The organism is Vibrio sp. MOR3 (genome assembly GCF_001557775.1).
Lineage (GTDB): Bacteria > Pseudomonadota > Gammaproteobacteria > Enterobacterales > Vibrionaceae > Vibrio > Vibrio jasicida.
Genome location: NZ_LNRD01000001.1, coordinates 229879 through 345221 on the forward strand (window position 1 = coordinate 229879; position 115343 = coordinate 345221).

78 protein-coding genes (2 of these 78 only partly in view) are annotated in these 115343 nt (G+C 44.5%); 50 read left to right on the plus strand and 28 right to left on the minus strand.

All coding sequences use genetic code 11. The features are described 5' to 3' along the window. A protein-coding gene (locus ATB76_RS01150) for an L-lactate permease (protein ID WP_061034431.1) crosses the window boundary here: on the minus strand, window positions 1-1000 show its 5' portion. The gene continues 692 nt to the left of window position 1, outside the view; only the first 1000 of its 1692 coding nucleotides appear in the window; its start codon is at window positions 998-1000; its stop codon lies off the left edge, out of view. Between the two features lie 156 nt (window positions 1001-1156). On the opposite strand from ATB76_RS01150, the gene ATB76_RS01155 reads away from it, so the two are divergent. Further along, window positions 1157-2056 (plus strand): LysR family transcriptional regulator, encoded by a 900-nt coding sequence (locus ATB76_RS01155; protein ID WP_061034432.1) that lies wholly within the window; start codon window positions 1157-1159, stop codon window positions 2054-2056. Window positions 2057-2193: 137 nt separating this feature from the next. Continuing rightward, window positions 2194-4233, plus strand: coding sequence for a prolyl oligopeptidase family serine peptidase (locus ATB76_RS01160; protein WP_061034433.1), 2040 nt, complete (start codon window positions 2194-2196; stop codon window positions 4231-4233). A 220-nt stretch (window positions 4234-4453) separates the two neighbouring features. Here the strand turns inward: ATB76_RS01160 and ATB76_RS01165 are convergent, their stop codons facing one another. After that, the gene (locus ATB76_RS01165; protein WP_061034434.1) at window positions 4454-6085 is read right to left on the minus strand and encodes an ABC transporter ATP-binding protein; all 1632 of its coding nucleotides are present in this window, start codon (window positions 6083-6085) and stop codon (window positions 4454-4456) included. Between the two features lie 80 nt (window positions 6086-6165). Beyond that, window positions 6166-6663: a hypothetical protein gene (locus tag ATB76_RS01170; protein WP_038876359.1), complete on the minus strand. Its 498-nt coding sequence runs from the start codon at window positions 6661-6663 to the stop codon at window positions 6166-6168. A 197-nt stretch (window positions 6664-6860) separates the two neighbouring features. Between ATB76_RS01170 and ATB76_RS01175 the strand changes: the two genes are divergently transcribed. The 3 genes from ATB76_RS01175 to ATB76_RS01185 all read left to right on the plus strand — a co-directional run bounded on the left by ATB76_RS01175 (window position 6861) and on the right by ATB76_RS01185 (window position 12464). Continuing rightward, on the plus strand, window positions 6861-9221 hold the full coding sequence (locus ATB76_RS01175) for an ATP-binding protein (protein WP_061034435.1): 2361 nt from the start codon (window positions 6861-6863) through the stop codon (window positions 9219-9221). Window positions 9222-9447: 226 nt separating this feature from the next. Beyond that, window positions 9448-11076: a methyl-accepting chemotaxis protein gene (locus ATB76_RS01180; protein WP_038876354.1), complete on the plus strand. Its 1629-nt coding sequence runs from the start codon at window positions 9448-9450 to the stop codon at window positions 11074-11076. Window positions 11077-11483: 407 nt separating this feature from the next. Next, a complete protein-coding gene (locus ATB76_RS01185; RefSeq protein WP_061034436.1) occupies window positions 11484-12464 on the plus strand; it encodes a porin in 981 nt (326 codons plus the stop codon). A 111-nt stretch (window positions 12465-12575) separates the two neighbouring features. On the opposite strand, the gene ATB76_RS01190 is transcribed toward ATB76_RS01185, so the two are convergent. After that, window positions 12576-13313 carry a flagellar brake protein gene (locus ATB76_RS01190; protein WP_240538015.1) on the minus strand — a complete coding sequence of 246 codons (738 nt, stop codon included), beginning with the start codon at window positions 13311-13313 and terminating at the stop codon, window positions 12576-12578. A 150-nt stretch (window positions 13314-13463) separates the two neighbouring features. Here ATB76_RS01190 and ATB76_RS01195 point away from each other — a divergent pair, with 150 nt between their 5' ends. Both ATB76_RS01195 and ATB76_RS01200 read left to right on the plus strand, forming a co-directional pair. Next, a complete protein-coding gene (locus ATB76_RS01195; protein WP_038868460.1) occupies window positions 13464-13739 on the plus strand; it encodes a GNAT family N-acetyltransferase in 276 nt (91 codons plus the stop codon). Further along, a complete protein-coding gene (locus ATB76_RS01200) occupies window positions 13739-14713 on the plus strand; it encodes a phosphotransferase (RefSeq protein WP_061034438.1) in 975 nt (324 codons plus the stop codon). The genes ATB76_RS01195 and ATB76_RS01200 overlap by 1 nt, the downstream gene beginning before the upstream one ends. A gap of 96 nt (window positions 14714-14809) precedes the next feature. Here the strand turns inward: ATB76_RS01200 and ATB76_RS01205 are convergent, their stop codons facing one another. Continuing rightward, complete coding sequence (locus ATB76_RS01205) at window positions 14810-15310, minus strand: GNAT family N-acetyltransferase (RefSeq protein WP_038876343.1); 501 nt, start codon at window positions 15308-15310, stop codon at window positions 14810-14812. 405 nt (window positions 15311-15715) lie between these two features. Between ATB76_RS01205 and napG the strand changes: the two genes are divergently transcribed. The 3 genes from napG to ATB76_RS01220 all read left to right on the plus strand — a co-directional run bounded on the left by napG (window position 15716) and on the right by ATB76_RS01220 (window position 17796). After that, on the plus strand, window positions 15716-16486 hold the full coding sequence (gene napG / locus ATB76_RS01210) for a ferredoxin-type protein NapG (RefSeq protein ID WP_042601204.1): 771 nt from the start codon (window positions 15716-15718) through the stop codon (window positions 16484-16486). After that, window positions 16486-17340 carry a quinol dehydrogenase ferredoxin subunit NapH gene (gene napH, locus ATB76_RS01215; RefSeq protein WP_038868464.1) on the plus strand — a complete coding sequence of 285 codons (855 nt, stop codon included), beginning with the start codon at window positions 16486-16488 and terminating at the stop codon, window positions 17338-17340. Before napG ends, napH begins: the two co-directional genes overlap by 1 nt. A gap of 204 nt (window positions 17341-17544) precedes the next feature. Beyond that, window positions 17545-17796: a hypothetical protein gene (locus ATB76_RS01220; RefSeq protein ID WP_009704957.1), complete on the plus strand. Its 252-nt coding sequence runs from the start codon at window positions 17545-17547 to the stop codon at window positions 17794-17796. A gap of 37 nt (window positions 17797-17833) precedes the next feature. Here ATB76_RS01220 and ATB76_RS01225 read toward each other — a convergent pair whose 3' ends face one another. Continuing rightward, on the minus strand, window positions 17834-18079 hold the full coding sequence (locus ATB76_RS01225) for a hypothetical protein (protein ID WP_005439002.1): 246 nt from the start codon (window positions 18077-18079) through the stop codon (window positions 17834-17836). 835 nt (window positions 18080-18914) lie between these two features. After that, window positions 18915-19661 (minus strand): metalloregulator ArsR/SmtB family transcription factor, encoded by a 747-nt coding sequence (locus ATB76_RS01235; protein WP_061034746.1) that lies wholly within the window; start codon window positions 19659-19661, stop codon window positions 18915-18917. A gap of 331 nt (window positions 19662-19992) precedes the next feature. Between ATB76_RS01235 and ATB76_RS01240 the strand changes: the two genes are divergently transcribed. Next, on the plus strand, window positions 19993-21174 hold the full coding sequence (locus ATB76_RS01240) for an MFS transporter (RefSeq protein ID WP_061034439.1): 1182 nt from the start codon (window positions 19993-19995) through the stop codon (window positions 21172-21174). Window positions 21175-21278: 104 nt separating this feature from the next. Here the strand turns inward: ATB76_RS01240 and ATB76_RS01245 are convergent, their stop codons facing one another. The 5 genes from ATB76_RS01245 to ATB76_RS01265 all read right to left on the minus strand — a co-directional run bounded on the left by ATB76_RS01245 (window position 21279) and on the right by ATB76_RS01265 (window position 26280). Beyond that, a complete protein-coding gene (locus tag ATB76_RS01245; RefSeq protein ID WP_038868466.1) occupies window positions 21279-22118 on the minus strand; it encodes an energy-coupling factor transporter transmembrane component T in 840 nt (279 codons plus the stop codon). Further along, window positions 22115-23896 (minus strand): DUF3744 domain-containing protein, encoded by a 1782-nt coding sequence (locus ATB76_RS01250; protein WP_061034440.1) that lies wholly within the window; start codon window positions 23894-23896, stop codon window positions 22115-22117. Before ATB76_RS01250 ends, ATB76_RS01245 begins: the two co-directional genes overlap by 4 nt. A 6-nt stretch (window positions 23897-23902) precedes the next feature. After that, complete coding sequence (locus ATB76_RS01255; protein ID WP_038868496.1) at window positions 23903-24451, minus strand: ECF-type riboflavin transporter substrate-binding protein; 549 nt, start codon at window positions 24449-24451, stop codon at window positions 23903-23905. Between the two features lie 312 nt (window positions 24452-24763). Next, entirely contained in the window at window positions 24764-25894 is a 1131-nt protein-coding gene (locus ATB76_RS01260) for an HlyD family secretion protein (protein WP_038868468.1), read from the minus strand. Further along, window positions 25894-26280, minus strand: a complete 387-nt coding sequence (locus ATB76_RS01265) for a DUF3302 domain-containing protein (protein WP_038868469.1) — start codon at window positions 26278-26280, stop codon at window positions 25894-25896. The genes ATB76_RS01260 and ATB76_RS01265 overlap by 1 nt, the downstream gene beginning before the upstream one ends. Window positions 26281-26426: 146 nt before the next feature. Here ATB76_RS01265 and ATB76_RS01270 point away from each other — a divergent pair, with 146 nt between their 5' ends. Further along, a complete protein-coding gene (locus tag ATB76_RS01270; protein WP_038876329.1) occupies window positions 26427-27317 on the plus strand; it encodes a DMT family transporter in 891 nt (296 codons plus the stop codon). A gap of 63 nt (window positions 27318-27380) precedes the next feature. Here the strand turns inward: ATB76_RS01270 and ATB76_RS01275 are convergent, their stop codons facing one another. The 4 genes from ATB76_RS01275 to deoD all read right to left on the minus strand — a co-directional run bounded on the left by ATB76_RS01275 (window position 27381) and on the right by deoD (window position 32853). After that, on the minus strand, window positions 27381-28964 hold the full coding sequence (locus ATB76_RS01275) for a GGDEF domain-containing protein (protein ID WP_039976813.1): 1584 nt from the start codon (window positions 28962-28964) through the stop codon (window positions 27381-27383). Then, window positions 28948-30432, minus strand: a complete 1485-nt coding sequence (locus ATB76_RS01280) for a hypothetical protein (protein ID WP_038868473.1) — start codon at window positions 30430-30432, stop codon at window positions 28948-28950. The genes ATB76_RS01275 and ATB76_RS01280 overlap by 17 nt, the downstream gene beginning before the upstream one ends. A gap of 172 nt (window positions 30433-30604) precedes the next feature. Beyond that, window positions 30605-32074 (minus strand): lactate dehydrogenase, encoded by a 1470-nt coding sequence (locus tag ATB76_RS01285; RefSeq protein ID WP_038876325.1) that lies wholly within the window; start codon window positions 32072-32074, stop codon window positions 30605-30607. Between the two features lie 68 nt (window positions 32075-32142). Beyond that, window positions 32143-32853 (minus strand): purine-nucleoside phosphorylase, encoded by a 711-nt coding sequence (gene deoD, locus ATB76_RS01290; protein WP_005441106.1) that lies wholly within the window; start codon window positions 32851-32853, stop codon window positions 32143-32145. 395 nt (window positions 32854-33248) lie between these two features. On the opposite strand from deoD, the gene ATB76_RS01295 reads away from it, so the two are divergent. The 4 genes from ATB76_RS01295 to ATB76_RS01310 are packed head-to-tail and all read left to right on the plus strand — an operon-like array spanning window position 33249 to window position 37363. Then, a complete protein-coding gene (locus tag ATB76_RS01295) occupies window positions 33249-34199 on the plus strand; it encodes a DUF523 and DUF1722 domain-containing protein (RefSeq protein ID WP_061034441.1) in 951 nt (316 codons plus the stop codon). Further along, entirely contained in the window at window positions 34189-34992 is an 804-nt protein-coding gene (locus ATB76_RS01300; RefSeq protein WP_042601197.1) for a MerR family transcriptional regulator, read from the plus strand. The genes ATB76_RS01295 and ATB76_RS01300 overlap by 11 nt, the downstream gene beginning before the upstream one ends. A 22-nt stretch (window positions 34993-35014) precedes the next feature. Then, window positions 35015-36430 (plus strand): deoxyribodipyrimidine photo-lyase, encoded by a 1416-nt coding sequence (gene phrB, locus ATB76_RS01305; protein ID WP_061034442.1) that lies wholly within the window; start codon window positions 35015-35017, stop codon window positions 36428-36430. Between the two features lie 6 nt (window positions 36431-36436). Continuing rightward, window positions 36437-37363 carry a L,D-transpeptidase family protein gene (locus ATB76_RS01310; RefSeq protein WP_080774309.1) on the plus strand — a complete coding sequence of 309 codons (927 nt, stop codon included), beginning with the start codon at window positions 36437-36439 and terminating at the stop codon, window positions 37361-37363. 26 nt (window positions 37364-37389) lie between these two features. Here ATB76_RS01310 and ATB76_RS01315 read toward each other — a convergent pair whose 3' ends face one another. Further along, the gene (locus ATB76_RS01315) at window positions 37390-37638 is read right to left on the minus strand and encodes an Lpp/OprI family alanine-zipper lipoprotein (protein ID WP_038868479.1); all 249 of its coding nucleotides are present in this window, start codon (window positions 37636-37638) and stop codon (window positions 37390-37392) included. 422 nt (window positions 37639-38060) lie between these two features. Here ATB76_RS01315 and ATB76_RS01320 point away from each other — a divergent pair, with 422 nt between their 5' ends. The 9 genes from ATB76_RS01320 (at window position 38061) to ATB76_RS01355 (ending at window position 51883) form a co-directional block, all read left to right on the plus strand. Then, window positions 38061-39404 (plus strand): DEAD/DEAH box helicase, encoded by a 1344-nt coding sequence (locus ATB76_RS01320; protein WP_038876315.1) that lies wholly within the window; start codon window positions 38061-38063, stop codon window positions 39402-39404. A gap of 184 nt (window positions 39405-39588) precedes the next feature. Further along, the gene (locus ATB76_RS28400) at window positions 39589-39762 is read left to right on the plus strand and encodes a hypothetical protein (protein ID WP_164492035.1); all 174 of its coding nucleotides are present in this window, start codon (window positions 39589-39591) and stop codon (window positions 39760-39762) included. Between the two features lie 383 nt (window positions 39763-40145). After that, window positions 40146-42158 carry a prolyl oligopeptidase family serine peptidase gene (locus ATB76_RS01325; protein ID WP_042601193.1) on the plus strand — a complete coding sequence of 671 codons (2013 nt, stop codon included), beginning with the start codon at window positions 40146-40148 and terminating at the stop codon, window positions 42156-42158. Next, window positions 42159-44300: a TonB-dependent hemoglobin/transferrin/lactoferrin family receptor gene (locus ATB76_RS01330; RefSeq protein ID WP_061034443.1), complete on the plus strand. Its 2142-nt coding sequence runs from the start codon at window positions 42159-42161 to the stop codon at window positions 44298-44300. Between the two features lie 9 nt (window positions 44301-44309). Then, the gene (locus tag ATB76_RS01335; protein ID WP_061034444.1) at window positions 44310-46562 is read left to right on the plus strand and encodes a proprotein convertase P-domain-containing protein; all 2253 of its coding nucleotides are present in this window, start codon (window positions 44310-44312) and stop codon (window positions 46560-46562) included. A 25-nt stretch (window positions 46563-46587) separates the two neighbouring features. Continuing rightward, window positions 46588-48021, plus strand: coding sequence for a DUF1566 domain-containing protein (locus tag ATB76_RS01340; protein ID WP_061034445.1), 1434 nt, complete (start codon window positions 46588-46590; stop codon window positions 48019-48021). 1 nt (window position 48022) lies between these two features. Then, window positions 48023-48595 (plus strand): DUF1566 domain-containing protein, encoded by a 573-nt coding sequence (locus tag ATB76_RS01345; RefSeq protein WP_061034446.1) that lies wholly within the window; start codon window positions 48023-48025, stop codon window positions 48593-48595. A gap of 188 nt (window positions 48596-48783) precedes the next feature. After that, complete coding sequence (locus tag ATB76_RS01350; protein WP_061034447.1) at window positions 48784-51204, plus strand: DUF2235 domain-containing protein; 2421 nt, start codon at window positions 48784-48786, stop codon at window positions 51202-51204. Then, window positions 51188-51883, plus strand: coding sequence for a hypothetical protein (locus ATB76_RS01355; RefSeq protein ID WP_052485342.1), 696 nt, complete (start codon window positions 51188-51190; stop codon window positions 51881-51883). The genes ATB76_RS01350 and ATB76_RS01355 overlap by 17 nt, the downstream gene beginning before the upstream one ends. A gap of 81 nt (window positions 51884-51964) precedes the next feature. Here the strand turns inward: ATB76_RS01355 and ATB76_RS01360 are convergent, their stop codons facing one another. After that, complete coding sequence (locus ATB76_RS01360; RefSeq protein WP_061034448.1) at window positions 51965-53608, minus strand: methyl-accepting chemotaxis protein; 1644 nt, start codon at window positions 53606-53608, stop codon at window positions 51965-51967. Window positions 53609-53941: 333 nt separating this feature from the next. Between ATB76_RS01360 and ATB76_RS01365 the strand changes: the two genes are divergently transcribed. The 5 genes from ATB76_RS01365 to ATB76_RS01385 all read left to right on the plus strand — a co-directional run bounded on the left by ATB76_RS01365 (window position 53942) and on the right by ATB76_RS01385 (window position 59931). Further along, the gene (locus ATB76_RS01365) at window positions 53942-54763 is read left to right on the plus strand and encodes a phosphate ABC transporter substrate-binding protein (RefSeq protein WP_038876298.1); all 822 of its coding nucleotides are present in this window, start codon (window positions 53942-53944) and stop codon (window positions 54761-54763) included. A gap of 98 nt (window positions 54764-54861) precedes the next feature. Continuing rightward, window positions 54862-55794 carry a phosphate ABC transporter permease subunit PstC gene (gene pstC, locus ATB76_RS01370; RefSeq protein ID WP_038873310.1) on the plus strand — a complete coding sequence of 311 codons (933 nt, stop codon included), beginning with the start codon at window positions 54862-54864 and terminating at the stop codon, window positions 55792-55794. 22 nt (window positions 55795-55816) lie between these two features. Continuing rightward, window positions 55817-56680, plus strand: coding sequence for a phosphate ABC transporter permease PstA (pstA, locus tag ATB76_RS01375; protein WP_038873313.1), 864 nt, complete (start codon window positions 55817-55819; stop codon window positions 56678-56680). A 60-nt stretch (window positions 56681-56740) separates the two neighbouring features. Beyond that, window positions 56741-57490: a phosphate ABC transporter ATP-binding protein PstB gene (gene pstB / locus ATB76_RS01380; RefSeq protein ID WP_038873314.1), complete on the plus strand. Its 750-nt coding sequence runs from the start codon at window positions 56741-56743 to the stop codon at window positions 57488-57490. Between the two features lie 374 nt (window positions 57491-57864). Next, complete coding sequence (locus ATB76_RS01385) at window positions 57865-59931, plus strand: GGDEF domain-containing protein (protein ID WP_061034449.1); 2067 nt, start codon at window positions 57865-57867, stop codon at window positions 59929-59931. 64 nt (window positions 59932-59995) lie between these two features. Here ATB76_RS01385 and ATB76_RS01390 read toward each other — a convergent pair whose 3' ends face one another. The 8 genes from ATB76_RS01390 to ATB76_RS01425 form a co-directional block, all read right to left on the minus strand. Next, the gene (locus ATB76_RS01390; RefSeq protein WP_061034450.1) at window positions 59996-61645 is read right to left on the minus strand and encodes a BatD family protein; all 1650 of its coding nucleotides are present in this window, start codon (window positions 61643-61645) and stop codon (window positions 59996-59998) included. Window positions 61646-61649: 4 nt separating this feature from the next. Continuing rightward, a complete protein-coding gene (locus ATB76_RS01395) occupies window positions 61650-63509 on the minus strand; it encodes a VWA domain-containing protein (RefSeq protein WP_061034451.1) in 1860 nt (619 codons plus the stop codon). Continuing rightward, on the minus strand, window positions 63502-64506 hold the full coding sequence (locus tag ATB76_RS01400; protein ID WP_061034452.1) for a VWA domain-containing protein: 1005 nt from the start codon (window positions 64504-64506) through the stop codon (window positions 63502-63504). The genes ATB76_RS01395 and ATB76_RS01400 overlap by 8 nt, the downstream gene beginning before the upstream one ends. Continuing rightward, window positions 64499-64975, minus strand: a complete 477-nt coding sequence (locus tag ATB76_RS01405; RefSeq protein WP_038881008.1) for a DUF4381 domain-containing protein — start codon at window positions 64973-64975, stop codon at window positions 64499-64501. Before ATB76_RS01405 ends, ATB76_RS01400 begins: the two co-directional genes overlap by 8 nt. Before the next feature lie 40 nt (window positions 64976-65015). Then, window positions 65016-65942 (minus strand): DUF58 domain-containing protein, encoded by a 927-nt coding sequence (locus ATB76_RS01410; RefSeq protein ID WP_061034453.1) that lies wholly within the window; start codon window positions 65940-65942, stop codon window positions 65016-65018. 14 nt (window positions 65943-65956) lie between these two features. Next, entirely contained in the window at window positions 65957-66913 is a 957-nt protein-coding gene (locus ATB76_RS01415) for a MoxR family ATPase (protein WP_061034454.1), read from the minus strand. Between the two features lie 178 nt (window positions 66914-67091). Then, a complete protein-coding gene (locus tag ATB76_RS01420) occupies window positions 67092-67817 on the minus strand; it encodes a hypothetical protein (RefSeq protein WP_240538016.1) in 726 nt (241 codons plus the stop codon). 19 nt (window positions 67818-67836) lie between these two features. After that, window positions 67837-69213: a hypothetical protein gene (locus ATB76_RS01425; RefSeq protein ID WP_061034455.1), complete on the minus strand. Its 1377-nt coding sequence runs from the start codon at window positions 69211-69213 to the stop codon at window positions 67837-67839. A gap of 111 nt (window positions 69214-69324) precedes the next feature. Here ATB76_RS01425 and ATB76_RS27020 point away from each other — a divergent pair, with 111 nt between their 5' ends. The 9 genes from ATB76_RS27020 (at window position 69325) to ATB76_RS01470 (ending at window position 78746) form a co-directional block, all read left to right on the plus strand. Further along, a complete protein-coding gene (locus tag ATB76_RS27020; protein WP_081094881.1) occupies window positions 69325-70068 on the plus strand; it encodes a Crp/Fnr family transcriptional regulator in 744 nt (247 codons plus the stop codon). Window positions 70069-70256: 188 nt separating this feature from the next. After that, window positions 70257-72173, plus strand: coding sequence for a methyl-accepting chemotaxis protein (locus ATB76_RS01435; protein ID WP_061034456.1), 1917 nt, complete (start codon window positions 70257-70259; stop codon window positions 72171-72173). 58 nt (window positions 72174-72231) lie between these two features. Further along, on the plus strand, window positions 72232-72432 hold the full coding sequence (locus ATB76_RS01440) for a restriction endonuclease subunit S (protein ID WP_038870355.1): 201 nt from the start codon (window positions 72232-72234) through the stop codon (window positions 72430-72432). 178 nt (window positions 72433-72610) lie between these two features. After that, the gene (locus ATB76_RS01445) at window positions 72611-73279 is read left to right on the plus strand and encodes a LuxR C-terminal-related transcriptional regulator (protein ID WP_038870357.1); all 669 of its coding nucleotides are present in this window, start codon (window positions 72611-72613) and stop codon (window positions 73277-73279) included. 230 nt (window positions 73280-73509) lie between these two features. Further along, complete coding sequence (locus ATB76_RS01450) at window positions 73510-74166, plus strand: LuxR C-terminal-related transcriptional regulator (RefSeq protein ID WP_038870359.1); 657 nt, start codon at window positions 73510-73512, stop codon at window positions 74164-74166. 201 nt (window positions 74167-74367) lie between these two features. Further along, window positions 74368-74952 carry a calcium-binding protein gene (locus ATB76_RS01455; protein ID WP_038870360.1) on the plus strand — a complete coding sequence of 195 codons (585 nt, stop codon included), beginning with the start codon at window positions 74368-74370 and terminating at the stop codon, window positions 74950-74952. Window positions 74953-75016: 64 nt separating this feature from the next. Then, window positions 75017-76735 carry a type I secretion system permease/ATPase gene (locus ATB76_RS01460; RefSeq protein ID WP_061034748.1) on the plus strand — a complete coding sequence of 573 codons (1719 nt, stop codon included), beginning with the start codon at window positions 75017-75019 and terminating at the stop codon, window positions 76733-76735. Continuing rightward, complete coding sequence (locus ATB76_RS01465; RefSeq protein ID WP_039975740.1) at window positions 76710-78050, plus strand: HlyD family type I secretion periplasmic adaptor subunit; 1341 nt, start codon at window positions 76710-76712, stop codon at window positions 78048-78050. Before ATB76_RS01460 ends, ATB76_RS01465 begins: the two co-directional genes overlap by 26 nt. Window positions 78051-78185: 135 nt before the next feature. Further along, window positions 78186-78746 carry a sugar O-acetyltransferase gene (locus ATB76_RS01470; protein ID WP_045404794.1) on the plus strand — a complete coding sequence of 187 codons (561 nt, stop codon included), beginning with the start codon at window positions 78186-78188 and terminating at the stop codon, window positions 78744-78746. Window positions 78747-78834: 88 nt separating this feature from the next. On the opposite strand, the gene ATB76_RS01475 is transcribed toward ATB76_RS01470, so the two are convergent. Further along, a complete protein-coding gene (locus ATB76_RS01475) occupies window positions 78835-79464 on the minus strand; it encodes a response regulator (RefSeq protein WP_038870366.1) in 630 nt (209 codons plus the stop codon). Further along, entirely contained in the window at window positions 79461-80855 is a 1395-nt protein-coding gene (locus tag ATB76_RS01480; protein ID WP_038870368.1) for a HAMP domain-containing sensor histidine kinase, read from the minus strand. The genes ATB76_RS01475 and ATB76_RS01480 overlap by 4 nt, the downstream gene beginning before the upstream one ends. Before the next feature lie 370 nt (window positions 80856-81225). Between ATB76_RS01480 and pstS the strand changes: the two genes are divergently transcribed. From pstS to ATB76_RS01535, 11 genes are all read left to right on the plus strand, one after another. Then, on the plus strand, window positions 81226-82260 hold the full coding sequence (gene pstS / locus ATB76_RS01485; protein ID WP_061034749.1) for a phosphate ABC transporter substrate-binding protein PstS: 1035 nt from the start codon (window positions 81226-81228) through the stop codon (window positions 82258-82260). A gap of 51 nt (window positions 82261-82311) precedes the next feature. Next, the gene (gene pstC, locus ATB76_RS01490; RefSeq protein WP_061034457.1) at window positions 82312-83241 is read left to right on the plus strand and encodes a phosphate ABC transporter permease subunit PstC; all 930 of its coding nucleotides are present in this window, start codon (window positions 82312-82314) and stop codon (window positions 83239-83241) included. Then, window positions 83238-84074 (plus strand): phosphate ABC transporter permease PstA, encoded by an 837-nt coding sequence (gene pstA / locus ATB76_RS01495; protein WP_061034458.1) that lies wholly within the window; start codon window positions 83238-83240, stop codon window positions 84072-84074. The genes pstC (ATB76_RS01490) and pstA (ATB76_RS01495) overlap by 4 nt, the downstream gene beginning before the upstream one ends. Beyond that, window positions 84071-84931 carry a phosphate ABC transporter ATP-binding protein PstB gene (gene pstB / locus ATB76_RS01500; RefSeq protein WP_179946825.1) on the plus strand — a complete coding sequence of 287 codons (861 nt, stop codon included), beginning with the start codon at window positions 84071-84073 and terminating at the stop codon, window positions 84929-84931. Before pstA (ATB76_RS01495) ends, pstB (ATB76_RS01500) begins: the two co-directional genes overlap by 4 nt. Before the next feature lie 125 nt (window positions 84932-85056). Continuing rightward, the gene (locus tag ATB76_RS01505; RefSeq protein ID WP_061034459.1) at window positions 85057-85782 is read left to right on the plus strand and encodes an SDR family oxidoreductase; all 726 of its coding nucleotides are present in this window, start codon (window positions 85057-85059) and stop codon (window positions 85780-85782) included. Window positions 85783-86220: 438 nt separating this feature from the next. Next, on the plus strand, window positions 86221-96705 hold the full coding sequence (locus tag ATB76_RS01510; RefSeq protein ID WP_061034751.1) for a DUF11 domain-containing protein: 10485 nt from the start codon (window positions 86221-86223) through the stop codon (window positions 96703-96705). Window positions 96706-96735: 30 nt separating this feature from the next. Continuing rightward, the gene (locus tag ATB76_RS01515) at window positions 96736-100251 is read left to right on the plus strand and encodes a hypothetical protein (protein WP_061034460.1); all 3516 of its coding nucleotides are present in this window, start codon (window positions 96736-96738) and stop codon (window positions 100249-100251) included. A gap of 29 nt (window positions 100252-100280) precedes the next feature. Beyond that, window positions 100281-101198 carry an OmpA family protein gene (locus ATB76_RS01520; protein WP_061034461.1) on the plus strand — a complete coding sequence of 306 codons (918 nt, stop codon included), beginning with the start codon at window positions 100281-100283 and terminating at the stop codon, window positions 101196-101198. 359 nt (window positions 101199-101557) lie between these two features. Then, window positions 101558-102049 carry a DM13 domain-containing protein gene (locus ATB76_RS01525; RefSeq protein WP_061034462.1) on the plus strand — a complete coding sequence of 164 codons (492 nt, stop codon included), beginning with the start codon at window positions 101558-101560 and terminating at the stop codon, window positions 102047-102049. A 199-nt stretch (window positions 102050-102248) separates the two neighbouring features. Then, complete coding sequence (locus tag ATB76_RS01530) at window positions 102249-113510, plus strand: DUF11 domain-containing protein (RefSeq protein WP_240538026.1); 11262 nt, start codon at window positions 102249-102251, stop codon at window positions 113508-113510. Between the two features lie 68 nt (window positions 113511-113578). After that, window positions 113579-115343: the 5' portion of a hypothetical protein gene (locus ATB76_RS01535; RefSeq protein WP_061034463.1), read on the plus strand. 1751 nt of this gene lie beyond the right edge of the window; 1765 of the gene's 3516 nt are visible here — the first part of the coding sequence; it begins with the start codon at window positions 113579-113581; its stop codon lies beyond the right edge, outside the window.

Genomic DNA, 115343 nt, shown 5'->3' on the forward strand with positions numbered 1-115343 from the left:
CTAGGATAACTGCTAGCATCACGTAAGGTGCCCAAGCCTTGGTTAGGCTCATTGGTTTACCTGGGTTGTCATCAAGATTGATCTTTAGAGAACCTAGCCATTCTGCTGGCCACTTATCTTCGCTTTCGAAGTCCCATTTGGTTTTTGGAACGAGGAAACCTTTCTTCGCTGCAGTAACTACAATAGCCAGACCAACTAGACCACCGATTAATGACGGAAACTCAGCACCTAGGAATACGCCTGTTAGTGCGTAAGGCACGGTAAAGGCAACACCTGCGAACAGCGCGAAAGGTAGGATGTCTAGACCTTCGCTCCAGCTCTTATTCTTACCGAAGAAGCGCGTCAGCATCATCGCCATTAGCACTGGAATCATAGTGCCAACCGTTGCGTGAATCATTGCCACACTTGCTGTGATTTGCTGTAGGTACGCGTCCCATGTTGAGCCATGAGCAACCAGTGCTTCACCGATATTGTGCGTATCTAAGCCTTTGTTCACGCCGACAATGATTGGTGTGCCAACCGCACCGAAGGATACTGGCGTAGATTGGATCATCATGCCCATCAGTACTGCTGCAAGTGCGGGGAAGCCAATGGCTACCAATAGAGGAGCAGCGATAGCAGCAGGTGTACCGAAGCCTGATGCGCCTTCAATAAAGGAGCCAAAACACCAAGCAATAATGATGGCTTGTACACGACGATCGGCTGAAATATCGGTGAATCCGTTACGGATAGTGGTGATCGCGCCGGTGTGTTTTAAAGTGTTGAGCAAGAAGATGGCACCAAACACGATCCATAGAACAGAGACAGTAATACCTAATCCTTGGAAGACAGACGCCAGTACGCGAGTAGCTGACATATCCCAAAACATTAGGGCGATAGCGACGGTTAGACCGAACGCAACAGGCATGGCTTTTTTAGCAGGCCAGTTGAGACCAACCAATAATATGGCGGCGACAACAATTGGCGAAAACGCCACAAGGGCAAGTAGGGTTTCACTCATTGGTACATCCTCGTACGCTGACTTCTCGAACGGCTTTATGCTGTAGAGATGATTTTTGTTGTAATGGTTTTGTTAATTTGGCGTGAATTTACCCCTTTATTTTTTATAGATATAGGGAAATAATGAAATTAATTTATTCCAAAAGTGACATAATCGATGCGTGCAGATGACCTAATCCTGTTCTCTCAGGTGATAGAAATGGGTAGCTTTAGTAAGGTGGCGGAAGAAAATAACCTTACAAATTCAGTAGTTAGTAAGAGGATTGCTCGGCTAGAAGAAGAAATTGGTGCTCAGCTATTATATCGAACAACACGTAAATTGACCCTGACCGAAGCGGGAAAGGCTTTGTTACACAGTGCTAAAAATGTGAAGCAAGCCACTCAAGAGGCTATGGATGCAGTTTCAGGCTTTGGTGAGAATGTTAGTGGCCATATCAAAATGTCGGTACCGACTATCTCGGGTGATTTGATTTTAGCGGACGCGGTTGCTGAGTTTTGTAATATGCACCCAGGGTTAACGGTCGACATGTCATTGGATAATCGTTTTGTGGATTTGGTGGAGTGTGGATATGACTTAGTGATTCGCACTGGTTATCTCGAAGATTCTAGCCTGATTGCGCGACATATTTTGGACTCACAATGGGTGGTTTGTGCCTCGCCCTCTTACATCGCGAAGAATGGCAAACCGATTGAGCCTATCGACCTAACCGCACACAACTGTTTGCAATACGCCTATCAAACTACCGGTGCTACCGATTGGCAGTTCAAAGGTAAACAAGGGGACTACATCGTCAAAGTGTCGGGTAGCTTTTCTACGGATAACGCTACTGCACTAAGAAAAGCAGCCCTAGGTGGGCATGGTATCGCCTACGTACCACGTTGCTTGGTTTATCACGACATTCGCAGTGGTGAGCTGGTGGATATTTTCCCTGAATTAGTCGGTAAAAAGCTGGGTATCTACGCAGTTTATCCATTTACTCGTCAACCTCCGAACAAAGTAAAACTCTTGATTGAGCACATTCGAGAGCGATACCTCACTATTTCGCATTACTTTTAATTAGTTCATAAATACAAGAAATGTTTCAATCTATTGGTTGAAATTCTATACCTGAGCCCTAAGGTAGGTATTGAGAATAAATCTCAACAAAATAATAAAACAAAACACTTAACTTCAAACGGAGTAACACGGACGTTATGCATTACCCAAAAACTCGTAAAGATTCTGTCGTCGACACTTATTTTGGTCACGATATTGCAGACCCATATCGCTGGTTAGAGGATGACCTTAGCCAAGAAACCGCAGAGTGGGTTTCAGGACAAAACTCAGTGACCTTTGATTACTTAGGTCAAATTTCTTTCCGCCAACAAATTCGCGACTTAGTGGCGAGCAGCCAGAACTACGAAAAGTACTCTCAACCTTTTGTTCATGGTGAATACACTTACTTCTACAAAAACGATGGCTTGCAGAACCAGAGCGTTTTATACCGTCATAAAGGGGATGAAGAAGCGGAAATCTTCCTAGACCCGAATACCTTTTCAGAAGAAGGAACAACATCACTTGGTGAAGTGAAGTTCTCTAAAGATGATTCTCTTGTCGCGTATTCTATCTCTGAGGGTGGCAGCGACTGGCGTAAGATCTTCGTCATTAATGTAGACACCAAAGAACAGCTTGAGCCTGAAATTGTCGACGCTAAGTTCACCACAATTTCTTGGTTTGGTAGCAAGGGCTTTTACTACGCGAGCTATGACAAACCTAAGGGCAGTGAGCTTTCGGCGCGCACTGAGCAGCACAAGCTTTACTACCATGAGTTAGGCACGCCGCAGACAGAAGATAAAGTTGTATTTGGGGCATCGGACTCACAAAAGCACCGCTATGTATCAGGAGTGACAACCAAAGACGATCGTTTCTTGATTATCACAGGTGCGGAATCTACGTCGGGTAACAGGCTATTTTATGTGGATCTCGCTTCAGAAGAGCAAGACGTAATCACGCTTCGAGATACAACCGATGGTGATACACATCTGATTGATAACCAAGATGACACCTTAATCTTCTATACCAACCTAGATGCGCCGAACGGCAAAGTGGTTGGCTATAACACTCAAACTCAACAATGGACAGAGATCATTGCTGAGCAGGAGCAACCACTTGATATCAGCAAAGGTGGTGGTTACTTGTTTGCGACTTACATGGTTGATGTTCTCTCCAAGGTTCAGCAGTTTACTTATCAAGGTGAGTTAGTGCGTGACGTTACTTTACCTGACCAAGGCACTGTGTATGGTCTGCAAGGGAAAACAGAAGATAAGACGCTTTACTACACCTTTACTAACTACGTGATCCCTCCAACCATTTTTTCTTTTGATGTAGAAAGCGGTGAATCTGCACTCTACCAAGAATCGAAAGCCCCGTTCGATCGTAAAGAATACGAGTCTCAACAAGTGTTCTACACCTCAAAAGACGGAACGAAAGTGCCGATGATCATCTCGTATAAGAAAGGCACTAAGCTAGATGGTACGACGCCAACCATGCTGTATGGTTATGGTGGTTTTAACATCAGTTTGACGCCGATGTTCTCGGGAAATGTCGCGAACTGGTTAGAACTTGGTGGTATTTACGCGGTGGCAAATATGCGTGGCGGCGGCGAATATGGTAAAGCTTGGCACAATGCGGGTACTCAGCAACAAAAGCAAAACGTGTTTGATGACTTTATTGCTGCGGCGGAATACTTGATTGAGCACGACTATACGAGCTCAGAGCGCCTTGCTATTCGTGGTGGTTCGAATGGCGGCTTGTTGGTTGGTGCGTGTATGACTCAGCGTCCAGAGCTGTTTAAAGTGGCGATACCTGCGGTTGGCGTATTAGACATGCTTCGCTACCACACCTTTACCTCTGGTGAAGGTTGGAAGTATGATTTTGGTACCTCTGAGCAAAGTGAAGCGATGTTTAAATACATCCTAGACTATTCGCCTGTGCATAATGTGAAAGAGGGCGTGGCATACCCAGCAACGCTCGTAACGACCGCGGATCATGATGACCGAGTCGTTCCCGCTCACTCATACAAATTTATCTCTGAGTTGCAAGATAAGCATCAGGGAGACAATCCGGTGCTGATTCGTATTGATGTGAATGCTGGTCACGGAGCAGGTATGCCGCTGAGCAAACAAATCGACCTTACCACAGATGTTTACGCATTTGCCTTGCATAACATGGGCATTGAAACTCTCGATATTTAGTACAAATCACTGATTCGATACAATAAAAAATGCCGCGACATCCATCGCGGCATTTTTCATGGTTGGGGGAACTCAATATGATCGCTAGGGTGACTAAGCCTAACTTTGAACCAACCAGTCTCGGCGGCCAAACCGAATGGCAGCTATACCATTTTCGTAGTTATGGCGAAAAATTCGCCATACTTTAATCCTAGTTTATGAATATGAAATTGTGATGAATCTAGGCTGCATCATCTTGATTTTCATTGTTTTCAAGATCAAATGAGGCATCAATCAGTTTTCTTGTGTAATCACTTTGCGGGTTGTGGAAAATTTCTTCTGCCGTTCCTTGCTCCATGACTTCACCCTTTTGCATCACCAGAACACGGTCCGACAGCGCTTTGACTACAGAGAGATCGTGGCTAATAAACAAGAAGCCGATGTTGTGTTTCTTCTGCAGATCTTTCAGAAGATCAATGACGGTCAACTGAACAGAGCGGTCGAGAGCAGAGGTTGGCTCATCAAGCAAAATGAAAGAAGGCTCAAGAATTAACGCACGCGCAATAGCGATACGTTGACGCTGACCACCAGAAAACTCGTGCGGGTAACGGTTAATAGATGCTGGATCTAAGCGCACCTCTCGCAGAACATCACGTGCTTTTTGCATTCGTTCTGCTTTGCTCATTTGAGGTTGATGCACAGTAAGACCTTCAGTGATGATGTCACCGACCGTCATGCGAGGAGAAAGCGAGCCGTAAGGGTCTTGGAACACCATTTGTACGTCTTTCTTTAACTCAAAACGCTGTTTGGCAGTAAGTAGGGAAAGATCTTGTCCTTTGAATTGAATCTTGCCACTTGATGGCAACAAACCAATCAAAGCTCGTCCTAGTGTTGATTTACCGGAACCCGATTCACCAACAATACCAAGCGTTTCGCCTTGTTTTAACTCTAATGAGATGCCTTTAACTGCCTCAAAATATTCGTTCTTGCTGGCGATGAAGTGCGGCTTAACAAGGAATTTAACTCGGATATCATCGGCTTTAAGAAGTTCAGCGGCGTTTTCTTCAATCGGGTCTTTGCTGCCTTTAGGAATCGAGTTAATCAGCATCTTGGTGTAATCATGCTGCGGTTCAGAGAAGAGTGCTTCTGTGATGCCTTCTTCGACCACTTCACCTTTACACATCACCAATACTCGGTCAGCAAAGTGTTTCACTACGCCTAAGTCGTGAGTGATGAACAAAATCGCCATGCCCATCTTGGCTTGGATCTCTTTGATCAGATAAAGTACTTCTGCCTGAACGGTAACGTCTAGCGCCGTGGTTGGCTCATCGGCAATCAGAATGTCTGGCTCGTTGATTAGAGCCATGGCAATCATGATGCGTTGCAACTGACCACCAGAGAATTCGTGCGGATACTTAGTGTAAGCTTGTTGAGGATTTGGTAAATGCACCAAGTCAAACAACTCAAGCACCTTGTCTTTCGCTTGTTTCTTACTCACTGGACGATGACACATAATGGCTTCCGCCACTTGAATACCGACGCGCATGTATGGGTTTAGAGACGTCATTGGCTCTTGGAAAATAATACCAATGCGATCGCCACGGATGCTTTGCATTTGGCGTTCGGTTTTCTCTAGGATTGATTCGCCTTCAAAGACGATAGAAGCGTCATTATGCAAAATTGCATTATCTGGCAGCAACCTCATCAACGCATTGGTTGAGACAGATTTGCCTGAGCCTGATTCACCAACGATAGACAGTGTTTCTCCTGCTTGTAAGTCGAAGCTCACATTCTTTACTGCATCGACGATACCATCGTTTGTCGTAAAGCTGACAGACAGGTTTTTCACCGAAAGAATGGTTTGTGCGGACATCACGTTTCCTTGTGTATCGAGTTGTTATGTATTGCCTTACTTGCTGTTCATACAGTGCGGCTTTAATTATGCAGTACGGTTTAGTTATATAGCTGAGATGCTCCCGCTTCTGCTGAGGTCATCGCTTGTAGATATAAGAACTGCTCATGAGCTCGTGTGACATGGTCTAATTCAATCATCCATTGCGCATTGCGCTGTGCAGAGCAAAATGCGGCCATGTGCGCTAACAAGTCTTCACTTTGTTTACTAAGCAATTGGCTTACACGGCAAATTAGATCATGGCTTTCGAGCTGTAAGAACTGAAATAGAGCATAGGATTGATTGAGTGCAGCGAACGCTTCTTGATGCAAGCCCAGTTTGTTTAGAATCTCTGATTGCGCGACGCTTGCATCACGCAAACCACTTATCAAACAAACGAACTGACACGGTTTGGTTTGTTCATTGTCTAGTGCGGATTGAATATGGTTAGGTAGATGATTGAGCACGTCTTCATATAGACGGTGAGCTTCAGGCCAATGTCCTTGCTCCATCAATTGCTCTGCTTTCAAATAGCGCATCCAGCATTGCTCAATATTCATGTTCATCTCCGCAAAATTCGATTTGAAGAGATATTAAATGAAAATTATTATCAATTGCAAGTGCGACTTGTTTTCATTTTGTTGCTGAGTGACTGCTCGTAAAATGTCCAAACGAACTGGTGTGGAAGATAAATCACTTAATTTTAAACAAATAATCTCTACACTGAGGTAACGACAATAAGAAAAAGGAGGCGAGTATGGCAGTACAAAGATTGGAACCTAAACAGCTGTATTCTGTAGCGGATCTAGAGAATATGCCATGTAAGTCGACCAAGGAATTGCCTCCGATTGATGAAATCGTTGGACAAGAGCGCGCTCAAAAGGCGGTCGAGTTCGCGATGTCAATCAAGGAGAAAGGGTACAACATCTACGCTATTGGTCAGAATGGTCTGGGCAAGCGAACCATGATTCTGCGCTATTTAAATCGTCATCAACATGATGAAGCGGCACTGTTTGATTGGTGCTACGTGGCGAACTTTGAAGACACACGTGTTCCCAAAGTCCTCAAGTTACCTTGCGGTATCGGTAACAAACTGAAAGCTGATATTGAAAAGTTGATGGGGAAGTTGCTGAACGCACTGCCTTTAGCATTCGATAACGAGATGTACTACAGCCGTGCCGATCGCCTAAAAAACCAATTGGCGAACAAGCAACAGCTTGAATTGGACAGCATCAGTAAAGAAGCAAAAGAAAAAGGCATTAGCTTAACGATAACGACTCAAGGTGATTACCAGTTCGTCGCGATGGATGGCGAAGAGTTGCATACCGAAGAGACGTTTGATGCTCTGAGTAAGAAAGAGCAAGAATACTTCTCCAGTAGCATTGATGAACTAGAGGTCAGTCTACGTAACATGATTCGTGAGCTGACCGAGTGGGAAGAGTCGTTCAGTGAAAAGATCAAAAAGCTCAATGATGATGTCACGCTGGATGTAATTACCCACTTCATCAAACAGTTGAAAGTGGATTATGCGGAGTACTCTGAGATCAAAACGTATCTCACTGATCTGCAAAAAGACATCGTTGAAAATGCTGATATTTTCTTGGAGCAGAGTGGAGAGCAAGGTGAGATTGCCACAGCTTCTTTAGATAAGAAGTTACCACGTCGTTACAAAGTGAATGTGTTGGTCAATCGCAGCAAGTGTGAATTTCCAATTGTGGTGGAAGAAAACCCGAACTATCACTCTCTGTTTGGCTCGATTGAAACCGCAACTTTCAAAGGCACAGTATTTACTGATTTCTCGTTAATTCGAGCGGGCAGTCTACATAAAGCCAACGGTGGCGTTCTTTTGATGGATGCACAAAAAGTACTAGAGCAGCCTTACGTCTGGGATGGTCTCAAACGAGCGTTGCGTTCGCGTCAGTTAAGTTTTACCTCGTTAGAGAAAGAGGTAACGCTAACTGGTGCGGTGTCTCTCGATCCAGAACCGATCCCTCTTGATATAAAGATAATCCTGTTTGGTGATTACCGCACTTACCAGTTGCTCCAGCATTATGATCCGGAGTTTGGTGAGTTGTTTAGAGTGACAGCAGACTTTGAAGATGAGATGAAGCGTACACCTGACTCAGAGCTGCAGTACGCGCGTTTTATCTCAAGTGTCGTGAATGACAACAACATGTTGCATTGCGATAAGAAAGCCATTGCACGCATTATCGAATACAGTTCTCGCTTATCAGGTGACCAAACGAAACTGTCACTGCACTCTGCGAATATTGCCAACTTGCTGCGTGAATCTAACTACGTGGCTCGCCAAGCGAACTCGAACATGATTCGCATCGGACACGTGGAAGAGGCGCTGAGCAATCAAGAAATGCGTGTCAGTCGCTTACAAGATAGCGTGATGGAAACCTTCGTCAATGGTACTACCTTGATTCGCACCGAAGGCATGGCTGTGGGCCAAGTGAATGCGCTCTCTGTATTAAGTACCAGTGACCACATGTTTGGTGCGCCAAACCGAATTACGGCAACGACGTGTTTCGGTGACGGTGATGTGATTGATATCGAGCGCAGTGTTGATTTGGGTGGCAGCATCCACTCTAAAGGCGTGATGATTCTGTCGGCTTACTTATCTTCTGTATTTGGCAAAACCGCTCGTGTTCCACTAACGACCACCATCACCTTCGAACAATCGTATGGTGGTGTGGACGGAGACAGTGCGAGTATGGCTGAGTTCTGTGCTGTCGTTTCTGCGTTCTCGAAACAACCAAACCGTCAGGATATTGCGATTACCGGTTCAATGAACCAGTTTGGTGAGTCACAACCTATCGGTGGTGTGAACGAGAAGATCGAAGGCTTCTACGATGTTTGTGATATCAAAGGCCGTCACGAGGGGCAAGGGGTGATTATTCCGCGTTCAAATGTGCACAACCTTATGCTTCGTCCAGATATAGTGAAAGCAGTAGAGAAGGGGGACTTCCATATTTGGGCTATCGACCACGTAACGGAAGCAATAGAGCTATTCACAGGCAAAGCGGCTGGTGAAGCAACCGACGAAGGTACATACCCAATCGACACCATCTTCGGGTTGGCACAAGCTAAGTTGAATGCGCTTAGAAAATAAGCACTCATTGGCGTAAAAGCTGATAAAAAAGCGTACAAGTTTTCATAATTTGTCATAACGACAATATCCCGTCGCAGTTGACGGGATATTGTCACTAACGTTATGAAATTGATGACTTTTCGCTCTGGACAAAAATGTGATCTACCTCTAGTATTTGCCCCCTTGTCTATTCGTCTGGGAATAATCCCATCGCAAGGAAGCCACACGCAAATACCTGAGGTCACTCATGCAGCTATCCCTGAAAAATTTGTCGGTTCGAACGCAAATTTTGGTTCCAGTTCTATTCACCGCGATCACTTTGTTTATTGCATTGTGGATCACGCAAAACAATCTAGAAGCAGAGCAAGAATTGGTTGCTTCTAACTCCGAATCGCTCGTGTTCTATAAAGACACACTGGCTCAAATTGACGACCAAGTTTACCCACTACGTATTAGCGCGGTTTACGCGATTTATGATGCGTCTCGTCGTGATGCCTTCCTTGCTGATCTTAAAGCAGGCGCGAAAGCCATTGATATGGATATCGACAAGATTGATGCGCGTGGCACTTTTGCATCAGAAGCGGAAAAAGTACGCCAAAGCATCGATACATACATCGACTATTCAACTCGTGCGGTTGAGTTCTTCAATCGTCATGATCGTGGCTTGGTCTCTGATGGCGAATACACTAACTTTATTTCTGGTTACCGTCGTGTAGGTAATGAAATGGTTGCAACGATCAATGCGCTGTCTCAACGCGTAAACCAAATTGCAACACAAGCGACAGAAGCAAGTGCTCGTGAACACGTTCGCGTACAAAACAACGCAATGATGTCAGTGATTGCTGTTTTTGCCTTCTCCTTGCTAGGCGCGTGGTTCTTGTCAGGCATGATTGTTACGCCAATCCAAAAACTACAAGAAGTGATGCGTAAACTCGCGGGTGGTGATCTGTCAGTACGTGCAGACATTGATGGTGACAACGAGATCGCTCAGCTAAGCAAAGACGTTAACCAAACAGCGAAACAGCTTCATGATACGGTTGATCAATTGATGCGTATTAGCGAAGAAGTCGCGTCTGCTTCAACTGAACTTGCGGCGGTAATGACGCAAGCTGAAGCCAATGCGCAGCAAGAACTGGCGGAAATCGAACAAGTTGCATCCGCTGTTAATGAGCTTGCAAGCACGGCAAACAACGTTAGCGATAATGCTACATCAGCAGATGCGACAGCTCGTGAAGCGGATGGTCTAGCGCAATCTGGCCTAACGATCTTCCAAGAGAGTGCACAAGCAAGCGAGCAAATGTCTCAAGCACTTAACGATGCGGCGCAAGTGGTTCTTCGTCTGAAAGAGCAATCGGTTCAAATCAACGACGTTATTGAAGTGATTCGTGGCGTATCTGAGCAAACTAACCTTCTAGCACTGAATGCGGCGATTGAAGCAGCACGTGCTGGTGAATCTGGTCGTGGTTTTGCTGTTGTAGCAGACGAAGTTCGTATGCTGGCAGCGCGCACTCAAGATTCAACGCAAGAAATTTCTTCTATCATTGAAGAGCTTCAAGCACAGTCTGGCCTTGCCAATGACAGTATGCAGGTGAGCTTAGAAATGCTGAACCGCAACAATGAACTAACGCAGCAAGCGAATGATGCGTTGATTGGTATTACAGAATCTGTTGCCAACATCAACGATTCAAATACGCAAGTGGCAACAGCGGCAGAAGAACAGTCTCAGGTGACTCAAGACATCAACCGCAACGTGGTAAACATGTCTGAGCTTGTGAACCAAAACGTAGCAGGCATCAGCCAAAGCGCGAGCGCAAGTACAGAGCTTTCTCACCTCGCTGAAAAGCAAAAAGAACAGTTGAGCTTCTTCAAGCTTTAATAAAAAGCGGTAAGTGATAAACATCGACTGATCGAAAAGAATCCCTGAGCGTTGGCTAGGGGATTTTTTTTACCTTTAATTCAATATTGATAAAATTAACATCATATAAATCAGATATTTACATGAAATTGTGCGTGACTGATGTCACATTTATAAATCTTTTGAGTGTATTTTTTGCGTCAAAATTTTTTTGACACACACACATTTTCCTATCTATCCGCTAACTTGATGGTTTTGCTGTATTCATATTGCCATCTCGCATGGTGTTTTCTTCTATATATCCTGTCTATTCAACTTATTGCGCTATAAATCGAGGCTGCTACTATGCCGTCCGTTTTCTCGTTGGTACAGAAATGTCCTGTTTTCTGGTGAGGAAACAACTAAAAACAAAGATATGGAAAATTAAAATGAAATTGAAAACATTAGCTGTAGCAGTGGCACTGTTAGCATCTGGATCTCAAGTTGTCGCTTCAGAACTATACAACCAAGACGGTACTTCACTAAACATGGGCGGCCGTGCTGAAGCGCGTCTTTCTATGATGGATGGCAAAGCAGAAGATGCTTCTCGTATCCGTCTTAACTTCCTAGGCAAACAGGAAATCAACGACAGCCTGTACGGTGTTGGTTTTTGGGAAGGTGAATTCGAAACTTCTGAAAAAGGCGCTGTCGATGAGAGCAGTGATCTTGAAACTCGCTACGCTTACGCAGGTCTTGGTGGCAAGTACGGTGAAATCACTTACGGTAAAAACGATGGTGCACTAGGTGTAATCACTGATTTTACAGATATCATGGCTTACCACGGCAATACTGCAGCATACAAACTAGCAGTGGCTGATCGTACAGACAACATGGTTTCTTACGCTGGTCAGTTCGAGCAACTAGCATTGCGTGCAAGCTACCGTTTTGCTGACCGTACTGAAGAAGCGAATGGCTTTGGTGATAACGATGAAGATGGCTTCTCTCTATCAGCAATCTACGCATTTGCTGACACTGGTTTCGAAGTTGGTGCTGGCTACGCAGATCAGAACGAAGGTGACGAGTTCATGCTAGCGGCTGCTTACACTGTTGGTAACTTCTACGTTTCTGGTCTTTACACTGGTGGTGATAACCTAGATCAAGATGCTAATGTGGCTCCTGCTTCTGGTGATGTTGACTACAAAGGTTATGAGCTAGCAGTAGCTTACACAATGGGCCAAACAGTGTTCACTTCTACGTACAACAAAGCAGAGCAAGATAACGACGACAGCGTCGATAACCTAGCGGTTGACGTAACTTACTACTTCAAGTCTAACTTCCGTGGCTACGCGTCATACAACTTCGACCTAATGGACAGCAAAGGTACTGAAGAGAAAGACGAGCTAGCACTAGGCCTACGCTACGATTTCTAAGTCGAATATGACTGAAAATATACTGCCTTATTTTTAGTTGTTTAGAACCCCTTGCCAGATGGTAAGGGGTTTTTCCATTGTAACGTTAAAATTCAGAACAGAAGCTTTGCGTTAGCCTTTCAGCTTTAGCTTGGTACCATCAAATTTTAGGTGGCTTAATAAGTTCTTAGCGTTTGCTTTGCCAAAGTCATCAAATTCCACGCCGTAACGCGCGTAATGCACCGATTTTTGCAGATTACAAATTTTCCCTTTTAATGGTGCAAGCAGACGTCCATTTCCTGGAATGGTGATATCTAACGTAATCTGATCTCCGACTTGAAGTGTTCGACTCATTGGTGAAGTTACAAAACGGCAACCACTCTTTGATAGGTCGCGTATTTCACACTCAGCTCGGTACTGTTCAAACTGAAGTCGAGAACGTAAATTTACTTCGTAACGCACTTCTTTTCTTAGTTGATACACTTGCATGGTATTTGGCAAACTCAGCACCAGTAACGGGTATGGATCACCCAAGCGGTGCTGTAATTGTGCTCTGAAAGGGATAACCGCACCTTCGCCGCGATGCGAATACGCTTTTACGTTAATCCAAAAACCTTCTTGGAAATAGAACTTCAAATCTTCATCTGAAATGTTTGGAATTTCTATCAACGCGGTATTATTTGAATGGCAACCCATGAAGGTGCTCGTGGTGATGAACTTCGTTCCAACAGGTGTCGTCACGTTCAATGTGACTTCACTGCCGTGTTCCACCATTGCCATTGCATCGGTGCTATTTAATGTGCTCGCCTGACGTTCTGGGGCGTTTTTGTTCTGTAGAGACGCTCGACTGTCCCTGGCGCTCGCCATCATATTTCTCATTCTTATTGTCGTACCTGATTCGAGAAGGTGTTCCGCGCTATGATAATTAGTAGGAATTGACTAGATTATTGCGTTGATATCATTCTATGCAGTCATATAGATTGATTCAATAAAACAGAGGCCAAAAGTGGGAGGTAGATAATGCAGAAAGTGACACATGACACAACAAACCAGATTTTCTGGGTCGATTTAGACCAAGACCATAAAGCGAAAGTGGCTTATAAACTCGAGAATGGGGAGATGCATATTACTTCGACGCTTATTCCGGAAGAAGCTCGCGGCAAAGGTTATGGAAGCGTCATGATGGCGTCGGTTCTACCTGAGATTGAAGCGCTTGGTTACACTATTGTGCCCATTTGCCCATACGTGATTAAATACATGGCAACACACCCAGAATGGTCGCATTTACTCGCTTGATGGAATCAATGAATAACCCACATTATCAAAGCATCGGAGATGAACTGGAACTTGGTTTGCTTCAAGGTGTCGATGTGATCCAGTCTTTATGGGGCGGATACGGAGAGTTGGTCAGACTGACCTTTTCGCAGCGCTCCATTATCGTAAAGCATATTCAATTACCAAAACCGTCTGAGCATCCGCGAGGCTGGAATACCGACCGCTCCCATAAACGTAAGCTGCATTCTTACCAAGTTGAAGTGAGTTGGTATCAATACTTCAGTCAAACAGTTGATGAGCGTTGCCGCATTCCTCAAGGGCTTAAATGCTTTCAGAATGAAACGGAATGGTTGATCGTGATGGAAGATCTTACTCTGGCGGGGTACCCAAACGTAATGAAAAGTGCAGGAAAAGCCCAACTAAAAGCGTGTTTAGAATGGCTTGCTAACTTTCATGCGCGATACATTGGCGTTCATCATGATGCTTTATGGAAAACGGGAACGTATTGGCACTTAGATACTCGACCTGATGAATTGGCAGTCCTTCAAGATGCTCGGTTGAAAAAGAGGGCAAGGTTAATCGACCAAACTCTAAAACAAGCGCGATTTCAAACCTTGATTCATGGCGATGCGAAGCTAGCAAACTTCTGCTTCAATTCGCAAAACTCGGCGGTTGCCGCGGTCGATTTTCAATACGTCGGTCATGGTTGTGCGATGAAAGATGTCGCGCTATTTATGAGCAGTGCTGTCGATCCTGATAAATGTGCTGAATTGGAACCTTGGGTGCTTGATACCTATTTTGTTGCGTTAAATACAGCACTGAAACATTATCAAACCGAGTTAGAACCATCTGAGGTCGAACAAGAGTGGCGACCTTTATTTGCCGTGGCTTGGGCGGATTTCCAACGCTTTGTAAAAGGATGGAGTCCAGATCATTGGAAGATTAACCCTTATACCGAAGCGCTCACCAAACGTGCACTGGACTCTTTGGGGTAGAAACTGCGAAGAAAGCAAAATCGACCCGAAGGTAGATATACCCAAGTATCTCGAGGTTACTTGGGTATATAAAGGCAGTTTTTAGGTCAATAGACGTTAGTTTTTCGGTTTATTGATACGGGCTAGGCTGTAAGTATTAATAAACTCACCGTCTCTAAAAGAGGCATCGACCAATTCACCTTCTATTTCAAAACCGTGTTTCTTGTATAAGCCAATGGCAGCTTCGTTATCGGTGTTTACTTCGATTTGAATACGTCGAACATTGAGCCAGTTGTCGGCGAGCTCCGTTACGGTGCTGATCAACGCGTTGCCGACCCCTAAACCGTGAAACTCATCGTGCACACCGATTCCAAACGAGGCCGTGTGTGATGTTCTTGGGCGCTGGGAGTGATGAAAGCCAATGTTTCCGACCACCTTACCATCGATTTCTGCAACATAACTGTAAACACCTGTGGGCATGTTGGATAGTCGGTCGACCCACATCGCGAGAGATGGCTTAGGGAGTTGCAGGGTTTCACGTTGTGCTTTCGGTTGTGAATAGATTTCGACTAGTGCAGCAGCGTCTTCAACAGTGGTTGGACGTACGATGATTTCCATGCTTCTCTCCTTTGGTTTATTGGAATTAATTTCAATCTAACCAGAGAAATGCGATTTGAATAGTATTTTTTTGGCTTTAGGCACCAAACTACTTTTAATTGAGTATGTTACGTATTTCTAATTTTAAGTTTTCATAGTGGGTTATCATTGAAAATACCAATGAGAGTGATTTTGTGTTGAATTTTTATACTGAGTAACTCTCATTTTATGGAGAATAATGGTGAACTTTGAAATAACGAAATAAAGCCATTTTTACTAAAGTGTGAAGTCGGTATCTGCAACGAGTTGATTTTAATCAAGAGACACTAGAGTTACCTCTTATGGGGTATGGGGAGCACGCCTTTTTAGCGCTATTTATGCTTAACTTATTTAAGAGCAATTAGAGCGTGTTTGAGGAAAATAATAATGAAATCCTCTCAGTCAAAAGTCTCGCAAAGTCGACGTCGATTCTTGCGTGACACTGCCCGTACCGCCGCTGGTGTGGGTGCGGCAGCGTGTGTTCTTGGATTGCAGTCTTTGCAGAGCCAAGCACGCGAAACTAAAGGTGTGCCTATTCGTCCGCCTGGCGCTTTGCCAGAAGGTGATTTTGAGTCTGCCTGTATTCGTTGTGGGTTGTGTGTTCAGGCATGCCCTTATGACACTTTGAAGCTTGCGAGTATGCTATCCCCAGTTGCCACAGGTTCACCGTACTTTACTGCGCGCGATATTCCTTGCGAAATGTGTGAAGACATTCCTTGTGTCGTGGCTTGTCCTAGCGGTGCGCTGGATCATGATCTTACCGATATAGACGATGCGAGAATGGGGACGGCTGTGCTGATCGACCACGAGACCTGTCTGAACTGGCAAGGTTTGCGTTGCGACGTTTGTTACCGTGTCTGCCCGCTAATTGATGAAGCGATAACGCTGGAGAACATTCGTAATGATAGAACGGGCTATCACGCGAAACTGATCCCGACCGTCAATTCTGATGTGTGTACGGGTTGTGGCAAATGCGAACAAGCTTGTGTGCTTGATGTGGCTGCGATCAAAGTGGTGCCAACGGATCTAGCGAAAGGTAAGGTTGGTAGCCACTACAATTTTGGCTGGCAAGAAATCGACAAGCCGCTTGAAAATGTCTTACCAGCAGATAATCCAGTGCCAAGTGGTGCGCTTGAGTCGCTCAAAGGAGGTCAATAATGGCCAAGAACTTAGCGCAAGATGCTGGCAAAGAAGCCATCGAAAAACTGGGCTGGTGGCGTGCGCATCGTTTTCTCATTCTACGTCGATTATGCCAACTGACCATCATTGTTCTGTTTATGGCAGGGCCAACATGGGGCATTCTGCAAGGCAATTTGTCTTCCAGTATGCTGCTTAATACGGTGCCATTAAGCGATCCTCTGATTGTATTACAGTCTCTCGCCACAGGTCATATTCCAGAGTTTAACGCTTTCCTAGGTGTAGCGATTGTGTTGGTGTTTTACGCGATTCTTGCTCCGCGCGCTTTTTGTGCTTGGGTATGCCCACTCAATATCGTGACAGATTTTGCTGCGTGGCTGCGCAGAAAACTCAATCTCAAAGCGAGTTATCGTTGGTCGCCAAATATTCGCTATTGGTTAATTCCTGCATTGATGCTTGGCAGCGCGATTTCGGGCTCAGTGCTTTGGACTTGGTTAGACCCAGTGGCGGCATTGCATCGAGGCATAGTGTTTGGCATGGGAGCAGGTTGGGTACTTATTTTGCTGGTGTTTGTTCTCGATTTATTGCTCGTAGAACATGGTTGGTGCGGACACTTGTGTCCACTGGGAGCAACGTACAGCGTGATTGGTAGCAAGAGTTTAATGCGAGTCACTGCCGTGCGCCGAGAAGACTGTACTAAGTGCATGGATTGTTTTTATGTTTGCCCCGAGCCGGAGATTTTGCGTCAACCATTAAAAGAAGGCGACCGTCGCGTGATGGATCAAACCTGCATGAGTTGCGGGCGTTGTTTAGATGTTTGTCCTGAAAAGGTGTTTGAGTTCCAGAATCGACTGAATGTGAAGAACATTGAGTAACAAAACAAAGAGTAATAGAACAAAGAACGAGTTTAGCTGGTAGGCAGTCTAGTTTTGCTTAATTTTTCGATGCCATCAAAATATTATTGAGCTTAATTAAGATTCATCACTGTTATAGAAATAGCGTATTCCTTTTTATTAACCACCCTTGTATCTGGGTGGTTTTTTTTGACTGTTATGACGTGAATGAAAGACTCTATTGTTATGAAAAGCCTCTTAGTTCCTCTTGTTTTACTTAGCGCTGGTTGTGTTAACCAAGCTCAACCCACTGGACGTGAAGTTGACATCATCGTTGTTGCTCCTATGGAGTCTCAAGTCAGAGTCACTTATCAAGAGCACAATCTATTGAATACCGTTTACCTTAGTGGTGAAGCATGCCGCTTTGATATTGGGCCTACGACCATTAAAGGTGAGGGGGCTTCGGTTGAGCTAAAACCAAATGGCCAGTGTCGATAAACACTGGCCATTTTAGGAAGGAATGGAAGGTGGGCGCTTAGTCCGACTTTTCGTCTTTGATAAGGCCTTTTCTTTCTAGTCGCTTCTTAGGGTTAACGCGATGGTCGACGCCTAGCGCTTCTTTCGTGGTATCCGCGATCGTCTCGTCAAGCGTACAACGGTTACCTACTACCTTTGTTACACCGTTAGCCAGCTTCTTAGGGCTACATTTCGGGTCGATAGGGCCAGCGTTTGCGACCACAGGAAGCAGTGACAATAACATCACTGAAAATGCGTATTTCATCTCATGAATCCTAATCTCTCAATTCGATGCTTAATTTAGCATCGGTACTAAAAATGATTTAGGCATTCCCAAGATTGTTCATCATCCGGATGACTATAGATGTTTAGGTTGCTGCAGAAAGTTGAAAGCCCTCTCTCTTCCGTGAGAAAAGGGCTTTCGATGAGGCTTTACCTCATTATCACTAGGCGTGCGGTCTGCTTGTTTAATGGAGCAGGTAGTCCATGCTGACTAGCTGACGCCAAAGCATCGAACTGCCGACCACAACCCACAAAATGGTCTTCGCGATTTTAGCGTTTCGCATGGGTATTCTCGATTATCAAAGATGAAATATTGATTGAGCCGTTTATTGGCTGATGTTCAGATGATACCTCAATGAATACTAGCCGAAGTTATCACCTTTAAAAGATATAGGTCTGGAATGCCTACACACTGCATTTTTTGAAAAAAAAGCCCACCCTAGGAGTGAGTGGGAAAGGCTTATGTGGAGTCACAAACTGCTACTAGCTGGAGTCGGGACAATGAGTAGCAAATCGAGTTCAACAATATCGTGTTGGTTACGGTTGCAAAAGGCATCTTGAATAAAGGGTATTTTAACGATGCTCACCACGAAGGCATTTCACTTGTTCATGGGGTACTTATGATATTGGGTTGTACCCAACATGACGAATTGAAGGTGATTTTTGCCAATATTATCAGCGTCTTATTTGTAAGGATGGGTTGGGTTAACACCAAGTTTTGATACTGACTTGTTGCTGACAAAGTGATACCGCTCCAAATCATTTATGCAGCGGTTTTTCATCGAGGCATCAGTATGTCTTAAGCTGAGTGAAAAAGGTTATTGCTCACTTTGTTGTGCGGCTTTCAAGCGGTTCTTTTCAATATTAATGATGCCTGGATTACCGACACGCACTATTTGGAGTAGATGCTTAATCCACATAGGAAGCGAAGGGGAAAGACGATAATGGATCCATAAGCCATGGCGTGTATCTTTTAAGAATGTCGTGTCTCGTAGCAATGCTAAGTGACGAGAGACTTTTGGCTGGCTTTCGTTCAAAGCGTTTTTGAGATCGGTGACGGTTAAGTCTTGTTCATCTTCTAGCAGCATCAATATTTTGAGTCGCAACGGATCGCTCATCAGTTTAAAGAAACTACTTGGATCCACTTGTGTACGGTTTTCTTCACTGTTTACTAGTAGAAATAGACTGATGCGCTCGATCAATTCTTTGGCCGTATTTTGGAACGGTTCTGTGCCTTCGAGTGGTTTTGGATCGGCTAGGTTCCAATGTAATTGGTCGATGTTTTGTTCGAAGATCACGCATTCATCTTTGGCGTTATCGCACAATGTAACCACAAAGTCATAAGACTTGTTCGCAACGTCGGCATAATCCTTCGAATGCAGTGACTCGCCAGAGATTGAATGTGCATCTAATACTTCAAACACCCTTGGGTCTACTTCGCTAGGGTGAACACCTGCACTATCAGCATGAAAGAGCGTGCCCGCCATATGGTTAAATATCGCTTCAGCAAGTTGAGATCGTGCGGAATTACCAGTGCAAAGAAACAGGACTTGTTTTTTCATAATATCGAGACAAAAAGTGTGGCTGATGCCGAAAAGAAAGACGAATGGCAATAGTATAACTCTGCACGCGTTCAACAAGAAGCTCACAACCTTTTATCTCCAGGCATAAGCTTCAATTGTTGCCGACGAAAACGGGTTTGTTTCAAAGGAAGAGGATGTAAAGAAATGTTTAAAAGTAGAAAGATTGCAATCTTAGTAGTGAGTATTTTTAATGGAATTTGTCGCTAAGTTTAGGATAATGTTACGAAAGTTGCTAGGTAAATAATTTATAAGGATATTGCGATTTTGTTACATTTGGCGGTATGATGGCGGCTTCATATTCTAAGGACTCATCATGAATACGCCACATAAAAGCTGGAGAACGCCACAGAACTTTCTTCTGCTGATTTCCATTATTGTTCCTATTGCCTTCTCCACTTGGATGGCGCTACTGAATAACTTCGTTATCGAAAAAGCCAACTTTGATGGAGCAGATATCGGCATACTGCAAAGTGTGCGTGAGATTCCCGGTTTTCTTGCTTTCACTGTTGTCTTTGTTTTGCTGTTTATCCGCGAGCAACGTTTTATGTTGGTCTCGCTCGCCATGCTGACACTGGGCACGGCAATCACAGGTTACTTCCCATCTTTGTTTGGACTTCTTTTTACAACCTTGTTGATGTCGACTGGTTTTCATTACTTTGAAACGTTAAAGCAATCCCTTTCTTTGCAATGGCTAACCAAAGAAGAAGCACCAGAAATGTTAGGCAAATTTATATCGGTTGGTGCACTAGCGTCTTTGATTACTTATGGTGCGATTTGGATTCTGCTTGAGCAGCTCAAATTAGAATTCAAAACGGTTTACTTGCTGGCGGGCGGTATCGGTTTTGTATTGATTCTGGTGATGGCGTTTGCGTTCCCTGAATTCAAAACGGAAGTTCCACAAAACAAAAAGTTGGTGTTGCGTAAGCGTTACTGGCTTTATTATGCATTGACCTTTATGAGTGGTGCTCGCCGTCAAATCTTCACGGTCTTCGCTGGTTTCTTGATGGTGGAGAAGTTTGGCTATTCGGCTGCGGACATCACACTGCTTTTCTTAATCAACTACTTGTTCAACTTCCTGTTTGCTAAACGTATTGGTCGCTTTATCGGAGCCGTTGGCGAGCGCAAAGCATTGATGTTTGAATATGTGGGACTGATTTTTGTCTTCGTCGGTTACGGTTTAGTGCAAGCTGCGGAGTGGGCGGCAGCATTGTACGTGATTGACCATTTGTTCTTTGCACTGGCACTTGCAATCAAAACTTACTTCCAGAAGATAGCCGATCCGGCGGACATGGCATCAACCGCTGGTGTAGCGTTTACCATCAACCACATTGCAGCGGTCGTGATTCCGGTAACCTTTGGTGTGATTTGGTTGGTTTCGCCTTCAAGCGTGTTTTACATTGGTGCAGCTATGGCCGCAGTGAGCTTGTTACTGTCCTTGAATATCCCAGCTAAGCCGGAAGAGGGTAACGAAACACGTGTGTTGAGATGGAACTAAGTTAGTACTTACTACTCAATAACTTACCGCGAAATCGGGTTATAAAAATGGGATGCAGAGGCATCCCATTTTTGTATTCGGTTTTCAACGTGAGACTGGTTCGTTTAGAACGGATACCAAAACAGTTGAGTGTCTATCACGCGTTTGCTAATCGCAGCGGTGACAATCACGACGATGCCTGCCATACACACCATATCGGCTTTGGTCAGCGGCTTTAGGCTGTACCAAGTACGAGAAGAATGACGCCCAAAACCACGCAATGTCATCGCGTTAGAGATTTGGTCAGCGCGATCTAGGCTAGAGAAAATCAAAGGGCCTAAGATCTTAGAAACGTTCTTCATACGGGTAAACAACGGCGCTTTCTTACTCAGTTCAACACCACGAGCTTGTTGAGCGTGCATGATGTTCACGAAGTCTTTCTTCACTTCGGGCAAGTAACGCAAGGTCAAACTGACGGCATAAGCGATTTTGTAAGGCACACCCATGCGGTTCAAGCTTGCTGCAAACTCAGTAGGATGCGTAGTAAACACAAACACCAAGGCAATTGGGAACATACTGAAATACTTCAGTGTCACGGTGACCAGATAGAACAAGGTCTCTTGGGTGAGTGAGTAATTACCCGGTAACGACAACAATACTGTTGTTGAGCCCATGTATTCACTGCCTTGTTGCGGCGCTAATGCAAACATAAACAGCGCATTAATCAACAAAACACTGCCTGTACCGATCAGTAAAGGCTTGTACACATGGAAAGGTACCTTGGTCATTTTTAGCAAACCAAGACCTACAACGATCAGTAGAGTAATGATGCGCAAATCAAAGGTCGTAAGTACCACCGTTACCCATGCAATGAACATCAAAAACTTGGTGATGCCATTGAGTTTGTGCAGTGGCGATTGGGTATCGATGTAGTTGATACCAAACTTCATCTTGTTGTCTTTCATGCCACTACTTTCTCAATGTTTTTAGCATCATTATTTTGTGAATCTTGAGCTTTTGAAGCTTGGATATCGGCGTTGTTTTCACGTTCTCGACGCGCTTTTTCAACGTCAATAAAGTGCTGCATAAAGTCGTTCGTGTTCTCAATGCCTAACTCAGTAGCCAGTTCATACAAACTGGTTGTAGTTAGGTTCGCTTGATCTAACAAAACAGTGTTACTGAACACTTCTGTCATTGGCGCGTCGGCAATCAACTTGCTATCAGCAATCACGATGGAGCGAGTGGTGTATTCCAAGACCAAGTGCATGTCGTGCGAGATGATCATCACCGTAATGCCAAGTTCACGATTAAGCTTCTCGATAAAGCTCAGCATTGATGTGTAGTTTCGGTAATCTTGTCCAGCAGTAGGCTCGTCTAAAATCAAAAGCTCAGGCTCTAAGGCAAGAATCGATGCGATCGTCACACGCTTCTTCTGACCGTAGCTTAATGCCTCAATTGGCCAGTGGCGGTACTTGCTCAAACCACACAGCTCAAGGACTTCCAATACCTTCGTTTCGACTTGTTTCTCTTCAACACCACGGTTACGCAGGCCGAAAGCCACTTCGTCGAAAATCATGTGATGCGAAATCATATGATTTGGGTTTTGCATTACCACGCCAACCTTTTGGCTACGCTCGAAAATCGTTAGCTCATTTATGTCTTGGCCGTTCAAGATCATCGAACCTTGGTCTGGTTCAATCACTCCCATCACAAGCTTAGTGATGGTGGATTTCCCAGAGCCGTTTTTACCCAATACCGATAAAAACTCACCGCGTTTGACATCAAAACTGACCCCTTCAAGCGCGTTCTTTTCGCCATCGTATGAGTAAGTAAGATCACGAACTTCTAGAAGCGTATCGGTTGGGGTTGCAACCTCTGCTACTTGTGAGGCTTCAAACCATGCGCTGACGGTGGATTGGTATTGCGCCAATGGCAATGTGCTTAAGCTCGATGGCTTTGCATCGCCTTCAATCGCGCAGCCTGCTTCTTTCAAAGCAGAAAGATAAAGAGGCTCACGGATACCGTATTCTTCAAGAAGCGGGGACGCTAAGATCTCATCTGGTGTGGTATCTGCGATGATTTCACCACTTTCCATCAGAATAATGCGGTCAACAGAGCGATGCAGCACATCCTCAAGACGGTGCTCGATAATGATGATGGTTTTGCCCGTTTCGCGGTGCAGATCATCGATAATCTCGATGGTCTTCTTACCCGTCTTTGGATCAAGGGCAGCAAGTGGTTCGTCAAACAACAAGATGTCGACGTCATCGACTAAAATACCCGCCAAAGAAACGCGTTGTTTCTGACCGCCTGATAAATCGTGAGGGGAGCGATCTAACATCTGTTCCAAATCGACCATTTTGGCCGTCGTTTTGACCAATGGGTACATGTCGATGTTAGACATCAATTGGTTTTCCAACGCGAATGCGATGTCTTCACCAATGCTCAAACCAACAAATTGGCTGTCCGTATCTTGCAGTACGGTACCAACTTTTTCGGTGAATTGGTGCATGTCAAAAGGGGCAGTGTCTTGACCATTGATGGTCAGCTGGCCACTGGTTTCCCCTTTAATCGCATGTGGGATCAGTCCGTTAAGACATTGGCCAAGGGTAGATTTACCACTACCACTTGGACCGATAATGACGATTTTCTCTCCTTTCTCTATCCTTAGATTGATATTTTTTAGCGTCGGTTTGTCCAGCGACTCATATCTAAAAGAGAAGTTAGAAAATTCGATTGTCATTCGACATTAAGCCTCTGTTAAGTTGCGGCTTTGCTTGTTACGTTTTGCGACAGACTTAAGAATGAAGAAGCCAACAATAGCAATAAGAATGGTGTTACCCAGTGCGATGATCGACAGCTGTGTAAATACCTTAGTGAACGGTTCTGCATACAAGATGGTGTCTAGGAAGGCTGAGCAGCCGTAACCAAATACGTTACCCAATAGAGCAAGCACCACGAACAACGCGAAATCTTTCATATTGAAGTCCCCTGTCTCTAAGCGATTACGTGTTAGAGAAGGGAAAAGACCGATGATCAAACCGACAATACCTGAACCAAGTACCCAAGTTAGCCATACGCCCCAGCCTGCAAATAGGTCAGTAACCCAGTGGCCAATGAAGCCAACCAAGAAGCCCACAAGAGGGCCGAATAACACTGAGAACAATGCCAATACCGCCATTGCTGGTTTCAGCGTCGTGTTTGCAAACACAGGAATGCCAAACATTGGCAAACCGCCGATGCCGTATAGCGCAGCACCGATTGCAATAACCACTACGGTTTTAGCAGAAAGATTCATAGATAACCTCAGTTCAATTGTCGATTTTAAAGAACGTTCACTTGCTTTGTTTTTATAGCGCTGATTGTGTAACAAAGTTTGGAAACAACCAAGCTGCTTATTGTTTGCTCTATCTTTCTTCAAGAAATGTGTGATTGGATTCACGCATCCTTTTGACTGGCTTAGTTTTACAGCAAGCATCAAAAATAAGGCACGCATTATACAGAATATTGATAAAAGTGGGAATGCTATCTGTCTGGATGGCTAGAATGCAACCAGGGGCTAACTGTCAGCCCCTGATTACACTTTTTAGTACGATTTTTGTTCGTTAAATTAATGATCTAGGTATAGGTAGTTTTGCCAACTCTTCATTCGGATAAGTACTTTACGCATGATAGAAACGTGGGTGAAACTGTCCGAGTAAACCGCGACTTCTACGGCTGTACCTAGTGGTAGATGATATTCAGTTAGATCGTCAGTGATTTGAAGCGTTACAAATACACGTCCGCTTGTACGGAGGGCCTCTGTACCAAGTAGCGCACCACGAGCTTGGAATTGGCTTTCACCGATTGCCGGCAGTACTTCAATCACTTTGCCTTTGAACACACTACCAGGTAGTGCACGGAACATGAATTCCGCTTCAAATCCGGGTTCTAAACGTTGCAAAGAGTTTTGGCGGAAAGCGGCTGTGTACAGTTTTTGCTCGGTATGCACAAAAGTCATCACCGGTGCTAGCGGTAAAGGCACCGCCATCACTCCCGGGCGCAAAGCAAGCTGCGTTACATAGCCTTCGGTTGGGGCTCTAACAACGGTCTGATCAAGATTGAACTCAGCTTGGCGAAGTTCTGCTAGCAATGAGGCAACTTGCGTATTTTCTCCACCAACTTCCGAGTCAAGTGCGATTTGTGCCTGTTCTCGTTTAGATTGCGACACCTCTAGTGCTGCTTGGGCGGCTTTAAACGCTTGTCGACGAGTATCCAGTTGTTGCTCAGTGAACGCGCCACGATCAAAACCACGTTGATAACGGTCGAATTCGCGTTGCGCTTTATCACGCTCTGCAAGGGCTTTGATGACCGCAGCTTCTGCTTCTTGAACGCCCGACTCTAACCCCAATGCACCTTGGCTTGCTTCTTTCACTTTCGCGCGTAGCTTATCGACCTCTGCTTGGAACGGAATCGGGTCGATACGGAAAAGAACATCGCCTTTTTGCAACGGTTGGTTTGCTTGAACAGGTACTTCAATCACTCGACCACGGACACCTGATACCACCGGTGTGGTTGAGAATACTTGGTTACCAATCTGTGTGAATGGGTGGTTGTAGTTCATCAGTAAGATAAGTGTACCGACCAACACTACGCCACCGAGTACAGCCGTTGGTACTGTCCACTTATTCAATGGGATATTGAAGATTTTAAAAATCGCGATACATAGCGCTGCGTAAGTCAGAACCAGTAGTAAATCCATTATTGTTCCTCCTTACCTTGTTCTTTTTGAACTGAAACGCTTGATACAGGTTGTTTACCTTTCAGCGTTGAGACTTCTTTTTTCAATTCGTTGACTTCATCAATTAGCTCTTCAAGTCGATGATGTATATCATGTGTTTCTTGTTCGAGCTGCTTAAAGCCCCAGCCACGTTCTTTACGCCACAAGGTTGCCCAAATCCACAGAAACGGCCAAAGTGCATGTAATGTGAAAAGGCTAACCCAGCCTGCATAATGAATCGCATCTTGGTGAGGATGCTCGCGCTCTTTCGCTATTTCATAAGGAATATCGTGAATCACAATGATTCCGTAGAAGATAACCAAAGCAACGAAAATGAGTAACCCAAGTGCAAAATAGTCTAGAAACATCTTACTTCCCTGTGCTTGTTGCCAAATAGAAAAACTTACGTAAATTAACTGTTTAAGTATTTGATAGAACAATAAGTGAATCAAGTTATTTATAATTTGATTCACTGTTATTGAGAGATACGGCATGCAATACGAAGGAGTAAGCAGTGCAATATTCTGGTGAGATCGCGGCCATTGGCGCTGCGATAGTATGGGCTTTGGCCACTTGGATATATAGCCAATTTAGCCACCGCTTTTCGGCGATGCAGCTGAACATTGTGAAAGGCATCATTGCATCAATGATGATGCTGGTGGTGATGCCATTACTGCCGCAAGGTTTACCTACCCAGATCGAGCCTCTGCATCTGGCGGTGTTGGCGGTGTCTGGGGTGATTGGTATTGCGATTGGTGATTCTGCCTATTTCGCCGCGCTCAAGCGCATTGGGCCAAACAAAACCTTACTGTTGGAATCTCTAGCTCCGCCGTTGTCTGGTGTGCTTGCGTTGGTTTTTTTAGGTTCGGAGTTAACCTTGCAGAGTTGGCTGGGTGTGGTGGTTACCACCGCAGCGGTGACTTTTGTTGTGTTCCAGCCTTCTTCTTCCGGTGAGGCGACAAATTGGAGTGGCATTGGTTTTGGTTTATTGGCCAGTGTCTGCCAAGCTTCAGGTGTGGTGATTTCTCACTATGCCCTCGTCGCGGGTGATTTGCCGCCGCTCTTAGGCGCATTGATTCGATTGAGCATTGGTGTGCTTGCCGTGTGTCTTGTGATTAAGGTTGTCGAACCTGAACCATTTAAAGGGATTAAACGGCACATCACAACAATGGGGAATAAAGCCATGGGTTGGCTATTGCTGGCGATTTTCGTTGGGACTTTCCTAGCGTTATGGTTACAGCAAGTTGCATTGAAATACGCCAATCCAGCGATTGCACAAACTCTCATTGCAACCAGTCCGTTGTTTATCTTGGTGATCTATGCTGTGCGCGGGGAAAAGGTGGGTGTGAAAAGTGTCATGGGAACCTTGATGGCGTTGGGCGGTATTTCGCTTTTCTTCCTGTAATATTGTTGATTGAATCCAAAGAAAACGCCCCAGTTGATGCTGGGGCGTTTTTTATTGATTGCTTTAAAGCTCCGTACACACTTGGTTCCGGCCGTTGGCCTTGGCTCGGTACAGGGCTTTGTCAGCGCGATAGAAGGTACGTTGTGTGTTCTCACCTTCACGATGAAGTGTGATACCGATGGAAACGGTCAAGCCACGCTCACCTAATATTTCATGCCAACCAAACTGATAGATACGTTCGCGATAGTTTTCTGCGTGCATCTCTGCACGGGCAAGTTCTGTATTTTCCAGAATCACCAAAAATTCTTCACCGCCAAAGCGAACGCAAGATGACCCTCGGAATTTAAAATAGCTAGACAGCTCTTTTGATACGTTCTGAATTGCTTTATCACCGACTAAATGACTCAGTTCATCGTTAATTGATTTGAAATGGTCAATATCAATCACCATCAGTGCAAATGACGTGTCATGCAACAACAAGTCTTTCAGCTTCACTTCTAACCAACGGCGGTTGTGCAGCGAAGTGAGTGGGTCGGTAAATACATCCTGCTGTAGCTGCGCTACGGTATTTTTGTGTTGTTTAGTGGTTTCTTTCAGCTCTTTGTTTTCAATCTCAGAAAGAATCAATTTAAGCTGCAACTCAAAGCGAGTGAGGCGACGTAATTGGGCTGCACCTAGCTCACCGATTGGGATATGTTTGATGAGGTCGGATTCAACACGGAATGCTTTTTTCTCGTAGTTGAGTGCTTCTTTAAATTGGCCTTGAGAAGAGCACACTTGACTCATTGCATTGTAAAAGCGATTGGCGATCAGTGGAGAGGAATACTCATTAATGCGCTTGCCTGTCGAGGATAAAAGCAGGTTTGCCAGAGATTGGTGTCCGATTTCGTTCAAGCAGTAAGCCGTTTCGATTTTCACCATGGTCGATAGCCATTGAGTGTGCTGCTTACCTGTCGAGTATTGAATATGTGAAATCGCAATCAGGGCTTGGTTGCACTCGTTTTGTAGACGCAATAACTTAGCACGGTATAAATGAATTTGGCTGGTGAGGTTTTTGTCACTCACCAAAATACTCAACTCTTCACATTCGCTAAGTAAGTCAGTTGCTGAACCAATGCGCTGTATACTGATATAGCAAGCTAACATGTAAAGCTTGTAACGCAACCTAAGCGAACGACTGCCAATAGCATGGTCTATAGCATCAATCTTTTGGTAGTAGCGTAGCGCCTTGTTATGGTCACCATAAGCGTCACACAAGTTGCCCATGCCAATAATGGCAAGTACGTATTCGTCGATATAACCGTATTCCACCGCAATGTTGGTGGAAGCTATGTATTCCGTTAACGCTGCGTTGTAATCGCCCTTTTCAACCAGACGATCGCTCAGGCTCGCTTTGACGGATAGAATGTCTTCGACATCCTCAGGCAATTTGAGTAAGTCTAAAGCTTGTCTAAGCTCTTCAATGCTGGTACTCAGCTGTTTGATTTTGCTGCGATATTCTGCGCTGATGATGTGGCAATGGGCTTTTTCACGATTTGTTGACGCGATATGAAAGCGGATATGTTCCCAAAGGATCAGCGCTTCTTCGCCAGTAACAGAAGAAGGGTCCATGCCTGCATCGGTCACTTTACTAAGCAGTTGTTCCATTCTTCATTACCTCAATGTGGCTTTCTTCCAATTGCTCCAATGTGAACGGGAAGGTCAGGATATCTTGCAGATAGAGGGTCGGTTTAGCTCCGGCTAAGCCACGTCGTTTCCAAGGGTAGATGTCTAACATGGCACAAACCGTGCGGTACAAGTCTTCTGCCGCTTGATCTTTCTCTGCGATCAACATAGCTAAGCGATCGCTGCTCAAACGAGAGATCAAGTCACTGGATGTCGTTAATGAGTGAACGAGCTCAGTACACACATCAAGGAAAGCTGGCTCAGTATGGCGGATCATAATGATCGCGTGGTTTGATTGCTTAAGCTCTGTTTTGAATAGAACCAGTTGCTCCCACCAATAGGTTTCGGATACAACGTTGGAGAACTGTTTTTCTGGATCGTATTCATGCTGGGCACGAATACGGTTAATGAGCTTTCTCGCGCGTTGCTCTAACTGACGTTTAGATCCTCGCGCTTTATCCATACTTACTCGATGCGTCTGCTCCTTGAGCATTTTAAGCGCATGTTTGCGATATTTTTGGAAGGCTTGGAAAGCGCCTTCATAATCGCCTTGTTCTTCTGCGACGCGCGATTGCTGAAAGCAGATTTGGCTGAGCAGTTCACCATTATCAAAGCTCAGGGCGGACTGCTCTGCAGATTGCAGTAAGGAGGCGGCGTTTTCGGTATTCTTGCGCAGCAATTCGAGTCGGGCTCGGCTGATGAAGGAGTGCGCTTTCATCCAAGTTAGGTCTTGTTCAATCGCGAGTTGATGTGCTTTCTGAGTCGCCTCTTCTGCTGCATCGAGACGTTCTAATCCCAGTAATGCCAATCCCTTAAAATCCCAAATTTCAGCTTGCCATGTGTTGTCGTCATGATCACGAAGTACCTCGGTAGCGCCATCTAGCACCGTCAGCATTTCAACGAAGTTATTCAGCAGATAATAATCCCATGCGAGTAGGATTCGAGCTTTGCCTTCTAACCATGCAATACGGACGTTGTTTGCCACTTTGACGGCTAATTCGTGTGTGGATGCGGCTAGTTTGTGTTCGTTGGTGATGCGCCAAACGTTACCAAGTCCGATAAGGGCCTCGATTTGGATTTCAATGTCATCAACCAATGCGGATTGTTCTAACGCATTTATCCAGTACTGTTGGGCGGAGTAGTATTTAGCTTGTCCCCAGTATTGCAAGGCGAAGAGGTGAAGGATTTCAGGTAAATGATCGTCGGTGTCGAGTTGAATTTGAAGGCTGTAGGCGTCTTTGACGAGTTTGAGCCCGTGTCGGTAGTCCATGCTACACCAACAGGCATGCGCCATGATGATCAATGCTCGAATTTCGCCATCAACAAATAGGATTTGCTCCGCACGAATTCTGCATTGTTCGGCGATTCGAAATGCGCGTTCCGGATCAGATTTTATCTGGCCATCGAGGGCGTTTAGCTCTGCTTCTAGCTGAATTTGGCTTTTATCCAACGTTCACATCCATGACTATCGAACTGGAATTTACACCTAAATATTATGTGGTTAGATGCGACTATCATTTCAGGTGTAGGAAGAATGCTACACCAATAAGGTATTGGGTACCGTAATATATACCGTGGTCAGCATCTATTTACCACATTTAAATGAGTAAAGTGTTAAATAGTCACGACAGCAGTTGTTTGATCGTCAGAGGTGCGTCCGTTACTTTCAGCCTCTGAGCGGCGGTAAGCCCTTGCTTATCTTGATAGCACAAATTATGCCAAGCTCTGAATATATCTAAAAGAGGTAATATGCCAGCAGGTCGTAATTTGCGACGTGGCTCGTTGATGAAGCTCTCAAACAGAAGCTGAAAACGATTTTGATAGAATTGAATGTGGCGTGTTGTCGCAACATTGAACCATGACTCAGGTTCGTTATTGTCGCCAGCTAAGTAACAAATGCCTTTGTTTGCTTCGTATTGACGTGAAATCGCCCAACGATCTCGCCACCAACTCATGTAAGCAATGTCTACTTTGCCAAATGGCGCAGTCATATCCCAGTTTGCATCTTCTTCAACGTACATCAAGTCAACGTTTTTCTCTTGAATACGAGATAAACAAACGCTCAACGCGGCAGAGCGGAGCAGGGGATCTTGAGGCATGTAAATAGAAACCCGTTTCTCTGGGCAGCACATATCCAATACATGTAGGTAGTGAGCGTAAGAGGTGTAAGGCGGGCGAATCAAAGCACCTTTTGACGGGTAATGGAAAACAGAAAGGTTGCCCAGTGGGTCCTCTACGTTACCACGCGCCAAAATGGTTTGGTACTTCTGGTCGATACGCTCGCGAAGTTTCTTCGAAGGTTCGCCGGGTGCTTCACTTGCTTCTGCGGTGTATTCCTGTGATACAAAACGTGACACTTCATCGTAAGGGTTATGATCCAGTGCTGCGACCGGCTCATCATTAGAAGAATAGTTCACATGCTGACATAGAATATAGCCAGAGTGTGCTTCACCAGAAGCGATCCAGTATACGCCGTTGTTGCTATGTGGTTGCAGGGAAACATAGTTCGACGCCAACTCATAGTGCTCGGCATGGTTTACCCAGCGAGCATCGATCGTTGCCAGTTTGCGGCGGCAGCGGCTAGCAATATGATCAACATGATCGTAAAAGGTTTTTGGATTAATGCTGAGTTTACGGCAGATCTCGCGAACGGAATAACCGGTAAACAACAAGCCCATCAAGTTCTCTTGGAACTGAAGCTTTTTATTGGCACCAGACCATTTATCGACAAAGGTACTTTGACACACTTTGCAGCGGTAACGTTGGCGATCGCCACTGTAACCGAAAGCGTGATAGAGGTGTTTATGAGTATGGACAGAAAGCCCAAAGTTATCGCAGTCATCGTTGCGACAAGCAGGTAATCCGTCACTGTGGACGTGACGCAGACGATGAAGCTCGTTCACTACATCGCGATTATTAAGTAAGGGGGGGAAAGCTCCACACTCACGGCATACCATCGCCGGACGTTTAGGGTTAGCATGTTGCAAAACGTATCGCTTTGCATCACTCAATCCAAAGTTGTCACACGCCAATGTTTTACAAAAGTTGAGTTGTAACCCATCTGCGTCCCTTGGCAGTTCGCCGTTAGACACAATCGCCCCCTCGGGATAATTCTTGCAGCCGGTCAGGCCCCGGCTGCTATTTACTACTTAGGTGTTTCTTAGATGTTGATTGCTGTTTCTAGAGCAACTTTCATCATGTCGTTGAACGACTTTTGACGCTCTTCAGAGCTTAGTTTTTCGCCACGGATGATGTGGTCAGAAACTGTTAGGATAGTTAGAGCTTTCGCGCCTAGGTCAGCAGCAACGCCGTAGATACCAGCCGCTTCCATGTCTACACCTAGTATGCCTAGTTTTTCCATCTTCTCGAACAGGTCTGCCTCTGGTGTGTAGAACAGGTCTGCAGAGAATACGTTACCAACTTTAACTGGTACTTCTTGAGCACGCGCTTGGTTAACCGCTTCTTCTAGAAGACCGTAGTCAGCGATTGCAGCGAAGTCGTGGTTGTTGAAACGGATACGGTTAACTTTTGAGTCTGTAGATGCACCCATACCGATAACAACGTCCATTAGTTTCACGTCGTCACGTACTGCACCACAGCTACCTACACGGATAACGTTTTTCACGCCGTATTCAGCGATGAGTTCGTGTACGTAGATACAGCAAGATGGGATACCCATACCGTGGCCCATTACAGAAACTTTCTTACCTTTGTAAGTGCCAGTGAAGCCGAACATGTTGCGAACATCACAAACTTGTTTCACATCTTCTAGAAACGTTTCTGCAATGTATTTAGCGCGCAACGGGTCGCCTGGCATTAGAACTGTTTCAGCGAAATCACCTGGTTGTGCGTTGATATGTGGGGTTGCCATAAGTGCTCTCCAAAGTTTGGTTCTGGTAAAATGACTCTATTATAGAATGCTATTACCAATTCTGTTGAACTTGTTCGTTTTCGTTGAGGCAATAATATCGGGACGTGTAAAGGTGGCTTGAGAGTTAAGTCACAAAACGGTCTGTTCTATTGTTTAAATATTCTGTTGATAACTAAATCTGTTGAAAACAAAAAGGCAATCGATTTGCTTTTGAGCGATTTGTTGATTGTGTGCACAAAAAACCGTTTCGAAGCACAATATTTTCTGAGATCTCACTGATCGAATTCCTAGATAGCTCAGTAAAACGAATAAATTGTACAATTTATTTTCTTGTACAATTCAAATTCACTTGCTATAAGTTATACAACAAAACATTTTGTATAGGATGTGCCATCATGGAATCTTCAATCAAAGTCGGTATCAGCTCTTGTGTATTAGGTGAACGTGTACGTTTCGACTCAGGACATAAAATAAGTAACTTCGTAACAAAAGAACTCGACGGGTACTTTAGTTTCGTGCCGGTTTGTCCAGAAGTTGGCGTCGGTATGTCTGTGCCTCGTCCTACTATCCGCTTAGTCAGTAACGAAGAGCGAATTGCATTGGTTGAGACGAAAAATCCAGACAATGACCACACCGACAACATGCTCACTTATTCAGAAAATAAAGTGAATGAATTGCAAAGTGAGCAGTTGTGTGGGTACATCGTCTGCGCGAAGTCGCCAACCTGTGGTATGGAGCGAGTCAAGGTTTACAGCAAAAACAACGCTGCAAAAGAGGGGATTGGCTTGTACACCCGTACCTTGATGGAAAAAATGCCGTGGTTACCGGTAGAAGAAGATGGCCGCCTTAACGACCCAGTATTAAAAGAAAACTTCATTACGCGCATTTACTGTTTGAACGACTTCTATGAATCCATGGGTGGAGAACCAACACGCGGTAAAATCATCGCTTTTCACTCTCGTTACAAACTGACGTTGATGGCACACCACCCAGAATCCTACCGCTCTCTGGGTAGGTTGGTGGCAGATGTCGCGAGCTATGAGATTGACGACTTCTTTAACGAGTATCGTTTGGGCTTAATGAAAGCGCTGCAAAAACGAGCGAGTCGCAAGAACAACACCAATGTTCTGATGCACCTACAAGGTTACTTCAAGCGTTCATTAACTGGTAAAGAAAGAGAAGAACTCGCGACAGTCATCAGTGATTACCGCACAGGATTGTTACCATTACTTGCCCCGTTAACGCTTATTAAGCATTATCTCAACACATACCCAGATGAGTATTTGCAACAGCAAAAATATCTAGAACCATACCCGCAGGAGATGAGATTACGTTATGGATTGTAGCCAAGAAGAAAAACTCTACGCCATTCGAGATGTATCTGAGTTAACGGGTGTTAAGCCCGTTACACTCAGAGCTTGGCAAAGACGCTACAACTTGATCCAACCTCAACGAACCGAAAAAGGTCATCGTTTATACCGCCAACAAGATCTAGATACGATTAAAGAGATACAAGGTTGGTTGTCGAAAGGGGTTGCCATTGGCAAAGTAAAAGGTCTGCTTGGACAAGAAGAAAATGCTGATATTGCTGTTAGTGTGCAGCCTTTAGAAGAAGTGGAATCTTTGCTCAAAGCTCTTGCCGAACTAAACCGTGGTAAAACGGAGAAGCTTCTAACCAACGTTTTGAAAGAGTACCCATTAACTATTGTCATCGATCAGCTGATCACGCCGGTGGTGGAAGCTCTTGAACTCGTGAAGGTCTCACTACGCTCACTTCAGTCGGGCCTCTTTCAAACTTGCTTAATTACACGCCTTGCCATGGTTGTTGAGTCTGAAAACAAAGCCTCTTCGAAAGGCAAATGTCTGCTTATTAGTTTCGAGCAAGCTCGAGAATTTGAAAGCTGGGTACAAGCGGCAAGATTATGCGAGCAAGGCTTCCATATTAGTTTGATAGACAAAGTCGAAGATGTTTCGGGTCTTATCGATCATGATGTAGTGGCTCTATACCAAAAACTTCATTTCTTCTCAAACAAGGCCCTGCCAATTAAGCAAGTAGAAGCGTTATCCACGCTGAAAACGCAATGCCCTGAGCAAGTTCAGTTCTCTGAAGTTATTGAGAAGTTGCATTTTGCTAACTAGCTTACCCTCGTAAGGAGACGACATGATTCTGGTTTGGTTTCGACGAGACCTTAGAACGTTAGATCACACTGCATTGAAGACCGCCCTTGATACTGGGCACCCTGTGGTCGCTTGCTATGTTGCAACGCCAGAGCAATGGAAAAAGCACCATATGGCACCAATGCAGGCAGACCTTATTGCGAGACGTTTAATGCATCTCGAAGAAGAGCTTTCTGATCTTAATATCCCGCTTCTGTATAAAGAGGTGCCTGAATTTACCGACGTGACTGAGGTCATCAAGAGCTGGGCATTATCGTTGAGCGTGAAAAGTGTCGTGGCGAATATTCATTATGAGGTCAACGAGCAAGCTTTAGATAGAGACGTAGCGAGAGTTCTGGCTGAAAGCGAAGTTACGTTTGAAGCTTTCCACGACAAATGTGTTCATGCACCAACCACGGTGTTAAACAAGCAGGGGCAGTATTTCAAAGTCTTCACACCATTTAAACGTGCTTGGTTGTTGAAATTCCAACTGCCAATGGTGTTCAAGCCACAACCGCAAGCCGAGCTGCCTAAAGACGTGCTCCAAGAGGTTGAAGCCTATCGCTATCATGCTGATGTGCTTTTTTCTTATCCGCGCGAGTCCAGTGAACGTTGGCATGCCTCAACCACAGACATTGTCCAGCAACTGAGAGAGTTCGCCCGTGAGCGCAGCAATGCGTATCAAGCAGAGAGAGATCTGCCTGCGGTTGATGGCACGAGTCAGCTATCTCCCTATCTCGCAATTGGCGCGCTGTCACCAAGACAATGTATCGCAAGGCTTTATGCAGAAAACCCAATTCCTGATCTCACTGAAGGGAAGGCCACTTGGTTAAGTGAAATCATCTGGCGAGAGTTTTACCAACACCTATTGGTGTTTGAACCAAAGCTTGTTAGAGGAAAGGGCTTCATTCCATGGGAAGAGAAGATCCAATGGTCTTATGATGAGCAAGCTTTCGAGCGCTGGAAAACAGGCACAACAGGGTACCCTATTGTTGATGCTGCTATGCGCCAACTGAACACGACTGGTTGGATGCACAATCGTCTGCGCATGATTGTCGCGAGCTTTCTGACCAAGGATTTGCATATCGACTGGCGCTGGGGGGAAGCGTACTTCATGAGTAAGCTGGTGGATGGTGATTTCGCGGCAAACAATGGTGGCTGGCAATGGTCAGCGTCAACGGGGTGTGACGGCCAACCTTATTTCCGTATATTTAACCCGACAAGCCAAGGCGAAAAGTTTGATTCCGATGGGATCTTTGTTCGCCATTGGGTACCGGAAATAAAAGAGGTACCGAATAAATTCATTCATAGCCCTTGGTTATGGAGCGGCTTTAATTTACTGGATTATCACAAGCCGATGGTTGATCACAAGGTAGAAAGAGAGATAACCTTACGGCTCTTTAAAAACGCCAAGGAATAGAGAGAGATGCCAAGCAAGAAGCGTCCTATGAGTATCGCAAAGCGCACCCTGTTGTCGATATCGTTGTCTTTAGTGAGTGGATTGTCATTCGCCAAAATGTATCAACTGCCAGAAGACGGCGCTCGTGTGATCGGCCGCATGGAGAATCATGTAGTGGAGCAGGGCGAGACCATGGCGAATATTGCGAAGCAGTATGATGTCGGCATGCTTGCGTTAATGGCAGCCAACAAAGGCGTAGACCCATTTCTTCCAAAAGAAGGGCACGTCCTCACTATTCCAACTCAACTTATTCTTCCTGAGGTCGCACACAAAGGCATTGTGATTAACTTAGCAGAGCTGCGTCTTTACTACTTCCCGCCGAAAGAAGACATTGTTTATGTGTTCCCTGTTGGGATTGGCCGAATTGGTCGTGATACACCCGTTATGACGACGAGCATCAGCCAGAAACGACCAAATCCAACTTGGACGCCGCCATCTTCTATACGTGCTGAGTACAAAGCGAAAGGTATTGATTTGCCAGCTGTTGTTCCTGCTGGTCCGGATAACCCACTTGGTATGTTCGCCCTTCGCCTAGCTTATGGCCATGGTGAATATTTAATCCACGGTACCAACAAAGACTTTGGCATTGGCATGCGTGTTAGCGCGGGTTGTATTCGCATGGACCCAAACGACATCGAATGGTTGTTTGATAAAGTGCGTCGTGGCGAAAAAGTTCAAATCATTAATCAACCAGTCAAAGTAGCTTTAGAACCAGACCGCAGTGTGTTTGTTGAAGCGCACGAGCCGTTAACTCGCAGCAATGGCGAGAAAGATCACTTAGTTGTGCCAAAAGAATTGGACTGGTGGTTAGATGAATTTGGTATGACGAATGCGAAAGCAAAAGCAGCGATTGCTGCACAAAATGGTGTTCCTGTAGAAATTACCGCGCCTTAACGGGTGTTAAAGCGCGGAATCAAATCTTACTTAGTGTAAGACTGAGCGATGTTGTCGATACGCTCGTTAGCACGTGCAGCTTCTTCTTGAGCTGCCATAGCCGCGTCGCTAGACTTTTGAACGTCAGATTGTAGAGACTGTACGTCTTGGCTTAGTTGGCTAACTTGGTTGCTTAGTTCGTCTAGTTTAGTAGCTGTTGCTGCTTCGTCAGAAGAAGCACAACCTGCTAGTAGAAGTACTGAAGTTGCTGCAGCTGCGATCAACGTTTTGTTCATATTAGAACTCCTTGCCTATAGTTAAATTCCTACGCTATACGTTTTGTGTCATATAGTCGTAGTGGTAAATGTGAATACATTCTATCAGTACATGATGTAGCAAAAGTCAAAAAAATCCAAGGATTTCATAGAGTACCTGATACGGACGCTAACCTTTAATTTACATAAGTGAGCGTTTACTCACCTTTAACGCCTGTATCAGGTAGTACAGCAGCTCTCTCGCCACGTTCCTGATATCAATAATTTAGACGATATTGACGCAAATGAAAGTTTCTAACATGAAACTTTATTATTTCTTGTACATTTAGTTTGTGTGATCTCTATCTATACTCCTATGATTTGCGGTATTATACCGAGCTTTTATTTTTTGCTGCGTTAGAGCGGAAACGAGACTGAAAAAGCGCTCAAACGATGACTATTTATTGGAGAATACTTTGCAATTTAAAGATCTAGGCCTAGACAACCGATTGTTGAAGAACCTAAAACACTACGATTTCAAAAAAGCGACTGATATTCAGCAGCAGGCGATTCCTGTTGCGATTGCAGGCAAGGATCTATTGGCATCTTCGAAAACGGGCTCTGGCAAGACTTTGGCGTTTGTATTACCAATGCTTCACAAGTCATTAAAGACGAAGTCGTTTTCTGCGAAAGACCCACGTGCGGTCATTCTTGCGCCAACGCGTGAGTTAGCGAAACAGGTATATGGCGAGCTACGCTCAATGTTAGTTGGCTTGTCTTACGATGCTACTTTGATCTTAGGTGGTGAGAACTTTAACGACCAAGTAAAAGCATTGCGTCGTTACCCTAAGTTTATCGTTGCTACACCAGGACGTTTGGCTGACCATCTAGAACACCGTTCATTGTACCTAGATGGATTGGAAACGCTGATTCTTGATGAAGCAGACCGTATGCTCGATCTTGGCTTTGCACCAGAGCTTCGCCGCATCCACAACGCAGCTAAACACCGCCGTCGTCAGACGTTGATGTTCTCTGCAACATTGGACCACGCAGAAGTGAACGGTATTGCATCAGAGATGTTGAATGCACCAAAACGCATTGCTGTAGGTGTTTCAAACGAAGAGCACAAAGACATTACTCAGAAATTCTATTTGTGTGATCACCTTGACCACAAAGAAGCGATTCTTGAGCGTGTGTTGGAAGAAGCTGAATATCGTCAAGTGATCATCTTTACGGCGACTCGTGACGATACTGAACGTTTGACTACTAAGCTTAACGAGAAAAAGCTAAAAGCAGTCGCATTGAGTGGTAATTTGAACCAGACTCAGCGTAATACCATCATGAGTCAGTTTGAACGCGCAGTCTTTAAGATCCTCGTTACGACAGATGTAGCGTCACGTGGTCTTGATATCTCAACAGTTACGCACGTTATCAACTTTGATATGCCGAAACACACAGAAGAATACGTGCACCGTGTTGGTCGTACAGGCCGTGCTGGTAACAAAGGTGATGCGATTTCACTGGTTGGCCCTAAAGACTGGGACAGCTTCAAGCGTGTTGAGCTCTACCTACAACAAGATTTACAATTCTCGGTATTTGATGACCTAAAGGGCAAATTTAAAGGTTTGAAGCCGCGTAAACCTGATTTCCGTGGTAATAAAGCAGCACCGAAGAAGGCTCGCCCTCAAGCGAAGAAAGTGGCGAAGAAACCCGCTCAGCGTGATAAAGGTTTCTATCAAAACGTGGCAGTGGGTGACAATGTGTTTATCCCTAAGAAAAAGCCAGCGGAACCAAAAGCTGAAGATTAATCTTCAACTCAGCGTTAGAGGTTAACTGAATTCAAATCCGAGCTTACGAGCTCGGATTTTTTATATCTGGAATTTGTCTTTTCACGGGCTATTGTTTAGCTGCTCTAAACAAGGGTTAAATAGTCTTTGATTTTTCTGAACGCCAATTTTGCTTAGCATAGGTTTCCAGAAGAGGAGACAGAATATGTATCAAGAAGAACAGTGGTTAGAAGACATCGATCTGAGCCTTACAGAACAACAGTGCAAATCGTTAGGTTGGGGAAAGAAAGACGTTTGGGTTGAGATGTTGGCGTTTCTCTGCGTAGCGTTGGTGAGTTGTACCTTAGTACACAATCGCAGAGGCTCACATGATTACTGAAAAGTCTCAAATGGGTGAATTGATTAAATCGGTCGTTTTTTCCTCCCTTTATTTTGTTGGATTTCTTGCTTTACTTTGGGTTGTAACTAGTCATCTTTTCTAGTTTTTCTACCTCTTTTGAGCTACTGACTAAAGTAAAAAAGTTACCCTCGTCACCTTCTTTAGGTGACGTTTTCATTTCTAGATCCTTAATTGCATAGCAATAGATGACTTATCTAACAATAGCTTTGCATCACAGTGCATTCATCCATGATTTAAACGTTTGGCATAATAAAAACCGATAAAAATATCACGAAAATATGTAAATGATAATTGATCTCATTTTTATTTAAGGGCAGAATACGCGAAATAATATTAATCCTATAAATAGTTGTGCCATTTATATGAAATTTACTCATGTGTTTTTGGGGCTTTTAGTCACCTCTATGCCCAGTGTTGCCTCGGATAACTTTGATTGGCTGAGAGATGATTCCAGGCAAGATGAGCGAGTTCTCTCTTACCTCAAGCAACAGAACCAAAAAACAGAACAATTTCAGAAACGCTATGACGAGATTACCCAAAATCTCTTGAGCCAATGGGAAGCCATGGCAGCAGAAAAAGGCGAGAAGCCTTGGGTGATTAAAAACGGCCAAGAATGGAATCTCACTCGTCGACAAGGCAACTTTGTTTTGCTTTCGCGAGCTGATAACAACGCGCAAGAGAAAGTGGTTTACGATTTCTCTTCTCGCCAAGAAGAACGTCAGTATTTCCAAATTGGTCAATGGCGTATTCAAGGCGATTCTTTGTTGTTTACAGAAGATATTGATGGCAGCGAGCAGTATCGTGCTGTGTTAGTTGATCTAAAGAGTGGTGCAGCACGCGAGCTTATCAGCAACATTGATAATGGGGTTCTGCTTTCATCAAATGGCAAGTTTGCTTTCGCTGTATCAAAAGAAGCGAAAACTCAGCGTCCCTACCAAATCGTTCGAATTAATACTCAAACCAACGAGCAGAAAGTACTTTGGCAAGAGGACAAGACCGATTGGCTCATGTCCTTCTATCCCTCAGCCGACGCGCGTTTTGCACTGGTACAAAGTAACAATGAATCGACCACCGAACAAAAGATCCTAAACCTTGATTCTGGAGAGCTAACTGCCTCGCTACGTAAACCAGAATCCGGTGTGGAGTATTATGCAGATGTTGCTCAAGACAAAGTCTTTATCAACAGCAATCTTAATGGTCAGTTTGGTTTGTTTGAAGCTACGATGCCCGAGAAACATGCGGACACTGCTGAATCTAATTGGAAGTCTTTCTTACGCTCGGAAAATAGCGTAGAGCAATTCTATTTGTATGAAGCGGGACTTGTGGCATTAACCAAGCAAGACAATCAAACGACAATCTCGGTTTACTCTTACGATGGCAAGGCGAAGAAATCTCTGCCGTTAGAGTCGGAAGGGCGCGTAGCTTGGTTGAGCACTCTTGGTGATTACCGCTCTAACAAAATCCGCATTCGTAGTATGTCGATGACGACACCGCCGTTGTGGGAAGAGTTTGATGTTAAAGCACTGACAAAGACAAATCTCTCGCAAGATGTTTATCACGGCTTCTCCAGCCAAGATTATGTTTCTCAACGCATTATGGTAAAAAGTCATGGTGTGGAAGTGCCCGTTTCTCTTGCTTATCGCAAAGATAAGCTCAGCGACAACGCTCCTGTTGTGCTGTACGGCTATGGCGCTTACGGGTTTACCATGAAACCTTATTTCATGCCTCAAACCGTGAGTCTACTAGATCAAGGCGTTATCTACGCCATAGCGCATGTCCGTGGTGGCGGTTACTTTGGTGCCGACTGGCACGAGCAAGGCCGAGGCGTTGTTAAAGCTAACTCTATCAATGATTTCACGGCGGCTGCACAAGCACTTAAACACTTTGATGGTGGTGAGCGTGATGTCTACGCGATTGGATCGAGTGCTGGTGGTACTTTGGTCGCCGGCTCGATCAACCAAGCTCCAGACTTGTTTGCTGGCGCAGTGATGAAGGTTCCTTTTGTCGATGTTGTTGCCAGCATGTCCGATACGACGTTACCACTTACCGCACAACAATATGGAGAGTGGGGGAATCCGACACTCCCAGAGCAGCTCAAAGCGATGCAAGCTTATGATCCTATTCTCAATATCCACAAAGACGCTTACCCACCCATGTTGGTTCAAGTCGGATTAAACGACCAACGTGTGCCTTATTGGGAAGGCGCGAAGTATCTCGCTCAAATTTCGTCGACCAGTGAATCGACAGGCCCTTATTTGTTGCAAACGGATTTTCACTCTGGCCACCGCATGGATCCAAGGCAGGCAAGAGAGCAACAAGCGAAGGAATACGCATTTCTACTATCACTAATTAAAACATCTAAAGCGGAGCAGTAAATGAAGCTTACCCCAGTGTCAGCGGCAGTACTTTCGGTACTTGCTGCCAGTCAAGTGCACGCCGCATCTAAGGTTTTCTCAATGGAAGAGGTGGTCGTAACCGCCAATAAAATCGATCAGCCATTGTCAAAAGTGGCAGGGAGGGTCGCGGCTATCACAAACGAGCAAATCGAAGAGCGAGGCGAAACCGAGCTTTATGACGTGCTGCGTAACGAACCTGGTGTAAGCGTGACGGGCGGTGCAGGACGTCCGCAAAACATTACCATCCGTGGTATGACAGGTAACCGCATTATGATCGTTCGTGATGGCATTCGTTCTGCGGATGGCTTCGGTGCGAACGACATTAATGATGCAGTTGGGCGAGATACTTTTGATTTATCCAATTTTGAATCGCTGCAAATCATTAAAGGTGCAAGCTCTTCGGTGCATGGCTCTGGCGCGATCGGCGGTGTGGTGATTTTAGAATCCAGTCAGCCGGGTGATTTCTTAAAAGACAAAGACTTCTACACCGATGTTTTTGGTACTTACACCGATATCAGCAACAAGTACAAAGGTACGAGCAACCTAGCTTTCCGCTCCGGTGATACAGAGAGTTTGTTCAACGTTTCATATTGGCAAGGGCAAGAGACGCGTAACTTTGATGAAGATTTGTATAACCGCGATCTAGATGGTTACCGCGGTGCTTATACGATCAACCACTTTTTCAGTGAAGAGGTGATGTTGAAAGCCAAAGCGGAACTCTACACCCAGAATCAAGAGCGTTTGGAGGGTTCACCGTCCATTCAACCTGATGGAATCTGGCATATTGAAGACTTTGCTGAAGATGAAACCTCCGAAGAGTACAGCGCTTACATTGGTGCAGAGGTGACACCAATTAATCCAACTTGGTTCGAAGAGTTGGATACCAAAGTTTACTGGCGTCACACCGAAGTCGTGGAAGACACCAACCGTTTAATGCGCCAAGTGGATCACAATGGTTTGATCACCAAACGTCGCGAACTGGAACACAAAACCTTCATTGACGAGACAATTGGCTTCCGTGGCGACTTCACCAATACGATTTATGCAGAAAATGCTGAGCACCAATTGGCTTACGGTGTTGAGCTTGCTACTGACTATTATGAACGCACAGATAGCGATTCCAAGATTGATTGGAACGGCGTAACGCCTTCGACCAAACAACCTTTCGCTCCTGCTCGTGCTTATAACATTGGTTTGTACGTTCGAGACATGGTGGAACTGGATAAATGGACCATCACAGGCGGCCTGCGCTTTGATGCGCACCGTCTAACGCCGGACGGTGAGGGAGAAGTGGGCGGCTTCCCATTAAAGGACATGGATAGCTCGGAGGTGTCTCCAAGCCTGTCGGTTTCTCGTGAAACGTTTGCCAACAACATCGTTTATGTATCGTACAACCACGGTTACCGTGCTCCGGAATACGACAAAGCATATGGCTTCGTGAACCATGATTTCGTACCACTAACGCCTTTTGTTATCGCGCCTAACTTAGACCTAGAAGCTGAGACTTCGGACTCATTTGAAATTGGTAACAAGTTCGATAACGGTCGTGCGCATGTCTATGCGTCTGTGTTCTACAACAAGTTTGAAAACTTCATCGATGTTGTGACCACAGGCTTTGATTCAAGCACTGGTAATTACATCAAACAGTACCAAAACCTTGATGGCGTAGAGACTTATGGCGCAGAGCTTTCTGCGGGTTACGCACTCACCAAACAATGGGACATCAGAACCAAGTTTGGCTACGTAGATGGCAAAGACGCGGAAGGCGAATACGTTCGAAGCATTACGCCATTCGAAGGTAACGCTCAACTTAAATACGCCAACCAAGACTTCAACGCTTACGTGGCTTGGAACTGGGCCGCGGCCATGGATCGCGTTCCTAAATGCCAGACCACGCTTGGCCTAGCGACAGAGTGCGCGCAGACAAGCGCGTGGAATACGTTTGATATTGGCGCAACTTACTACGTTTCCAAAGACCTTCGTGTTAGTGCAAATATCGTCAACCTGTTCGACAAAGAGTACATCCGATACCAAGACGTAGCGGGTATCGCTGAGGAAAGTAAGCGTTACTCAACTGAGCCTGGGCGCTACTTCACGCTAAATGCAAAATACGAATTCTAGGACGAAATCATGAAGCTAAAACCATTGGCGTTTTCACTGCTTATTGCATGTACCCCTGCGGTGCAGTCTGCAGAGTGGGATTATCCCGCAACGGACTCTGTGGTGACGAATGAAGCGCAAGCGAAAACTTATCTAGACAGCCACTACTCAGAAGCGGGCGAGTTTAAGTTCCGTTACAAAACCCAGTCTCAGCTTGGTGAGCATTACAATTTTGATGTTTGGGTAAACGGTGAATATCAAGCACAGCGCACCCTCGTAGTAACAACCGATAAAAATCATCACGTTGTGCGAGTGTTTAAGAGCCTTGAAGATACGATCATTCGTAACGGCAAACCAACGGTTGCAATGGAATTGGAATCACCTCGCCAACTGCAAGCACAAGAGCCACCGGCTTTGAGCTCTGGAAGTCTGGTTGATGTTGAGGTTTCTTTATTCAACCCAGATCTCCGCACCATGCAACAACAAGCGGCACCAGAATCGACGTGGTCAGCATTGTCCGATTACCCTCAGCCGATCGAGTACGTCACCAAGTCGATTGAGGTTTTAAAGTCCGGCGGTAAGTTCTATCTTTCTAACCCAAGATTAAAGCAAGTGGATGCGACGGGCTTATTTGCAGCCCCAGCACCTGGTGAAGCGCCTGTACTCGATACGTTGGACTTTCTCAGCGCAGAAGGGGTTCAAGCGTTTGATAGTGTTGAAGAGATGCAAAGCACCGAGTTTGGTGACAATGCGTTCCCGCAGCTGATGGCTTTTTATCACCTTGATAGTTCGATCCAATATCTGACAAGCCTAACTTACGACTTGTTTGACGAACCGCTTCGTTTTGATGCCCGCGGTTTGTCAAAAGATAACTCCACTTACTATTACGGTCCGAAAGCACTCATGCTGGGTGTCGGTGGTGTTTCTCCGGATGCAGTCGATGCTGATGTCGTGATACATGAGCTTGGGCATGGCATTCATTACCAAATTGTACCGGATTGGGCGTACGGTCACACTGGTGCTATCGCAGAAGGTTTTGCTGATTACTGGGCGGGCAGCGCGAGCTACCGCACTCAATATTTGGATGCTTCGCGTCGTGGTCAAGAATTCGAGTTAGATACGGTGTTCAACTGGGACGGTGTGTTCGGAACACGCAAAACAACTCGTAGCTTATGGAACCAAAGAGCGCGTTACTTCGAGGGCTCGGAGTATCCAGCGCACGTTAGTGTGGGCGGTGAACTAGGCGACGAGCTATGGTCAACGCCACTGTTCCAAGCACTTAAAGCATCGGTTGAACGATACGGTGATGATACCGATAACGTGTTCCGTGAGTTTGACGCCATTGTTCTTGAAGGCATGTATGGCATTGGTCGTGGCGTTAAAATGCATGATTTGGCGGAATCGACCGTGTTTGCCGCAAATACCTTGTTCCCAAATAAAGATTACGCCCAATTCCTGACGGACAGCTTCAACAGACACAACTTACTTAAAGCGCCTCTTCGCGTTCGCTATGACGCTCGATACATAGCACAAGGTCAAGACGTTGGTGTGAGCCTGAGCCAAACTGGCCGCGAAGCGAGCATCAAAGGGCAATGGCAGCTAAACAACGCATCCGTTTTCGACTTTGATGAAGCGCTTTCTGACTCGACCTCAATGAAGGTGGCGTTACCAAGCGGCCTGACATGTGGTACGCAATTCGATTCCTCTATTTCATTGGATTACCAATTTGCAGAAGGATTAAAGACTCACCAGTGGAGTGAAAAGGTGATGCTGGTTAATGGCACGCCAGAGCTAGATATCCAGCCTCAATCAGTGAATTCCGCTTTGCCGGAGTTGGGTGACAGACTGTTCTCTCAGACGCTATCGGACAAGTCACGCACGATTGATGATTCGTTTGCGGTTTACCTGAACATCGAACATGACTCACTGCAGGATCTGCAAGTGACGCTAGTGTCTCCACAAGGCAAATCGGTCGTGCTACTTAGCCATCAATCAAGCAATACCAATGGATTTAAAGGTTACTTCACAGCTCAGTATGACGAGGAGTTACAAGCACTTGTCGGTCAACCGAGTTGGGGTACTTGGCGTCTCGAAGTGTCTGACCGCGTGTCAGGGAACTCTGGGGTGTTGAAAGAGTGGGGTGTGAGTCACTTTGCTCAGTATCAGTGTAGTGCTGATACCACTAAAGAAAGCAGTGGTGGTGGTTCAGGTGGCAGTGGCTCGCCTTGGACCTTGTTAGGACTTTTCCTGCTTTCAATGGTGAGAGTGATTCGCTCTCGTTAATTAAAATCAAAAGAAGATAAAATCTATGAAGTTTCAATATTCTTTCGTTGCTATGTCACTAGCCCTAGCTGGCTGTGGCGGTGGTTCTGGTGGTGACACGTCGGCACCGACCTATGATGTAGCTGGCACCATCGTTTCTGCAGGTACACTTCTTGATACGCCAGTGTGCATCGATTTAAACCAAAACTACGTTTGTGATACGACTGAACCGAGTGCTAAAACGGATAATGCTGGTAAATTTAGCCTGACTTCAAGCGACAAAAACGTACTAACCAGCACCATTCTTGCTCAAGTTGATCAAGGTTCAAACCAAACATTGCGTCTTGCGGCTCCGGGCCAAAATTTAGCAACAGGTAACACGGTCAATGGTGTAACAACGTTACTCGCAGGTCTTGTGGTTGACGGTAAAACCGTTGCTCAAGCTGAAGAGATCGTAAAAGCGCAACTCACCGATGCCGGCGTTTCTCTGTCTGGTACGGTAATGTCTAACGCAGAAGCCAGCGAGTTAGACAAGCTAGAGCAAAACACGGTTGCACTATTAGCTGCGATGCAACCACAACAAATGACCAAAGGCGTAGCGTTGCTTGCTCAAAGCCTTAGCTTCCAAGGTAAATCGTTGGCCTCTTCTTTTCTGTCTAAAGCGGAAGTGAGTGCATTTGCTGAAGAAATTGCAGCGGTTGCTGAACAAACGGTTGGTAGCAACGATACGGGCGCCGTTCTCCATTTTGCTGATGGCGCAGCAGACGTTGCTGAGGTTCAAGCTTCTTACCCTGGTCAAGATGCGGAATACGGCTTCGACAAAGAGGACAAGCAAACGTCGACAGGCGCTGGCTTTAAGTTCGTTAAGCTAGATTCACAAGGTGCTGCTTTAGCTGCAGATGCGACTGAGTGGGCTTGTACTATGGACGAGCGTACTGGTCTTGTTTGGGAAAACAAGAGTGCGGATGCGAGCTCGGTTCAATTTAAAGATCGTACATTCGTGTATGAGTCAGCAAAATTCAAACCGTATTACGAAGATCTTGAAGTCGTTGGTTGTGTGGATGCTGCTGATGGCATCTGTTCAACAAGCCAATATGTTGAACATATAAACAAGCAATCACTATGTGGCATTAGTGACTGGCGCCTACCCACATACCAAGAGTTCTACGATGTTCTCGACTTAGGTGAGACAGAGAAAGATGCCGACGGCAATGTCTATGGTATGACGACAGCTTACTTCCCTCAACAGGGTAAGGGCAGCCCAGATGTTGAATCAGGTGCTATCTGGCTAAGTGATTTCACATTTAACAATTACTCTAGTTTTAACTACGAAGGTGCGCTTCAGTTTGCAGTAGTTGCTGCGAAAGGCGCTGACCGTGGTTACGTAAGCTTTGTAGAAATTTATTCTGACAAAGTGGAGCGTGACACTGGCACGTCATTCCAATTCCCAATCCGTCTAGTAGCAGTTAAGGGCCAATAAGATGAAGAAACTAATCACCGCGCTATCTCTTGTCTTGGCTTCTCAAGCAGCCATGGCGGCACAAGAATGTTCAACTGATTTTGGAAAAACAGCGCCTAACTCTCGTTACACTTACTCTGATGTTGGGACGGTCACGGATTTAAAAACGGGCCTAACGTGGATGCGTTGCCCTGTTGGCTCAACGTGGAATGCGGCAAATGAAGCATGTGATGGCGCTGCGACTAAGATGTCATGGCAGTTAGCTTTATCAACCGCTGAGCAAATCCGTAATGAATCTGGTAACCATGCTTTGCATGACTTCGCGGGCAAAGAGAACTGGCGCTTACCAAATATTAAGGAGCTGGTCGCGTTGACGGAGCGTGCTTGTCACAGTCCTGCGATGAACGGCACTGCATTCGAAAGTGGTTACACGATAGAAGCGGGTGGCTATGCAGGTTACATCTGGAGTAACACACCGAACGGTGATGGCTCAAACGTCATGGTGTTTGATTCAGTTAATGGTGAGGTTTACAACTGGAGCCCACTAGAACCGACCTATATATTCTCTCTTCTTCTAGTGACAGACGAAGAGTAATCGTCACCTTAAACAGTTAATAATGTTGTTACCAAGAAGCTCCGCCAGTGCGGAGCTTTTTGTATGTGCCGATGTTCTCATTTTTTCTAATTCAGATAGAAAGGATATGTAAACCGTTATTATGCCTAGAGCTTCATATTGGGTGCGTTGCTAGACTGACCTTTTACCCTAAAGGATAGGAAGTTGCTTTGAAATACAATGTACCTAAGCCTAATAAGTTAGGTGGAGGCTATGCGCCAGTGCAAGACACAACAGCACTGACGCCGATGCCACTTATGAGTGACGACGACGAAAGCAAGGACGCTGAGTTTGAGTGTCGCATTAAGATACATGCACCCAAAGTAGATTTGGAACAATTACAAACGGGTGTGTTTTCGCTTAGCAAAACCAGTAACGAAGAAGAAATTACTGCTTGGAGTAAAGAAGAAATCAATGAGCCATATCGGCACGTCAATTTAGTTTGTTCCTGTAATGAGCAGGAGGAAAAATCTCTAGTTCACGAACTTTTTTCGATGGTTGGTATGAGTGAGCCGTTCAAGATCAACCCACAAGAAACTGACGAAAAACATATTAATGCCGAATTTGTACCGTTTATCCCAGCAGTAGATGTGGATGGACAGTTAGGTTATCCAACACATGGTTATTTGTATTACTTTGTGGATGGGAAGCTAGTCTATGAAATGGATATTTTAGGGGAGGGGCGCTGGGCTTGGCGTGTCACCCGCTCGACATATGACATTATCAGCGACGACTACGTGAGCGATAAGGTTTATACATCGATCACTGTTCCGGTATCTATCGAAGGGGCTGCGCCTCCAACGCAATATATCTACTACACTCGCGCAAGATTAACCACTGACGGTTTAGGTGAAGTTAATCAATCATGGTTAGACAAGAACGCCACACTGATCGACCCGTGCTTGCTGGTTGATGCAGTAGGGCAACCGACAGAGGAAGGTTCAATAACGACCGTCGAGGTGGGGAAAGCGTGCCCGTTTGGTAGCGTCAGTAAAGAACATGATGATCCGAAGTTGTCCCCGACCGTTAAACATATTTACCCGCAATCAAAATCGTTAGTGAATACTCCGGTAATGAACGTTAAGCAAGTGATTGAGAAGGTGCTGCGCATTGGTGTGTTCTTTGATGGTACGGGACAGAACAACTTAAACGATGCGTACAAAGAACAGCGCGGCGTGAAATCGCGGACCAATGTGGCGCGATTATTTGGGGCGTATCCGATAGGTGAGGGCTACGAAAAGATCTACATATCTGGTGTGGGGACTGTGGACGGTGCATGGCAAAATCCTAAGATGATTGATGATGGCGATGATGAATCAAATGCTGCGCAAGCCTTTGGTGTAGACGTTAACAATGTCAGTGATTCATTATTGTGGGAGATTTCTTTACCGAATCTTATTGCGGATTACACCAGTTCAAATACAGGTGCGTTCTATAAATGGCAAACGTGGGCTGATGACTACGCAAGAATCATTGATGCATTAGAAGTGAATGGAGAGTTCGAGAGCATTACTCATATTGAATTTGATGTCTTTGGATTTAGCCGTGGTGCAGCGTTGGCTCGTCACTTTGTTAATGCACTTAAAGATGGATTACCAGACGTAAGCAAACCAAGAGACGGTAAGAAGTTTGGCGTCGTTCACCCCAACTTGCTCGGTAAAGCATCTATTGAGCAATATGATGATAATCAGGGGTATTATCCTGATGAAAGTCGTACAAGTACGGTACGATTTTTAGGTCTATTTGATACGGTTGGTTCGTTCTATATGGCGGGTAATGAGGATGAGGGCAACTTTGAACTGGATCTCGATATGAATTGCGCCGAGCGAGTATTTCAAATCACGGCACATCATGAGTACCGCAAGAACTTCCCGCTTACGTCGATTGAGCCAAAAGGTGTCATGCCCTCAAATTTCTTTGAGGAAGAGTTTGCAGGTTGTCATACCGATATCGGTGGGGGCTATCCATCGAAAGAAAAGTACGCGCAAGAAGGTTTACCAGAACGTTACGGCATGCCTTTATCTGCGACTTACAATCGTGAGTTAAATGATCAAGAGTCTATAGCTGCACAAGTGCGACCTTATGACAATGCTCGCTCCGATCTTGGTACACGAAAACGAATTGCAATCCGCAAGCAAGAGCATGAGCATGAGCGATGGTCCGAAATCTGTAAACAGAAAGGTTTGTTCGGTGAGGTGAAGTTAGATCGTGATGTATTGTATTACTATGAATTGCAGCCGATTAGTAACGGGTTATCAGCGCTGGCCCTTGAGCGAATGAAACAGCAAGGTGAGGAAATGGGAATTTCTTGGGATATGACAAAATATGACCCACCTCGAGACTTCACGACTATAACGGGGGTTGATTCCATGTTGGTTGAGTTAAATCAAAAGTTACTTGCACAACCATTAGGTACGGTGACACGCTCTCATTGGCATAGTGAAATTCAAAAGTGTGGATCAATTTGGATTCACCGTCCTCATGATTGCTTAATCAATGTTGGTTATGATTCGGCCTACGAGAAATTGGTAAATGCTGTGACCAAAGAAGGAAACGAATTAAAACGAGTGGTGTATGAAAATGAAGCGTAAAATAATCACAGGACTTACGTTATTGTTGTCGGCTTGCTCTATAGCTCAACCGGACATTGTGGCGACTTCCGGCGGGGCGGGAACAATGAGTGGGCCACATTGGATCTCTAAAATGCTCATCAGCGACGTTCGTGGTAATGGTTCTAGCATTATTGCGGGAGCGGTACAAGGATGTTGTGCGAGGTCACGTATTAACCTCAGTGTACCAAATGGTATTGAAGGTGAATGGGAGAGAGGTTACTACACTGAGCAGCAGAGACAGGATTTATCTCTACCTGATAACTTTTGGAAAGGTCATTTAAAAACTAAAGAACGTTGGCGCTCAAAGTGGCAGGCTGAGTGGGGCGACTTTTACGAAACGAAAACTTACTACCACATCAAAGATACGATAGACAGCGATCTTGCCGCCAAGAAAATTGAGATAATGGATAACTATTTCAATGAGGATGAGTTAGGCCGTGGAGCAATGGAAGTATATGTTGACGGTAAGCGGGTTGTATTAGCCTATGTCAAGCTCTGCAACCCTAAGCGAGGGTATGACTGTAGTATTAAAGAAAATGCCGATCCTCATGGCTGGGTTGTGCCACCTCCTTGGAGTAAGACCGGAAAAGGAACCGCTGTTATTCTCTATGATGGATACGGTGAAGAATCCGATAAGCCATTCAGTGAATCATATTAAATAAAAAGCTCCGCCAGTGCGGAGCTTTTTATTATCTAACCTTTTCACTCACCGTGCTGGGATCACAAGGCATTGTAAGGCTTAGATTTGGAACTGCTTAAGCTGATGCTTTTGGTTCTCCGCTAAGCCAGACAGTTCTTGCGCGGCAGCTGCGGATTGAGTAATACCGGTTACGTTCTGGCTCACCAACTCATAGATGGTGCTCAAGTTATTGTTGATATCTGAGGTTACTTGTTTTTGTTCCTCTGAAGCGGTCGCTACTTGTGTGTTGATAGCATTCAAATCGGAAATTGCATTATTGATGTCGCTAAGCGAACGACTTACTTCGGTAGCAAGCGATTGGTTGTCTTCTAACATGGCTAAACTTGAATGCATGCTTTCGTTTGCGTGACCAGACTGTTGCTGAAGTTCTTCAATAATGGTTTGAATTTCTTTGGTCGATTCTTGAGTTCTTGCTGCCAACATACGTACTTCGTCAGCAACCACAGCAAAGCCTCGACCACTTTCCCCTGCTCGTGCCGCTTCAATCGCCGCATTCAATGCAAGTAGGTTGGTTTGCTCAGAGATGCTCTCAATAACTTCAATCACTTTACCAATCTGTTCGGACTGATCTTTTAGTGACGTGACCACGTTTGCGGCTTCGTTCAGTTGGTCGGCCATTTTCGCACTCGCACGCGTGCTTTCTTCAAACATGCTTAGGCTCTGTGACGTTAGTTTTGTGGCTTCGTTAGATGCGCTGTCGGCTTGCTGTGCATTGGTTGAAACTTCCGCAGCAGTAGATTCAAGCTGGTTAATTGCAGAAGCTACTTGTTCTACTTCGTGTTTCTCTTGGTCTGAGTTGGCACTGCTTTGTGTCATTACTGTTGCCAGTTCAGTCGAAGCCGAGGCGACGTCTTCACTGATTCGAACTAGTGAGTCGACGGTACCGCGGAGTTGGTGGATGGTTTGGTTTACGTCTTGTGCCAGTTGCGACACCTCATTTTTACCTGTTTCTTCTGCTTCTACTAATAAGTTGCCTTTTGCTACTTCGCGCATGGTTTCTTGTAGGTTACGAATAGGCGCCACGATGTAGCTTGCTAACAACCAACTGATCAAAGAGGCGATAGACAAAATAATGACAAGAGAAATGGTGCTGTAAGTGATGGTATCTGAGTGCAGTGCACCATTTTCTGTGACTTCGTCTGTCACGATTTGATTGAGCTTCTTAGACAAGTTGTCAATGGCGCCAATCATTGCTTCACCTGCTAAGCGGTATTGACCCATTGCTGTTTCATATTCTCTCTCGAAATCTAAGGACACGTTGTTGGATGAATGTTTAGTGTTCAGTAGCGGCGTCATGGTGATTCGAGTGAAATCCACATAGTGGTTCATCGCATCGCGCATGGCGTTGACTTCTGCTTGGATGCCTTCAATTTGGTCGATGGAGCTTAAAAACTCGCGGTTGGTTGCCTGACGATGTTGTAACTCTTGGTTCAGTGTTTGGACATCTTCTGCTCTGAACAGGCTGTAGATTGCCTTAATGCGCATGGCATAAGTGTTGTCGACGATAGAGCTGAGTTCTTCTTTATGCACGATAAGGCTATTGGTTGAGACCGTGACCTTGCCGAATGCCTGCTCTAACTTTCCGATGCCGATACTCAACCCAATGACGAGAAGTATGACAGTGAATAATACGGGTACGAAAACCTGTGACTTAATAGACAGCGTACTCAGTAATTGACGCATGATTGACCCTCTAAAGATTGGAACTATTATCATTTTTGTAAATAAAGCAAACCGATTCTAATTATTAGGCTTGATATATCAATCATTTAACGATGTTTATTTGTTATGAAATATATTAAAAGCGATGTAGTTGGCATTTTGTTATAACCAAATAGAAGCAATATATTTTGAGCTCGAAAGGAAATAAAGTTTGATTGCTGTTTTATTAAGCAGAAATGACAACGTGTCATAGAGCTTTCAACTAAGTGAAACACAACTGTCATATTTGGATTCTAAAGTGAGCATCGTTCAAGTGAAACACAACGGCAATAAGGCCACTTAAAGGAAATTGTGATGAAAAAGACAGTAATCGGTGCAATCGCACTTCTAGGCGCAATGGCAGTGACTCCTGTTTCTGCTAAAGAAACTATCTCTGCAGTGGGTTCTAGCAGCGTAACTCCACTGATGGAAGTTTTCTCTGAAACATACATGAAGACAAACCCGAACGTATTTGTTGAAGTTCAAGGCCCTGGTTCATCTGCGGGTGTTAAAGCAGCGAAAAACGGTTCTGCTGACCTAGGTATGTCTTCTCGTAACCTAAAAGATTCTGAAAAAGAGCCGGCTCTAAAAGAAGAGACAGTTGCTCTTGACGGTATCGCAGTTGTTGTAAACCCACAAAACAAACTATCGGGTCTTACTGCGGACCAAGTTACTGCAATCTACAAAGGTGAAGTAACAAACTGGAAAGACGTTGGCGGTGCAGACAAGCCAATCGTAGCAATCACTCGCGACACAGCTTCTGGTACTCGTGGTGCGTTCGAAGACATCATGTCTCTAAAAATGAAAATTTCTGGTAAGAAAGTATCGGCAATCTCTCAACGTGCTCAAGTTGCTAACGGTAACGGCGCACTGAAGACGATGGTTGCTTCTAACCCATACGCTATCGGCTACATCTCTCTTGGTACAGTTGATAGCTCTGTAAGTGCACTTCCAATTGACGGTATTCAAGCTTCAGTAGACAACGTGAAAAACGGTTCTTACAAAGTTGCTCGTCCGTTCCTTGTTCTTTACAAAGAAGGCAAGCCATCAGCTGAAACTCAAAAATTCCTAGACTGGATGCTAACTGATGAAGCGCAAGCGCTAGTTGACCAAAAAGGTTACATCTCAGTTAACTAATCCCATCGGGACTCTAAAGTTTGCTCAGCCCACCATTTCGGGCTGAGCCTTTTCTATCCATTGTGTTCAAGGGCATTGCCTAGAACCGTGAGATTTTTATGACCATCGCAACAAATAGTGAAAAGCTTATGACTACTGACGCTAAAGCGATCAGCAAGCCAGGCCTACGCGAGAAACGCCGCGTTGACTGGAGAGAGCGTATCTTCCACGGCTTGTTTTTAACGAGTGCTGTTATCGGCATCGTTTCATTAGCAGTAATCGCATACTTCATCGTTCGAGAAAGTATTCCAGCCTTCCAAGAAGTTGGCGTATCAGGCATCGTACTCGGCCAAAACTGGCTGCCACCAGCACTTTACGGTGTCGCAACTATGATTGTTGCTTCTATCGTTTCGACAGCTGGTGCAGTATTAGTTGGTGTGCCAATCGGCGTGTTGACTGCGGTCTTTATCGCAGAAATTGCACCGAAACGTTTGGCTGATGTTATCCGCCCAGCGGTTGAGCTCCTTGCCGGTATTCCTTCGGTGGTTTACGGCTTCTTCGGCTTGGTTATTATCGTGCCGCTTATCCAAAACGTATTTGATGTACCAGCGGGTAATACTATTTTGGCAGGTATCATTGTACTGGGTGTGATGATTCTTCCTACTGTCATCACGGTTTCTGAAACGTCTATTCGTGCAGTCCCTCGCACTTACAAAGAAGGCTCTTTGGCTCTTGGCGCTTCTAAAATCTACACCATATTTAAATTGCTCGTTCCAGCGGCTCGCTCAGGCATCATGACAGGTGTGATTCTGGGTATTGGTCGTGCGTTGGGTGAGACTATGGCGATCATCATGGTTATGGGTAACGCGCCGGCAATGCCAGAAGGCATCCTTGATTCGGCTCGTACGCTAACCGCAAACATCGCTATTGAAATGTCTTACGCAAGTGGTGTTCACGCGAACGCTCTATACGCTACAGGTGTGGTACTACTGGTCTTCATCATGTCGTTGAACGCTGTACTACTTTACCTAAACCGAGAAAAAGCGAAGTAATCGCTCGTTAAAGGTGACTATTATGGATCGCGCAAAATTAAAACAGGCACGCCAGTTCAAAGATAATGTATTAAGCGCATTTGTCTGGGTCTCGGCAGCATTAACGGTAGGCTTTTTGTTCTGGATTATCTGGTACATCCTATCTAACGGTCTACAACACGTAGATTGGAACTTCATTACTGATGACTATACGCGCACAGGGGACGAGCACGGCATCTTCCCGATGATTGTGTCGACTATCTACATGGTTATCGCATCTATCGCAGTGGCAGCGCCACTCGGTATCATGACGGCAATTTACTTAACCGAATATGCAAAAGTAGGTAGCCGTTTAGTGAAAATCATCCGATTCTGTACCGAGTCATTGGCGGGTATTCCGTCGATCATCTTCGGTCTATTTGGTATGACTTTCTTCGTAGCGATTCTTGGCCTTGGCTTCTCGATTCTATCGGGTGCTCTAACGCTAAGTATTCTTATCCTGCCAGTGATCATCCGTACCACGGAAGAAGCATTGATGGCAGTACCGCAAACGTACCGCGAAGGCTCTTATGGTCTTGGCGCATCGAAAATTTACACTATCTGGCGCTTGATTCTGCCGAGCGCAATGCCAGGTATCTTAACCTCGGTCATTCTAAGTATTGGTCGTGTCATTGGTGAATCTGCTCCAGTTTTCCTGACAGCAGGTATGGTTGCTCGTATTCCGGATTCTTTATTGGATTCAGGCCGTACGCTAACCGTTCACCTATACAAACTGACTACCGAACTGTTTACCATTGAGGAATGGAATCAGGCTTACGGTACCGCGACAGTTCTGATTGTTGTTGTTCTACTGATCAACATGGTTACAAAACTGATTGCACGACGTTTTAACACAGCAACTTACTAACAACACAAATTAAGAACGCACGTTAAAAGACACGAATTCAAGATTTAAGAGATTAAGAAAATGAACAAGTTTGATATTGAAAACCTAGACCTGTTTTACGGTGATAACCAAGCACTGAAATCAATCAACCTGCCTATTCCAGTACGTCAAGTAACCGCACTAATCGGTCCTTCTGGTTGTGGTAAATCTACACTATTACGTTGTTTGAACCGCATGAACGATCTTATCGAAGGCGTTAAGATCACTGGCAAACTGTCCATGGATGGTGAAGACATTTACGGCAACATCGATGTCGCTGATCTTCGCATCAAAGTGGGGATGGTATTCCAAAAGCCAAACCCATTCCCAATGAGCATTTACGAGAACGTGGCATACGGTCTTCGTGCTCAAGGCATTAAAGATAAAAAACACATTGATGAAGTGGTTGAGAGCTCACTTCGTGGTGCAGCACTTTGGGACGAGGTGAAAGATCGTCTTAAGTCACATGCATTTGGATTATCTGGTGGTCAGCAGCAACGTCTATGTATCGCTCGTACAATCGCGATGGAACCTGATGTGATCCTAATGGATGAACCAACATCGGCACTTGACCCAATTGCAACACACAAAATCGAAGAATTGATGGAAGAGCTGAAGAAGAACTACACCATCGTTATCGTGACTCACTCAATGCAACAGGCGCGTCGTATTTCTGACCGCACTGCGTTCTTCCTAATGGGTGAGTTGGTCGAGCACGATGACACACAAGTGATCTTCAGTGACCCGAAAGACGACCGTACTCAAGGCTATGTAAACGGCGACTTTGGTTAATTAACGTATTTATCAGCATATACATGAATAACTATAAGCGATGGTACTCTTGCCCCTCTTGATGAGGGGCCTTTTTCGTTTAGGGTATGTGGAATTTTCTCAATACCAATAATGTTCATGTTGATTCACTTTTGCGCCTAATTTTGCAGTATGTAATTCGGATGAAACACCTGTCTAAAAATGTTGAAAGGTTCTCGATTGTGAAATTAAGTACAAAATTTTTGCGAAAGACTTAACAGCTCAACTTGGATTCCATTGATTGCATATCATGGCCTAAGTAGTTTTTTATCGAGAATAAAAAAGTAGATTAGGTTGGCCAGGTGAGTTTAAAAAGTTTTACAAGAACGGTCTCTTCTACCAGAGACCATAGATTATTGGCGGAAGCCATATTCGAGCATCTAGAACAACGCTTTTCCCCTAGTGCGATAGCGATCTTTGACGATCCGCTCACCAATCCATCAGGGGCGGTGAGGTTTTCTCGTGGTGATTTGACTCCAATCCGTCAGTACCCTGAAGCATTCTGGGATTGGGCGAGCCAATTTGATACTTCAGAAAGTATTATTCCGCTGGCCATCAATACCTGTAATTGGAACCACACCCAAAACCTTGGCGGAGAAAGTTACATCATGATGCTCGATAACACGCCGATCAAACGTACCTACCTACTGATTCAAAACGTCCAAGCTCGCTCCGCCCACAATATCTACGAAGAAAGTTACGATGCAATGCAACTTGCCGCGGCTCGCTGGCAGTGTATTCGCGCAGAAAAAAGCGCATCGCAAGAAATGAAGCATCGTGATGTCCGAGAGGCCCAATACGTCGATGAACTTAGCCAGCGAGAACGCTTCATTGAAAACATGAAGCTCGTACAGCAAGTGGCGTTGGACATCTCTAATCCTGACTCTCTTAAAGATCTCTATTTAAAAGCGGTTGAAGCCTTGCGCGAACGTTTAGGTTTTGACCGTTCTACTTTAATGCTGTTGGACATGAAAAAGCGTAGTTTTAGTGGGACCTATGGCACTAATGAGGATGGCATCACGATTGATGAGTTTCACACTCAATATGATCTTCACCAGTTGAGTGAAGAGTACATCGCAGCACTGTCGAGTACAGAGCGTAATCTCGTCATTGTCGAAGATGCACCGATTTATACCGCCGGTAAAGTCGTAGGGCAGGGCTGGAATGCGATGTTAATCCTACGAGATGGTAATGAGCCTTTTGGTTGGTTCGCACTGGATAACTTTATTCATCGTAAGCCCGTGACGGCTTATCAAAAGCAGATGCTGGAATCTTTTGGCTCACTTTTCTCGCAAATTTATATCCGTAAGCGTCAAGAACAAAATGTGCGCATGTTGCACTCAAGTATGGTGGAGCTTTCTCGATGTACTACGGTCAGTGATGTGTGCAAATCCGCAGTGACCTTTGCCATTAAAAACTTGGGCATCGACCGTATGGCAGTGTTCTTGACCGATGAAAATTGCTCTTATATGCAAGGTACGTGGGGGACCGACATCCAAGGCAATGTGGTGGATGAATCTTATTTTTTTGGGGAGACACAGGACTTCTCTTTGATTAATTTAGCCCGATCTATGCTGAATGAGGTTGCGTTTGAGGAGTCGGTTCCCATCTATCACGATTGCAATATTGTTGGCTTCGGCTGGGCGGCCATGACAGTGCTGACTTCCAATAGCAGTGGGCCTATTGCTTTTATCGCCGTTGATAATCTATTAACTCGTGCGCCGCTTACCTCCCAGCTTCGTGAAGTGATTCGGATGTTTGCATCAAGCCTTGCTGAAGTGCTGCAACGTACACAAGCACAAGAGGCGATTCGCGAACTTAATGAAAACCTAGAGCTAGAAGTACAAAATCGGACTAAAGAGCTGGAAGAAGCCAATCGACAATTGGAAGTATTGTCTAAACTCGATCCTTTGACTCGCCTTGGTAATCGACGAATGTTAGAGCACGTCATGCAGAAGTACTGCTCGGTAGAGCATGATGAAGTCATGTCATTTGGATTGATCTTAATTGATATTGACCACTTCGGCTTGTTCAACAACCACTATGGACATCTAGAAGGTGATATCGCGTTAATGCGAATTGGTAACATCCTTGAACACCATACTAAAGATGAAGATGAAGTCTTTTGTCGAATTGGCGGGGAAGAGGTTGTTTTGTTGATGATTGGGTCACACCAAGAAGAGGTCAGGTTGAGAGCCGAATGCATCCGTCGTTGTATTGAGGAGGGGGGGGTTAAGCATTGCCATAATCCAGAAGGTGAGTTACTTACTGTTTCTGTTGGTTATTCTTGTTACTTGACACAAGGTAAAGACTTTAACTTCGATCATTTGTATCAACTCTCCGATAAGGCTTTATACCGAGCTAAAAACAGTGGTCGCAACTGTGTTCGGGCGGTTGAAATAGAGAAGCAGAGTGTTGCTTAGCACTAAAAACAAAAATGGCAGCTTGAAGATAAGCTGCCATTTTTATCTAACACTTAATTGTTCGTTAAAGCTTCTCAAGCTGGTGGCTGGTTTTGGTTGTTTTGTCTTTGCCGAGTTGTTTGAGTATTGCCAGCAAAGTATCACTTTTCCATGGTTGCTGAGTGGAGCTAAATCGAGATTGATTCATTACATTCAATTCAGTTCTTACTGCTTGCACCGCCTCTGATTCGATATCAGCGTAGTGAGTGTTTAAGTAGTCGTTAACTGCTTTTTCAATCTTGATACTGTCACCTTGCTTTATGACATCCTCTATATCTCGAATGGAGGCGTTATGAGTACTCACCATCACTTCTGTTGATTGTGGCGTTTTGCGTTTTCTCCATAAGCCAATGGCAATAGCGGAAGAAACCAACCAAAGTACCGCAAAGACGAATGTTAATGTTTGCCAAATCGTATCAACGCCACCTTGTGGAGCGGTTGGAGATGCCGTTTGTGTTGGTTGTGTTGGCAGTACACTTTCTGGCAGGGTTATCAGTCCAGTATCACTTTTCTCGACTTTAAGATTTAGCTCAGCGATTTCTGATTCTCTTGCTTGATCACGATTGCTATCCCACCAATTTAGCTTGTAACCGGGTAAGGTAAGGTCACCAGCTTCCGTTGGGATCAGCACTTGCTTCATTGTCATGGTGACGGTGCCATCTCGAGCTGTTTCGAACTGAGGTTGCTCTGGGTAAACACGCAGTGTACTTGGGTAAATTATGCCAATACGTGGCAAGTACTCTGCTTGTGTGCCTCGCGCTCTCACACGAATCGTACGGGTAATAGATGAACCTTGTTTAACGCTATTCACCGCGTTTGCAGACAGAGGATTACCTTGCTCATCTTCCCAGCTTTGAGTCATTTCTAATGCTGAAGCTGGTAGCCAGTTGCCTTCAAAGTCTTTCGGGATCGGTTTGACTGTGATAGGCATTTGCTGAACGTTGGTTTTGATCGGCATGATCTTTGTCGAACCCGTTAAACTGTCACCATAAATGTAAGAGCCAGTTAATTGAGGGCCGTTTAACGAAAAGCTTCCTGGTTTTTCTGCGGTAATACGGAATGCTTGTTCAACGACAGTAACTTCTAAGCCATCAATGATTCGCTGACCTTGTTTCATGTCACTAGCAGGTTCAATCTTCATTCCATCAATGCTAGGCGGAACGATTTGTGGGTTATCCAAACGACGTGGATCTACTTTGATGGCCAACTGCATACGTAACGTTGCTGACTGTTGTGGGTACAAAGTGTGGTTATCCACGCTCATGTCAAAACTGAATAAATCATCCAGGTTTGGCTCTGCTTGGCTTTCTGTGACGCGCAGCTTAATTGGCTCAGTCTTCATCCCTTCAGCTGTGAAGCTTGGTATGGTCACAACGCCTTGTTTCATCGGCGCGATCGAAATGCTCCATTCCGTTCGGACTGTTTTATGGCCGTTAATGTTATTGCTTGAACGGCCGTAACGAGGCTGCCCCAAGAAAAAATCTTTCTTTAGCGTATCAAAATTTATGGCATCAGAACTTAACTCAGTGTCTGCCATAATGCGGAGATTGATAACTTCATTCTTTGCGACTTGGGTTTTATTCACACTGGCTTGAAGGCTTTGGGCAAAAACCGAAAAGCATGTTAATAGGCTGGCCACCAGAACAAAGACCAGTTTTGCGCCTTTTTTCATCATGGAGTTACCATTCCTTATTTGTTTGTTGTGGAGGTCGTTTTTGTTGAGCTTGCAACTGCATTTGTGCTCGAATCAAAAAGCTTGGGTCACGCGCACTTTCTACCGCTTCTAAACGGCGGAACTCAGGATCGTCCTGATGCGTTTTTTCTGCCTGAGCTTGAGCTTGCATTGGTTCCCCTTGTTGCTCGCCTGGTGTCTCTTCTTTTTGCTTTACTTTTTGTTGCTCGGTTTTCTCTTTTTCTTTTTTATTTTCAGTGTCTTGCTTGTTTTGTGACTGTTGTCCTTGCTCTTGTTTAGCATCATTCTGAGACTTTTGTTGCTGCTGTTGCTGCTGTTGCTGCTGTTGCTGCTGTTGCTGTTGCTGCTGTTGCTGCTGTTGCTGCTGTTGCTGCTGTTGCTGCTGTTGCTGCTGTTGCTGCTGTTGCTGCTGTTGCTGTTGCTGCTGTTGCTGCTGTTGCTGCTGTTGCTGCTGTTGCTGCTGTTGCTGCTGTTGCTGCTGTTGCTGCTGTTGCTGCTGTTGCTGCTGTTGCTTCAGTTTCTCCTCTACAACCGACAGGTTCTTTTTCGCCGCCTCAAAATCGGGCTTCTCCTCTACCAATTGTTTGTAGAGGTTTGCTGCATCATCAAGTTGACCGTTTTGAGCAAGTGCATTGGCGAAGTTATAACGTCCATCTAAAGTCGAGTTGTTTGAGAAAGCCTCAATGGCACTTTCATAATCACCGGCTTGATAGCTGGCAGCACCTTTCCAGTTTGGGTCGGTAAAGGTGTTTTGTGCCTTTTCGTACTCACCTTGTTGATAAAGCTGCTCGCCTTGCTGGTTTTGATTTAGGAACGCGCTCGCTTCTGCTTTTGGTGTCCAAGTCATTGGTAGTACGGCCGCAACCAGCACCCAAACCATACCTCTACGAAAGAGAAGGACAGCAGGAATCAACAGCAGTGGAAGCAACCAGAAACCGCTATTTAAGCGCGAATCTGTTTTTACATCCTCGCTTTGTTTCGCGGCAAGGTTGTTACCAGCATTATTGGTAAACGCGGCAATGTTCTCTACATCACGGTTATTATGTTGAATCGGAACGAATAATCCGCCAGTTTGCTTCGCCAGCGTCTGTAAATTTTTCAGATTCGTTTTCGCCACAACCGTATTGCCTTGTCGGTTCTTCATCAAAGAACCATCCGGAAGAGCAATTGGTGCACCATTTGATGTTCCGATAGCAAGCACTGACACTCTGATATCTTTACCATTTAACAACGCTAGTGAACGTGATAGTTCGGAGTCATCCAAATCATCTGCCAACACAACGATGTCACCTTGATTGACACCGGCTTGTGTAAATTGACCAAGAGCGGTTTCTATCGCGGATGGTAAATTCGAACCTTGGTAAGGCATCAGTTCTGGCGATAGATTCTCAATAATGCCAGCAAGTGTACTCGAATCGGTTGTGAGTGGGCTTAAGGTATAGGCGTCACCTGCGTAAGCGACTAAACCTGTCGAACCTTCTCTCCACTTCGGCAATAAATCTAACGCTTTATAGCGTGTTTGCGATAGTCGATTTGGCTTCACGTCCGTTGCGTACATAGAGCGTGACATATCCAAGACTAATACTCGGTTCTGGCTCAGTTCGAAACTTGGGCGAGTATTCGATTGCCAGCTCGGCCCTGCCAAAGCGATGCAGGCGGTCGCCCAAGCGAGTCCCCAGATAGCAAAGTAATGTTTGGTCTTGATGGAATGACCGAGCATTTTTGCCAAGTGCGGCGCTATCAAGGACGACTTCTTGGTTTTGTACTGGCTATTTAGGGCTAAGACGATAGGAATGACGAGCAAACCCAACAGCCAATATGGATATAAGAATATAAACTCAGCCATGTTTTCTCCTTAGAACAAACAGAAACACGGAAAGAACGAGTGCTGCGCTCAGTGGGTAAGGGAACCATTCAGATTGAGGTCGCCAAGTCTGAGTGTCGCTAGAGACGGGTTCTAACTGGTTAATTGTGTCGTAGATTTTTTTAAGTTCTTGCGCATCACGAGCACGGAAATACTGGCCACCTGTCATTTCGGCAATCTTAGTAAGTGTTTGCTCATCGAGGTCAGAAGCGGTGTTCACTTTACGAGACATGAAGAAGTCTTTCACCATCATCTCGCCCGCGCCGACCCCAACAGTGTAAATAGTGGCATTGTATTTTTTCGCAATGTCTGCAGCTTCAAGTGGATCTAATACGCCTGCTGTATTGCTGCCATCACTAAGTAAAATCATCACACGTTGTGGTGCGTCGCTATCAACAAAGGTTTTGGTACCTAAGCCGATTCCGTCACCAATCGCTGTGCGTTGTCCAACCAAGCCAATCACAGTTTGATTGATTTGTTGCATCACGGTTTTACGGTCCGCCGTTAGCGGTGTTTGTAGGTAAGCATGATCGCCAAACAGAACGACGCCCAAACGGTCCCCGTCGCGCTTTTGAACAAATTCAGACAGGACTTTCTTCACTGCTGTGAGACGGTCAATGTACTCGCCATTGTCGTTCATGTCTTCTTTTTGCATTGAGCCTGACAAATCGACGACTAGCATCATGTCACGGTACTTCGGTTGGAACTCAACCGGGTCGCCATACCAAACCGGACGAGCACAAGCGATAACCAATAAAGCCCAGATAGCAATAGACAGTGCCTTCTGGGCTAATTGTTTTGGCTTGGTGCTGTGTTTGTTGTCAGGCAGGTAGGCCAGTTTGATTTCAGCTTGCTGAGTCTCTTCAGGGAAGAACTTATAAATCAGCCAAGGTAGGGGCAGCAAAAGAAGAGCCCACCACCAGACCAACTCAATGTTAAACCATTGAGAGAGGCTCGATACGAGATTTGCCTCAGTCACGAGTTTTTGCCTTTTTCTTCGGAGGCAAAGCGCTGTCAATCCAGAAAGCACAATCATCAATCAAATCTTGATGCTGTTCTTGACCAGATTTTTGGTAAAGCGCGGCTTGCCACTGTTGTTGTTTGTCTACGAATCGAGTTTCTTTGGTGTAGCTATCAAGAAACTCATACCAAGCAGAGCCTGTTAATGGTGCGATCTCTTCCCGAGGGAAGTAACTCAAAGCCGCTTGGCGGAGAACCTCTAATGCAGAAGACGGAGTATGTGGTGTGAGCGGGTTGGTCAACAATTTCAAAGCGGTCTTTTTAGCGACAAGACGTTTTGAACGCCATCTTAAGTACAACACGACAATTACGATGGAAAGAATTATCCCGCCCAGAACAGCCCACCATCCCCAAGCAAGTGGGAACCAATCTGGTGCATTCGGTAGGATTAAAGGTTCAAGGTTTAGGCTTTGGTTATTCGTTGTCATTATTACTACTGCTTGAATGTTTTATATGTTGTTACTGTGGTTAGCTTAATTGCTGAATCAGGGGAAACCCACTGGACAGACTATTAAATGGAATCGCCATCGAGTGGCATTGTTGTTTGATGGCTTGCTGATGCTTATCGAAGTATGATTCCAATGCCTTTCGTTGTCCTTTTGAACCAAAGTTGAACCATTGGCTTCGATGACCGTCAGACGCTTTCGCTTGACCTCGAAATTTGGTTTCACCTCGCTCCAAAGGGTCATAGAACTGGACTGCGCGAACGCTGTTGTGTTGCTTTAGTCGACGCAGTTGAAGCAGCTCTTTCTCTCCCACTTGAGCAAAGTCGCTCAATAGAATGAGCTCACTGCCTTTCGGCGTCAGGTTGTGTAGCGTTTCAATGGCGCTCATGTATGGCAGCGTACGTGTGCTGTCAGCGTGTTGATTCGTAAGCAATTGATTGTGAGTATTCACTATCGCGTCAAGAATTCTTAGCCCTTGCTTTTGAAGAGAAGAAGGGCGGAACTCAATACATTGGGAACCATCATCTATCACCGCGCCGATGCGGTCTTTCTTGGCTAACGTCAGCCAAATCAATACGCTAGCGAAGTGCGCCATTTGAACCGACTTCAATACATATTGCGAACCAAAGTACATGCTAGGGCTCAAGTCGATGTACAAGATCACCGCTTGTTCTTTGTCTTCAGCAAACAACTTGGTATGAGCTTTTCCCGTTCGGGCCGTGACTCGCCAATCGATGCTGCGAATATCATCGCCCGCTTGATATTGACGCACTTCCATAAAGTCCATACCGCGCCCTTTTTGACGGCTGGTATGGTTACCACTCATTTGCGACCAAATACTCTGTGCTGGTGGTAGCCAACGAACCGATTGAGTGCGATATTGAAGCAGTTCTTCAAGGGTTAATGTCACCCCATTCGCATGAGGTGGCAATGCATATGATGCAGACATGTCCACCTACCTCTTTACGCGCTACCTACAAGATTAAGAAGCTTGTCGATAACCTGATTTGCTGTGATGCCTTCTGCTTGAGCGTGGTAGCTCAGAAGTAAGCGGTGACGTAGCACGGGATAAGCCATGGCTTGAACGTCTTCTGGTGAAACGAAGTCACGACCTGCCAGCCACGCATGAGCACGAGCACAACGGTCAAGGGCGATCGTTGCACGCGGGCTTACACCCATAGATAGCCATTTCGCAAGCTCTGAGTCGTAATCGCTTGGCTGTCGAGTCGCCATCACAAGACGAACGATGTATTGCTCAATCGCATCTGCCATGTGGATGTTGAGTACTTCTTTGCGTGCGGTGAAGATGTCTTCTTGGCTCAAGCTTGGACGTTCAATCGTCGCTTCGCCTTTTGCCTCACCACGGTTGATGCGCAAGATAGCCAACTCGTGTTCCGCATCTGGGTAATTCACATCAAGGTGCAACAAAAAACGGTCGAGCTGCGCTTCTGGCAGCGGATAGGTTCCTTCTTGTTCTATTGGGTTTTGCGTCGCCATTACCAAGAAAAGTTCGGGTAGCGCATACGTGTTGCGGCCAGCCGTTACTTGCTTTTCTGCCATGGCTTCGAGCATTGCTGCTTGAACTTTGGCCGGCGCACGGTTGATTTCATCGGCAAGGATCAAAGAATTGAAAATCGGACCAGACTGAAAGGTAAATTCGCCCGTTTCAGGACGGAATATATCTGTACCCGTTAAGTCGGCAGGCAGTAGGTCGGGCGTAAATTGAATGCGGTGGAAATCGCCCTCGACACAATCAGACAGGGACTTTACAGCTCGTGTTTTTGCAAGACCTGGAGGACCTTCAACCAAGATGTGCCCATCGGCAAGTAGAGCGATCAGTAACTGTTTTACCAGATCATGTTGACCAATGATCTGGGACTCTAAATAGCTTTGAAGCGTTTCGAAGTTCGTTTTGTGCATTTTGTGGACTCTCTGGGTATCCATTTGATTCTTATTTTGTGTATTGGTCACTCATTCGTAGGGAAAAGTTCCAGTACGCCCGTGTAATTTATCTTTCCAATATTGGGATCTTGCTATGGTTTACAAGCTGTTGGCGAGAAACTATCAATCAGCAACGCATATTTTGTTATCTATGTTCTCAAAAGGCATGTTTTAGCGTGAGCCAAAAGTTGTCATCTTCATCCGTATTCATCGCCACACTCGAATCTTTGGTGATGTTGTGCCCGACCTGTGTGACAAGTTCAAACAAACGGATCTTTCGCCCTTTTATACTATAGGTATATTGAGGCATTAAGTTAACGAACCAATCGCTAGTGACTTGCCAGCGTATAAACGTATATAAGGTCAAGATTGATGTGTTTGGGAACACAGAGTTTTTTGCTGCTTCATTTTCTGTCCAAGTTTCACCGTACAGAAATGCTGGATTCACTCTCAAATCCTCTAAAACGGGAATAATCTGTATGGCCCCGAGTGAAGCGCGATTGACCGCAATAGAGCCCGTATTATTGCGTTGGGCGTCAAGAAATAACCCAGTACCACTAGGTTTGTAGATAGAGAAATGACGTAAATGCACGGTTTCAAAATCGTCCTTGAATTGAAGAAAACTGTTGTGTCCCAACACACTGTCGGGGCTATTAAACCCGATTTGTCCAATTGCTCCATATCCATTAGTGCCAGTTCGTAAACCTATAAATGAGCTAAGAGCGGTAGGATCGTCGAGATCTTCGATCGTTTTAGGGGTTGTAGGTGATGCGTAAACACTAGTAATTAAGAGTATTAACAACAGAAACAGCACGAGTTTTAATAACATAGCGACCTCTGGATAAGAATAAATGTGAATCAATGGCAGGATAGAACCTGCCATTTTTAATGAGAGCTTGGGGTTAGTCTTCGTTACATGGGAACATGAGTTCGAAGTTGTTTGTGGTGGTATAGAAGGTTCTTGGGTAATACTCTCTCATCACAGGGGCTATATCTTTGTCCTGCTGAATATTTTGTATGGCGTGAGAAAATGTCGGAGAGGCAAGCATGTGGCGAATTTGAACGATTGACGCGTCTTTATCGATAATGCCATCGCCATCATCGGCCATTGGCAGCCAACCAATACCACATTGAGTAAAAGCATTGCGAGGTCTGTCTGATTTGCGACTTACGGCAATGGTATAGTAACCGTCTTTGTCGACAGGAATTCGTTCATCATAAAGGCAGTCATTGACTTTGGTAACGGCAAATCCTTTGTTGGAACAAACGGACCAATAGCGAAGTTCACCGTTGCCCATGGTTTTTTCACCGTAGAAAGTTTTAGGAGTGATAGGGGCTTTAGCGCGTAGCACAAACACCGGACCATGCTTGCGGTTGACGACAGTTCGAATATAGTTGTTGTCTAGATTAGGATAAAAGCCACCAGAACTACGCCTTGCCTCTGGGTTTATGTTTCCTGTATAAATTCCTAGCAAACTTTGGCGATCTAACTGGATGTGCCAAGTCGCTGGATTCGTAGCAGGGAAACCGGCAGGTTTGTTAGGCTGAGTCACCAGTTTTCGGTACTTTTCTACTGGTATCCCTAAAGCGTTCAACTTCGCTGCTAATGGTTGAGAGCTGTTCAGGGCGTCACACGCTTCTGGGCCTCTTAGCTCTTTACCTGACGCAAGTGTTACGACGGGCTCTGGCAGAGCAGCGTTTGCGGTGCCATCACTGTTTTCATCTTTTGCATAGATACGATAAATCAGTACTTGCTGATTGGCGGATGCCTTTGGTGTGTGCAGTTCATCAGATTCAACACCTTCACGAGTTTGGCCTGCGGTGTAGTCTTTTGTTGGCTCCGAATCGAGAATTCTAACTTGATAGCTTCTAAATACACTGTCTCGTTGACTCCCGTTTCTAAAGGGATTTACGCTGCTTTGGCTCGGTTTAATCATATAGTCAGGTAAGGATTGAACTGGTCTTCCTCGATCGTCGTAGCTGATTAATGACATATAGCGGGAGTGGGGAAATTGGCCTTCTAATCTCAGTGTTGCGCCTTCTGGCACGGTGAAAGCGGACCCCCAATATTTTACGGCAGCATCAGGGTAGGCAACGTTGATGTATGGATCGGCTGAGACCGGCCCGTAGCGAAAAAAGCACGTTCTTTCTCCTGGAATTCCCTCAAAATGATCATCGGCGACAGATGCAGTACTCCATGTCGCGCAGGTTAATAGAACGCCTAATATCGAGACGTGACTGAGTAATCTTCGGTGTGTTTTTAAGCATGGCATTAGCATTATTGAATCCTCTTCTCACAGCCTTGTTGCTTTTACTGGCTTTTCTTATCGGATAATTGTTAGTCTTTCGTAACAATTAATTAACAACATATCGAAGATAGGATGAGAACAATGTCTAAAAACTTACATTCTCATGTTGAGTTTCCACTTGGTCAGTTGGAACAAGATGCTTTGCTTTGTCAGATCTTAAATAAAGACCCAACGCTTCAACGCTTAGAGAAAAGTGCGATTGAAGAAATGATTTTGTCGGCAAAAATTGAGACTTATAAGATGCCGACGTTGCTACATTCAGCTCATAAATCCGTTGACACAATGCGGCTTGTTATATGCGGTCATATTGAGTTAGCGAGTTGCAGTGAAGGTGGTGACGAAGCTTGCATTGCGATGCTGGGGCCGGGCAGTTGGTTGACATGGGTAGGTTGTTTTGAGAATGAACCTACCAACCATGATTTCTATTCATCTTCTGATGCTGTGATCATTGCTATACCAGTCAAGAAAATGAGAGAGATCGCCTCGCGTTATCCTATTTTATATCAGATTGCGATTCACGAAATCAGTTTCCGTTTCCGATTACTTATGGAGTGGACAACCGAATCTGTCCTTTTAAAGAATGAATACCGGGTGGCAAAGTTATTGTATTTGGTGAGTCGATTAAATGCACCCCATGGAGAGCCGAGTCCTATCTTATATACCCAAAACAAACTCGCCCATTTATCTCGATGTACTCGTCAGACACTAAGCCGTTCTCTGCAATGTTTGTCTAAAGAGGGCATTATTCAAATTGGCTATCGACGAATAGACATCATCAATCAAGATAGGTTAAACGCGTTTATTGCACAGGGATTGGCAGATTAAGCCAGAAAAGATTCGTTAAAGAAGAAAGCGTTTCTGTTACATCATTTTTGCAGATTTTTGTGAGATTTTTCTCTAGTTTTGTAGGATTGGGCCGATATAGATTCCGAGCCGTGCATAGCAAATACTTATGCACCAAGTTTACCCTGTTCAGAATGCAGATAACGAGTGATTCTTTTAAAGGTCCAAATATGTTGAAACTTACTTCTCTGAGTATCAAACAAAAGGTGGTACTCGGTATTACTTTTGCTGTTTTAGCCTCGACTATTATTGTCGGTGTCATGGCGCAGCGCCACGCCCGAGAGGTGCTTAGTCACCGTTTGATTGACATTGAATTGCCTGCGATGTTGCAGCAAATCAATACCGAAATTGACCGTGAAGTTGTCCAAATGCAACAAGCGGCAAAACAGTTAGCAACCAACGAATTTGTGGTTGAAGCCCTATCTACGACCGACCGTAACCCCATAGTTGAAGCGCAACTCGTTCAGCAACTCAATAATGTGAAATCTCAATATGAGTTAAACGATGCGTCTGTAGCAAACCGCCAAACCGCATACTACTGGAACCAGAACGGCTTTCTACGTCAACTCAATCGCTCACAGGATGGGTGGTTTTTTGGGTTCACCTCTTCGGGCCAAGACACGTCAGTGAGCGTGTTCCAAGAGTCCAATGGTGACGTGAAAATGTTTGCTAATTATCAAGATGTGAATGGCATCTCGATGTCTGGTTTGTCAAAATCGATGGATGATATGGTGTCGCTCCTGAATGGTTTCAAGATTGAGAAATCAGGCTATGTTTTCCTAACGAATAGTAAAGGTGACATCCAGATCCATCGCCAGCAAGGCAAAAATAAAACCTCAATTGGCCAACTGTTTGGAAGAGACGCTTCTCAGCTGCTTAACAAAGGTCATTTCAATCTCGTTACTACCGAATTTGAAGGCCAAGATATGTTTGTATCTAGCCTGTATGTGCCATCAATGGATTGGTTTGTGGTTGGTGTCGTACCAGTGAATGAGGTATTTGCTGACCTTGATGCAACAGCAGAGAAAATGTTGTTTACGACAGCAATCGTGGCGCTAATCTTCATCGCAATGGGTATTTTGCTAGCAAACAGCATTACTAACCCAATTCGCCAAATTGCAGACCGATTCACTGACCTTGGTGAAGGGGAAGGCGATTTGGCTCAGCGTATCGAAATCAAAGGTAACGACGAGATTGCTCAGCTATCAAAAGGCTTTAATGGCTTTATTGAAAAGATTCACGCGACTATGAAAGAAGTGTCGTTAACCAGCGGCGCATTAAGCCAAGCTGCAGACAGTGTATCCAGCAAAGCCACATCAACGCACGATAATAGCCAAGAGCAGCGTGACCAAACAATTCAAGTGGTCACGGCGATTAACCAGATGGGTGCGACCATCAGTGAGATTGCCTCTAACGCTGCAACCGCTGCGGATACAGCAAACCAAGCATCTGATAACACACAGACAGGTCGCCAAGTGGTTACTCAAGCGAAAGAAGTGATCAGTCGCCTTGCCGATGACGTTGAAACGACCAGCATGGTAGTGACGCAACTAGCAACCACTACCAAGGACATTGGATCTATTTTGGATGTGATTCGTGATATCTCTGAGCAAACCAATTTACTTGCGCTGAATGCGGCAATTGAAGCTGCGCGAGCAGGGGAGCAAGGTCGTGGTTTTGCTGTCGTCGCTGACGAGGTTCGAAACCTTGCTTCACGCACTGCTGTCTCTACCGAAGAGATTCAGAAGATGATCAACCAGCTTCAAAGTGACGCTCAAGATGCAGTGACTGCAATGGAAGCGGGTAAAGCGGTAACATTCGAAGGCGTTGCCTCAACTGATGAAGCGGTTGAAGTGTTAATGAACATCTCTGAGCGTATTGCCGATATCTCTGACCGAAACACACAAGTAGCGACGGCAACCGAAGAACAGTCAACGGTTGTACATACCATCAATCAGAACATTGAAGAAATCAATGCGATTAATGAAATGACCACGGCTACAGCTGAAGAGTTGGCAAGTGCAAGCCGAGACCTACAAGAGCTATCCTCTCGTTTGGATAAGATGGTTGGTAGCTTCAAACTCTAGAGTTGGATAGAATAGGCCTAATTTACAAGTTTAACGACTATATATTTAGGTAAGTACTATGAATGACTTCGAAAAAGAACTAGAACAGATTTCACAAGAAGCTGCTCAAGAGCCGGAAGTAAAGCTTCCTTCTTTAGAAGAGCAAAAGCAAATCGCTGCTGAACTGAAGAAGCTAGAAGCTGAAGGAAAGCTGACGCCAGAGGTTCTTGAGCAATACTTTGGTAAGTTCAATCAGAAAAATTCAACACCAGTGCACTAATAAAGGGGGAGTTTACGAACTCCCTTTTTCATACCTACCCATTAACTCACCTTCTTTAACTAGCTTTTAATCAATAAGTTATTCTTTGTTACTACTTTTTTTCATACTTGACAATACTGCTGCTCTATCTAAATCTATTGCTTATTTAAATCAAAATAACTAAAGGGCTGCAAAAGAGATGGAGTGTAAAAGTACAAGGAACGTCATATTAATTACTGAGGACAGTTTGCAGTCGTCTTTGCTTAAAGATGTTCTCGAAACCAAACTCAGTATTAACGTTGTTTTGATTACCCCAGAGAAGCTCAGTGAGCCCTTAAATTGCCACGGCTCAGCTTCGGCAACCTTAATCGATTACAGTGTGGTTTCAGATGAAATCTTTGCTCGTTATGTAGAATTCAAGAAAACTGAGCTAAAAGACACGATTGAAGTGCTGATCAATTGCGATAAAACCATTTCAACAGAAGAGCTGTTCGTTTGGCAGAATCTTGCCGGAATTTTCTATACATCGGATGATATTAATAATCTTCAAGTTGGAATTGGCAAAGTTTTACAGGGCGATATGTGGTTTAGCCGTAAGTTTTCACAACAGTATATTACGCACTTACGTCGACACAGCAGACCAGTTAATAAGAGCATGTCCGCAATTTTGACGAAAAGAGAACAGCAAATTATTACCTTCTTATCAATGGGGGCTTCGAATCAACAGATTGCTGAGCAACTATTTGTGAGTGAAAATACTGTGAAAACCCATCTCCACAATATTTTTAAGAAGATTGACGTGAAAAATAGAGTTCAAGCATTAATTTGGGCTAAAGAAAATATGTCTGGTTTATCAATAGCAGTATAAATTCAGCTAAGTTAGCGTTTATTTCTTCTAAATTGCGATGTAGATCTATCATTCATTTTTAATATGTAAGGAGTGTTTCTTTTATGAGAAACACTTTTTTTGTTTATGATTTTAACCAAATTGCAATTTAAAAAAGTATCAAATAACTCTACTCTATCGTCTAGCACTTAGATATGAGTTTAGGTGCTCAGTAATAACTATTAAATTCAGAACATTAAGTTAGTGAAAGTATGAGAAACATTATGGAACAGTATAAGGAAAGGCCCGAGATCCTAATGATCACTCAACAAAGTCTGCAGAGTGAAAATTTTAAGGAGATGCTTTCTAAAAATACAGAAACCAAAATAACCATCATCGATAGTAAAAATCCAAGCTACCACGAATTGATTCCTGAAGAGTATTTCCTGTTAGTTGATTTCTCTGTAGAAACACCATCTGATACTTTGGTTTATCTGAAAGATAATGAAAAAGTGCTAGGAACAATTATGTTAAACCTAGGGCATGAGCTTGATACAGAAGAATTAGCGTCATGGCCACATGTTAAAGGTATATTCGGTCCAAGCGATTCGATGGCGAAACTTTGTCAAGGACTTAAAGCGATTATTGATGGTGATAATTGGCTATCAAGACGACTACTTGAACAACTTTTGACTTATTACAAAGGTAAGGAGTCAAACTATGTTATTGAGCCAGCGATAGAAGTTGAACTTACTCGAAGAGAGGTACAAGTTCTTCAGATGTTGAAAGACGGTGGTTCTAATATGGAAATAGCAGATTCACTGTTTATTAGTGAGCATACGATTAAATCTCACCTTTACAATATATTCAGAAAAATTGAGGTTAAAAACCGCACCCAAGCGACAAGTTGGGCGAAGAGAAACCTTTAGTACTACTTTTAACTTTTTGTTTTAGATGTTGTTTATATCTAAAAGTACCACTTTTTGTAGTGTTAAAAATATTGATAGTTTGAAATATCAATCCATATTCAAACTTGTTCCTATGTTTATGTTTATTAGACTTCTCATGTCTGAAGGAAGTTAATCCAGACGTGAAGGTCTATTCAAATATAAAGCCAAGAGGGACATAAAATGAGCACAAATGACACATATTTCGGTGATTCGGGTGAAAATAACCAAGTCGCTGATTTTGATGGCGGCAATGACATCTTCGTCGGCTTTGGTGGCAACGATTCATTCGTTGGTGGCGGTGGTGACGATTTCGTTGTAGGCGGCGCTGGTAATGACCGTCTAACCGGTGGTGCTGGTGACGATATTCTAATGGCTGGTACAGGCAACGACTACCTTGGTGGCGGTACAGGTAGTGATTTATTGCTCGGTTTATTGGGAGATAACAAGCTAAACGGTGGCGTCGGTGATGATGTTTTGGTTGCTGGTTCTGGTGACAACGTTGTTATTGGTGGTAGCGGTGCAGACAAGTTCGTCTTTACGGACAAGTTTGGTGGTCACGGCGAGGCAAAAGTGGTTGATTTTACCATTGGTGAGGACTCCCTTCACATCATCAGTGATTCTGTAACGTCATATTCTGATCTTACTTTTACCTATGATGCGAAAGGTAATGCTGTCTTTACAGACGGCGTCGATCTCACCGTTAAACTTATTGGTGTTACACAAGAAGACATCAACTCATACGGTAGCGACTTGTTCATTATTTAGAATTGAGTCTATTTTAGGCGCTAGTATTTCTAGCGCCTACGCTTGCAAATATGTGGTAGTAATCGTGCAAAAAACGGTTTTCAAAGAAGTCAGACAAAAACTATGCACGCTCACAGGCTTGCTGATTGGTTTTAGTCTATTTATAAACTTATTAGTCCTATCTATTCCGTTGTACATGTTACAAGTGTACAACCGAGTCATCTCTTCATATTCCATTGATACACTGCTCCTTCTGACGGTTATTGTCATTGCGGCTTTATTGACGATGTCTCTGATTGACATTGCTCGAGCTCAAATGAGCAAGACATTTGGGTATTGGATGGATGCGAAACTTTCGGTATTTATGCTGAAACGAAGTATTCAATATCAAGCTCATTCAGGGAAAAGCTACACGTCACAAGTATTAAGAGATATCCAAAACATCAAGAGCTTTCTAAGTAGCCAGGCCCCTTATCCTTTGCTTGACGCCCCTTGGACTCCAGTCTTTATTCTCTTCGTGTATTTGCTCCATCCTATGTTGGGACATATTGCTCTGGGCGGTTCTGTTGTGCTCTTTAGCTTAGGAGTGGTCAATGAATTGGTGACCAGAAAGACGATGCAAGAGAGTGAAGTTCGGGCTATATCGCATATAAATCATGCCGAGATCGCTACGCAAAATGCGAACTCAATTATGGCGATGGGGATGATGAATGCGTTTTTAGAAAAGTGGTATTCAAACGTTATCGAATCGAATCGATTGGAACAGCGAGTTACAGGTAAGTCGATTTACTTGGCCAACTTTTCCAAATTCGTTCGCGGTGCGTTACAAATTTGCTTGCTGGGTGGTGGAGCATTATTGGTTATCCAACACGAAATCACCGCGGGTGCCATGATAGCCAGTTCAATATTAATGAGCAGGGCGCTGTCTCCGATGGAGCAAGCTATCGGTACTTGGCGAAGCGCCATGTCAGCAAGAAATGCTTATCAGCGTTTATTTGAGATTGATCGAGTGGTTACGCAAGAAGAATCTGATATGCCTTTACCAAGGCCAAAAGGGCACTTTGAGTTGACAGGAATGGCTTATCGCCACCCCGGAGCGAGTGAACCTGTTTTATCAGGTATTAGTTTATCTATTCCTCCTGGTGTATCTGTTGGTGTTATTGGTCCTTCAGGTACAGGGAAATCGACTTTTGCTAGGCTTTTACTGGGTAATATCAAGCCGTTAGCCGGCAAGGTAACGTTAGATGGGGTGGAGGTCTCGACTTGGGCCTCAGAAGATCGCGGTGCCCACTTTGGTTATTTAGCACAAGAGGTTGAACTCTTCCCTGGTACGATTCGAGATAATATTGCACGTTTTAAAGATGAAGATCCTGCAAAAGTTATTCAAGCTGCTCAGCTTGCAGGTTGCCACGAATTGATTCTGAAAAAGAACAAGGGATATGATTTTGTGATTGGTGAGAACGGGCGTGGGCTTTCAGGCGGTGAACGACAACGTATCGCATTAGCTAGGGCTGCATATGGAGAGCCATCCGTTGTGGTATTTGATGAAGCGAATGCAAACTTGGATGGCGAAGGTGAAGCCGCTTACCAACGCTTGATTGCGCATTTGAAATCACAAGGTTCAACCGTCATTGTTATTGCTCACAACCCGAGCACGTTGAGACAAATGGATCGTCTGCTCTATTTAGCGGAAGGCCGAATTAAGCTTTATGGAGCAAAAGACGAAGTGCTGAAGCGTTTGATGGGAGAAGAAAAAACAGACATACCGAGGGTGCGAAATGAGCAATCAACTGCCAACCGTTAATGAAATGGCTGCCGAAAAAGTCTTTCGCTTCAAACCAGATGCAGAGCTTCATTTAAAAGGGCCAATCTTTCTTGCTATTTTAACGCTGACTTTATTTTTGGGCGGGTTGGGTTATTGGGCGGCGACAGCAAAATTGGAGAGCGCAGCCATAGCTTATGGCGACCTTTCTGTCTTGAGCAAACGGCAAGAAATTCAGCATTTAGAAGGCGGAATTATCGATAAACTGTATGTACAAGAAGGTGATCTTGTGGAAAAAGGCCAGTTACTAATACAGTTGTCTGAACGTCAAGCAACCGCCAAATTGGATGCGCTCGGTGGTCAATACATTCACACCTTAGCAAAGGAAAATCGTTTGAATGCAGAGTTAGATGAACTGCCTGATATCAATTGGTCTCAAGATCTTGAAACGATACAAAGCACCGATGTCGTGACTGAGGCAAAGTCAGTTCAAAACAAAATTTTTGAAGCCAGAAAGCGATTTTTCGACAGTAAATTAAGTATCATTAATCAAAGTATCTCGGGGGCGAACCTAGAGCTTGAAAACTTAAAGCAGACAAAAGTTATTGAAAGAGAAAGACTCAAGTTTATCGAGGAAGAAATCACAAGTAACCAAGCTTTGGTGCAAAAAGGCTTTTCTGGAAAATCGGCTTTGTTGCAGTTAAAGCGCTTGGCAGCAGAGGTGAGAAGCACACTAAGCCAATTAGATAGGCAATCACTGACGGTCAGTAAGCGATTGGATGAGAATCAAGCCAAGATAGAAGAACTTAGGCTAGAGCGACTTAATGAGATTGTTGAGGAGCTAAGAAACACCAAAACTGAGATGGTAACGATTCGAGAAGAATATCGCTCAGCAAAAGATGTGGTTGCGCGCACTGCTATTGTTGCCCCTATTTCAGGGAGAGTGGTTAATATGCAAGTCTTTACCGAAAAGGGCGTCATTGGATCTGGAGAGACCTTATTAGAGCTTGTACCTCAGGACGATAAGTTGCTGGTGGAAGCGAGAGTCAGTCCGCAAGATATCGATTTAATTACTCCAGGGCAGCATGCTCAGATCCGTTTGACAGCATTGAATGCTAGAACACTTGCACCTTTAGATGGAACCGTCTTGACGATTTCTGCGGATAAGTTGTCTGAACAAAATGAAGACGACTTCTATCTTGCTCGTATTGCACTTTCTCAAGAGGATGTGACCAAGCATAGGTTAACGTCAGGTATGAATGCTGAAGTGTTGATTCTCTCAGAACCTAGGACGCCATTGAGTTATCTTGTTAAACCATTAACTGAAAGTATGAATCGTGCATTTCGAGAAGATTAATGGATGGTTTTTGTTTGAATTAACGTCATTGTGCCAACGTAAATTGCGTAAATAAATAATTCATTAGACGGGTCACATTTTGCGGTGTTGTGATGTGTTTTGATTCGTTTTTATTTTGGTGAGATGGTGTGTTCGGTGAAGACAGAAAAACAAAAGATGCTGGCTGGTGAGCCATATGATGCTTGGGATAAGGAGCTTTACCAGGCACGTATTGAGTGCAGAAAAATGCTACAAAAACTCAACAACAGCATCCCAGATACGGACGAATGGCGAAGCGCAATTGATACGCTTATTCCAGACGCTGAAGGTGCATTTTTAGAGCCGCCATTCCGATGTGATTATGGTTCTAACATCAAGTTAGGAAGAAACTTTTACGCGAACTTCAACTGTGTTGTTTTAGACGTCGCAGAAGTACATATTGGTGACAATGTGTTATTTGCACCCAATGTACAAATATACACAGCAGGCCACCCTTTGGATGTGAAAGGTCGTGTCGAAGAAGGTGTTGAGTTTGGTACGCCAATTACGATTGGTGACAACGTATGGCTGGGCGGTGGTGTTATCGTGTGCCCTGGCGTAACGATCGGTGAAAATTCTGTAATTGGTGCGGGAAGTGTGGTGACAAAAGATGTGCCACCAAATGTGGTTGCTGCTGGCAATCCGTGTAAAGTCATTCGTTCAATTGAACAAAAATAAGCGAAGTAAAATATACAGCCCCGACAAGTAATACATGTGAAATTAGAAAGCCGACATATTGTCGGCTTTATCGTTTTGAATTGGCGCATTAAAGCATACTGGAATGGACTTGCTGCCCCTGTTCCGTGAGCGAGTAAATTCGACCATCTTCTTTGATCACCAACCCACTAATAACGAGTTGTTTGAGGTGGAAGTTGAACTTGGTATGATCTTCTATGCCCACGACTCGGCATAGATCCATAAACTTCATCTTTCGGTGGATTTTGAGTTGTTTAATCACCGAGCGTCGAATTGGGTTTGAGAGAGCGCTGAAGATTTGATCATGTTTACGTTCATCAAGTGGGGATTTCGGAGAGCGTTCTGCATGTACTCGTTTTAGCGTGACGGACAATGCAGCAAGGTTGAATGGTTTAGTAAGAAATTCATCCGCGCCTTTCTTCATGGCATCGACAGCAACATCAACGGTTGCAAATGCTGTCGTGATGATGATTCCTATATTAGGGTGTAAACGTCTTAAGGTCGATAAGGCCTCAATACCTGTCATCCCAGTCATGACAACATCAAACAATGCTAAATCAAAATACTGCTCGGATGCGATATCCAGTGCATCTTCCGCATTGTCGCATGCGATGACGTCAAAAGACTCCAAGGTTAGTGCCTCTACGAGGACTTCTCGCAATTCTACATCATCTTCTGCAAGTAAGAGTTTTAATGTCATTCAATATTCCTTGGTAAGCGGATTTCTACCGTTAAGCCTGTAATATGATCACTCTTTTTCGAGTTCCTCAAGTGTAGCTCGCCGCCGTGTTGTAAGATAATTTGATTACTGATAGCCAATCCCATGCCAGTGCCTTCGCCACGTGGCTTGGTTGTGTAGAAAGGGGTTTTTGCTTTAGCGATCTTATCTTGTGGCATACCTGTCCCCCAATCTGAGATCGAGAGTATCGCGACTAGCTTATCTTGATAGGTTTCAATATACAGTTGTTTATGTTCTTGGCTGGCATCGATAGCGTTGCCGATAATGTTGGTCACCACTTCTTCTAATTGCCCCTCATCGCCCAATACCTGTAAAGATTCGTCTAGTGACTGACTCACTAGGAAGCCTTCTAAGCGGTACTGATTCAGTGACAGTGCATTCTTCAGTACAGTATTGAGACAAACTGCTTTACGCTTTATGGGTTTATGATGAGCGTAATTTAGGACTTCATGGCTGATCTCTGCGGCTCGTTCAAGACCTTGGCGAATTCGTGTTAGGTGGCGATGACTTGCCTCGTTGTCTGGTAAGTGTTTTTCCAACAAATCGCAACTCATCGTTGCACTAGAGAGCGGGGTTTTGATCTCGTGAGCGACCGCAGATGTTAGCTCACCGAGTTCTTTTAATTTTGCGTCTTGTTGTGACTGCTGAATATTACTTTCTAGTTGCTTGTTCTTTTCATCGTCAAAAACTCTGAGAGCAATCCACAATGTACAAAGGATGCAGATCGCACAGATCGTGCGAACCACTAAAACCCACAGTCCCAAATCTGAGGTAAGTACGCCTGCACAGATTCCATATGCAAATAACGAGAGGCCTGTTAACTGGAATGGTAAAGATGCACCGTGTCCTTCTTTCTCGAGGATGTTGGCATAACTCATCATGGCTACACCTGATATCGCACCAGATCCTAAGCCGAATATCCAACGAACTTGGTTTGCTGTGTTGTGAATGTAAATCGCGTATTCATTACTTCCGAACCGAACAATTAAGCTGATAACAAATAAGGTAAGGACGGTGAGTGCGCCATATTTGATGGCTTTTACGTACTTCCAACCCGTCAGATCCAGCATTTTCCATGCGAAAGCGCCAAGCGCAATAAATGAGAACCAGAGTTTGAATACCTTAAAAGTCTCTATCCCCTTGGTAAGCGCGAACTCATGCTCATACATAACAAGATAAAGTTCAGACCATTCGTGAAAGCCATGGATGAAACCGAACATGGCAAGAATAGGTAATGCAGAAGCGATAGCGATACGGCTTTTGCGTAAATCTCGAAAAAGAATGGCAAAAAAGATGGCGAAGAAAGCTAAGCCATAGAAGAGGTAGATCTTGAAGATGAGTAACATGTCCATCATCTGAGTCTAAATGAGTCCTTATCCTTCATCAATATTTAATATTTGCAATCTTATTATGGCGCATTGCATACATATCCTTTTACATCTTCACTTACTTTATAAAAGTCTTGTGAAGTTTTCTTATCGTAATCAATTCTTCCGAGATAATTGTTATTCACATTGTGTGGTTTAGTCTCGGTGTTTAATAAAACTGTCATATTGAATTTCTAATCTGCACCCGTCGATTGGTGAGCACCGATTGATTGTTGGATTTATTTCAATACCTAGTTTTACTTGAACACTAAAACTAATCTAGGCTAATTAAATGTTGCTTTTTTATTAGCCCAACTTAATCGCTAAATTATATCGGAGATATATTGTGAAATTCATGAAATCAGCTCTAGTGTCTTCAGTTCTGGTTGCAGCATCATTTGGCGTTGCTGCCAAAACAACGATCAATGGTGCTGGTGCGACATTCCCTCATCCAATTTATGCGAAGTGGGCTGAGCAATACCAAAAGGAAACGGGCGTTCAGATTAACTACCAAGCGATTGGTTCTGGCGGTGGTATCCGTCAGATCACAGCAAACACAGTAGACTTTGGTGCGACAGATGCGCCGTTGACCATTGAAGAGTTGAACAAAGAGGGCATGATTCAGTTCCCAATGGTGATGGGTGCAATTGTTCCTGTAGTAAACATCCCTGGCATCGATGCTGGTGAAGTCAAGCTAACAGGTAAAGTGCTTGCTGACATCTACCTAGGCAACATCAAGAATTGGAATGACCCGGCGATTGCAGCGCTAAACGAAGGCGTGGAGTTACCAAATCAACCTATCTACGTAGTGCACCGTTCGGACGGTTCTGGTACGACTTACAACTTTACTGATTACCTAGACCGCGTAAGCCCTGAATGGCATGAATCTATTGGTGTTGGTAAAGACATCACATGGCCAAAGAAAGCAACAACAATTGGCGGGAACGGTAACGCAGGTGTCGCAAACTTCGTAAACCGAACTCGCGGAGCGATCGGTTATGTGGAATACGCATTTGCTAAGCAAAACGACCTTGCTTACACACAAATGCAATCTAAAGAAGGCAAGTTCCTAAATCCAAGCATGGACACTTTCCAATCAGCTGCAGCTAACGCTGATTGGGAAAATGCACCAGGTTACCACCTGCTACTGAACGACCAGCCAGGTGCTGATTCTTGGCCAATGACGGCTGCTACATTCATCCTAATGCACACAGACCAGTCGGATGCGAACAAAGCAAAAGAAATCGTGAAGTTCTTTGAGTGGAGCTATGATCAAGGTGAGCTTGCGGAAGAGCTAGATTACATCCCAATGCCAAGCAAGGTAGTTAACATGGTTAACGAAACTTGGAAAAATGGTTTGAAATCAGACGGCCAAGCGATTATTCAATAATTAATTAAGTTGTCTGGGGAATATATTCTTCAGACAACTGAATAAAATATTATGACTACATTAGCTATTAAAAATAAAGTAAATGGTGATTCGGTTTTTAATAAATTGAGTTTCGCGAGTGCTTTATTAATTTTTGTGACTCTAACTGGTATTTTATTATCACTAATTGAAGGTGGATGGCCTGCTTTTAAAGAAATTGGCCCTGGCTTTGTATTTAGAGATATTTGGGATCCTATTAATGGTCAATTTGGTGCTGCCTCGGCAATTTACGGCACACTTGTTACTTCTTTCATCGCTATTGTTATTGCTGCACCTATCGCGTTAGGTACGGCAGTGTTCCTCGCTGAACTAGCACCTAAATGGTTAAGTCAGCCAGTGAGTAAGGCTATTGAGCTACTCGCTGCCGTACCAAGCATTATCTATGGTATGTGGGGATTGTTTGTCTTTGTTCCATGGTTCTCTGAAGGGTTCCAAATGTGGGCAGGCATGCATTTAGTTGATATTCCTTTGATCGGTCGCTGGTTTAATGGGCCACCGATTGGCATCGGTTTGTTAGCGGCGGGCATTATCCTTTCATTTATGATTTTGCCAATCATGACGTCATTGACGCGTGACGCACTTAAATCGGTTCCTGATGTTCTTCGTGAAGCGGCGTATGGAACAGGTGCGACACCATTTGAGGTGATCACCAAAGTTCTTATCCCAAAAGTGAAAAATGCAACGGTGAGTGCTGGCATCCTTGGCCTAGGGCGAGCACTTGGCGAAACAATGGCGGTGGCTTTTGTTATCGGTGGTGCGAGTCGTATTGAGTTCTCATTCTTTATGCCAGCGAGCTCAATTTCATCGACGATTGCTCAGCAATTTAACGAAGCGACAGACCCAATTCATATCGCTTCACTTATTGGGCTTGGCGTCGTGCTCTTTATTATCACTTTCTTCGTGATGGGCTTTGCTCGACGTTTACTAAGGAAGTCATCATGAATACTAGAAAATTAAAGAACTTTAGTTTCTTAGCGTTTTGTTCTTTGTCAGCTGCATTCGGTGTCTTTGTTCTTGCCAGTATTTTGTACACGCTTGTCGGTGAAGGTGTGAAGGGCTTGAGTTTGGCTACCTTCACTGAACTGACGCCAGGTCCTGGCAGCCAAGGTGGTTTGAAAAACGCACTAATTGGTAGCTTGATGCTGACTGGTTTGGGCATTTTAATCGCAGCACCGATTGGTGTTCTGGCTGGTACTTGGCTTGCTGAGGCAGATAAAGATAACAAGGTCGCTGAGTCTTTGCGCTTCCTTAACGGCATGCTAATGAGCGCACCATCGATTCTCGTCGGTCTGTTTGTTTACGCTTTGATTGTGGTTCCAACTGGTGGTTACTCGGGTTGGGCGGGGGCAATTGCACTCGCGGTACTTGCATTGCCAGTGATTGTTGCTTCAACAGAAGAGATGCTTCGTCTTGTTCCACCAACACTCAAAGAAGCGGGCAGTGGCGTAGGTGCCCCTAAATGGCGCGTGATAACTCAACTGAGCTACCGAGCTGCGGCACCGGGTATTATTACCGCGATTCTATTGTCTATCGCACGTATCTCGGGTGAAACAGCACCCTTGTTGTTTACCTCGCTAAACAGCAGTTTTATGACCACGGACATGAGCCAACCGATGGCAAACTTGCCAGTAACGATTTACCAGTTTGCGATGAGTCCATACACATCGTGGCAGGAGCTAGCATGGGCTGGTGCACTGATTATCACGATCTTTATTTTGATTGTTAACGTACTGGCGACTTCGTTGCCGCAGCTATTTAAAGCGAGAAGAGCATGAACACGGCAACTTTAAACCCAGTCACTACAAACAACATGAACGGACCTACTATGAGCACTTTGGTAGACAGCATTAATACCAACGATGTGACAGCAAATCTGACTCATCGTATGGATATTCAAAATTTAAATTTTTACTACAACAAAGGCGCAGATGCAGCTCTGAAATCGGTATCCATGCCGATTTACAAAAACCGAGTGACGGCACTTATTGGCCCATCTGGTTGTGGTAAATCTACGCTTCTTCGTACCTTGAACCGAATTTACGATTTGTATGGTCATCAGTATGCAGAAGGTGAAATCCTGTTGGATGGCGAAAGCATCTTTAACAACACCGATGTTAACGAGTTGCGCTCTAAAGTCGGTATGGTTTTCCAAAAACCGACACCATTCCCAATGTCGATTTACGATAACATGGCGTTTGGTCTCAAAATCCAAGGTACGTTTAGCAAAGCAGAAATCAAAGATCGTGTTGAGTCTGCATTAAAACGTGCGCATTTGTGGGAAGAGGTGAAAGACAAGCTGGATGCAGACGCAAATGGCTTGTCGGGTGGTCAGCAGCAGCGTTTATGTATCGCTCGTACGATCGCTCTAGAGCCGGAAGTAATCTTGATGGATGAACCCACTTCTGCGCTTGACCCAATTGCGACTGCAGCGATTGAAACCTTGATTACTGAGCTGCGTGAGAAATACACCATTGTTATCGTTACGCATAACATGCAGCAAGCGATGCGTATCTCTGATTACACCGGTTTTATGTACCTCGGTAAGTTAGAAGAATATGGCACGACCGATAAAATTTTCCACCACCCAGATAATGATCGTACTAAGCGATACATCTCTGGTGATTTTGGATAACGAATAACAACAATAGCGGCTGTTGACTCAGCACTCTTTAGGCATGATTTTGCGAGAATCGTGCCTATTTTTTTATGCGTTTGGGCTCTAAAATTGGGGTTATTAAAAACAATTAAGAACTCTGTATGTATAAAGATAAAGTGGTCGTGATTACTGGCGGTAGCCAAGGTATCGGTCAACACTTTGCTCTTGCCTACCTTGAGCAACAAGCAAAAGTTATCGTGCTAGACATTGCGCCCAATAAGAATCCAGATATGGATTTTCACCTCGTTGATTTAGGGCGACCAGAGCAGATTGAACAAGCTTTTGATGAGATCCAAAGAAAGTACGGCAAAGTCGATGTTCTCATCAACAATGGTGCGATCGCCAACTTTAACAAACCCATTCAGCAGCTGACTTTTGAAGAGTTTTCACGTGTGATTGATGTCAACCTCAAAGGCGCGTTTGCTTGTTCCCGACGATTTATCGCATTGAATCATGCTCAGCCTTATGGACGAATCATCAATATTGCCTCTACGCGCTGGAATCAAAATGAATCAGGTTGGGATGCTTACGGCGCATCTAAAGGTGGTGTGGTCTCTATGACACAATCGATGGCCATTTCGTTGTCAGATACACCAATTACCGTCAACGCGGTTAGCCCCGGTTGGATTCAGGTTGAAGGGTATGGTGAGCTTGATAGCTTTGACCATCAGCAGCATCCATCAGGTCGAGTAGGGAAAGCCAAAGATATTGTTAATGCGTGTCTTTTTTTAACGCACCCAGAGAATGACTTCATTAATGGCCATAACTTGGTCGTTGATGGTGGAATGAGTAAAAAAATGATTTATCAAGACAGCTTGCTAGATTAAGAAAAGTCCCATTTCTATCGACTAGGAATGCTTCGAAATAGCGCGTTCCTAGTCTTTCATGTCAACAAAAATTTCCTTTTCTGATTTTGAATTGATTGCTTATTGATCGGTTTTATGAGTTTTTATCAACTAAAGAGTTATAAAATCATTGGGTCTGACTTAGCAAGTTGTAGCTATATATCAATGCCTTGAATGCTACCCCCCTTATATCCTGCCTTACATATTGTTTTTCTTCATGGTCGTAATAGGCATTTAAAAAACTATTCGCTATGAAAATGCCGACTGCATTTAAAACCTCTTCGATAAACTTTTCTGCTGATTAATTCGCTTTAATTAATTCTGGTTTTTCTTAACTAACTGACTTGGATAGTAGAAGTAAGTATGTCGAAAGATTTTAGTCATTTTATACGCACATTAAGTAATCTTATTTTGATGCTTATGCTTATGTTTACGTTTGGAGCTGCGTCAGCGAATGCTGCTATAGCAGGCTTAGATGTAGAAATGTCTCCAATTAGTGGACAGTATGATAACGGTGAGGTGCTTGAATATACCTTGACGTTGACCAATAACAGTGGAGGGATGCTCACGGATCTTGAAGTAAATGATCCCATGATGGGTGTTCAGACTACCGGAGATTCTGGAGGTTTGGTGAATGCTTTTTCAAGTGTGTCAATTTCGGCTTCATCTTCATTTCTATCTTCTGCTGGTGATTTCAATTCGTCAGGTGATTTAGTTTCGACTAATGTTCGTATTCGCGACGGTGGCGTTGTCACCTATGTGATCAAAGCAATAGTGTCTGATGAGGCAAATGGTCCAATTGAGAATGTAGCATCAGTTCGTTCAGGGGTGTTATCCACGGAGTCTTCTAATACTACTCGTCATGAGCGTGTTGCCTATTCTCATGATGTTGATCTTAGCGTTTCTCGAACAACGTACAGTGTTAGTCAATCTCTTGAGTATTCTTTAAAGGTTACGAATACTGGAACAGCAATAATTAAAGGCATGTCTGTTACTGACTTGGTCGCTGATATTAAATCAAATGATGTAACTGGCGCGTTAGTTCCTGCTTTTTCATCGGTTTCAAACAGCGCAACCACAGTTGGTGGAGGCACTAATGCTGGAACTTTTTCTTCAACTGGTAACTTGCAAGCTGACGACGTTACTATTGCAGTTGGAGGCTCTGTAACCTATAGCATACGTGGCTTAGTTTCAGGAGATTTGCTTGGAGATATTGTTAACAGTAGTGTGTTGGTTGAAACTCGAGATGACTCTATTTCGGCTAGTTCAATAACGACTCCGCCAGCAGAAGCAAAAGTAAGTTTGAGCCATTCTTTAAATAAGTCTGATGACTATTTAGTTGAAGATGAATTTACTTACACGGTAACCGTACAAAACGAGTCAGGTGCGGGTATTGCCTATGATTACACTGTTCAACAGCTACTAGATGGCTTAGTTACTGATCTTGGTAACGACGTAGGCGATAATAAAAATGCTGATGATACAAGTGGTAATCCATATGAGACTTGGACTAATGAAGTAAGCAGTATTGGTCCTAATAGTCTTTCTGAATTAGCGTCTAAAGGTACTGAGTCAGATACTCCACTAAATGATAAAGTTACCATTTATCCTGGTGAAGAAATCCTCTATACAATCGCTGTAGATGTCAGTCCTGTTGCCATTGGGCAAATACCAAAAGCGACTGCGCGTATTCTTGATAACGATGGTAGTGCGGATTCTGCTGATGTTTTTGCGAATGTTCTAAACACTGAAAACGTTCTGAGTTCGTCTTCTAGTCAAATCAATCGAACTAAAACTACTTCAGACTCGACTTATACACCAGGTATTACAGGCGAAAATGAAGTTATCTATGAAATTTTAGTATCAAACACAGATAGTAACTATTTTGCCAACAATATTGAGGTCATAGATAACCTAACTTGTATTGTCACCCAACAAGTTGATGGTACCCAAGCCCCTGCTTTCTCAGAGTGGAAGTTAGAAGTTGATGGCTTAGCAGGAGATGGCTCTAACTACGGTTCGTTTAGTTATGGTAGTTGGACTAAGAATGATATCAATATTAAAGCGGACATTGCTCCCAGTGGTTATGTGAGCTACAAATTAACCGCGAAAGTCTCCGATACAAGCGTTGGTCAAATTGTTGATGCAAGCCCTGATGCGTGTCTTGGTGATAATATCCATGAGTCTGGATCTGGCGTTCAGATGCCAAACCCTAACCTTAAAGTACAGAAAGAGGTTGATTCTCGTTATTACTCAGCGGGCTCAACATTAAACTACTCTATTACAGTTGAAAATAATGGCGATGGTTACGCGATCAACGTACCTGTTTATGATGATCTTGCATCCGTTACAACAACATCATTTGATGGCTCAACAATAAACGCATATATGAGTTGGGGTATTACGGCTGTATCGTATGCTGAAGATGGTTCTATTTCAGCTGTAAGCAATGCTGGTTTTAGTGGAAGTATCGAGGGCAATCAAACAAACAAAAAAATATTAGATGTACTTGCAACATTGGCACCACATGAAAAAATTATTTACAGCATCGAAGTTCTAGTCAACCCACTTGCAGATGGCGAGATACGAAATTCAGTCTTAGTGGACAATGTTCTTTATTCCGATCGCGGAGCCTATCCAAAAGATTATTATTTATTATTTGATAAGCGTGTAGAAGGTAACGATGATAGCAGCCGATATACAGATACGACTGACACTGTAACTTATACCATTACTGTTACCAACCCAGAAGGTAATGGTTTTGCTTCGAACATAAATATAATAGATGAAATAAGCTCTATTGAGGCAGAGCTTCTTGAGCCAACTGGTTCTATGACGAGTAAGCCTGTTTTTGAGTCTTGGGAGATTTCTGCAAAAAAAGAAGCAGATTCCCCTTGGGTTGAAGCTGTTACAGATCCTGGCTTATTTTCTGACGATAACGATTTAAATGTCGAAGCACAGATTCCACCTGGAGCGACTATTACCTACACAATCGTTGGTAAATTGGATCGTCGTGTTGATACAGAGATTCTTTGGGGTACGTTTAAAAATACCGCGACAGTAACAGGGGACAAAGCCAATCTGTCAGATACAGTTACAACCTATCCTGAAGAGCCGAATTTAGTCGTTTCCAAACTACCTCAATCGACGGCATTTACTGTTGGTATGCCTGCAACATTCGATATCTGGGTATATAACCGAGGTAACGGCTATGCTAATGATGCGACTGTAAAAGATGATATTGAATCCTTGAACTTCTTCTCTTCTTGGACAATTACTGCTTCAAATAACGTCGACAAACCGGGCTCTCGTTATGATGAAGTTGCGGATAATGAAAATATAAATACCGATGTAGATATCACACCGGATGGGTGGGTACATTATGAAGTCACTGGTATCGTTAAAGATGATTACTCCTTAGATCAAGTATCTAATGTTGTTGAGGTTTATGATCCTATCACTGATCGTGAGCATGATTCTTCAGCTCAAATAGATAATGGTAAAAACCCATATAATGTGAATGTTTCTATTTCAAAAACAACCGATATTGTTCGTTATAAACCGGGTGAAGATCTAATTTATACAATTGTTGTTAGTAATAATGACGATGCACCAGAAAATGACCTGTATTTAGTCGATCGACTGAGTGAAATTACCACAACATTAGCCAACGACAAAGATGACGAAGCTGAAGATGTTTATTCTCAAAACCCATTTGAGAATTGGTCTTACGCTATCGACGGTGGGGCTTATAGTACACCTAGCACCAGTGATGTAATTATACCGTTATCTCTTCCAGCTGAAAATCGCGTAACAATAAACATCAAAGCTCGCGTCAAAGACAATGCAGTCTCAAACGGGATAAAAAGTGGAGAGGAATACTTAATTCGCAATGAAGCATTCTTAATTCATAAGGATTCTTTGGGTTGTACAGCTTCCTGTGCGTATGTAAAAAGGGCTGTTGCAGAGAACCATCAAGTACATAACAACGGCACAGTTGTACGTACTACAAATATTAGCCGTTACTCTCCTGGTGATGAGTTGACGTATATCATTGAATATAATTCACAAGATGAACATGGGTATCGTAATAACGTTGATGTAAATGAGCTGATTAATGATATATCGGTAGACTTACAAGATGGCACCGTAGGAAACCCATTTTACGATGACGTGTCTGGCACTAATCAATTTACTGTTGATGTAGATAAAAGTGATCCTACAAATTTAGGGACAACAGATGGCACTAAAGATGGTACTGTCGCGAATAATAATGATATAAAGACGACGATCGATATTGATGAAGGTGAAGATGTAACTTACACAGTTAAAGGTATTGTTCGACCTGATGCCGTTGGTAATATTCGCTACCACGAGACATTGGTTATACCGAATGATTACCACCTTAATTTTGATAAAGTGACAGATGAAAAAGTTTATGAGCCAGCTAAAACGATTACGTATCGTTTGATCATTGAAAATGATGGGGCTGGTAATGCTCACGATATCCCAATCATTGATGAGTTATCAAAAATTGAGACAGAATTGCTTGATGGGAGTACAGGTCCTGCATTTACTTCTTGGAACATTACATCTAGTGCTACCGGAGTAGATGCAAGTTACGTTGATGCAGGCGCTGGAGCTGGTAATGTTTATTCGTCAAAAGATACCGATCTAGATCTATCTGTCGATATCCCGATGGGGGCTACTTTAGAGTATCAGGTTGTTGCCACCATTAATGATCAATCAAATGGCGAAATTACCAATACACTGACGGTAGATGGTGACACGATAGCGCACCAAATATCTCAAGAAGCTCGTCAAATCAATTACGAAAAGAACATACTTGCTTACTATGACGTAGATGAAAATGAAATGTTGGGTGCAACAGGTTATATGCCTGGTGGTTACGTTGAGTATGAAATCGTTATAGAAAATGCATCTTTAGCCCATATTGATGATATGCCATTACGAGATGAAATTGATCAAATCGAGACTGATTACTATGACGGAACAAAAGGTCCGGCATTTGATAGTTGGACGATAGAGGTCTTTTCGGATGATTCTGGTTTAACAAACCCAGATACGAATGGATCAATTGCTGACGACAAAGCGATTGATACCAGCTTCGATCTCGCTGCTGATGGCTTTAGTAGTGGTGTGTCTTATGTGAGGTATGTTATTCGTGCACACATAGATCCTAAGGCTGTTGGCACATTCAGGAATACGGCATACATAGCCGAAGCCGATAAGTTTCATGCAGTATCGCCATTATCTTCAATGGCTGATTCGAAAATTAACTTTAGTAAAAAAGCGTTTTATGATGCCTCTTTTTCAAAAGCTAAGACTACCTATTCTCAGGAAATGGGAGAAAGTACGGTTTTCTATCGAATCCTATTGGAGAACACCGGTGATGGTACGGAGTATGGCTCTCGAATCAAAGATACCATTTCAACTATTCAAACTCGAATTGCAGAAGATAGCTCGACATCTGGTGGAGATCCAGTGGGTAATGCTTTTGTATCTTGGTTTGTTTCTCTAGATAAAGACGCAGAGGTTGATTCAATCACAGATGCTATTGGATTTGTTCCTGGCAGAGATATCGATATTGAAAACGATATTGTTATAGCACCTCACGAGAGTATTACATTTACCATCGCAGCCGCTATCCGTGAAGATGCCTTAGGAGATATTCAAAATATCGCCAACTATGATGGTAAGAATCGTAAAGCGATACTGCTCCAATTAACGAATAACATCAATGTAGACAAAAAAGTAGTCTCCATTAATGGCAAGTCGTTTAGCGTCGGTGATACCTACGTCCCCGGCGATGAGGTTGAGTACGAATTTATTGTTTCTAACCCTGAAAATGGGTGGGCAAATGACGTACGTATTCAAGATACAGTTACTGATATTGGTGTTGAAGTTATAGGTGGTACAAACAAATCCGCGTTTGTTTCTGGAGCTATTAGTCATACAACAAGCAATGGTATCGATTCCGATATAGACACATATGTTCCAGCATATAGCCCATCTGGCAATCTTGATATCGAAGTGGATTTAGCTGCAGGAGAAGCGCTAACTTTTAACTTAAAGGGAATCGTTCGAGATGATGCTTTAGGTGATATTGAACCAAACCGAGTTGTAGCAGATGGAAAATCGGCAACATCAGAATCAATTCCAACAGAAGCTGCCTCATTAAATTACTTTAAAACTTTAGAGTATACCGATGGTGATGCGAGTTGCACTTTGCCTTCTAGCGATGGTAGCGGCTGTGAATATGCTCCTCGAGGTGATGTCGTTTATCATATTACATTGCAGAATACCGGTAACAGTATCGCTAATGATGTGAGTGTCATTGATGCAATAGACAATATAAAGACATCTGATGGTGTCTCCGCATTCTCTGCTTGGAATACATCTATCTCATCATTGCCAGTAAGTAGCTACGACATAAGTGGCTACTACAATGGGAGTGTGCCTCTAAATGCAAAAGTAGACTTACGACCAGGAGACTCAATTACTTTTGAAGTACGAGGGACAGTGAACGAGGCTGCTACGGGAACGATTACAAATACTGCCCAAATTAATGGTAACAATACAAATGACATTGTTCTAAATGGTGGTACTGCAGTTCTTCTTATTCAGAAATCGACAAGTACACCGAAATATGTTCCGGGAGGTACAGTTAAATACACTATTTTAGTGACAAATAACGACCCTAACCCAGCGAAGTTTCGTCTTGTAGATAAGATTGATGACTTCATGGTCGATACTGTCGGTGGTACACCGAAAGTAGCTTTGAGTACTTGGAAGATCACAAAAGCCGAAGAGATCTTTAACTCATCTATATCAAGTGGATCTGGTGCCAATGATTTCTCCGAACTGTATGCATTAAAAGATAAAACTGATCAAAATATTGATATTGAGATGCAACTTGCTGGTCGTAATGACACTGGTACTGGTGAGAGGTTTACGGTTATTCAGATCGATATTGAGGCTCAGGTGCAGGATGATGCTATTGGTCGCTTTACCAATACCCTTAATGTTACTGATTTGAGTGGAGCTTCCGCATATGACAAGTCTGTAAGCCTTGCTCAGGGATACATAACGCCAAAGCCTGGTTTCTTGGTTTTGATTAAAGAGACAATGGACCCAAGTGGTTTATACGGGTTTGGCAGCGGAGCAACTGATGTTACTGATGCCTCAGATGCTGCAAACAATGGTGTTTCGTACAAGATCACACTGGCGAATGACGGCGAGGGGTATTTGGTTGACCAAGTCCTAATTGATCGGATTGATACGATAATGACGGATGTTGCAAACAGTTCAGATCAGGAGCTTGCTTTTACAGGTAACTGGGTAATAAGTGATGAAAAACTGGGTGGTAGTGGAGATCAAAAACTTAATGTGCGTAAAAATGAGGTTAATACATCTCAAGGTTATAGTGCGACATACAGCATTCACCCAGGAGATAGCTACTCATTTGTTGTAACAAATAAAGTAAACAAGAAAGCAAAAGGCGAAATTACAAACGAAGTCACTGTAGATAGCGACGGGGTTGAGTATCGCGCAGAGGCGACTTATAGACCTGCAGATACAGATATTCAAATCGCTAAAGACGTGGATAACGTTGAATATTTGCCAGGAGAAAGGCTGCAATATACGGTCAATGTTAGTAATGAAGGTGGGACGTGGGCTGAAGGCGTAGAAATTCAAGATACGGTAACGGCTATAGAAACCGAATTAGCCGGAGGTATTACAGGTGCTGCGTTTGCCCCGAACTCTATTGAAATATCGGCAACGTCTTCAACGGGTGAAACTCCAGTACCTGCTCCTACAAAAGGAGAGGACTTAGATGCTTTGATTGACATAGCGCCAGGCGATAGTGTGACGTTCACTATTAAAGCAGACACTGCGGAGAGCGCTATCGGTGAGATTACTAATACTGCATCAGCAACCTTTAATGGTTCGACGAAAAACGCTAGTGTCTTGAGCACTGCTGCATTAGCTACCGTAACCATTGATAAAACAGTCGACTTTCCAACGTACGAAGTAACTAGATTAGTTAACTACAGCGTAAAGGTGACGAATAGTTCATTGGCGTTTGCATCCGATGTAAGTTTGAAAGACATCGTAAGTGATATTGCAGTGGAAACTGCGAGTGGCAGCATGGAGTCGGCATTTCAAGCATGGGAAGTGAGCTATGAGCAGTCTGACGAACTCTCGTTCGTATCGCAAAATACTTTTGAATTGAGCGAAGATATCGACGTTAGATTGGATATTGCTCCTGAAAGTTCGATTACTTTCAATATTCGAGCATTAGTTGTACCAACCGCAATTGCTGATATCACCAACACTGCAAGTATTTTGTACAACGGTGCTGTGCAAGATTCTTCAGTGGTTATAACGCCACAAGATACAGATTTTATTGCGACTAAAACCAATATACAAACGGAGTACGAGCCTGGTGAAGAACTTGAATTTCTCATTACGATAGAGAATGTTTCAAATAACTATATTGCCGATCTTCATGTTGTCGATGATATGGAGACTATCATTGTTGATTATTTTGATGGTACAGAAGGGCCTGCTTTTGTTACTGGAACTACTTCTTTAGTTGTTGAGTCTGAAAGCATTGGCAGTAACGTCGAACAAATAAGTCCAACAGAATATAGTGTTGATATCGCTCCTAAAGGTACGGTTGTCTTTCGAGCGAAAGGCACAGTTGTTGATAGTGCGACAGGTAACATTGTAAATACAGCAACAGTAGGTGGTGGTGACATTGTTAGTCCCCCCGTACAGAGTGTTATTGCTGTAGTTAAGGCTGAGCTATTTACCGACGCGCCATATTACGTTCCAGGAGAGCAAGTTGAATATCATTTGGTTCTTGAAAATATTGGCCGAGGTATTGCTAAAAACGTAGCTATATATACACGTTTTAGTGAAGTCATGGGTGACCATATTGATGGCGACCGAGCTATTGCATTTGATAGTTGGTTATTAAGTGCGGATTGGGATGGAGTAGAAACTCAACCTGGTAGTTATAGCGACGATCAAGATATAGCAACTCTAGTCGATATCTCTCCTGGTGGAAAGATAGACTATACATTCACTGTGACTGTCAATGAAGACATGTTAACCAACATTGATGTTTTGGGGTACTACCTTGACCTAACATCTGATCCGAGAGCGACTACGGCAGTGATGGCTCGGGCAGCAAGACCAAGCATATCTGACCTCGCTGACTTGGCTGACACTGTAGAAGCCTTGGATTTACCGCCTGTTCCTGCTGAGCTTGTGGTCGAGAAGCGTTCTGATAAGCCGGAATACACACCGGATGATGATTCCGTGACTTATTACTTAGCCGTGACGAACCAAGGTGATGGTAACGCAGCTAACGTTCGTCTAACCGATGAAATCAGTGATCTGCAAAATGAAGCGGGTAACAAAGTCTTCACCGACTGGACCATTGAAGGTGTTGAAGTAGACGACAGCGGCAGCGTGATTGACCGCCATACCTTCCTTGCAAGCGAAGATTTGGATTTAACGGTTAACTTAAAGTCGAAAAAACGTAATGCGTTCGCCTTTGAAGTTGTAGGCACGCTAGGTAAAGGCTTGGATGACGACATCACCAACACCTTTACCGCGACAGAAACCGACGGTACACAAACCAGTGACAGCGTGACCACGCACATAAAGAAGATCCCAGATAACAGTGGTGAACTTCTGCTAACGAAAGCGGCGTTGCAAGACTCCGCGCAAGTGGGCGATGCCGTGGAATACGAAGTGATTGTTGAAAACAACAATGAATCGTACTTCAAAAACGTCACCGTGGAAGACCGTTACCCAGGCGGCTTCAAGTACATCCTTGATACATCGGAAGTGGTGTTGAGTGGCCCAGATGGTGAGTTTGGTAATGAAGACGACCGAGTGTTGACGATCGAACCATCAGACACGGGCAAGTTGCTGTTTACCTCATTGAACTTCGACCCAGGCGAGAAGCTGCGTATTCGTTACCTACTGCGAGTTTCCGTGGGCGTGACGTTTGGTGACTACATCAACACCGCGGTATCGAAAGTCGATGGCCTTGCGGTGTCGAATGAAGACAGTGCCAAAGTGACCGTAGAGCCGGACAAGGTATTCGATACCTCATCCATCATTGGTAAGGTGTTTGAAGACCACAACAAAGACGGTTTCCAAGCAGACGCGACGGCATTTGATGTGGAATTGATTGCTAACTTGCCTACACAGGACTACATCGCTGGCTCTACAATCGTCGTCCGCGATGGGAAAGAGCTGTCGGTTGAGGATGAGCAAGACAATGGTCACGTGATTTCAGCCGTACAAGAAGGTGTTGAATTGGGTGATCTTTGGGGGCACTCAATAAACCGCACCATCTCTGAAACAAAATCTGTCGTGATTCAATTCAAAACACGTACTCGTGAGAGTTTTGATTTTACCGTCACATCGGACGGTGGCTCACGCATCGAATTTGATGTGCAAGGCCAAATCAAGTTTGCTCATGAATCAGACAAAAAGAACGGCCTAAGTGCAGAGAATCTTAACGTCACAAGAAACCTCTACCGACATGGCGATGCCTACTTGTGGGAAATCGTGATTGAGAACAAAGGGGTTTATGAAGACGGGATACCTGGTGTCAAGCTGATGACGGTGGAAGGCATCGTCATTCATACAGACCAGTACGGACGCTACCACGTGCCCGACCAATGGGTACTGAATAAGAAAGGGAAAAACTTCCTAGTGAAGTTAGACACTGACTCGTTACCGACTTCGATGGAAGTGGTGAGCGAAAACCCGAAAGTGTTGCGAATTACCCCGAATAAGCTCACGAAGTTTAACTTCAGTGTTCATCGCAAAGCGAAAGACACCGAGCAAGAGTAGTGAGTCATTGGAACAGTATCTGGAATTTGTATGAAAGTATTTAGTAAGTCTCGTTTAGCTACCTGTGTTATGTCTGCCATGCCGATGATGGGCATGGCCGCCGATACCAGCAAACTAGAGAAACTCGAGTCAGAAACCACTGACATCACGGTCGAAACACCAAAACAAGAAGACGACGCATCGCGTATTTATTTAGACCAAGGCGCAATTTGGGCGAGTCGTGATATCACGCGATTTGATCCTGTGCTGGATGTGAGCGTCAGTGATGAGCTGGAGGTGGAAGAGGGTACGCTGCGCGATAGCGTTGGTTTTACCATTACCACTAACTACAGCTACTACATCAAAAAATACCAACTTGAAGTTTATCGCGTGGGCGACTTTGGTTTGTCCGAGCCGATTGCCGTGCTGGAAGGGGATAAGTTGGCCAACGATTTTGACATCAACTGGGACGGTGCTACAGATGTAGACTACCAGTTTGATGTTGGCGGCCAGCTGTTGTTCCGACTAAAAGCATGGGACAAAGACGGCAATATGGATGTCACTACTGTAGGTGTGACGGATCTCGTTCGTCCGGATGCAGAAGTGGACATCGACCGAAACGACAACGAAGACGAAGAAGGCAAAGGCCGCAGCTATGGCCAAGCTAAGTTGATGCGACACAACATTCCGACCGATGCAGGTCTGGCGAAGTTTATTGGTACCGGCCTTAAAGGCGTTGATAAAGTCATCATTGGTGAAGACGAATTCGACGTTGAAGATGGCAACTTATACGCAGAACAGTACCTACCTACCGACGCGTACGTATTCCCAACCAAAGTCGTGTTTGATAATGGCGATGAGCGCCGTTACCAACTCTATGTGCGTATCCCAGACACTTACTATGCGCAAACCGGTTTGGCGGATTTGTACATCGGTAAGAACAACGTATCAGGCAACAGTGCAGCGCTTGGCGTTGATGATCAATATCAAAACGACATCTACAACCAAGGTCGTTTGGCGTACTTTGGCCAAGGTAAGTTTGGTGACAAGCTGCGTATTACTACCCACTTTGACACCAAAGAAAGTGAACTGAAAGACATGTTTAAGCATCCGTTTGCATCGGAAGATTCAGACGTGTTTGATATTCTGGAAGACGATGACGAGTTGTACTACGGCAACTATGGCGACAGTTCGAACATCGAGAAAGTGGTCAATACCAAGGGCAAAGTCTACCTAAATGTAGAATACGACAAGTCTCAGTACTTGTGGGGTAACTACAACACGGGTGTCACAGGCACAGAAACCAGCGATTACAACCGCAGCTTATATGGCTTTAAAGCGGACTACCGCACTCGCGATACCACTCAATACGGTGAAGACCGATTGAACATCGTTGGTTTTGCAGCAGAAGCGGATTCTCTGTACGCACACGATGAATTTTTGGGCACAGGTGGCTCGCTTTACTTCTTGCGTCATGGAGAAGCCGTACCAGGCAGTGACAAGGTTTACGTTAAGGTTGTCGATGAAAATAACCTCACGCAAAACGAAGTGCCACTAGAGCCGGGGCGTGACTATGAATTCGACCCATACCAAGGTCGAATTATCCTGACGAAGCCACTAGACAACATCATGTCTGACAGCTTTGGCAGCGTGATTGAAGGCAACGACGATTACGAAAACTATCTGGTTGTGGACTACGAATACGTACCACAAGGCTCTGACTCACTGGATGCGATGTCTTACGGCGGCCGTGTGAAAGGCTGGGTGAATGACTACATCGGTCTTGGCGTCACCTACGCGACGGAAGAGAAAGACAATCAAAACTACCAAGTTTACAGCTCTGATTTAACGCTTCGTGCAACGGAAGGAACGTTCATCAAAGCGGAATTCGCTCACAGTGAAGGTCGACAAACCGAGTCGAACTTTGTCTCGTACGATGGTGGTTTAACCTTTACGCCGATTGGTGACAGTCTAGAAGACCGCGAAGGTGACAGCATTCAAGTGACAGCAGTTGCGAACTTGTATGACTTGGCACCAAGCATCTTCGGTGCGGTCGGTAACGACGTCAAACTTTGGTATAAAGACAAAGACGCGGGTTACAGTTATGCAAGCAGCAGCGACGATCTTGAGCAAGAAGCGTATGGAGCGGAATTGCGTCTGCAAGCCACTGACCGTATTGCGGTGTTATCGCGTTTTTCTGCTAACGAAGAGCGTGACATGGATGGCAATCTGAAAACAGATTCCGAGACCATTGAGCTAGAAACCCAATTCAAACTGACTCAGCACATCAAGCTATCGGCAGCAGGCCAACAGGTCGATGAGCTCAACCAAGCAGATGAACAAAGTAATGCAACCTTGGCGGGTTTACGTTTGGATTACATGTGGGATAGTGATAACAGCGTGTATGTCAAAGGCCAAACCACCATGAACCAATCGGATGACTACGACGATAATGACAGCGTTTCTGTGGGGGCTGAGTTCCGCGTGTTGGAAGACTTATCACTGGGCGGTGAGTACACCACTGGTGACCGTGGTGAAATTGCCGAAGCGACCGTGACCTATGATGTCTCTGACGACCACTCTACTTATGTCACTTACGTAGATGATAACTACGAAGGTGAAAACAACGTGATTGTCGGCCAACGTGCTGATCTGACTTCAAGTGTGGATTTCTACCAAGAGAACCAATTTGTCGATGAAAACGATGGCCACGGCCGTATCGACTCCTACGGATTTGGTTACGACGTGACGGACGATGTCGAAATGGGCATTGGTTATCAACAAGGTGAAATCGAAGACGATGAAAACCAAATCACTGAACGACAATCTGTCAGCTTGAATGCGTCAATCGATTTGGATGACATCAACTTGAGTCACAAACTGGAATACCGTGTCGACAAGAACGAAGACGATCCTGATGTCGCACAGCGAGAGCTGGAGCAGATCGTGACGACCAACAGTTACACACATCGATTAACGGAAGAGCACACCTTGTTTGGTAAATACAACTACTCGATTACTGAGAGTCAAACCACGGGTGAGACCATGGCGCGCTTTGTCGAAGCAACAGGTGGCTTAGCATACCGTCCAATCTACAACGATCGTCTGAACTTATTGAGCCGTTATACCTACATTGCGGATTATGACCAACTAGACCGTGATGTGGATTACCAAGATGAAACCAGCCAAATCATCGAAGTCGAAGCGATTTACAGCATCGATGAAAACTGGGATGTCGGCGCGAAATACGCACATAAAGACAAAGAAGAAGTCTTTGCGCGTGAATCCGGTAAGAACGAAATCGTCAAAAGCGACATTGACCTGTATGGCTTAAGTGCTTCTTATCGAGTGATGAAAGAGTGGGACGTCACCGGTGAATACCACTGGAAAACGGACACCTTAAATGATGAGTTGGAACATGGTGCTTTGGTGTCAGTGAACAAGCACATCGGCAACAACTTCAAAGTCGGTATTGGTTACAACTTCTCTGCCTTTGATAGCGACTTAACCAACGATGATGACTACGACGCACAAGGCGTATTCATCAACTTGGTTGGTAAGTTATAACCCCATCCGTGAATGAGTGAGAGGAATTTATGAAAACAACCCTTCGTCTTCTTGGTGGGGTAGTGGGCACGCTGCTTATCGCTGGTTGCGCCACCGATACTTACGTAAGCCAAGAGAACCGAGACAAGTTTACCGACTTGGACGTATCGAAATTCTTAATCAGCGAATGTTTAGCGCCAGAGCGAGAAATTCACATTGCTGTGGCAGAGCACTTTGCTTTTGATAAGTACAACATTCGAGACGTAGATGCGACGAGTTTGAATGCCTTCGTGCATGAAATCGAAGGCTTAAGCGGTCGAATTACCATTTTTGGTCATACCGATTACAAAGGCTCACTGGAATACAACGAAGCCTTGTCACTGCGTCGCGCTCAATCAGTGGAGAGCTTCCTTAAAGAAAAACTTAATCCAGACCATTATGACTGGGAAGTGAAGTATTTTGGTGAAACGCAACCATTAGCGCTGGGTAAAACCGATCAGGATCGTGCTGAAAACCGCCGTGCTTTTGTGGTGTTCGAGGAAGCGAAAAAATATGAAGAAATGCCATTTTGTGAGCCACCAAAACCGGAACGCAAAATCTACATGGCGATGACACCGCACTTCGATTTCGACAAGTCACAGCTGAAGCCGGAAGATTTAGCCAAATTAGACAGCTTCACTGATAAGTTGCAAGGCTTGCAGGGCAGTATTCTTGTTGCGGGTCATACTGACCAAATTGGTTCGCTGTCATACAACGAGAAGTTGGCACAGCGCCGAGCATCTGAAGTGGTGAAGTATCTGAAAACCAAAATCGACCCATCGCAATTCTTATGGGAAGTGAAATCGTTTGGTGAGCTACAACCGGCAATTAATAAGCGCTCCAAAGAGGCCAATGCCCTTAACCGCCGAGCCTTCATCGTATTCAAAGAAGGTTTGATAGAGCAACCAACCATCCAACCTAAACAATAATCAATAAAGCCAGCCGAGGATGAAAGTACTAAGGCTGGCTTTTTACCTTTCTTCCGTATTCAACTCCATTTCTGGTTATCCCTCTGCTTTTTCAAATGCAGGTAAATCTACGTTCACCGAAAGAAAACCACTCTTCCATAACACCAATTTTTTTCATTTATATTTCCATTAGTTGCGTTTGTTTAAATGATGAATATTCAGTTTAAGCATCACGAGGCGCAATATAATAATCAGATTTGTGACCTTCACCTGAAAAATATATAGGAAATCTCTGAGTTTTGGTTAATACCCTGATTTAGCGAACTTTATAGACTAAATTTATCGATGACGTCGTATTAGCTAAAGCTAGGTATATAACTATGAAATGGATTTTGTTGCTTGTAAGCCACACTTTATGTGTTTTGGCTGGTTTTGCCGCCGGTATTTACGCGCTGCCTATTCTTATACAACCCACTTCTCCTGATGTCTCAGTGATCTCTCATTCTTCTGAGGGGCTGCTCTATCGTGGAGTCTTTGAACGAGATCGCATCGACAGTGACTTTTTGCATTGGGGGCAAGGAGATATCTGGCTAACAGAAGACACCTTGGCTTTTGAAGGTGAGCTTGCTCCGGGCCCAGATTATAAAGTGTACCTCTCTCCTAAATTTGTTGAAACGGAAGATGACTTCAATCGATTGAAGCCGCAAATGATTAATGTGGGTGACGTGAAAACATTTGACCGTTTTATGGTCACTCTTCCTCAAGATTTGCCTTTAGACAACTACACGACCGTTATTATTTGGTGTGAAACATTTGGTGAATTTATTACCTCTGCGCAGCTTGAATCTGTCGCAAATCTGAACCAGAGCTGATAGCCAAGTAGTTTTAACCAATGCCGAATAAAAAATGACAGAAACGTGACAATGTAAATTCTTCTGTCGACAATATCTCGGCGCCTAGTTTTTGACGCTATTGCTAGCTTAGTCATAAATATCTGAATAATTAATATTTTATATGAGTCGGAAAAGTATTGTGCCAATTGTTCAACGTTATCTAGCCTTGTTTTTGCTTATGTTTTTGCTTCCTTTCAAAGCATTAGCAGCAGGGGAAATAGAAATATCTTTTAGTCCAACATTCGGTCTGCCTTATGAAAATGGACAGGTCATTACATATTCTATTGAGGTTCGAAATACGACGATCAGCACGATCAGTGATGTGTCAGTGACGAATGCCATTTGGGATGTGATGTCTGGATCGAGTAGGGCGTTCAGCAGTGTCAAGATTACCGATACTCACACCTTAGGAACGAATGCAGGTAGTTATTCCTCCAGCAATAGTAATTTGAACGTGACCGGCGCTAACTTATTACCGCTAGGGCGCATTACTTATCAAATTGAAGCAACAGTTGCTGATGATGCCGCTGAAGATATCGTTCTCGGCAACACAGAAGTAAAAGGGACGGTTTCCGGCACAGAAACGACTTTTACAAACACGGACACGATTACTTTCCCCCCAGCTGAATACGATTATCTTCTGGAAGAATATGTTAATCCCGAGGAATATGAGGTTGGCGGCACATTGACTTACTCTTTGACGGCAACCAATAACGGTGCTTATGCGGTTAAAGGATTAGATATTGAGCAAGAATTTGCATCTTTAACGGGGCAGAAGTTAGACGGTTCAACGGGGGATGCATTTAGCAGTGTTACCATTAGTGCCGTCGCTTCATCGGGGAGCGATGCCGGTAACTTTGCGACAACAGGGGATTTATCGGTCACCGATGCGGAGATCTCTGTTGGTGGCTACATTACTTACACCATCAAAGCGACGGTTGCTGCGGACCTAGTATCCGATATTGATACCCAAGCAAGCTCCACGACTCGTGCTGGTAAGGTCGACAGTAACCCACTATCGACACCGCCAGCTGATCCTGATATTGAACTTGAGCACACGTTAAACTCGACATCGCCATACCTAATTAACGGTGAAGTTGATTTTGAATTGAAGGTGAGTAATAACGGCGGTGCGATTGCTCATAATTACCATGTAAAACAGAATATTAAAGACTTAGTAAGCCGCAATGGTTTAGCGAACAATTTATCTCCTTCATACGATAACACTGATGTGGATGGAAATCCCTTCACCACATGGGATATTACAGTTTCAAGCATTGGCAGTAATTCACTTTCTGATTACCAAGGCAGCTCACAAACGGATGTCGACTTTGACGATACCGTTTCTATTTATCCGGGTGAGTCGATTACTTACCAAATTAAAGCAACACTGACACCTATTACGATTGGTACTTTGCAAGGCTTTACTGCTTCGGTGACAGATGAGTCTGGTTCGCTAGTCGAGAGCTCCAGTATTTCCGATACGGTTGACGCAGAAAAAGTGCTGAGTGTGTCGGATTCTGATATCTCTATTTCTAAAACCACTTCTGCATCCGAATATGTACCAGGTGGTGAAATTGAGTACGAAATTACCGTTACAAATGGCTCATCAAAATACTTTGCCAATAACCTGTTAGTTCAAGATAACTTGACGTGTGTTGTTACCGAGCAAGCGGGTGGCGCTGGTGACGGGCAGGCTTTCGAAAAATGGAAAGTTGAAGTGATTTCTGGTGAAGACTCGATTGGTTCTGATCCTGGCTCTTTTAGTTATGGAGCTTGGACATCAAGTCCACTCTCGCTGACACCGGACATCGCACCGGGTAAAACCATTAAGTACAAACTTACCGCCAAAACGAATGATACCAGTACAGGCCTCATTCTTGATGACGACCCAAGTTGCTCTAATGATAACGTAACCGAAGAAGGCTCGGGTGTTCAAACTCCAGATGATAACTTACGTGCGAGTAAAGACGTAGATAGTCGTTTTTATTCTTCTGGCCAGACTCTGACTTACACCATTACCGTGACGAACGACGGTGATGGTTTTGCAAACCAAGTTCAGGTACTAGACGACCTTAACTCAGTGAAAACAACCGATATCAATGGCAAAGAAATCAATGCTTATTCGGATTGGACGATCACTGCCGAAGCGTTTAAAGACGATGGCACACCAGCGACCGCTTCAAATACTGGTATCACTGGAGAAGTGAAACACCCTGACAATTTGAATGTCATTGCTACGCTTCAACCTCACTCCTATATTGAGTACACCATTGTTGCTCAGACTAACCCTTTAGCAAATGGCCATATCTCAAACGAAGTAACTGTTGATGGCTCTGTCTATGCCGATCGAGGCTCTGATCCTCGCGACTTTGCGATTGCGCTAAACAAACGTGTGAAGACGAATACTGACAGCGGGTTTCATGGTGAACAGACTGCGTATTCTAAGCTTGATACCGAAGTCACTTACCAAATCAGCTTAAAGAACGATAAAGAAAACGGTTATGCGACAAATGTTGCTGTAAAAGACACCTTATCTTCGATCTCCGCGAAGATATTGGAACCAGATACGACATCAAAACAAGTGTTCAAATCGTGGACGATCAGTGCGGAGATTATCTCAGATGATCCTCAATTGGATGGCAATCCAGCGTACACCGACGTCGGTACTTTTGCGCCAAATACGGATCTAGATACAACGGCACAAATCCCGCCGAATGTTGAAGTGGTTTACACCATCGTGGCACAAATCGACCGCTCAAATGAAAGTGAGATTATATACTCGCGATTTGACAATACAGCAGAAATCAAAACACCGGATTCAACAGTTCAATCATCTGCATCGGATACGGTTATTGTTTACCCTCATGATCCAAAAGTGATTGTTGCGAAAACAACACCTGATGATTCGTTTGTTCCAGGCCAATGGGTTAACTTCAAGATTACCATCGTCAATACTGGGCCTGGTTATGCAAACGAAGTTCGTGTCACAGATGATATTAAGGGCTTGAATGCGTTCTCTGAATGGGAAATAACGGCATCTACAGATTCCAATAATTCACCTTTTAAAACGGGCAGTTATGCTGGTGAAAAGTCGGGGTATCCAAATAACGGAAATATCGATAGTCGTATCGATATCGATCCTAAAATTAATGGTGTCGAAGGTTACGTTGTTTACAATGTGAGAGGCAAAGTTAAAGACGATTACATAGAAGATGAGATCGCTAATACTGCAGAGATTTACGATCCATCGACGAACTTAAACCAATCCTCTTCTGCCGAGATTGGTGGTACATCAGGGGACTCTCTTAACGTTTCTATTCTGAAAACAGCGGATAAAGTTCGCTTTGTTCCTGGCGATGACGTCACTTATGAAATTCGTGTTTTGAACAATGGCGCGAATGTCGAAAGCGGTCTTAAGGTCGTTGATTTACTGACAGATATTCGTTCTGTTTTGGCAAATGACAAAGACAACCAATATGAAAACTACCCAAACCAATCTCCGTTTGAATACTGGCAGTTTGATTTCGATGACGGCGGCGGTTTTCAATCTCAAACTACCGAAGATTTTATCTACCCACCTGGTGATGCATCGAACACGATGACACTTGCTGCGGGCGAATTGCGTACTTTCCGAATTAAAGCTCGTGTTAAAGACAATGTTATTGGTTCTCAGGATTCAATGGGGAACTTAAACGACAAAATTGAGAATGACGCCTACGTATACCGTGACTTTGGCCAAGTTACTGAAGAATCACATCTTTCTCATCATGAGATGGAGCGAGCTTACAATGGCGGCGATGTGGTGAGGAAGTTACTGGTTAATGGGGTTGAGTCTCGCTTCTATTCGCCAGGTGATACCTTAACTTATCAAGTAACGGTTTCTTCTCAAACTGGTTATGTCAATGACCACGCTGTAAGCGAAAACATTACTGGTGTGACGACTCAGTTGTTGGATGGCTCTTTAGCGACGCCATTTGATAAAGGTTTCACCGTCGATGTTTCGAAAGATGATTCAAATGGTGGCGACGGCACAACCGACGGCACATTGGATGGTACTGTTGCGGATAATAAAGACATCAACACAACGATCGATGTGGCTGGCAAAGATTCCGTTACCTTTGAAGTCGTGGGTGTGGTGCGTGAAGACGCGACCGGTACAATCACTATTGGTGGCATCACGGTGATCCCGAACAGCTATCATCTGGCGTTCAGTAAGACGGTTGATCAATCAAGCTACGAGCCGGGGCAACCTCTAGTTTACCGTTTAACAATCGAAAACGATGGTAAGGGTAACGCATACAACATTCCTGTTATCGACCGACTGTCTAATATCATGGTCGATCTTGTCGATGGCACAAGCGGTAAAGCGTTTGACTCGGGTTGGACGGTCGTTCCAAGGATCGTCAGTGGTAGCTCCTCGGCTATTCTCGATCTGGATGGCAAGATTGCTGATAACGCAGACATCGATACTCATGCCTCTATCCCTAAAGGCACAATCATTGAGTATGTTGTGACGGCTAAGGTGAACAACAACGCCGTCGGTGAGATCCTGAACTTACTTACTGTTGATGGCGATACAGTGAGTGCGGAGACCAAAGCCTCTGCAGAGAAGTACGACTTCTCAAAACATGTCACCAAAATCTACGATCAGGATGGCACTACCAAGTTAAGTGGTGGTTATACGCCGGGTGGTTACATCGAGTATGAAATCTCACTGAAGAACTTAAATAATGTTCACATTAATGAGATGCCAATCAAGGATGAAATCAGCAAGATCCAGACCGATTACTTCGATGGTAGTGGTAAAGGACGTGCATTTGATTCATGGACCATTGTTACCAGTGTTGATTCGAGTGGTATTAGTGATGCGGGCTCTGTCAGTAACAACAGTGATATCGATACTAAGTTCAACCTAGCAGCTAATGAGTTTGCAACAGGCGGAACCTTTGTTACTTACACGATCAAAGCGAAGATCAGTGAGAAAGCGATAGGTCAAATTCTTAACGTTGCAGTGGTCGACAAGAGCCATAACTTACCGTCAGAACCGGTGAACATGCTGCCGGTGAACATTGTTAAGTCGCATAAAGCGTACACTGATACATCATTGGCAACACACAAGACCACATACAACCATACGACAGACGGCGAAAAGATCGTTTACCACTTGCGTATTGAGAACAATGGTAAAGGTTTGGAGTACAACAAATCACTGAAAGAGTTGTTCTCAAATGTCAAAGTACGTGTTGCTCAGAATGCAGCTGGTGAATCTGACTCACAAACGCTACCTGCATTTGATCAATATGGTTGGACAGTCACCGCTACCACATCCGGTGAAGCGACTACTCTGATTGATGGCTACACTGGTGGTGCGAATGCAGATATCGATATTTCAGTACTTTCGATCGCGCCGGGTGGTTGGATTGACTTTGTCATGGAGTCACAGATCCGCCAAGATGCGCTCGACCAGATTGTTGCGACACCGAAATACAACGGCAGTAACTTCAATTCCGCGAAAGTTACGCCTGAGGGCAGTAATCTGTCGGTGAGCAAAGAAATTGTTTCAATCGATGGCAAATCTTATGTATCCGGTGACACCTACAAACCTGAAGATGAGGTCATCTACAAATTCACGGTGATCAACACCGAGCCCGTGTGGCGTGACCAAACCGTGATCCAAGATATTGTCTCTAACGTTCGCGTTGAAGTGATCGGTGGGACGACGAAATCAGCGTTCTCAGATACGGATATATCTCATGCTTTCACTTCAACAGGTACAACGGGAACCCAAGACACTTACATTGAGTCTTATGATGCGACTGATGATCTTGACCTACTAGTCGATATCGCTCCGGAAGAAGTCATTGAGTTTACGGTTAAAGGAAAAGTTCGCCCGGACGCTCTTGGTGATATCGATGGCAACACGGGTAAGGCTGGGAACCAAAGTGATACCACGGACATAATTCCACCAGTTGTGCCTGTACTGAACTTCGAGAAGTCAGTTCTGAGTACAACTGCAGACAGTGGTACATGTACTTTCCCATCAACGACTGGCACAGGCTGTCACTACAACCCGAACGGTCAAGTTCAATATCAAGTTAGCGTGACCAACGTGGGCGACAGCATTACCAATGGCGCGACTATCGTTGATGAACTAAACACCATTGATACATCTGATGGTAAGGCAGCATTCCAAGACTACAGTGTGGCAATCGTGAGTGCGCCTGATGCAGACCGATTCTCAATTACGGGTAACTACCAAGGAACTGTACCACTGAATGCAGCGTTCGACTTGATGCCAGGCGACACCGTTGTGTTTGAGATTGACGGCACAGTAGCGGCGGACGCCACAGGGACCATTACCAATGTGGCCAAAGTCAACGGCGTTGATAGTAATGCCGTAGTTCTAGATCCTGGTACGTCGAGCCTGATTGCTCAAAAATCAACGGATACACCAACTTATACTCCAGGCTCAGAAGTTCGGTATCAAATGCGTGTTCGCAACGAGACTGCAAATAACGAGTTGATTGACATTCGTGACATTATTAGCAATTACAAAGTTGAAGTCGCTGATGGTACAGAGCAAGTTGCTTTAAAGGATTGGACGGTAAGTGCTCAAATTATCACTGATGGTAATCCGGCCTACACAGATATTAGTAACCTTAACTCTGTAGCTCCAAACACGGATATTGATGTGACGGTTCAGATGGGTGGTAAAGCGGCCGATGATACTTATACGGAAATCTTAATCGAAGTCGTTGGTCATGCTCGCGATGATGCAGTTGGTGAGTTTACTAACCAACTACAAGGTAAGCTGAATTCAGGAACCAATTACTTCACCTACAACCTGAAAGAAAAAGTTATCGTCCCTGAACCGGGAACACTTACCGTTTCGAAAGTCACTTCAATTACCCCCGCGATTTACCATCCGGGCGATACCATTGGCTACGATATCGAGGTGAAAAACACAGGTACAGGTTATGCGACCGATGTCCTGATTTCTGACCTTTGGAAGACGATTCGTGCTGAAAAAGCGGGTGCGACCTTACCAGTTCGTGCATTTGATTCTTGGTCAGCGACGTCAGTGAGTGTTGACGGTACTGATCCAACATTGACTCAGCCCATTGCAGGCTCTGAGGTGACTGGCGACAATGGTTATCAGATTCGCTACAACATTCACCCAGATCACACAGTGAAACTTCATGTTGAAGGTGTTGTAAAAGCGGACCTTGTTGGCGATATCACCAACGTAGTGGAAGTGAGCGATTCAAGCGGTTCTCAAACTGCGGATGCGACTTATGTGGCGGCAACGGCTGATCTCACGGTCGATAAAACGGTTGATAAGAGCCAATACGAATCAGGTGACAAGCTGACTTATACCATCACAATTGAAAACACCACAGCCAACTGGGCAAGTGATGTTTCCATTAAGGATCTAGTCAACGACATTACTTCGACCAGTATTACGGGCGCGACAGTAAAAGCGTTTGAGTCTGGAACCATCTTCTTCAATGCGTCTTCACAGACGGGTGACACTAAGTTCCCATCGTCCACTGGTGAGTTTTTAGATGGCAGCTTGGACATCAGTCCAAATGATGTCGTGACTATTACGGCGGAAGGGGAGCTTGACCCAGAAGTAGTGGGCGATGTCACCAACCAAGTTGAAGTGACCTACAATGGTTCGACTAAAACTGCAGAAGCAACCAGCACAGCGACGATCCCAGATTTAACCTTTACGAAAGAGCCAATGGTGGAGTTTTATAGCCCTAACCAAGCGGCAGGTTACATCCTGAAAATTGTCAACGAAGGCAACAGCTACGCGAATGACATCAACCTGAAAGATGAAATTGGTGCGCTCACCGTGAATACCATTGATGGTTCGGCCAACCAAGCTTTCCTACAATGGGCGGTTCAATATGTTACGGGCAGTTCACTGACTACCGTCGATGCGAACTCACTTGTGGTTGACAAGGATATTGATTACAACATCGACCTCGCACCGAACGACACCATCACTCTTTACGTTATTGGCTTAGTGAACCCGGAAGCAACGGGCGACATTGTTAACACCGCAACGCTGAATCACAACAGTAAAGACGTGACGGAAACAGCAACGTTGAAACCACGTCCGGGTGATATCGTTCTGGAGAAAACCACCGATGAGCGTTACTACCAACCGGGTGAGTTCTCCACATTCCGCGTCAAAGTGACCAATAATGGTTCCGGCTTTGCGGCAGATGTAAAAGTCGAGGACATCATTTCTTCACTTGAAGTTGAAACCTCTGGTGGAGCGATAGAACCTGCGTTTAACGATTGGACGATCGTGACCACTAAAGGGGACCCACGTACCAACATAGATACGGTTCCGGGACCAAACGGTGATATTTCTACCAACCTTGATATTGCACCTGGTGATACGGTGGAATTTGCTATTACAGGTACAGTCAACAGCAGTGCAGTGGCCAATATCGTTAACACCGCGACGGCTGAGTTTGGTGGTGCGACTACCGATGCAACGGCTACGCTTGAAACGTTACCTGAAGAAGTTTGGATTGAGAAAACGGCTGAATCGCCAATTTATATCCCGGGTGAAGAAGCGGTATTCCATGTTCGTGTCTACAACGGGACCGATGGCTTTGATAATGATATTGAGCTAGACGACATTCTGTCAGGCATTAAAGCGATCAACATCTACGGTGTAAATGAACGTGCGTTTGAGAGTTGGACTATCGAAACCACTAAGAGTGACAGTCGTACGACTATCACGCCAATGCCAGTCGATAACCAAGATATTCGCTCAGTTATTGATATTGCCCCACATGATATTGTCGAGTTCACCATTACGGTGAAAACCAATCCATTGGCAGCGAGCGAAATTACCAATATTGCCACTGCGGATCTGAATGGCACCACGCAACAATCAAGTGCGACCATCCAACCTCAATCTCAAGGTATCTCAATCGAGAAAACCGCAGACACGGAATACTATGTTCCCGGCACGGAAGCGACATTCCGCGTTAAGGTGAAGAATGAAGGCACTGTGCCAGCAACGGATGTTGATGTGAAAGATGCTATCAGCAATATTGACGTTGTTCGACTTGATGGGACGACCGTGAAAGCGTTTGATTCATGGCGTATTGATATCAACAAAGGTAACCCAGAAACAGACATCACCAATATTCCAAGTGTGAATGCTGACATTGATTCGACGCTGAGCATTGCGGCAAATGATGAGGTGGAGTTTGTGATTACTGGTCTCGTAAACCAATACGCCATTGGTGAGATTGAAAACACGGCAAGCGCCACGTTCCGGGGGGATACTCAAGACGCAACAGCGACGCTCTTAGCGATGCCAGAGTCAGTCAAACTTGAGAAAACCGTGGATGACGAGTATTACCGTCCGGGTGAAAACGTCACTTACCACGTGGTGTTAAGTAATGAATCTGGCTCATTTACCGAAGAGATAGTGCTTAAGGATCTTATCTCTGAGTTGAAGGTGAATACGATTCACGACACCGAAGCGCCAGCGTTTACCAGTTGGAGTATGACAAGCTCATATAATGACGACCGCACCATCGTGTTGCCACAAATTCAGGGCGACAACCTGGATGTGAATAGCCGCGTGATTATTGCGCCAAACGATCAGTTGGACATTGAAATCACGGGTGTTGTAAACGCGGATGCGATGGGAGAAATCACCAACCACGCGTATGCCTATGACAAGTCAGAAAGTGATGTCCTTGCTGATGATTTCGCAACCATCAAACCACTGCCGATCATTTTGTCGGTGACCAAGGTGGCGGATAAAGCGGAATACACCAACGACGACGATGAAATTACCTTCACAATGACCGCGACCAACCGAGGTTCTGCCGATGCAGAAAGCGTCAACTTGTTGGATGAAATCGATAAGCTTATTGGTAACAACGGCAATCCATTGTTCACCACATGGAAAGCGACCATCACCGAGCTCAAGTCTGGTGTTGTGGTTTCTGTTGATTCAGATAGCAATGTCGATTCAAACCACGCCATGAAGGCGTATCAAGGTAATGAATACGAAATCGTGGTGAAGGGTGAAATCAACCGAGGTATCGATGACAACTTCACAAACGTATTCACTGCCGCAGCATCGACAGGTGAAACCGCTTCCGCCAATGTGACCATTAAGGTCAAGAAGCAAGCGTACAACGAAGGCATGTTGAAAGTGACTAAGGTTGCTAGCAAGTCAGAAGCGAGCGTCGGTGAAGTTGTGGAATATGAAGTGACGATCACCAACGAAAACGACAACCCATTCACAAGGGTTCGCTTGGTTGACCGCTACCCAGGAGGCTTCGCTTACATCCCTGACTCTACCGAGATGGTGAACAGTGGACCAGATGGTGTGTTTGATACCGCAGACGACATCCAAATTACCGTAGAGCCAACTAAGACCAATCAGTTGTTCTTCGAAGTCGGAGATATGAATATCTATGGCAACGGTGACTCGCAAACTGCAGACGCAATTCGAATTCGTTACCTAATGCGTGTGAGTGTTGGTGCTACCTTTGGCGTTTACACCAACACCGCATGGGCAGAAGCGCCACCGGCAGAAAGCTTCTCCGCACAAAACACCACGACCAACTACGTTGTGAAGTCGAACCTTGCCAGCGCAACGGTCGAAGTTATGCCAGACAAGGTGTTCGATACTGCATCCATCATCGGTAAGGTGTTTGAAGATCACAACGGTGATGGCTTCCAAGCTGATGCCACTGCCGATGATATCTACATCGATGTTGACCTTGCAGAGGGGGATTACATTCCGAATTCCACGTTCATTACTCAAGATGGCGTAGAGACTCATTTGAAAGACGCGAACGTGAAATTGAAAGGGCAAGACGTTGTGATGTCGAGTGTGGATAAAGGATATGAAGTCAATGAATTGTACGGCTTATCTCGCAACCGAACCATTGAAGGTAGCAACAAAGTGGCTTTCCAATTTAAGACGCGGACCCGCCAAGGTTTCCCGTTCAAGGTGACAACGGATAACGGCACGCACATCGAGTTCGATAAGCAAGGTAACGCGATTACCAAGCACAAAGGAGATAAGAAAAAAGGTCTGTCGGCAGAGAACATCGACGTGGTGAGAAACCTCTACCGAGATGGTGATATGTACCTATGGGAAATCATCGTAGAGAACAAAGGACTTTACGAAGACGGTATCCCAGGCGTTCGACTGTTAACGGTCGAAGGCATCATCATCGAGACAGACCAATATGGTCGATACCACGTTCCAGATCAGTGGGTGTTGAATAAGAAAGGTAAGCAGTTCTTGGTCAAAGTCGACACTGACTCGCTACCAACAGGCATGAAGGTAATCAGTGAAAACCCGAAAGTGCGCCGAATCACACCAAACAAACTGACGAAATTTAACTTCAGCATCAAAAGCAGTGGGGATGATTAACCGTTAGCAGCACAGATGCAGGCTGGGTGCGCCCAGCCGACCACTTAAGCGGTTAAGCAGGATTATTTATGATTAGATTGAGACCATCAAAACTGACAATGTGTATCGCGGCTGGGTTGCCGATACTTTCGTTCGCGAAAGACACCAGTCAATTGGAGAAACTTGACAGTGACTCACTGGGTATTGAAGTTAAAGCGCATGAGCAAATCGATAATTCGCGTATTTATTTAGAACAAGGTGCGATCTGGGCAAGCCGTGACATTATGCGTTTTGACCCTGTGTTGGATCTAAGTATCAGCAGTGACATTGAAGTTCGTGACGGTAAGCCATTACAAGAAATGAGTTTCGCGATTACCACCAACTTCAGCTATTACGTAGACCATTATCAGTTGGAAGTTTATCGCGGGGGTGACCGGGGTTTAGTCGCACCACTTGCGATCGTGGAAGGGCAACAGTTCGCCAACGACTTCAATATAGTTTGGGATGGTCAAACCGAGCAAGATTACCAATTCGAATCGAATGAACAGCTGTTGTTTCGCTTAAAGGCGTTCGATAAAGACGGCAATATGGACGTGACGACGGTCGGCGTGATTAACCTAGTTGAGCCAGATTCTGAAGTCGACATCGACAAGAACGATGGCGAAGAAGAACAAAGCCGTAAACTTGGTAAAGCACAGTTGATGCGCCATAACATTCCGACCTCAGCGGGGCTGGCACGTTTCATCGGTACGGGACTAAAAGGCGTTGATAAGGTCATTATCGGCGAAGACGAATTTGATGTTGAAGAAGGTGAGTTGTACGCAGAGCAATATCTACCCGCGGATGCGTACTTGTTCCCGACGCGCGTAGTATTCGACAATGGAGAAGAGCGTCGCTACCAATTGTATGTACGTATTCCAGATGAATACTGGGTACAAGCCGGTCTTGCCGATTTCTATATCGGTAAAAATAAGGTGACGGGCAACTCCTCTGCATTGGCAGTCGATGACCAATACCAAGATGATATCTACAATCAAGGCCGCCTAGCGTACTTTGGCCAAGGTAAGTTTGGTGACAAACTCAGAATTACTACCCACTTTGATACCAAAGAAAGCGACGTGCGAGACATGTTTAAGCACCCGTTTGCCTCTGACTCATCCAGTGTGTTCGACATTCTGGAAGACGACGATGAGATGTATTATGGCAATTATGGTGACAGCTCCAACATCTACAAAGTGGTGAATACCAAAGGTAAAGTTTACCTCAACGTTGAGTACGATAAATCCAATGTTTTGTGGGGTAACTACAACACTGGTATTACTGGCACCGACAACAACGACTACAACCGTAGCTTGTATGGTTTCAAAGGCGATTACCGTACCCGTTCAACCACTAAGTTTGGTGAAGACCGTTTGAACATTGTTGGTTTTGCTGCTGAATCTGATTCACTCTTTGCTCACGATGAATTCCTAGGGACTGGCGGTTCGCTGTACTTCTTGCGTCATGGTGAAGTGGTTCCAGGCAGCGACAAGGTGATGGTGAAAGTTGTTGACCCTGACAGCAGCATCACGGTTCAGGAAATGCCACTGCAATCGGGACGAGACTATGAAATTGACCCGTATCAAGGTCGTATTATTCTAACCAGACCGCTGAACAACATCATTTCAGATAACTTCGGCACCGTCATCAATGACCAACCATCGTCTGGTTATGACAACTATCTAGCGGTGGACTATGAATATGTACCTCAGGGCAGTGATGCTTTGGATGCATTGACTGCTGGTGGTCGTGTTAAAGGATGGGTGAATGATTACATTGGTGTTGGTGCCAATTATCAAACCGAAGAAAAAGACA

Excerpts from the sequence above, each read along its gene's own strand:
- ATB76_RS01395 (WP_061034451.1), bottom strand. The coding sequence starts at position 63,509 with ATGGCTGAGTTTATATTCTTATATCCATATTGGCTGTTGGGTTTGCTC.
- ATB76_RS01440 (WP_038870355.1), top strand. The coding sequence starts at position 72,232 with ATGAATGACTTCGAAAAAGAACTAGAACAGATTTCACAAGAAGCTGCT.
- ATB76_RS01390 (WP_061034450.1), bottom strand. The coding sequence starts at position 61,645 with ATGATGAAAAAAGGCGCAAAACTGGTCTTTGTTCTGGTGGCCAGCCTA.
- pstB (WP_038873314.1), top strand. The coding sequence starts at position 56,741 with ATGAACAAGTTTGATATTGAAAACCTAGACCTGTTTTACGGTGATAAC.
- ATB76_RS01260 (WP_038868468.1), bottom strand. The coding sequence starts at position 25,894 with ATGGATTTACTACTGGTTCTGACTTACGCAGCGCTATGTATCGCGATT.
- pstA (WP_038873313.1), top strand. The coding sequence starts at position 55,817 with ATGGATCGCGCAAAATTAAAACAGGCACGCCAGTTCAAAGATAATGTA.
- ATB76_RS01185 (WP_061034436.1), top strand. The coding sequence starts at position 11,484 with ATGAAATTGAAAACATTAGCTGTAGCAGTGGCACTGTTAGCATCTGGA.
- ATB76_RS01265 (WP_038868469.1), bottom strand. The coding sequence starts at position 26,280 with ATGTTTCTAGACTATTTTGCACTTGGGTTACTCATTTTCGTTGCTTTG.
- ATB76_RS01410 (WP_061034453.1), bottom strand. The coding sequence starts at position 65,942 with ATGTCTGCATCATATGCATTGCCACCTCATGCGAATGGGGTGACATTA.
- ATB76_RS01455 (WP_038870360.1), top strand. The coding sequence starts at position 74,368 with ATGAGCACAAATGACACATATTTCGGTGATTCGGGTGAAAATAACCAA.
- ATB76_RS01295 (WP_061034441.1), top strand. The coding sequence starts at position 33,249 with ATGGAATCTTCAATCAAAGTCGGTATCAGCTCTTGTGTATTAGGTGAA.
- ATB76_RS01180 (WP_038876354.1), top strand. The coding sequence starts at position 9,448 with ATGCAGCTATCCCTGAAAAATTTGTCGGTTCGAACGCAAATTTTGGTT.
- pstA (WP_061034458.1), top strand. The coding sequence starts at position 83,238 with ATGAATACTAGAAAATTAAAGAACTTTAGTTTCTTAGCGTTTTGTTCT.
- ATB76_RS01300 (WP_042601197.1), top strand. The coding sequence starts at position 34,189 with ATGGATTGTAGCCAAGAAGAAAAACTCTACGCCATTCGAGATGTATCT.
- ATB76_RS01355 (WP_052485342.1), top strand. The coding sequence starts at position 51,188 with ATGAAAATGAAGCGTAAAATAATCACAGGACTTACGTTATTGTTGTCG.
- ATB76_RS01250 (WP_061034440.1), bottom strand. The coding sequence starts at position 23,896 with ATGACAATCGAATTTTCTAACTTCTCTTTTAGATATGAGTCGCTGGAC.
- ATB76_RS01365 (WP_038876298.1), top strand. The coding sequence starts at position 53,942 with ATGAAAAAGACAGTAATCGGTGCAATCGCACTTCTAGGCGCAATGGCA.
- ATB76_RS01450 (WP_038870359.1), top strand. The coding sequence starts at position 73,510 with ATGAGAAACATTATGGAACAGTATAAGGAAAGGCCCGAGATCCTAATG.
- ATB76_RS01325 (WP_042601193.1), top strand. The coding sequence starts at position 40,146 with ATGAAATTTACTCATGTGTTTTTGGGGCTTTTAGTCACCTCTATGCCC.
- ATB76_RS01205 (WP_038876343.1), bottom strand. The coding sequence starts at position 15,310 with ATGGAAATCATCGTACGTCCAACCACTGTTGAAGACGCTGCTGCACTA.
- ATB76_RS01405 (WP_038881008.1), bottom strand. The coding sequence starts at position 64,975 with ATGACAACGAATAACCAAAGCCTAAACCTTGAACCTTTAATCCTACCG.
- phrB (WP_061034442.1), top strand. The coding sequence starts at position 35,015 with ATGATTCTGGTTTGGTTTCGACGAGACCTTAGAACGTTAGATCACACT.
- ATB76_RS01345 (WP_061034446.1), top strand. The coding sequence starts at position 48,023 with ATGAAGAAACTAATCACCGCGCTATCTCTTGTCTTGGCTTCTCAAGCA.
- napG (WP_042601204.1), top strand. The coding sequence starts at position 15,716 with ATGAAATCCTCTCAGTCAAAAGTCTCGCAAAGTCGACGTCGATTCTTG.
- ATB76_RS01275 (WP_039976813.1), bottom strand. The coding sequence starts at position 28,964 with ATGGAACAACTGCTTAGTAAAGTGACCGATGCAGGCATGGACCCTTCT.
- ATB76_RS01435 (WP_061034456.1), top strand. The coding sequence starts at position 70,257 with ATGTTGAAACTTACTTCTCTGAGTATCAAACAAAAGGTGGTACTCGGT.
- ATB76_RS01330 (WP_061034443.1), top strand. The coding sequence starts at position 42,159 with ATGAAGCTTACCCCAGTGTCAGCGGCAGTACTTTCGGTACTTGCTGCC.
- ATB76_RS01465 (WP_039975740.1), top strand. The coding sequence starts at position 76,710 with ATGAGCAATCAACTGCCAACCGTTAATGAAATGGCTGCCGAAAAAGTC.
- pstS (WP_061034749.1), top strand. The coding sequence starts at position 81,226 with ATGAAATCAGCTCTAGTGTCTTCAGTTCTGGTTGCAGCATCATTTGGC.
- pstC (WP_038873310.1), top strand. The coding sequence starts at position 54,862 with ATGACCATCGCAACAAATAGTGAAAAGCTTATGACTACTGACGCTAAA.
- pstC (WP_061034457.1), top strand. The coding sequence starts at position 82,312 with ATGACTACATTAGCTATTAAAAATAAAGTAAATGGTGATTCGGTTTTT.
- ATB76_RS01520 (WP_061034461.1), top strand. The coding sequence starts at position 100,281 with ATGAAAACAACCCTTCGTCTTCTTGGTGGGGTAGTGGGCACGCTGCTT.
- ATB76_RS01155 (WP_061034432.1), top strand. The coding sequence starts at position 1,157 with ATGCGTGCAGATGACCTAATCCTGTTCTCTCAGGTGATAGAAATGGGT.
- napH (WP_038868464.1), top strand. The coding sequence starts at position 16,486 with ATGGCCAAGAACTTAGCGCAAGATGCTGGCAAAGAAGCCATCGAAAAA.
- ATB76_RS01475 (WP_038870366.1), bottom strand. The coding sequence starts at position 79,464 with ATGACATTAAAACTCTTACTTGCAGAAGATGATGTAGAATTGCGAGAA.
- ATB76_RS01170 (WP_038876359.1), bottom strand. The coding sequence starts at position 6,663 with ATGAATATTGAGCAATGCTGGATGCGCTATTTGAAAGCAGAGCAATTG.
- ATB76_RS01425 (WP_061034455.1), bottom strand. The coding sequence starts at position 69,213 with ATGCTAATGCCATGCTTAAAAACACACCGAAGATTACTCAGTCACGTC.
- ATB76_RS01190 (WP_240538015.1), bottom strand. The coding sequence starts at position 13,313 with ATGATGGCGAGCGCCAGGGACAGTCGAGCGTCTCTACAGAACAAAAAC.
- pstB (WP_179946825.1), top strand. The coding sequence starts at position 84,071 with ATGAACACGGCAACTTTAAACCCAGTCACTACAAACAACATGAACGGA.
- ATB76_RS01165 (WP_061034434.1), bottom strand. The coding sequence starts at position 6,085 with ATGTCCGCACAAACCATTCTTTCGGTGAAAAACCTGTCTGTCAGCTTT.
- ATB76_RS01530 (WP_240538026.1), top strand. The coding sequence starts at position 102,249 with ATGTTTTTGCTTCCTTTCAAAGCATTAGCAGCAGGGGAAATAGAAATA.
- ATB76_RS01220 (WP_009704957.1), top strand. The coding sequence starts at position 17,545 with ATGAAAAGCCTCTTAGTTCCTCTTGTTTTACTTAGCGCTGGTTGTGTT.
- ATB76_RS01445 (WP_038870357.1), top strand. The coding sequence starts at position 72,611 with ATGGAGTGTAAAAGTACAAGGAACGTCATATTAATTACTGAGGACAGT.
- ATB76_RS01225 (WP_005439002.1), bottom strand. The coding sequence starts at position 18,079 with ATGAAATACGCATTTTCAGTGATGTTATTGTCACTGCTTCCTGTGGTC.
- ATB76_RS01200 (WP_061034438.1), top strand. The coding sequence starts at position 13,739 with ATGGAATCAATGAATAACCCACATTATCAAAGCATCGGAGATGAACTG.
- ATB76_RS01335 (WP_061034444.1), top strand. The coding sequence starts at position 44,310 with ATGAAGCTAAAACCATTGGCGTTTTCACTGCTTATTGCATGTACCCCT.
- ATB76_RS01480 (WP_038870368.1), bottom strand. The coding sequence starts at position 80,855 with ATGGACATGTTACTCATCTTCAAGATCTACCTCTTCTATGGCTTAGCT.
- ATB76_RS01240 (WP_061034439.1), top strand. The coding sequence starts at position 19,993 with ATGAATACGCCACATAAAAGCTGGAGAACGCCACAGAACTTTCTTCTG.
- ATB76_RS01245 (WP_038868466.1), bottom strand. The coding sequence starts at position 22,118 with ATGAAAGACAACAAGATGAAGTTTGGTATCAACTACATCGATACCCAA.
- ATB76_RS01340 (WP_061034445.1), top strand. The coding sequence starts at position 46,588 with ATGAAGTTTCAATATTCTTTCGTTGCTATGTCACTAGCCCTAGCTGGC.
- ATB76_RS01310 (WP_080774309.1), top strand. The coding sequence starts at position 36,437 with ATGCCAAGCAAGAAGCGTCCTATGAGTATCGCAAAGCGCACCCTGTTG.
- ATB76_RS01175 (WP_061034435.1), top strand. The coding sequence starts at position 6,861 with ATGGCAGTACAAAGATTGGAACCTAAACAGCTGTATTCTGTAGCGGAT.
- ATB76_RS01415 (WP_061034454.1), bottom strand. The coding sequence starts at position 66,913 with ATGCACAAAACGAACTTCGAAACGCTTCAAAGCTATTTAGAGTCCCAG.
- deoD (WP_005441106.1), bottom strand. The coding sequence starts at position 32,853 with ATGGCAACCCCACATATCAACGCACAACCAGGTGATTTCGCTGAAACA.
- ATB76_RS01195 (WP_038868460.1), top strand. The coding sequence starts at position 13,464 with ATGCAGAAAGTGACACATGACACAACAAACCAGATTTTCTGGGTCGAT.
- ATB76_RS01420 (WP_240538016.1), bottom strand. The coding sequence starts at position 67,817 with ATGGCAGGTTCTATCCTGCCATTGATTCACATTTATTCTTATCCAGAG.
- ATB76_RS01515 (WP_061034460.1), top strand. The coding sequence starts at position 96,736 with ATGAAAGTATTTAGTAAGTCTCGTTTAGCTACCTGTGTTATGTCTGCC.
- ATB76_RS27020 (WP_081094881.1), top strand. The coding sequence starts at position 69,325 with ATGTCTAAAAACTTACATTCTCATGTTGAGTTTCCACTTGGTCAGTTG.
- ATB76_RS01525 (WP_061034462.1), top strand. The coding sequence starts at position 101,558 with ATGAAATGGATTTTGTTGCTTGTAAGCCACACTTTATGTGTTTTGGCT.
- ATB76_RS01315 (WP_038868479.1), bottom strand. The coding sequence starts at position 37,638 with ATGAACAAAACGTTGATCGCAGCTGCAGCAACTTCAGTACTTCTACTA.
- ATB76_RS01160 (WP_061034433.1), top strand. The coding sequence starts at position 2,194 with ATGCATTACCCAAAAACTCGTAAAGATTCTGTCGTCGACACTTATTTT.
- ATB76_RS01255 (WP_038868496.1), bottom strand. The coding sequence starts at position 24,451 with ATGAATCTTTCTGCTAAAACCGTAGTGGTTATTGCAATCGGTGCTGCG.
- ATB76_RS01505 (WP_061034459.1), top strand. The coding sequence starts at position 85,057 with ATGTATAAAGATAAAGTGGTCGTGATTACTGGCGGTAGCCAAGGTATC.
- ATB76_RS28400 (WP_164492035.1), top strand. The coding sequence starts at position 39,589 with ATGTATCAAGAAGAACAGTGGTTAGAAGACATCGATCTGAGCCTTACA.
- ATB76_RS01360 (WP_061034448.1), bottom strand. The coding sequence starts at position 53,608 with ATGCGTCAATTACTGAGTACGCTGTCTATTAAGTCACAGGTTTTCGTA.
- ATB76_RS01510 (WP_061034751.1), top strand. The coding sequence starts at position 86,221 with ATGCTTATGTTTACGTTTGGAGCTGCGTCAGCGAATGCTGCTATAGCA.